General features: G+C 74.9%; 72 protein-coding genes and 4 pseudogenes (1 of these 76 running past the window's edge). 44 read left to right on the top strand and 32 right to left on the bottom strand.

What is annotated here, in order from left to right; translation table 11 throughout:
- Positions 1-822, bottom strand: a pseudogene (locus tag KDL28_RS15745) (hypothetical protein); the annotation flags it as partial.
- Positions 823-999: 177 nt separating this feature from the next.
- Here KDL28_RS15745 and KDL28_RS15740 point away from each other — a divergent pair.
- Positions 1000-3951, top strand: coding sequence for an AfsR/SARP family transcriptional regulator (locus KDL28_RS15740; protein WP_252439230.1), 2952 nt, complete (start codon positions 1000-1002; stop codon positions 3949-3951).
- Positions 3952-4128: 177 nt separating this feature from the next.
- Here KDL28_RS15740 and KDL28_RS15735 read toward each other — a convergent pair whose 3' ends face one another.
- Positions 4129-5163, bottom strand: a complete 1035-nt coding sequence (locus KDL28_RS15735; RefSeq protein ID WP_252439228.1) for an acyl-CoA dehydrogenase family protein — start codon at positions 5161-5163, stop codon at positions 4129-4131.
- 80 nt (positions 5164-5243) lie between these two features.
- Here KDL28_RS15735 and KDL28_RS15730 point away from each other — a divergent pair, with 80 nt between their 5' ends.
- Positions 5244-6113, top strand: a complete 870-nt coding sequence (locus KDL28_RS15730; protein ID WP_252439226.1) for an AraC family transcriptional regulator — start codon at positions 5244-5246, stop codon at positions 6111-6113.
- Between the two features lie 14 nt (positions 6114-6127).
- Here the strand turns inward: KDL28_RS15730 and KDL28_RS15725 are convergent, their stop codons facing one another.
- The 4 genes from KDL28_RS15725 to KDL28_RS15710 all read right to left on the bottom strand — a co-directional run bounded on the left by KDL28_RS15725 (position 6128) and on the right by KDL28_RS15710 (position 10872).
- Positions 6128-6808, bottom strand: a complete 681-nt coding sequence (locus tag KDL28_RS15725) for a GntR family transcriptional regulator (protein WP_252439224.1) — start codon at positions 6806-6808, stop codon at positions 6128-6130.
- 58 nt (positions 6809-6866) lie between these two features.
- Positions 6867-8414, bottom strand: coding sequence for a glutamine synthetase family protein (locus tag KDL28_RS15720; RefSeq protein ID WP_252439222.1), 1548 nt, complete (start codon positions 8412-8414; stop codon positions 6867-6869).
- Entirely contained in the window at positions 8407-9744 is a 1338-nt protein-coding gene (locus KDL28_RS15715) for an aromatic ring-hydroxylating dioxygenase subunit alpha (RefSeq protein WP_252439220.1), read from the bottom strand. The genes KDL28_RS15720 and KDL28_RS15715 overlap by 8 nt, the downstream gene beginning before the upstream one ends.
- 141 nt (positions 9745-9885) lie before the next feature.
- Positions 9886-10872, bottom strand: coding sequence for an ABC transporter substrate-binding protein (locus tag KDL28_RS15710; RefSeq protein ID WP_252439218.1), 987 nt, complete (start codon positions 10870-10872; stop codon positions 9886-9888).
- A 189-nt stretch (positions 10873-11061) separates the two neighbouring features.
- Between KDL28_RS15710 and KDL28_RS15705 the strand changes: the two genes are divergently transcribed.
- Both KDL28_RS15705 and KDL28_RS15700 read left to right on the top strand, forming a co-directional pair.
- Positions 11062-11316 (top strand): hypothetical protein, encoded by a 255-nt coding sequence (locus KDL28_RS15705; RefSeq protein ID WP_252439216.1) that lies wholly within the window; start codon positions 11062-11064, stop codon positions 11314-11316.
- Positions 11317-11351: 35 nt separating this feature from the next.
- Complete coding sequence (locus KDL28_RS15700) at positions 11352-16358, top strand: diguanylate cyclase (protein WP_252439214.1); 5007 nt, start codon at positions 11352-11354, stop codon at positions 16356-16358.
- An 86-nt stretch (positions 16359-16444) separates the two neighbouring features.
- Here the strand turns inward: KDL28_RS15700 and KDL28_RS15695 are convergent, their stop codons facing one another.
- The gene (locus tag KDL28_RS15695; RefSeq protein WP_252439212.1) at positions 16445-17671 is read right to left on the bottom strand and encodes an MFS transporter; all 1227 of its coding nucleotides are present in this window, start codon (positions 17669-17671) and stop codon (positions 16445-16447) included.
- A 296-nt stretch (positions 17672-17967) separates the two neighbouring features.
- Here KDL28_RS15695 and KDL28_RS15690 point away from each other — a divergent pair, with 296 nt between their 5' ends.
- The 5 genes and pseudogenes from KDL28_RS15690 (at position 17968) to KDL28_RS15665 (ending at position 22280) form a co-directional block, all read left to right on the top strand.
- The gene (locus tag KDL28_RS15690) at positions 17968-19035 is read left to right on the top strand and encodes an ABC transporter substrate-binding protein (RefSeq protein WP_252439210.1); all 1068 of its coding nucleotides are present in this window, start codon (positions 17968-17970) and stop codon (positions 19033-19035) included.
- Positions 19036-19130: 95 nt separating this feature from the next.
- Positions 19131-20094, top strand: a pseudogene (locus KDL28_RS42120) (FecCD family ABC transporter permease).
- Positions 20091-20906, top strand: a complete 816-nt coding sequence (locus tag KDL28_RS15675; protein ID WP_252439246.1) for an ABC transporter ATP-binding protein — start codon at positions 20091-20093, stop codon at positions 20904-20906. Before KDL28_RS42120 ends, KDL28_RS15675 begins: the two are co-directional and overlap by 4 nt.
- Positions 20907-21095: 189 nt before the next feature.
- Positions 21096-21950: an LLM class flavin-dependent oxidoreductase gene (locus KDL28_RS15670; RefSeq protein ID WP_252439206.1), complete on the top strand. Its 855-nt coding sequence runs from the start codon at positions 21096-21098 to the stop codon at positions 21948-21950.
- Between the two features lie 126 nt (positions 21951-22076).
- Positions 22077-22280 (top strand): hypothetical protein, encoded by a 204-nt coding sequence (locus tag KDL28_RS15665; protein WP_252439204.1) that lies wholly within the window; start codon positions 22077-22079, stop codon positions 22278-22280.
- Positions 22281-22330: 50 nt separating this feature from the next.
- On the opposite strand, the gene KDL28_RS15660 is transcribed toward KDL28_RS15665, so the two are convergent.
- On the bottom strand, positions 22331-23056 hold the full coding sequence (locus KDL28_RS15660) for a zf-HC2 domain-containing protein (RefSeq protein ID WP_252439202.1): 726 nt from the start codon (positions 23054-23056) through the stop codon (positions 22331-22333).
- Positions 23057-23124: 68 nt separating this feature from the next.
- On the opposite strand from KDL28_RS15660, the gene KDL28_RS15655 reads away from it, so the two are divergent.
- Positions 23125-23703: a sigma-70 family RNA polymerase sigma factor gene (locus KDL28_RS15655; RefSeq protein ID WP_252439200.1), complete on the top strand. Its 579-nt coding sequence runs from the start codon at positions 23125-23127 to the stop codon at positions 23701-23703.
- A gap of 126 nt (positions 23704-23829) precedes the next feature.
- Positions 23830-24435 (top strand): DJ-1/PfpI family protein, encoded by a 606-nt coding sequence (locus KDL28_RS15650; protein ID WP_252439198.1) that lies wholly within the window; start codon positions 23830-23832, stop codon positions 24433-24435.
- Here KDL28_RS15650 and KDL28_RS15645 read toward each other — a convergent pair whose 3' ends face one another.
- Entirely contained in the window at positions 24436-25035 is a 600-nt protein-coding gene (locus tag KDL28_RS15645; protein WP_252439196.1) for an SRPBCC domain-containing protein, read from the bottom strand.
- 205 nt (positions 25036-25240) lie between these two features.
- Positions 25241-28309 (bottom strand): GGDEF domain-containing phosphodiesterase, encoded by a 3069-nt coding sequence (locus KDL28_RS15640; RefSeq protein WP_252439194.1) that lies wholly within the window; start codon positions 28307-28309, stop codon positions 25241-25243.
- A 256-nt stretch (positions 28310-28565) separates the two neighbouring features.
- Here KDL28_RS15640 and KDL28_RS15635 point away from each other — a divergent pair, with 256 nt between their 5' ends.
- From KDL28_RS15635 to KDL28_RS15615, 5 genes are all read left to right on the top strand, one after another.
- Positions 28566-28943: a VOC family protein gene (locus KDL28_RS15635; RefSeq protein WP_252439192.1), complete on the top strand. Its 378-nt coding sequence runs from the start codon at positions 28566-28568 to the stop codon at positions 28941-28943.
- 855 nt (positions 28944-29798) lie between these two features.
- Positions 29799-30713 carry a hypothetical protein gene (locus KDL28_RS15630; RefSeq protein ID WP_252439252.1) on the top strand — a complete coding sequence of 305 codons (915 nt, stop codon included), beginning with the start codon at positions 29799-29801 and terminating at the stop codon, positions 30711-30713.
- A gap of 5 nt (positions 30714-30718) precedes the next feature.
- A complete protein-coding gene (locus tag KDL28_RS15625) occupies positions 30719-31282 on the top strand; it encodes a DJ-1/PfpI family protein (protein WP_252439190.1) in 564 nt (187 codons plus the stop codon).
- A gap of 266 nt (positions 31283-31548) precedes the next feature.
- Positions 31549-31731 (top strand): hypothetical protein, encoded by a 183-nt coding sequence (locus tag KDL28_RS15620; RefSeq protein WP_252439188.1) that lies wholly within the window; start codon positions 31549-31551, stop codon positions 31729-31731.
- A gap of 110 nt (positions 31732-31841) precedes the next feature.
- Entirely contained in the window at positions 31842-32612 is a 771-nt protein-coding gene (locus KDL28_RS15615) for a hypothetical protein (protein ID WP_252439186.1), read from the top strand.
- Positions 32613-32638: 26 nt separating this feature from the next.
- Here the strand turns inward: KDL28_RS15615 and KDL28_RS15610 are convergent, their stop codons facing one another.
- Both KDL28_RS15610 and KDL28_RS15605 read right to left on the bottom strand, forming a co-directional pair.
- A complete protein-coding gene (locus tag KDL28_RS15610) occupies positions 32639-33508 on the bottom strand; it encodes a PrsW family glutamic-type intramembrane protease (RefSeq protein WP_252439184.1) in 870 nt (289 codons plus the stop codon).
- Between the two features lie 213 nt (positions 33509-33721).
- Positions 33722-34801, bottom strand: a complete 1080-nt coding sequence (locus tag KDL28_RS15605; protein ID WP_252439182.1) for an alpha/beta hydrolase — start codon at positions 34799-34801, stop codon at positions 33722-33724.
- A 60-nt stretch (positions 34802-34861) separates the two neighbouring features.
- On the opposite strand from KDL28_RS15605, the gene KDL28_RS15600 reads away from it, so the two are divergent.
- The gene (locus tag KDL28_RS15600; protein WP_252439180.1) at positions 34862-35812 is read left to right on the top strand and encodes a DMT family transporter; all 951 of its coding nucleotides are present in this window, start codon (positions 34862-34864) and stop codon (positions 35810-35812) included.
- Here the strand turns inward: KDL28_RS15600 and lysS are convergent.
- The gene (gene lysS / locus KDL28_RS15595; protein WP_252439244.1) at positions 35710-39120 is read right to left on the bottom strand and encodes a lysine--tRNA ligase; all 3411 of its coding nucleotides are present in this window, start codon (positions 39118-39120) and stop codon (positions 35710-35712) included. The genes KDL28_RS15600 and lysS overlap by 103 nt on opposite strands.
- 95 nt (positions 39121-39215) lie before the next feature.
- Between lysS and KDL28_RS15590 the strand changes: the two genes are divergently transcribed.
- Entirely contained in the window at positions 39216-40412 is a 1197-nt protein-coding gene (locus KDL28_RS15590) for a cation:proton antiporter (RefSeq protein WP_252439178.1), read from the top strand.
- On the opposite strand, the gene KDL28_RS15585 is transcribed toward KDL28_RS15590, so the two are convergent.
- A complete protein-coding gene (locus KDL28_RS15585; protein WP_252439176.1) occupies positions 40401-42002 on the bottom strand; it encodes a class I adenylate-forming enzyme family protein in 1602 nt (533 codons plus the stop codon). The two genes, KDL28_RS15590 and KDL28_RS15585, sit on opposite strands and share 12 nt — an antisense overlap.
- Before the next feature lie 9 nt (positions 42003-42011).
- The gene (locus KDL28_RS15580) at positions 42012-42680 is read right to left on the bottom strand and encodes a hypothetical protein (protein WP_252439174.1); all 669 of its coding nucleotides are present in this window, start codon (positions 42678-42680) and stop codon (positions 42012-42014) included.
- Positions 42681-42877: 197 nt separating this feature from the next.
- Here KDL28_RS15580 and KDL28_RS15575 point away from each other — a divergent pair, with 197 nt between their 5' ends.
- From KDL28_RS15575 to KDL28_RS15555, 5 genes are all read left to right on the top strand, one after another.
- Positions 42878-43420: a DUF1269 domain-containing protein gene (locus KDL28_RS15575; RefSeq protein ID WP_252439172.1), complete on the top strand. Its 543-nt coding sequence runs from the start codon at positions 42878-42880 to the stop codon at positions 43418-43420.
- Between the two features lie 209 nt (positions 43421-43629).
- Positions 43630-44820 (top strand): alpha/beta hydrolase family protein, encoded by a 1191-nt coding sequence (locus KDL28_RS15570; protein ID WP_252439170.1) that lies wholly within the window; start codon positions 43630-43632, stop codon positions 44818-44820.
- A gap of 125 nt (positions 44821-44945) precedes the next feature.
- The gene (locus tag KDL28_RS15565) at positions 44946-46658 is read left to right on the top strand and encodes an FAD-dependent monooxygenase (protein WP_252439168.1); all 1713 of its coding nucleotides are present in this window, start codon (positions 44946-44948) and stop codon (positions 46656-46658) included.
- Positions 46659-46944: 286 nt separating this feature from the next.
- Positions 46945-47907, top strand: a complete 963-nt coding sequence (locus KDL28_RS15560) for an RNA polymerase sigma-70 factor (protein WP_252439166.1) — start codon at positions 46945-46947, stop codon at positions 47905-47907.
- Between the two features lie 81 nt (positions 47908-47988).
- A complete protein-coding gene (locus KDL28_RS15555) occupies positions 47989-49167 on the top strand; it encodes an NAD(P)/FAD-dependent oxidoreductase (RefSeq protein ID WP_252439164.1) in 1179 nt (392 codons plus the stop codon).
- Between the two features lie 13 nt (positions 49168-49180).
- Here the strand turns inward: KDL28_RS15555 and KDL28_RS15550 are convergent, their stop codons facing one another.
- Entirely contained in the window at positions 49181-49537 is a 357-nt protein-coding gene (locus tag KDL28_RS15550) for a response regulator transcription factor (protein WP_252439162.1), read from the bottom strand.
- Between the two features lie 109 nt (positions 49538-49646).
- On the opposite strand from KDL28_RS15550, the gene KDL28_RS15545 reads away from it, so the two are divergent.
- Positions 49647-50882 (top strand): acyl-CoA dehydrogenase family protein, encoded by a 1236-nt coding sequence (locus KDL28_RS15545; protein WP_252439160.1) that lies wholly within the window; start codon positions 49647-49649, stop codon positions 50880-50882.
- Positions 50883-51002: 120 nt separating this feature from the next.
- Complete coding sequence (locus KDL28_RS15540; protein WP_252439158.1) at positions 51003-51848, top strand: helix-turn-helix domain-containing protein; 846 nt, start codon at positions 51003-51005, stop codon at positions 51846-51848.
- Positions 51849-52089: 241 nt separating this feature from the next.
- Here KDL28_RS15540 and KDL28_RS15535 read toward each other — a convergent pair whose 3' ends face one another.
- The 3 genes from KDL28_RS15535 to wrbA are packed head-to-tail and all read right to left on the bottom strand — an operon-like array spanning position 52090 to position 54727.
- On the bottom strand, positions 52090-53628 hold the full coding sequence (locus KDL28_RS15535; protein ID WP_252439156.1) for an MFS transporter: 1539 nt from the start codon (positions 53626-53628) through the stop codon (positions 52090-52092).
- Between the two features lie 14 nt (positions 53629-53642).
- Positions 53643-54077 carry a YybH family protein gene (locus tag KDL28_RS15530; protein WP_252439242.1) on the bottom strand — a complete coding sequence of 145 codons (435 nt, stop codon included), beginning with the start codon at positions 54075-54077 and terminating at the stop codon, positions 53643-53645.
- Positions 54078-54118: 41 nt separating this feature from the next.
- Positions 54119-54727 carry an NAD(P)H:quinone oxidoreductase gene (gene wrbA, locus KDL28_RS15525; RefSeq protein ID WP_252439154.1) on the bottom strand — a complete coding sequence of 203 codons (609 nt, stop codon included), beginning with the start codon at positions 54725-54727 and terminating at the stop codon, positions 54119-54121.
- A gap of 273 nt (positions 54728-55000) precedes the next feature.
- On the opposite strand from wrbA, the gene sigJ reads away from it, so the two are divergent.
- Both sigJ and KDL28_RS15515 read left to right on the top strand, forming a co-directional pair.
- Positions 55001-55888 (top strand): RNA polymerase sigma factor SigJ, encoded by an 888-nt coding sequence (gene sigJ, locus KDL28_RS15520; RefSeq protein ID WP_252439152.1) that lies wholly within the window; start codon positions 55001-55003, stop codon positions 55886-55888.
- A 40-nt stretch (positions 55889-55928) separates the two neighbouring features.
- Positions 55929-56219, top strand: coding sequence for an MFS transporter (locus tag KDL28_RS15515; protein WP_252439150.1), 291 nt, complete (start codon positions 55929-55931; stop codon positions 56217-56219).
- Positions 56220-56311: 92 nt separating this feature from the next.
- On the opposite strand, the gene KDL28_RS15510 is transcribed toward KDL28_RS15515, so the two are convergent.
- Entirely contained in the window at positions 56312-56905 is a 594-nt protein-coding gene (locus KDL28_RS15510) for a dihydrofolate reductase family protein (protein ID WP_252439148.1), read from the bottom strand.
- A 223-nt stretch (positions 56906-57128) separates the two neighbouring features.
- Here KDL28_RS15510 and KDL28_RS15505 point away from each other — a divergent pair, with 223 nt between their 5' ends.
- The 3 genes from KDL28_RS15505 to KDL28_RS15495 are packed head-to-tail and all read left to right on the top strand — an operon-like array spanning position 57129 to position 59135.
- Positions 57129-57545: a DUF6069 family protein gene (locus tag KDL28_RS15505; protein ID WP_252439146.1), complete on the top strand. Its 417-nt coding sequence runs from the start codon at positions 57129-57131 to the stop codon at positions 57543-57545.
- A gap of 26 nt (positions 57546-57571) precedes the next feature.
- Positions 57572-57925 carry a YciI family protein gene (locus KDL28_RS15500; RefSeq protein ID WP_252439144.1) on the top strand — a complete coding sequence of 118 codons (354 nt, stop codon included), beginning with the start codon at positions 57572-57574 and terminating at the stop codon, positions 57923-57925.
- A 7-nt stretch (positions 57926-57932) separates the two neighbouring features.
- On the top strand, positions 57933-59135 hold the full coding sequence (locus KDL28_RS15495) for an RNA polymerase sigma factor (RefSeq protein WP_252439142.1): 1203 nt from the start codon (positions 57933-57935) through the stop codon (positions 59133-59135).
- A 21-nt stretch (positions 59136-59156) separates the two neighbouring features.
- Here the strand turns inward: KDL28_RS15495 and KDL28_RS15490 are convergent, their stop codons facing one another.
- Together KDL28_RS15490 and KDL28_RS15485 are read right to left on the bottom strand one after the other, a co-directional pair.
- Positions 59157-60332 (bottom strand): LLM class flavin-dependent oxidoreductase, encoded by a 1176-nt coding sequence (locus KDL28_RS15490; protein WP_252439140.1) that lies wholly within the window; start codon positions 60330-60332, stop codon positions 59157-59159.
- 20 nt (positions 60333-60352) lie between these two features.
- Positions 60353-61147, bottom strand: a complete 795-nt coding sequence (locus KDL28_RS15485; RefSeq protein ID WP_252439138.1) for an alpha/beta fold hydrolase — start codon at positions 61145-61147, stop codon at positions 60353-60355.
- Positions 61148-61353: 206 nt separating this feature from the next.
- Here KDL28_RS15485 and KDL28_RS15480 point away from each other — a divergent pair, with 206 nt between their 5' ends.
- A complete protein-coding gene (locus tag KDL28_RS15480; protein ID WP_252439136.1) occupies positions 61354-62379 on the top strand; it encodes an AraC family transcriptional regulator in 1026 nt (341 codons plus the stop codon).
- Positions 62380-62382: 3 nt separating this feature from the next.
- Here KDL28_RS15480 and KDL28_RS15475 read toward each other — a convergent pair whose 3' ends face one another.
- The gene (locus tag KDL28_RS15475) at positions 62383-63543 is read right to left on the bottom strand and encodes an acyl-CoA dehydrogenase family protein (RefSeq protein ID WP_252439134.1); all 1161 of its coding nucleotides are present in this window, start codon (positions 63541-63543) and stop codon (positions 62383-62385) included.
- A 141-nt stretch (positions 63544-63684) separates the two neighbouring features.
- Positions 63685-65277, bottom strand: a complete 1593-nt coding sequence (locus tag KDL28_RS15470) for an MFS transporter (protein WP_252439132.1) — start codon at positions 65275-65277, stop codon at positions 63685-63687.
- Between the two features lie 148 nt (positions 65278-65425).
- On the opposite strand from KDL28_RS15470, the gene KDL28_RS15465 reads away from it, so the two are divergent.
- From KDL28_RS15465 to KDL28_RS15450, 4 genes are all read left to right on the top strand, one after another.
- Entirely contained in the window at positions 65426-66007 is a 582-nt protein-coding gene (locus KDL28_RS15465; protein WP_252439130.1) for a helix-turn-helix domain-containing protein, read from the top strand.
- Positions 66008-66071: 64 nt separating this feature from the next.
- Positions 66072-66698: a class I SAM-dependent methyltransferase gene (locus KDL28_RS15460; protein WP_252439128.1), complete on the top strand. Its 627-nt coding sequence runs from the start codon at positions 66072-66074 to the stop codon at positions 66696-66698.
- Positions 66699-66916: 218 nt separating this feature from the next.
- Complete coding sequence (locus KDL28_RS15455; protein WP_252439126.1) at positions 66917-67561, top strand: superoxide dismutase family protein; 645 nt, start codon at positions 66917-66919, stop codon at positions 67559-67561.
- Between the two features lie 244 nt (positions 67562-67805).
- On the top strand, positions 67806-68546 hold the full coding sequence (locus KDL28_RS15450; RefSeq protein WP_252439124.1) for a DUF899 family protein: 741 nt from the start codon (positions 67806-67808) through the stop codon (positions 68544-68546).
- A gap of 151 nt (positions 68547-68697) precedes the next feature.
- On the opposite strand, the pseudogene KDL28_RS42115 reads toward KDL28_RS15450, so the two are convergent.
- The 3 genes and pseudogenes from KDL28_RS42115 to KDL28_RS15445 all read right to left on the bottom strand — a co-directional run.
- Positions 68698-68763 (bottom strand): annotated as a pseudogene (locus tag KDL28_RS42115) (hypothetical protein); the annotation flags it as partial.
- Positions 68764-68878: 115 nt separating this feature from the next.
- Positions 68879-69166 (bottom strand): annotated as a pseudogene (locus tag KDL28_RS42110) (multicopper oxidase domain-containing protein); the annotation flags it as partial.
- 44 nt (positions 69167-69210) lie between these two features.
- Positions 69211-70689, bottom strand: coding sequence for a DJ-1/PfpI family protein (locus KDL28_RS15445; RefSeq protein ID WP_252439122.1), 1479 nt, complete (start codon positions 70687-70689; stop codon positions 69211-69213).
- Between the two features lie 190 nt (positions 70690-70879).
- Between KDL28_RS15445 and KDL28_RS15440 the strand changes: the two genes are divergently transcribed.
- Positions 70880-72895, top strand: coding sequence for a sensor histidine kinase (locus KDL28_RS15440; RefSeq protein ID WP_252439120.1), 2016 nt, complete (start codon positions 70880-70882; stop codon positions 72893-72895).
- Here KDL28_RS15440 and KDL28_RS15435 read toward each other — a convergent pair.
- Together KDL28_RS15435 and KDL28_RS15430 are read right to left on the bottom strand one after the other, a co-directional pair.
- Positions 72782-73177: a response regulator gene (locus tag KDL28_RS15435; RefSeq protein ID WP_252439118.1), complete on the bottom strand. Its 396-nt coding sequence runs from the start codon at positions 73175-73177 to the stop codon at positions 72782-72784. The two genes, KDL28_RS15440 and KDL28_RS15435, sit on opposite strands and share 114 nt — an antisense overlap.
- 108 nt (positions 73178-73285) lie before the next feature.
- On the bottom strand, positions 73286-73891 hold the full coding sequence (locus KDL28_RS15430) for a response regulator transcription factor (protein ID WP_252439116.1): 606 nt from the start codon (positions 73889-73891) through the stop codon (positions 73286-73288).
- A gap of 275 nt (positions 73892-74166) precedes the next feature.
- Between KDL28_RS15430 and KDL28_RS15425 the strand changes: the two genes are divergently transcribed.
- Both KDL28_RS15425 and KDL28_RS15420 read left to right on the top strand, forming a co-directional pair.
- Positions 74167-75396, top strand: a complete 1230-nt coding sequence (locus KDL28_RS15425) for an FAD-dependent monooxygenase (RefSeq protein WP_252439114.1) — start codon at positions 74167-74169, stop codon at positions 75394-75396.
- Positions 75397-75550: 154 nt separating this feature from the next.
- Positions 75551-76480 (top strand): dihydrodipicolinate synthase family protein, encoded by a 930-nt coding sequence (locus KDL28_RS15420; protein WP_252439112.1) that lies wholly within the window; start codon positions 75551-75553, stop codon positions 76478-76480.
- On the opposite strand, the gene KDL28_RS15415 is transcribed toward KDL28_RS15420, so the two are convergent.
- Entirely contained in the window at positions 76481-77278 is a 798-nt protein-coding gene (locus KDL28_RS15415; protein ID WP_252439110.1) for an alpha/beta fold hydrolase, read from the bottom strand.
- A gap of 195 nt (positions 77279-77473) precedes the next feature.
- Here KDL28_RS15415 and KDL28_RS15410 point away from each other — a divergent pair, with 195 nt between their 5' ends.
- The 5 genes from KDL28_RS15410 to KDL28_RS15390 are packed head-to-tail and all read left to right on the top strand — an operon-like array spanning position 77474 to position 81173.
- Positions 77474-78664: a lipid-transfer protein gene (locus tag KDL28_RS15410; protein WP_252439108.1), complete on the top strand. Its 1191-nt coding sequence runs from the start codon at positions 77474-77476 to the stop codon at positions 78662-78664.
- The gene (locus KDL28_RS15405; RefSeq protein WP_252439106.1) at positions 78661-79128 is read left to right on the top strand and encodes a MaoC family dehydratase N-terminal domain-containing protein; all 468 of its coding nucleotides are present in this window, start codon (positions 78661-78663) and stop codon (positions 79126-79128) included. Before KDL28_RS15410 ends, KDL28_RS15405 begins: the two co-directional genes overlap by 4 nt.
- Positions 79125-79547 carry a MaoC/PaaZ C-terminal domain-containing protein gene (locus KDL28_RS15400; protein ID WP_252439104.1) on the top strand — a complete coding sequence of 141 codons (423 nt, stop codon included), beginning with the start codon at positions 79125-79127 and terminating at the stop codon, positions 79545-79547. The genes KDL28_RS15405 and KDL28_RS15400 overlap by 4 nt, the downstream gene beginning before the upstream one ends.
- Positions 79544-80377 (top strand): SDR family NAD(P)-dependent oxidoreductase, encoded by an 834-nt coding sequence (locus KDL28_RS15395; protein ID WP_252439102.1) that lies wholly within the window; start codon positions 79544-79546, stop codon positions 80375-80377. The genes KDL28_RS15400 and KDL28_RS15395 overlap by 4 nt, the downstream gene beginning before the upstream one ends.
- Positions 80370-81173 carry an enoyl-CoA hydratase-related protein gene (locus KDL28_RS15390; protein ID WP_252439100.1) on the top strand — a complete coding sequence of 268 codons (804 nt, stop codon included), beginning with the start codon at positions 80370-80372 and terminating at the stop codon, positions 81171-81173. Before KDL28_RS15395 ends, KDL28_RS15390 begins: the two co-directional genes overlap by 8 nt.
- On the opposite strand, the gene KDL28_RS15385 is transcribed toward KDL28_RS15390, so the two are convergent.
- Both KDL28_RS15385 and KDL28_RS15380 read right to left on the bottom strand, forming a co-directional pair.
- Positions 81163-82695, bottom strand: a complete 1533-nt coding sequence (locus tag KDL28_RS15385; protein WP_252439098.1) for a class I adenylate-forming enzyme family protein — start codon at positions 82693-82695, stop codon at positions 81163-81165. The two genes, KDL28_RS15390 and KDL28_RS15385, sit on opposite strands and share 11 nt — an antisense overlap.
- Positions 82696-82706: 11 nt before the next feature.
- Positions 82707-84254, bottom strand: coding sequence for an acyl-CoA synthetase (locus KDL28_RS15380; protein WP_252439096.1), 1548 nt, complete (start codon positions 84252-84254; stop codon positions 82707-82709).
- A gap of 173 nt (positions 84255-84427) precedes the next feature.
- Between KDL28_RS15380 and KDL28_RS15375 the strand changes: the two genes are divergently transcribed.
- Positions 84428-85217, top strand: the 5' portion of a protein-coding gene (locus tag KDL28_RS15375; protein WP_252439094.1) for a TetR/AcrR family transcriptional regulator. The gene runs 395 nt beyond the window's last position; 790 of the gene's 1185 nt are visible here — the first part of the coding sequence; the start codon lies at positions 84428-84430; its stop codon lies off the right edge, out of view.

The following is an 85217-nucleotide window of genomic DNA, read 5'->3' as shown; positions in this document are numbered from 1 at the left end:
GCCGGCCGGGTCGCCGCCGGTGCCACCGTGCCCGCCGTTGCCGCCGATGCCGTCCGAGGCGCCGCCCCCGCCGCCGCCGGCGATGATGACCGTCGTCCCGTCGATCTGCACGGTGCTCGCGCCTCCACCGCCGCCGCTGGCACCGGCGCCGGAGTAGCCGTTGCGCCCGTCCCCGCCCGCAGCGCCCAGGCCGCCCCAGCCGCCGTCGGAGGCGCCGTGCCCGCAGTCGGTGGCGCCGACGCCGCCCACGGCGACCTGGATCTGCTGGTCGGCGGTGACGGCGGCGGTTCCGGTGACGGTCGCGCCGTTGCCGCCGGCGACGGAGTCGCAGGTGGTGCCGCTGTCGTCCTGCCCGACGCCGCCGCTGCCACCGGTCACCGTCAGCGTCACCGACGTCGCACCCGAGGGCACGGTCACGGTCTGCGGTGCGCCGGTGAACAGGACGGTCTGAGCGGGTGGGACCGTCGAGGCGACGACCAGGTCCTCCGCCGCCGCGGCGGGCGGTGCCGAGCACGCCGAGGCGAGGCCGACGATCGCGGTCACCGCGACCGCCCCCATCGCCGCGCGTGCGGTGTCCAGCCTGGTGATGTGCACGGTGTGCTCCACGAACTCGGTCGGGGCGGCAGATCCGCCCCGGGGTGGGATCACCGTGCCGCCGATGGCTCCAAGCGGGGTCCAACCGACCGCGCGACGCGTGGACTCGTCTTGGAGGGTGCGAGCTGCCCGGGGCAGCCACCGATCGGCTCCCGGCTCCCACATCGCGACCGCCGCGTCGGTGACCGTCACCCGACATTGGACCTGCTGCCGCTCCAGCCTCGCCAACGCGGTTCACCTCGCGCCCGCCTGGACAACGAGGTGCTGGGACCACAGAATCGGAAGATCGGCGGACGGTCGAGGAGCTTGCGCAGAAGGGACGACATGGAGGCGTCCTTGGGGGCTAGCGTCCGGGACGCCGGGTGGTTCCGTCAGCGCGCGGAGGCATGATCGGTGGTCTCCGCTGTGGGAGTGCACGACCTCGGTCCGCTGGAGTTGTCGGTCGACGGGTCCCGCTCGCGGATCCGCGGCCGGCAGATGACGGTGATCCTGGCGTCGCTGGCCATGAACGCGAACCGCGTGGTGCCGGTCGATGCGCTCATCGACGCGCTGTGGGGCGAGGAGGCCTCGACCGGGGCGTGGAGCACGCTCGACTCGCACGTCTTCCGCATCCGCAAGCAGCTCGAGCCGGACCGGCCCGCAGGCACGGCCCCGTCGGTGCTGCTCAAGCAGGGCAACGGCTACCAGCTCGTGGTGGCGGTCGACCAGGTCGACTCGCTGCGGTTCGCGGCCCTGGCCGAGCAGGTGGGCACCCTGGCCGCGGCCGGCCGCCACGACGAGGTCCTGCGCCGCTGCGACGAGGCGCTCGGACTGTGGCGGGGCCCCGTCGACCCCGTCGTGGCGGACGCCGACTGGTCGCAGGCGTGGCTGGCCCGGATGACCGAGTTGCGGGCGCAGATCAACGAGCGCCGCATCGAGGCGCTCATCCGGTCCGGCGGGCCCGAGCGCGCACTCGCCGAGTTCGACGGTCTGCTCCGGGAGTCGCCGTTCCGGGAGCACCTGCACGCGCTGCGGATGGTGGCGTTGTACCGGTGCGGGCGCACCGAGGAAGCACTGGCCGCTTTCGAGGAGGTGCGGGCGGCGCTGCGGGACGAGCTCGGCCTGACCCCCGGTCCCGAGCTGCAGCGCCTCCACGAGCAGATCCTCAACCACGACGCCGCCCTCGCGCCCAGGGCTCCGAGGGCAGGCACCGCCCTCGCCGCCCCCGCCGCCGCACCGGCCCCACCGCCGCGCACCCCGGAGGTGCACCTGCCGGTGGTGATGACGGCGCTCGTCGGCCGCGAGGCCGACCTCACCCGGGTCGACGGGCTGCTCCGGACCCACCGACTGGTGACCCTCACCGGCACCGCAGGGACCGGCAAGACCCGGCTGGCGGTCGAGGTCGCGCGCCGCTGCGCCGAGCGGTACCCGGACGGCGTGTGGTTCGTCGACCTGGCGCCCGTCGCCGGCGGGGAGCTGATCGCCGAGACCGTCCTGTCCACCATCGGCGTCACCACCACGACAGCCGGGTCCTCGCACGACGCCCTGCGCACCGCCGTCCGCGGCCGTCGCCTGCTCCTGCTCGTCGACAACTGCGAACACCTCCTGACCGACGTGGCGCCCGTCCTGACCACGCTGCTGGACGGCGGCGAGGAGCTGACCGTGCTGGCCACCAGCCGCGAGCAGCTCGAGCTCGACGGCGAGCTGATCTACCCGGTCGACCCGCTCGGCCTGCCCGACGCCGCCGACGGCGACTCGGCGGCCGTGGAGCTGTTCCTGGCGCGGCTGGGCACGGCCGCGCCGCAGGTCGTCGCCACCGCGGACGCGCAGGAGCTGCGGGACCGGGCGGTCGAGATCTGCGCGGGCCTGGACGGGCTACCGCTGGCGATCGAGCTCGCCGCCGCCCGGGCGCGCGTGTACAGCCTCGAGGAGATCCGCGACCAGATCCGCTTCGACCCCACCCAGCTGGCGAGGATCGGACGGCCGGGCACCCCGCGCAGGCGCTCGCTGCAGTCCGAGCTGGACTGGGGTCATCGGCTGCTCAGCGCCGAGGAACAGCTGGTGCACCGCCGGCTCGCCGTCCTGCCCGGGCCCTTCAGCCTCGCGGCCGCGGCCGCGACCACGGGGATGCCCGGCGCCGAGCTGGCCGAGCTGCTGCCGATGCTGGTCAACCGGTCGCTGCTGGCCGCAGGCCCGGCGCCCCGCCCCGGCGGCCCGACGCTGTTCCGCCAGCTCGTCGTCGTCCGCGGGCACGCGGCCCGTGCGCTCGCGCAGGAGGGGGAGACCGATGCGACCCTCGACCGGCGCGACGCGTGGGTGTCGGGGCTGGTGAGCGTGGCGTCGCGCACCGACCGGCTCGAGCTCAGACGCCGCTACCGCGTCGTGGACGACGACTACGCAGCCGTGCGGGCCATGCTGCAGCGCTCGTTGGTGGACGAGCCGTCGCGGGCGGGGGCGCGGACGGCGGGCTGGCTGCACGCCTACTGGTACTACCGGGGCAGGTTGCTGGAAGCCGTGCGGTGGCTGTCGCTCGCCGCGACCGCGCTCGGCGACGGTGGCGCCGCCGACGCGATCGACGAGGCGTGGGTCCACCTGGGCCTGGCCAAGATGCTCGCCCACCAGGGCCGCACCGACCAGGCCCGGTCGCACAGCGAGCGCGGGCTCGCCGTGGCCGACCGGATCGCACCGGAGCACCTGAGCGCGTTCGGGCTCGACGTCGCGATCCAGGCGGGGAACATGTGGTCGGCCGGCGACCCCGAGACCGCCCGGCACCTGCTCACCCGCACGATCGAACTGGCCGGGACCACCCGCGACGTGGTGCTCGAGGTGCTGTCCGACGCGACGCGCAGCCTGGTCGAGAGCGACGTGGTCGAGCCAGCGCGCACGATCGCCCGGGCCGAGCAGGTCTACCCGCGCGCCCGAGCCCTCGAGCTGGACGTGGCGGCGTGGATGGCCGCGCGCGCGGGCAGCTACGCCGCACTCAGCGCGGCCGATGCCGACAGCGGGATGCTGTGGTCGGACCGCGTGATCGAACTGCACCTGCGCGAGGGCGGCGAGCTGGGCGGTGCGTTCGTGGAGATGCGGGCCAACTTCCTGACCCTGGCCGGTCACCACCGCACGGCGGTGGTGCTGTACTCCGCCGCTCGCGCGCAGCGCGACCGCGAAGGCCTGGCGTGGCGATCGGCCCCCGAGACGTCGACGCTGCTCGACCGCGCCCGGGCGGCCCTGGATCCGGGCGAGTACGAGCGGGCCTGGCAGGAGGGGGAGCACCTGACCCTCGGCGGTGTCGTCCACGTCGCTGTCGACGTCGGCAGCGGGGTCGTCGAACCGTCGGCGCCGAGGCAGGCCGCACGTACCGCACCCCGCTCGTCGAGCTGAGCACGCAGTCGGAGGCCGCCGCCGTCCCCGGCGAGGAGGCCGCGCTGGTGTGCGCCAGGTCGTGCGCGTTGACGGCGTCGATGGGCCGTTCGACAACGGGGAAATCCCACAGCGGGCGACGCCAGCGGCGGCCGGGACCGGTCGCGGGGGACAGCTCGTACCACCCTGGTCCCGGCATCACCCGGCGAGCGCGGCTCCGGCGCGCTCGGCCGCGAGGTACGGGTTCAGGTGCGGGTGGCGGCTGCCGACCGCGACGTCCCGCCAGAACCGTTGCAGCGCGTTCCCGGTGGCGAAGCCGCTCGAGCCGTGCAGGTCCAGCATCAGCTCGACCGCGGAACGGCAGTCGCGGGCGGCGTTGGCCAGATCGGCCTGCGACCGGATGTGATCGGCGCCGGTCACCCCGGGAGCGTCGGCCTCGGCGGCCACCGCGAGCATCGTGCGCTCCGCCCGCCGCGCCAGCCGGCCCGCGTCGGCGAGCCAGTGCCGCGCGCCCGGTGATTCCCCCATGCGCGTGTACTGGGTCATGAACGGCTTGCGGTCCGAGGCGAACATCGCGGTGACCACGTCCAGCGCGCCGAACGTCGCGCCGACCACCGGCCCGAGCACGCTCAGTCCGTAGAGCAGCATGTCCTGGGGTGGTCCGGGCAACTGGAGCGCGGCGACCCGTTCGGACGGGACCACGAGATCCGCGACGAGCGTGTGGCTCCCGGTGCCGCGCATCCCGGCCACGTGCCACGTCCGATCGATCGCCAGGTCGGCGGTCGGCACCACGGCGTAGGAGAACACCCCGTCCAGCACCACGCCCAGGCCCGCCCACGTGGCGTCCTCGCAGCCGGATGTGCTGGCCCAGCGACCGGTGAGCCGCACCCCACCCGGAACGGGCTCGGCGCGTCCCCCCGCCGGGTTGCCGGAGCCGCAGAACAGCGCGTCCGGGTCGGCGAACAGTTCCCGTTCGACCGCGGGGGCGAACCTGCCCGCCGCCAACGTCTTCGAGGTCAGGCACGTCCCGACGACCCATGCGGTGGACGGGCAGTCGCGGCCCAGCGCGCTGAGCAGGCGCGCGATGTCGGTGGCGCTCGTCCAGGAGCCGCCGTACTCCCGTGGTGTCCGCAGTGCGAAGGCGCCGACGTCCCGTGCGGCCTGCAGGCTCTCCGCGGTCGGACGACCCTGCAGCTCGGTCTTCTCCGCGTTCGCGGCCAGTATCTCGTTCACGGGCCAACCCCAGCAGCGGGCGCGGCCGACCGCCATGCGCGAGCCGCCCAGCTCGATACGCACGGCTACCATCGGCGGTGATGGACGTGATCACGGCCGCGATCGACAGTGTCCGGTTCGGCCGCGCCAACGCGCGCCGGATCACCGAGTCCGGCGCATGGGGCGTCCGGTTCCCCCCGATCGCGGTGCTGGGGTTCCACGTCCTGCTGCGCGGCGAGGGCTGGCTGATCACCGCCGACGACGCCCCGGCCGCGCTGCGGCCCGGCGACATGATCTTCACGGCCGCCCTCACCGAGCACGGGCTGGCGCACGCGCCCTGCCGGCTCGAGGAACTACCCGAGTTCGGTTTCGACCACGTTCCGGAGCCGGAGGGCACCGCCGACTTCGAGTTCCTCTGCGGCGCGTACACGCTCGACGGCCGACCGCCCGCGCTGCTGCAGCGGCTCCCCGGCGTCGTCGCGCTGTCGCCGGACCACGACCGCAATCCCGGCCTGCGGGCGCTGGTGGACATGCTGTCCGCGGACTTCGCGGCCCCGGCTCCGGAGGGCCCCGAGGCCGGGCGCGCGGCGCTGGTCGATCTGATGATCGTGCACGCCCTGCGCCACCTGCAGGAGCAGGGCTGGGTGATCGGTGCGGAGCCCGGCATCGCCGAGGCGCTGCACGCGATCCACGAGCGCCCGGAGCGGCCGTGGACCGTGCAGCAGCTCAGCGCCGTCGCCGGGATGTCCCGCACGTCGTTCGCCCGCCGGTTCACCGCCGCGGTGGGGGCGCCACCGATGGCCTACCTGACCGACTGGCGCCTGAGCACCGGCGCCCGCCTGCTGCGGCAGACCCCCACGCCGCTGGCGGGCATCGCGCGGCGTGTGGGGTACGCGTCCGAGTTCGGGTTCGCGGCGGCGTTCCGCCGCCGCTACGGCATAGCGCCGGGGCGCTTCCGCGCTCGCGGGTAGGTGCGCGCACGGCCTCAGCCGGGGACCCCGCGGAAGACCGTCGACGAGCGCTGCTCGAACCACCGGGCGAGCTGCTCGCCGGCCTGGACCACGTGTTCGCGCATCAGCGAGCCGGCCGCCGCGGCGTCACCCGCGGCGAGGGCCCCGACGATGCGGTCGTGCTCGGTGAAGTTGTCCGCGCAGTACCGCGGGTCGTCGACCAGCAGGCGGGCCAGGATGTTGCGGGGGTAGGCCGCGTGCAGCTCGTCGATCGCGCGGTGCAGCCGGTGGTTGCCCGAGCACGCCGCGATGACGGTGTGGAAGTCCTCGTTGCCGCGGTGGCGGCGGGTCGGCTCCGGGTCGGGGTCGGCACCGCCGGCATCGGCGCGCCTGCGCATCTCGAGGTTGAGCACGCGCAGCTGATCGAGGTGGGCGGGGGTGATGCGGCGGACCGCACGGCGGGCGGCCAGCGCCTCCAGCTCCGCGCGCACCTCGTAGGTCTCGCGGACCTCCCACGGTGCCGGGACCCGCACCACCGCACCGCGGTTCGGGTGCACCTCGATCAGCCCGCCGGTCTGCAGCTGGCGCAGCGCCTCGCGCACCGGCATCCGGCTGACCCCGAAGTCGACCGCCAGCTCGGCCTGGCGCAGTTGGGCGCCGATCGGGATGTCCCCGGACAGGATCCGTTCCCGGATCCGCGCGGCCACCTGGTCCACCAGCGCACCACCGGACTCGCCGCCGGACCGAGCGGCCCGCCGGGCGTGCTCAGCGTGCTCAGAGGAGGTCGAAGTACTCACGCTGCTCCCAGTCCGACACCTCGGCGAGGTAGCGGGCGAACTCGGCCCGCTTGAGGTGCGCGTACCAGTCCACCACGGCGTCGCCGAGCGCGCGGCGGAACACCGTGCTGGCCTCGAGCGCGGCGACGGCCTCACCGAGGGTGCCGGGCAGCCGGGGTGCCCCGTCAGCGTAGGGGCTGTCGCTCGGCGGTCCCGGCACCAGCCCGCGTCCGACCCCGTCCAGGCCGCAGACCACCTGCGAGAGGATGTAGAGGTAGGGATTGGCGGCCGGCTCTCCGCAGCGGTTCTCCAGGTGCCCGCCTGCCGCGCCGGGCGGGGTCACCACCCGCACCATCGCGCCGCGGTTGTCGCGGCCCCACAGCACCCGGTCCGGGGCCAGCGAGTGCGGCAGGTAGCGCTTGTAGCCGTTGACCGTGGGCGTGGTGAACGCGGTGGCGGCCGCGGCGTGCTCCAGCAGGCCCGCCATCCAGGCCATCCCCGTCGCGGACAGCGGCTCGCCCGGCCCGGTCGCGGCGAAGACCGGCTCGGCGGTGGCCGCCCGGCGCAACGACTGGTGCAGGTGCCAGCCCGCGGAGGCGGTGTCGGCGCCCAGCGGGCGGGACATGAACGTGGCGTGCAGGCCCTGCCGGCGGCACACCTGCTTGACGGCGGTCCGGCAGAGCACGACGTCGTCGGCGACCTTCGCGGCGTCGCCGGCGTCCAGGGTGATCTCGAACTGGCTGGGCCCGAACTCCAGCTCGATCGAGCGCAGCGGCAGGTCCAGCAGGGTCAGTCCGCGGTGCAGCTCCTCGACCAGCCCGTCGACGGCGTCGAGGGTGTCCGCCTTGAGCAGCTGCGCCCCCGGGGTCGTCGGACGGACCGCCGCGGCGGCGCCGGGCCGTCCCGGGCGGCTGGTGCGGTCGGCGTCCAGCGCGTCGAGCGGTCCGTCGGCCGGGGCGAGGACGTGGAACTCGAGCTCGGTGCCGACGGTGAGTGCGAGGTCGTGCTCGCCGAGTCGGGCGAGCTGGGAGCGCAGCAGGGTCCGGGTGCAGAACGGGACGGCGCGGCCGTCCGGGTAGCGCAGGTCGGCCAGGAGCAGTCCGGTGCGCGGCGACCAGGGCAGCACCCGGAACGTCGTCGGGTCGGGGACCAGCACCACGTCCCCGGCGCCGGAGAACCCGGCGTGGCCGTCGAGCGCGAGCGCCTCGAAGACCGGGTAGGTGGTGCGCCCGGCGGTGTCCTTGAGCAGCAGCGAGGACGGCGCGGAGATCCCCGAGCGCAGCGCGCCCGGGAGCGCGGCGCGGGTGAGCGTCTTGCCGCGCAGGACGCCGTGCTGGTCGGTGAAGCAGACCCGCACCATCTCCAGGCCGAGCTCGTCGACCACCCGGCGCAGCTGCGCCGCGGCGGCGTACTGCTCGTCCGACCACAGGTCGTGCCGGTCGACGAAGCCACCCCGGTCGCCGGCGAGCAGCGGGCGGGCTCCCGCCCCGGCGCCGCCCGCGGCGACGGGACGCTCGTCACTGCTGCGCGTGCCGCTCTCACGCATCTGCGACGGCCTCCGCCTGCGCTCGCCCCGCCCACGGCGACGCCGCGCGCCGCTGGGCGTCGTGGCGCTGCCAGCGCTGCGCCCAGTCGTCGGCCGGGCTGACCATGTCCACGGCGACCGGCCCGGTCATGGCGGCCGCTGCCGCGGCGTCGGGCGGCCGGCCCGGCAGCGGGTTGCCGGCCGCGAACGCCTCCAGCGAGCGCAGCAGCAGCCGCCGGTTCGCGGTGATGGCCCGGTCGGAGACGCCCAGGCGCTCGACCGTGCGGTCCTGGATCGGCCCCATCGACTCCACCGCCCACTGGTCGTGGACGTTGATGTCCAGGCCCATCCCGGTGTAGGTCAGCTCGCGCTGCTCGGCCGGGTCGAACCCCCAGTCGTTGGCCCGGTTCCGGATCGGGCGGTAGTCCGGCAGGGTGACCTCGGCCAACCGCTGGTCCAGCAGCGTCTGCTTGTCGGTCGGCTCGGCGAAGTCGTAGAGCACCATGTACCAGTGGTGGTGCTGGTCGTCGATCGGCACGTGCCACTGCGTGAACACCTTCGTGTTGCCGAACGGCACGGTGAACGCGTTCGGGAACAGCAGGTTGGTGATCCGCACGTGCGCGAGCTCCTCGGCGAGCCGGCGTACCGCGAACACCCGCAGCCCGTGCTCGGCCGGTTCCACCTCGATGTCCGGTCGGGAGTTCTCGCCTACCAGCGCCGAGAGCTTCTGCCCGGTGCCGGCCACCTCCTCGCTGAACTGCTGCCCGTAGGTCTCCCGCGGGTCCTCGCGCAGGAACCGGTGCAGGAACGACACGTGGCTGGGGTCGATCCCGCCCTCCACCCCCTGCAGCCAGTTGCAGTCCCACAGCCCCTTGAAGGCGAAGGTGTACTCGTCGGGGGCGGCGAAGCAGTCGTAGGCCGGGAACGGTGGGGGGTCGCCCGCGCCGAGGTAGGCGAAGACGATGCCGTTCCGCTCGGCGCACGGGTACCCGGGTATCCGGACCTTGTCGCTGAAGCGGCTGTGCTCGGGCTCGGCCGGTTGTTCGCGGCACCGGCCGTCGGGGCCGTAGAGCCAGCCGTGGTAGAGGCAGCGCAGCCCGCCGTCCTCCAGCCGCCCGTAGGACAGGTCCACTCCGCGGTGCGCGCAGAACCGCCCGACCAGCGCCCATCCACCGGTGTCGGTCCGGAACAGGACCAGGTCCTCGCCGAGCAGCCGCACCGCCTTCGCCGGGCGGTCGGCAGGCACCTCCGACACGAGCGCGGCCGGCTGCCAGTAGGAGCGCAACAGCCGGCCCAGCGGCGTGCCCGGGCCGGAACGGGTCAGCTTCTCGTTGTCCTCGCGACTCAGCATCGGGGCCTCCTCGATCCTGGATCAATATCCGACAACATTGGATCCAAAGCAACCCGACCGCGCAGGGCGGCGGCAGCCGGCGGATCAGGTCGGTCGACCGCTGGGACCGCCCGGCACGTCAGGAGACTCCGGCCGGCGGGGTCAGTACCGGCGGCCCGGCAGCGCCGCCAGAGCGCCGGACCGTTCGAACACGGTCTCCTCGGTGACCACCCGCTGCAGCACCCGTTCCCCCGCAACGATCTTCCTGGCCAGCTCCATCAGCTGCGGGCCGAGCAGGGGGTTGCACTCCACGATGTAGTTGATCTTGCCGTCGATCAAGGCCTCCATCCCTTCGCGCACCGCGTCCACCGTGATGATCTTGATGTCCTCGCCGGGCACCTCGCCGGCCTCCTCGATCGCCTCGATCGCGCCGAGTCCCATGTCGTCGTTGTGGGCGTAGAGGACGTCGATGTCCGGGGTCGAGGCGAGGAAGTCCCGCATCACCGCCTTGCCGCCGGCCCGGGTGAAGTCCCCCGAGGCCGAAGCGACGATCTTCAGGTTCGGGTTCTGGGCGATGGCCGCGCCGAAACCCAGTTTGCGTTCGATCGCCGGTGCGGAGTCCTCGGTGCCCCGGATCTCCACGATCGAGACCGGTTCCTCTGCGGTGTTGTAGAGGTCGCTGAGCCAGGTCCCGGCCTTGTTCCCCTCCTCGATGAAGTCCGAACCGAGGAAGCTCTGGTACAGGCTCGAGTCGGACGTCTGGATCGCCCGGTCGGTGAGGATCACCGGGATGCCCGCCTGCCTGGCCTCCAGCAGCACGGGATCCCAGCCGGTCTCGACGACCGGGCTGAAGGCGATCACGTCGACCCGCTGCGCGATGAACGAGCGGATGGCCTCGATCTGGCGGTCGCGGCTCTGCTGGGCGTCGGAGAACAGCAGTTCGACCCCCGCGGCGGCGGCGGACTCCTGGATCGACTTGGTGTTCGCCGTCCGCCACCCGCTCTCGGAGCCGACCTGCGAGAAGCCCATGGTGAGCCGACCGTCGGGCGGCCCGACGGCATCTGCGTCCGCCGCGGTCCCGCAGCCGGTCAGGACCAGTAGCAGCACTGCAGCCGCGGCCCGGGCCGCAGTCGTCAAGTTCGCGCGCATGCGTGTCTCCTGGGGGAGCGATCCGGGGGGATCGCTGCTAGGTCGTGACGTGCATCACCCCGACCGGGGGAACCTATTGCATGGGCGTCACGCTCCGTCGCCGGGTGGCTCGTCCGTCCCGGTGATGGCAGGCCGCGTCGGCCGGGTCGCCGGTGCGCGCATCCGGATCGGGCGTGCCGACACCACGGGGTGACTCACCTGGCGGTCGTCGCCGCCGAGCGGGCAGGCTGGGGCCAGGTGATCAGCGCGGTGGCCATGGTGACGAACGGCGTGCGGACCGGCGGTCCGGCGATGCGTACCAGGACGCCCGGCCGGCCGCTTCCGGAGTCGGTGGCGTCGGACTTCGGACTGGTCCGGCGCGACGCCCCCTTCCGCCGCCGAGGTGCGTCCCCGCAGGTCGGTGCCACCGCCTGGGCGTCGCACGTCGGCGTCGCGGTGTACTGATGTCGGCTCGTGCACCGGGGGGGAAGGTGGCTGCAGTGCCCGCTCGACGCGGATCTGCCGGACCGGTGTTCGACGACGGCCGCGTCCGGGTCTGGCGCACGCACGATCCCGATCTCGGTGTCCTGCTCCACAAGGAGGCGCTCGGCGAGGGGGCGCTCGAGCGGATCGCGCACGAGGCTTCGGTGCTGCGTCGCCTCGAGGGCGTACCGGGAGTCCCGAGGTTGCGGTCCTCCGTCGATCCGTGCGTCCTGGTGGCCGCCGCGTCCGACGGGCGGTCCCTGGCGGAAGCGCTGGCCGAGCGCCGGCTGACCCCACCCGAGGTCCTCGCGCTGGGGCAGCAGCTGGCCGCGACGTTGGAGGCGGTGCACGAGGCGGGTGTCGCGCACCTCGGCCTGCACCCCGGCACCGTGCTGCTGGTCGAGGACGGCGGCGTCGAGCTGGTCGACTTCACCCTCGCGACGATGATCGCCGAGGTCCGTCCCGGGTTCACCCACCACCGCGAGATCTTGGGCCCGTTGCCCTACCTGTCACCGGAGCAGACCGGACGGACCGGGTCCGCCGTCGACCGGCGGTCCGACCTGTACGCGGTCGGCGCCGTGCTCTACGAGGCCGCGACCGGCAGGCCACCGTTCATCGAGGAGGACGCCTTCGAGCTGCTCCGGGAGATCCTCACGCGCGAGCCGACGCCGGTGACGGCGCTGGACCCGACGCTCCCGGCCGGGCTGGAGGCCGTGCTGGCCCGGCTCCTGGAGAAGGAACCCGATCGCCGCTACCAGTCCGCCGCAGGTCTCGCCCACGACCTCGCCCGCGTCGCCGCCGACACCGGGACGACCTTCCCGCTGGGGGAGCGGGATTTCCCCGACCGGCTGTCCCCGCCGACGCAGCTGATCGGCAGGGATCGCGAGATCGCGGTCCTCACCGAGGCGTTGGACGCCGTTGCCGATCCGGCGGAGCCGAGCAGCGGAGCGCCCGCCTGCCGTGTCGTGCTGGTCAGCGGCGGCCCCGGCGTCGGCAAGTCGGCGCTGGTCAGCACGTTGCGTCGGCTGGTGACCCGGCGCGGGGGGTGGTTCGTCTCCGGCAAGGCCGACCAGGTCGTCCGCGACTCCTCGGCGGGATTGCGCTGGGCTCTGCGCGGTCTCGCGCGGCTGCTGCTGGCCGAGCCGCCGGCGGCCCTGGAGGCCCGGGCCCGGGAGCTCCGGCAGCGGCTGCGGTCCAACGCCTCGGTCCTCGTGGCGATCGCCCCCGAGTTCGCCCAGGTGCTGGGGGAGTCGGGCGCTGCCGCGGTCCTGGACGAGCGCGAGCGGGAGGACCGCATCCAGCAGTCCGTGGTCGACCTGCTCCAGGTCGTCGCCTCGCCCAGCCGCCCCCTCGTGCTCTTCCTCGACGACGTGCAGTGGGCCCCGCCGAGCGCCCTCGACATGCTCGACGCCATCGTCAACGCCCCGGGCATGGACGGTCTGCTGCTGGTGGGCGCGTACCGCGACACCGACGTCGACGCGCGCCTCGCGGCGATAGTGGGCAGCTGGGAGCGGTTGGCCGTGAAGCCGACGAGGGTGCGGTTGGCTCCGCTCGACGTGGACGACCTCGCGACCCTGCTCGAGCACGTGCTGCGGCTCCCCGCCGGGCAGTCCGCGGTGCTGGCCGGCGTCCTCGGGGAGCGGACGGGGGGCAACCCCTTCGACACCATCGAGCTGCTGAACTCGCTGCGCGACGACGGTGCGCTGGCGCTGGCGGACGGCGGGTGGACCTGGGACGCGGCCGCGGTCCGGCACCACGTCGGCCGCAGCGACGTCGTCGCCCTGCTCACCGCCCGCATCGAGGACCTCGGGCCGGACGCGGCGCACGTGCTCGGCGTGATGGCCTGCCTGGGCGCGGAGGTGTCGGGGACCGACCTCGCCACCGCGTGCGGCCTGACCGCCGGACAGCTCGTCACCCACCTGGGACGGCCGCTGGCGGCGGGCCTGGTGACCGCGGCGCGGGGCGGCCGCCCCACGACCGACGCGGTGCTCGGCCGGCTGCGGTTCCGGCACGACCGCGTGCAGCAGGCCGCCTTCGAGCGGCTCGGTGCCGAGGAGCGGCGGGCGGTCCAGGCGCGGACGGGCTGGCGGCTCGCCGCGGCCGGGCGGGGACTGCACGCCGCTCGGCAGCTGCTCGCCGCGGACGTCCGACCGCTCGACGCGGATGAACGCGAGCGCGTCGTCCGGCTCTACCGCTGGGCAGCCGACGACGAGCGGCGGCGCACGGAGTTCACGGCCGCCGAGCAGTTCCTCGCCGCGGCGGCCCGGATCCTGCGGGACGACCCGGCGACGGCGCACCAGCACTTCGAGGTGGAATCCGAGCGCCACCAGGTCCTGTACCAGCTGGGACGGCTCGACGAGGCGGACACCGTCTACGCGTCGCTGTCCGGGGGCGCCCGGGACGACCGCGAGCTCGCGCAGATCACCGCGATCCAGGTGGCCTCCCTGACCAACCGGCACATGTACGGGGCCGCGGTGGAGCTCGGACTGCGCGTCCTGGCCCGGCTGGGGGTGCCCTACCCGGAGCCCGATGCCGCGATCGAGGTCGCCTGCGGGTTGGCCGAGGTGGTGGCCTGGACCAAGGGGCTCGATGCGGTGGCCGCCCGAGGTCGCCCCGTCCTGACCGATCCGACCGCGGCCGCGCTGGCCGCGGTGATGGGTCGGCTCAGCCCGGCCGCCTTCTTCTCGGCCCCGTTGGTGTCCGGGTGGCTGGTCACCCGGGCGCAGCGACTGTGGGAGGAGCACGGCCCGAGCACCGACCTGATGGCGGTGCTGGGGCACGCTCCGGTGGCGTTCATCGCGGTGCTGGACGAGTACCACGCCGGCGAGGTCCTGCTCACCCACCTCCTCGCCACCGGGGAGGCGCACGGCTGGGAACGGGCCGTCGCCTACACCCGGTTCCTGCACACGGTGTCCAGCGCGCACTGGTTCCAGCCGCTCGACGCGTGCGTGCCGACGGCGAAGCAGGCCCGCGACGGGCTGCTGCACGTCGGCGACCTGCCGCAGGCGTGCTGGTCCTACGTCCCGGTGGTCGTCGACACGTTCGAGACCGCGCCCCACCTCGACCAGTCGCTCCCCGAGCTCGCCGCCGCGCTCGCCCTGGCCGAGCGCACGGGGATCCTGCCCGTACAGCGCTCCTTCTCGATCATCCGCCGGTTCTGCCACGAAGCCCGAGCCGGCACGGACGCCTCGACGAGCCCGCCCCCGCAGGCCCCGGGCGAGCAGGCCGTCGAGGCGCTCGCCGAGTCCAACACCGTCGTCGGCGCCTACCTGTGGCTCTTCCGCAGCATCTCGGCGGCCCTGCTGGGCGACTGGGAGCGGCTCGCGGCCAACAGCCGCGCCGCGTACCGCCGGGCGCAACGGCTCCCCGGAATCGTGATCACGCTGATGACCACCGTGCCGTTCGGGCTCGACCTCAGCCTGCAGCTGCGCCGGCAGCCACCGGGCGGACCCGCGCACACCGCGCTCCTCTCCGAACTCGACGACGTGCTGGACTGGCTGCGTCGCCGAGCGCACGACCAACCGGCCAACGTCGCCCACCTCGTGAGCTACCTCGAAGCGGAGCGCGCATGGGCACTCGGTGACCACGACGGTGCTCTGGTGGCGTTCGATTCCGCGTTGTCGGCGGTGCAGCGGGTATCGCGGCCGTGGCACCACGCGCTGCTCGCCCGCCGGGCCGGCGAGCTGCACCGCGAGCGGGGCCTGGAGCACAGCGGTCGACTGCACCTCGCCGAGGCCAAGCAGGTGCTGCTCGACTGGGGTGCCGACGCGATGGCCGCCGAGTTCGACCGTGCTCACCCGTTCCTGCGGGATCGGTCGATCGCGCGCGCCACCACCTCCGGCTCGCGAGCGGCGATCTCGGCGCACCCGGTTCTGCAGGCCGACACCATCGACACGACCGCGATCCTGCGCGTCGCGCAGGCGCTCGCGGCGCAGACGACGATGCCCCAACTGCACGACGCGATCGTGGAGCAGCTCCGCGCGATCACCGGTGCGACAGCGGTGCGGGTCGTGCTCCGCGACGAGAGCGCCGGTTGGCGGGTCTACCGGCCCGCCACCGACACCGTCGGCGACGCGGCCCTCGACGACCCCGCTCTCGACGACTCCGCCTTCGACGACCCCGCTCTCGACGACTCCGCCTTCGACGACTCCGCCTTCGACGAGGACGGCGCGGCCGCTCTCGTCCCGGTCAGCGCTGTCCGGTACGTGCTGCGCACGCGCGAGGCCCTCGCCGTCGACGACGCGACCGCCGACGACCGGTTCGCCCAGGACCCTTACCTCGCCGACGAGCAGCGCCTCGCGCTGCTCGTCGTCCCCGTGCTGCGCGCGGCTGAGCTCCGGGCGGTGCTCGTGCTGGAGAACCGCCTCACCAGCGGGGCCTTCACGACCGACCGGCTCGGCTTCGTCACCATGCTCACCGGCCAGCTCGCCGTGGCCCTGGACAACGCCCAGGTCTACACCTCGCTCGAGCGACGCATCGCCGAGCGGACCACCGCGCTGCGCTCGGCGAACGCGCAGCTGGAACTGCTCAGCAGCACCGACGCCCTGACCGGAGTGGCCAACCGCCGACGCTTCGACGCGGCACTCGCCGCCGAGTGGACGCGTTCGCTCGAGACCGCACTCCCCGTCTCCGTGCTCATGGTGGACGTCGACCGCTTCAAGCAGTACAACGACGACCACGGCCACCTCGCCGGCGACGCGTGCCTGGTCGAGATCAGCCGACTCCTCGCGGCCGGCTTGCGCGACACCGATCTGCTCTGCCGCTACGGCGGCGAGGAGTTCGCCGCGATCCTGCCCCGCGCAGACCTCGCGGCCGCGGTGGACGTGGCCGAGCGGATGCGGCTGGCCGTCGAGGATGCGCGGCTGCCGCACACCGGTGATGTCGGAGTGGTGACGGTCAGCGTCGGCGTCGCTTCTTCGCCCGCCTCGACGAGGAGCCAGGGCAGCGAACTGCTCGCCCGCGCGGACCTGGCGTTGTACGCGGCGAAGCGCGCCGGGCGCAACTGCGTCCGGACGCAGGTCTGACCGCTCGCGCTCGCGGGCCTGCCCGGATGAACCATCCCGGCGGGCGGTCCGCCGTCTGCCGGCCCGATCCCCCGGACGGCCGCGCCTCAGCGGCCGCCCACCCGGCACGCGTCCGCCTCGGCGGCGGTCCGCGGCTCGAGGGCGGGCGGCCGCAGCGCGCTGGTGGCCCACGCGACCGGAACCGCGACCGCGGCGAGGGCCAGGCCGGTCAGCACCGCCGCGGAGGCGGTCGAGCCGGCGATCGCCGCGCCGCCGGCGGACGACCCGACCGCGATGCCGATGTTGACCGCGGACGCGGGCATCGACTGGGCCAGCCCGCCACCGGGTCCGGCCAGGCTGACCACCCGGTACTGCAGCGAGGGTGTCATGCCCATCGCGACCACGCCCAGCGCCAGCAGCACCAGCGCCACCAGGACGGGGACCGAGCCGACGAGGTACAGCGCCAGCAGGCACAGCGCAGTGCCGGTCGTCGCCACGACCAGCGTGCGGGCTGCGTCCCGGTCGGCGAAGCGGCCGCCGCCGAACGAGCCCACCGCCGTGGCCACGCCGTAGGCCAGCAGGAAGACGCTGATCAGCGGCCCGGAGACGCCGGTGACGGTCTGCAGGAACGGCACGATGTAGGTCAGCGCCGCGTACACCGAGGCGAACACCAGCACGTGCAGCGCCAGCACGGCGAGCACCCGCGGCGCGAACGCGTACCGGGCCTGGTCGCCGACGCCTGCGGTGGTGCCGGGCACGGCGGGGACGAGCGGGACGACAGCGACCAGCGCCAGGACGGCGAGCACCACGACGGCGGTGAACGAGCCGCGCCAGCCGAGCAGCTGGCCGAGCAGCGTGCCCACCGGCACGCCCACCGCACCGGACACCGCGACCCCGGAGATCACCACCGAGATCGCCCGGCCGGTCCGCTCCGGTGGAACGACCGCGGTGCCTGCGGCGAACGCGGCGGCGATGAACACGCCCTGCAGCGCGCCGGCGAGCACGCGCGTGCCGAGGAGCAGGCCGTAGCCGGTGGTCAGCACCGCGACCAGGTTGGCCAGCGCGAACAGCGCGAGCGCAGCGGCGAGGACGGTGCGCCGGTTCAACCGGATGGTCAGCGCGGTGAGGACCGGCCCGCCGACGGCCAGGCCCAACGCGTACGCCGTGACCAGGGTGCCGGCGGTCGCGATGGGGACCTGCAGGTCGGCGGCGACCAGGTCGAGCACGCCGACCACGAGCAGCTCGACGCTGCCCATCACGAACATGCCGCCGAACAGGGCGGCCAGGGCGAGGTTCGCCCGGCGCGGGGCCAGGCCCGCGGTGTGGGTGCTCATGCACGTCTTCCTCGTCGTCGTGCCGGGTCGCCCCGGCCGAGTGGGTGTCGGTCAGCGGGTCGGAGCGGCGCCATGCCGAGTGGTGGTCGGTTCGGCGTCCGGATCGAGACCCGCCGCGGCGGTGGAACCCGTCGCGACCGTCGCGGGACACCTGGTGACCTGCGCCACAGGAGTCGCCGGAGGGCTACCGGCCCGACAACCCGCCCACCTCGCGGAAGGACCCCGGAACCGTTCCGCCCCATCCGGCGACCACTGTTCCGGGGCCCGGTGCGGGCCTCCTGACGACGGGAGTGCGCATGCGGATGGGCTGTCGGGTGCTGGGCGGCCTGCTGGCGGTCTCGGGCCTCCTGGTGGGGGCGTGCGGGGGTGGCGCGGTGGCTGCGGACGCCGGGCCGGCGCCCGCGCCGGCGGCCGGGTTCCCGGTGCGGATCGAGAACTGCGGCGCGGCCCTCGACGTGCCGGCGCTGCCCACGAAGGTGGTCACCAGCAACGCGTCCGGTCTGGAGATGCTGCTGTGGTTGGGCGCGCAGGACCGTGTCCTGGGCACGGGCTTCCCGCCCGCGCCGGGCGCGCTGCCGCCGGAGCTGGCCGACGCCGGCGCCGCGGTGCCGGTGCTGGGCACGGCGATCATCCCGAAGGAGACCCTGCTCGGATCGGGCGCCGACACGTTCATCACGACGTTCTCGAGCATGGGGTCGATGGGTGGGGCGGCGGGCCAGGTCCCCACGGCCGAGGAGTACGCGGCGGCGGGGATCGAGGAGGTCTTCCTGCAGTCCACCTCCTGCCCGCCGCGGGGCGGGCCGGTGGAGGACCTTTCGGTGGAGGGGGACGACATCCGCCGCCTCGGGACGTTGACCGGCACCTCAGCGAAGGCCGACGAGCTGGTCGCGGGCATGGAGGCCACCGTCGATGAGGTGCAGGCGGCGATCGGGCCGGTGCCGATGGAGCAGCGGCCGTCGTACTTCTTCTTCGACGTCGGCCCGACGCCGGGCGACCCGATGGCCACGTGCAACCAGCAGGTCGCCCACGCGGCGATCACCCTGGCCGGGGCGCGGAACGTCTTCTCCGACTGCGCGGGCACCTTCCGGCAGACCAGCTGGGAGGAGGTGGTGGCGCGCGACCCCGACTGGATCCAGCTCGGGGTGCGCAACCGGGGCAGCGTCGAGGCCAACGAGGCGGGGTTCGCGGAGGGCGTCCGCTTCCTCAAGGAGTTCCCCGCCACCGCCGGGCTGGCCGCGGTCCAGCAGGACCGGTTCCTGCGCATCCCCTCGGAGGTCACCACCATCGCCGGGGTCCGCAACGCCGACACGGTCCGGCGGATCGCCGCCACCCTGTACCCGGACCGGCTGCGAGCGGAGCAGTAGTGGCGCTGCTGACCACCCGCGCCGGCTCGACGCCCGGGGTGACCGTGCGCGCGGGCGCGGCCGCGGTCGTGCTGGGCGCGGCGCTGCTCGTGCTGATGACGGTGGCGGTGTCGCTGGGCTCGAGCGACGTCCCCTTCGCCCGGGTGTGGGAGATCGTGGGCGCCCGGCTCACCGGGGTCGAGCTCCCGCCGGGCACGTCCGGGCTGATCGTGTGGCAGCTGCGGGTCCCACGGGCCCTGCTGGCCGCGCTCGTCGGGGCCGGGTTGGGTCTGGTGGGCACCGCGGTGCAGGCCCTGGTGCGCAATCCGCTGGCCGATCCGTACCTGCTCGGGGTGTCCTCCGGCGCGTCGCTGGGGGCGGTGGCGGCGATCGTGCTCGGTGCCGGGATCGGGGGCCTGGCCGCGGTCGGGCTGTCCGGGGCGGCGTTCCTCGGGGCCCTGGCGTCGTTCGCGCTGGTGTGGGCGATCGCGCGGCGGTGGGGCGTTCTCCCCGCTGCGGCTGGTGCTGGCCGGGGTGGCCATCGGCCAGTTCCTGTCCGGGATCACCAGCTACCTGGTCCTGCAGACCTCCGACGACCAGGAGACCCGCAGGGTGCTGTTCTGGCTGATGGGCACCCTCGGCGGCGCCCAGTGGAACCAGCTGGCGCTGCCCGCGCTGGCGGTCGGGCTGGGCCTGGTGGTGCTGCAGGCTCGGGCCCGCGGGCTCAACGCGCTGCTGATGGGCGACGAGACCGCGGCCGGACTGGGCGTCGAGGTCGCCCGGCTGCGCCGGGAGCTGTTCGTGGTGACCAGCCTGCTGACCGGGGTGCTGGTGGCGGTGTCGGGGGCGATCGGCTTCGTGGGGCTGATGGTGCCGCACGTGTGCCGGCCGGTCGTCGGCGGCGACCACCGGCGACTGCTGCCGATCTCGGCGTTGACCGGGGCGGTGCTGCTGGTCGCGGTCGACGTGGTCGCCCGCACCGCGCTGGACGACCAGGAGCTGCCGATCGGTGTGGTGACGGCGTTCCTCGGCGCGCCGGTGCTGCTGTTCCTGCTCGACCGCCGGTTGGAGCGGGCATGACGACGGCGCCGAGGACCGGGCGGATGCGGCGGCTGGCCGTCGAGGACCTGCACGTGACGCTGTCCGGCCGGGCGGTCGTCTCCGGGGTCACGGTGCTGGCCGGGCCGGGGGAGATCGTCGGGCTCGTCGGCCCGAACGGCAGCGGCAAGTCCACCGTGCTGCGCACGGTGTACCGGCACCTGCGCCCGCACGCCGGCCGGGTGCTGGTCGACGATCGGGACGTGCGCGAGCTCGCGGCGAGCGAAGCGGCCCGGCACGTGGCGGCGCTGCCCCAGGAGCGCGGGGCCGACTTCGAGCTGCGCGTGCGCGAGGTGGTCGCGATGGGCCGCACCCCGTACAAGCGGGCGTTCGCCGGCGAGGACGCCACCGACCGGCAGATCATCGCCACCGCCCTGGAACAGGTCGGCATGACCGGCGCCGCGGGGCGCGGGTTCGCCACCCTGTCCGGCGGGGAGCGCCAGCGGGTGCTGCTGGCCAGGGCGTTCGCCCAGCAGCCCGACGTGCTCGTGCTCGACGAGCCGACCAACCACCTCGACGTGCGCCACCAGGTGGAGCTGCTGGCCCTGCTGCGCCGGCACCGCCGCACGGCGCTGGTGGCCCTGCACGACCTGAACGCCGCGGCCTCGGTGTGCGACCGGCTGCACGTGCTGTCGGCCGGGTCGGTCGTGGCCTCGGGAGCGCCGCGCGACGTCCTCACCGCGGAACTGCTCGCGGACGTGCTCGGCGTGCGGGCCACCGTCGTCGACAACCCGCTGACCGGCGACCCGCTGATCGCGTTCGACCACCGGGAGCCGGCCACCGGGACCCCGTGACCCGCGCTCGGCCGAAGTAGCCCGTCGGGCGGCCGTTCGTCGGCGAGATCGGCCGTTCGCCGGTGCCCCGGTCACCTGCTCCGGCAAGCAGTGGGGTGCCTCGGCGTTGGTCGACGGGGGCGGGCCGGTGGCCGCGCCGCGGTCGCGTCCGGGGAACCGGGTGCCGCGACCGGGACGACCCTCTGCGGCATGGACGTCTGCACCCAGGACGGGCCGGGCCCGCTGCGCTTCCGGGGCCGCCCGGTCGGCTACCTGAGCCACGTGGCCGGCCGCGGTGGGCCGGCGCAGGTGTACCGGGAGACCGTCGAGCTGGCGGTGGCCGCCGAGGAGCTGGGGTTCGCCTCGTTCTGGGTCGCCCAGCACCACGCCGGGGCGCTGGAGGGGCTGCTGCCCTCGCCGCTGGTGCTGCTGGGCGCGGTGGCCGAGCGGACCTCGACGATCCGGTTGGGGACGGCGGTGGTGGCCGCGGCGTTGGAGGATCCGCGCCGGTTGGCCGAGGACGCTGCCGTCGTCGACGTGCTGTCCGGCGGGCGGCTGGAGCTGGGCGTGGGCGCCGGGGCGGACGCGGCGGCGTCGGCGGCGTTCGGCCGCGACCACGACCGCCGCCACCACGACTGCGAGCGCGTGGTCGACGTCCTGTGCGCGGAGCTGACCGGGTCCTGGCTGGTGCCGGCGGCGACCGGGCTGCGCAGCCGGCTGTGGTGGGCCACCGGGTCCGCGGCCGGCGTGGACGCCGCGGCGGACCGGGGGATCGGCGTGCTGTCCGGGCGCCCGGCGCACCTGCCGGGCACGGTCGAGGGCCTCTTCCGCTACCGCTGCGCCGCCGCCGATCCGCGGGTGGCCCTGTGCCGGGTGGTGCCCGCGGGGGAGCCGGGCGCGGCGCAGCTGGACAGGTGGGCGGCGGACCCGGCCCTGCCGTCGGCGACCGAGCTGGTGGTGCAGACCGGGCCGGCCGCTGCGGGCTTCTCGGCGCACCTGGGCACGTTGCGCGCGGTGTCCGCGGCCGTGCGCTCGGCCCTGGCCGCCGGGACGGTTCGACCGTGAGCGAGCCCGTCGGTCGCTGCGGATGAACCGACCGGGTGGCGGCCGGAACCGCAGGACGGTTGTGGACGACCCGTGGGACGTGGTGCCCTCGACGGGCACCAGCCATCCGACCGGATCGGGGTTCCCATGCGACACATCGCCACCTTCTGCGGCCAGTGCAACTGCGGCTGCCCGGAGCTGCACATCGACGACGCGGCCGCACCCGAGAAGCGGGTGGTGATCACCGACGACTTCGGCCAGCGCATCCAGATGAGCCTGGGCCAGCTCGCGGACCTGGTCGCGGACGTGCGCAGCGGGGTGCTCGACGACGTCCTGGCGCAGGTGGGCTGACCCGGCACCCGGCAGCGGGCAGCCCGGCCCGCGGACCTGCCGGTGCGTGTTCAGGCGGCGGGGCGGTGCGCGGTGGGCCGCAGGCCCCGGGGGCCGTCGGGCCGGGGCAGCTCGGAGCGGCGCGGGTCCGCGCCGGTCGTGGTCCGCTCGGAACGGCGTCGTGGACGGCGCCCACCGCGGCCCGGGCCGCCCCGGCGCCGGAGCAGGATCAGCACCAGCCCGGCGACCGCGAGCAGGTGGGTGGCGAGCCGCTCCGGCGCGACCCGCCCGGCGGCCAGGTCGAGCGCGCTGAGCGCGGCGAGCACGGCGACGAACGCGGAGAGCAGCGGCACCAGGCCCGACAGCCGGTCACCCCGGACGGACGCCGCCCACAGGAAGCCGACGCCGAGCGCCACGTTCCAGGCCGCCCCCTCGTGCGCCATGTGCGCCATGCTGGCGCCGGCCATCCCGCCGTGGTCGGCGCCGGCGGCACCGACGACGGCGGCGAGCGACAGCGCCAGCTGCCCGACGCCCACGGCGTAGAGCGCCGACCGCACCGCCGTCTCCGCCCGGCGGCGGGGCGGTGGCGGTGCCGCGGCCAGCACGGCGGCCGCCAGGTCGGGCCCCGGTTCGGCCACTCCCGTGCGGGTCAGCCGGGTGACGCGGGCGGCCCGGTCGGCGAAGGACCGGCAGTCCGGGCAGCCGGGCAGGTGCGCGGCCACCTCCCGCTCGTCGTCGGCCGACGCCTCCCCGTCCAACTGCGCGGAGATCGCCTCCCGGCACTCGTCGCACCCCATACCCCCATGGTCGCTCGACCGGCCCGACGGGTTCCCAGCGGCCCACGGTCGGGCACTACCCTCGCCGCATGGGCGAGCGAGTCGACGACGCGCAGGTCACCGCCTGGGCCACCGCGGCGGGCGCGGGCGACCGGGATGCGCTGGCCGCGTTCGTCCGGGCCACCCAGCGCGACGTGCACCGGTTCGTGGCCCACCTCAGCTCCGCGCGCGAGGCCGACGACCTGGCCCAGGAGACCTACCTGCGGGCACTGCGCGCACTGCCCGGGTTCGCCGGCCGCTCGTCGGCGCGCACCTGGTTGCTCGCGATCGCGCGCAACACCGCGGCCGACGCCGTGCGCGCGGCGATGCGCCGCCCGCGCACCACCGGCGTCGACGACTGGGACGCCGTGGGCGGGCGCGGTCGTCCGGTGCACTCCGCGGTCGACGAGGCGGTGCTGCTGCGCGCCCTGATCGCCGCGCTCGATCCCGACCGGCGCGAGGCGTTCGTGCTCACCCAGGTCCTCGACCTCGGCTACGCCGAGGCCGCCGAGGTGTGCGACTGCCCGGTGGGCACCATCCGGTCCCGGGTGGCGCGGGCGAGGGAGGACCTCGTCGAGGCGATGGACGCCAGGTCCGCGCCGCACCGCCACCGCGCGGGCGGCGGCTGACCGGCGACAGCCCGCACCCGTCGGGGAGCGCCCGGGAACCGGGCCGGGGTGCGGGACGACCCAGTGGGTGTCGCCGCGCTCGTCAGGGCGTGGCGCACCCGCTCTGCGGTCGACCAGGGGAGAAGCATGGGCAACACGATCGGGATCACGGTGTTCGAGGGGGCCGAGGAGCTGGACTTCGTCGGTCCGTGGGAGGTGTTCACGGCCTCGGCCGGGCTGCTCGAGCGCGCCGGTGCGGATCCGGACCGCGTCGTGCTGGTGGCGGCGGACACCGGTCCCGTGCGGTGCGGGAAGGGCCTGCGGGTGCTGCCCGACGCCACGTTCGCCGACCACCCGGCGCTGGACGTGCTCCTGGTCCCCGGCGGCCGGGGGACGCGGCGGGGAGCGGAGGACCCGCAGCTGCTCGGGTGGATCGCCGCCACGGCCGCCCGCGCCACCTGGGTGACGAGCGTGTGCACGGGGTCGCTGCTGCTGTTCGTCTCCGGCGTGGGCAAGGGCCGCCGGCTGGCCACCCACTGGGGGTTCGAGGACCAGCTGGCCGCCTTGGGCGCCGACGTCGTCCGGGATGCGCGGTGGGTGCGGGACGGGAACGTGGTGAGCAGCCAGGGCGTCTCGGCGGGGATCGACATGTCGCTGTGGTTGGTCGGCCAGCTGCACAGCCCGGCCCACGCGCGGGCGACCCAGCGCTTCATGCAGTACGACCCCGCCCCGCCCTACGCCGCGGACGTCTGATCAGCGGGTGGCGTGGTACCGCGCCTCGGCCTTGGCCCATTCCGGGGCGCGGAACGTGGCGAGCCGCATCTCCTCCGCTTCGTCGAACTCGTGCCATTCGACGCCCGGGCGGTCCGGCAGGACCCCGCGCAGGTACTCGCCGAGGTAGTGCAGCGGAGCCTCCCAGCCGAGCGCCGGGCTGTAGGTCCCGGCTTCGGGGTCGAAGTGGAAGACGTCGGCGACCGACGCGTGCTCCAGCTCCAGCCAGGTCGCGTTCGGGCCGTCGGCGGTCAGCCGCACTTCCACCTGGTCGCCGTCGTCACGACAGCCCGGCGGGACCCACTCCACGCGAAGCAGGCGCGGGGCGTCGCAGACGAGGATCCGGCCGCTCGCCTGCCCCTCGAAGGCGTACGTGCCGCCTTCGCGCAGGTCGCCGCGGAGCGGGAGGAAGAAGCGGTCGATGCGTTCCGGTGTCGTGATGGCGCTCCAGACGTCGGCCACGGGCGCGTCGTACCGACGCTTGAGCACGGCAGCACGGGCGAGGCCCTGGGCGATCTCCCGGTCCCGCAGGCTCCGCTGCACGAGCGCCAGGCTCGTGTCCTCGCCGGCGATCTGGTTCATCTCGTCTCCTCCATCAGGCGGGTGGGGTTGTGGTCGTCGACCACGTGCCACTGGTATCAGCAGCACTTGATATTAGTAAACTCTTATGTTTAAGCGTGGATCGCTGCGGTCGCAGTGACCACGTCCGCCGCTACGGCGCCCACGATAGGCAAGTCTGTACTTGCCTGTCAACGACGGATCATGCGGTCGAGCGTGCGTCGAGGGATCAGCCGGCGGCAGCGGTGACGGACGTGGCGTCGTGCAGCCAGTGCCGGGCGTCGTCGGCGGTGATGGGGGGCGAGAACAGGTAGCCCTGGGCGAGCCGGCAGCCGACGAGCAGCAGTGCGTCGCGTTGCGCGGGTGTCTCGACCCCCTCGGCGACGACCGGCAGGTCGAGGGCGTGGGCGAGGTGCACGATCGTGCGGACGAGGGCGGTCTGGCGCGAGGAGCTCTCCATGCCGTCGACGAACGAGCGATCGATCTTCAAGCTGTCCACGGCGTGGACGCGGAGGTAGTCCAGGGAGGCGAAGCCGGTGCCGAAGTCGTCGAGGGCGATCCGGACGCCGTGCCGGCGCAGGGCGGCCAGGTTGGCGGTCACCTGCCGGTCGTCCGCGAGCAGCGCGGTCTCGGTGATCTCCAGGACCAGGTGGTCGGCCGGAACGCGGTGGCGGGCCAGTGCGTCGAGCACCTGGGCGACGAAGTCCGCGGTCCGCACCTGGTGGGCCGAGACGTTGACGTTGACGCGCACGGGGTGGCGCAGCGGTTGCCGGTGCCAGTCGGCGAGGTCGGCGAGAGCCCGGTCGAGGACCCACGCCCCCAGCGGCAGGATCAACCCGGTCTGCTCGGCGACGGGGATGAACTGGGACGGGGGCACGACCTGGCCGCGCGGGTCGGTCCAGCGCACGAGCGCCTCGAACCCGATCGTCCGGCCGCCGCCGAGGTCGACGATGGGCTGGTACTGCACGCGGAACCCGCCCGCGGCGAGCGCCTCGCGCAGCTCGGTGCGGACCGCGACGCGGTCGAGCACCGCCAGGCCCATGTCCGCCTCGTAGCGGCGCCACCGGTTCTTGCCGCCCTCCTTGGCCGCGCGCAGGGCCAGGTCGGCCCGGCGGAGGAGCTCGGCCGGCCCCACCGCGTCGCTCACGCCGGTGCTGTCGGTGCCGGCCAGTCCGACGCTGACCGAGATGGCCAGGCCACCGGCGGCGGCGATCGGCGCGTCGAACGCCTCCACCACGTGCTCGGCGAGCTGCTCGAGGTCGTCACCCTGCTCCACGTCGTCGACGAGGACGGCGAACTCGTCACCGCTGAGCCGGGCCACGGTGTGCGGCGGCTCCAGCATGTCGGTGAGCCTGCCGGCCACGGCGAGCAGCAGCTCGTCGCCCACGGCGTGCCCCATGGCGTCGTTGACCAGGCTGAAGTCGTCGAGGCCGAGGAGCAGTACGCCGGCCCGGACGTGGTTGCCGTCCGTCCCGAGGCGGGAGAGGGCGCGCTCGACGCGGTCCTGGAACTGCACCCGGTTCGGCAGGCCGGTGAGCGCGTCGTGGAAGGCGCGGTCGGCCAGCTCGCGCTGGAGGCGGCGTTGCTCGGTGATGTCGCGCAGGGTGAGCACGATGCCGCGCACCGAGGGATCGGTGCGCAGGTCGCGGTAGGACACCTCGACCTCGATGCGGGTGCCGTCGGTGCGGACGACGCGGTAGTTGCGGGTGCTGTACTCCGAGACGCCGGAGCGTGCCGCGAGCATCAGCGCGTGCTCGGCGGCCCCGCGGTCGCGGGGGTCGACCAGGTCGAGGATGTCGGTGCCGACCAACGACCCCGGCCCGAGCACGGTCGGGGTGGACGGGCTGGCGTCGCGGATGCGCCCGTCGTCACCGACGATGAGGATCACGTCGTTGGTGTGGTGGACCAGGGCGCGGAAGTACGCCTCGGTGTCGCGCCGGCTCATCTCCCCGACGAGCCGCACCCGCTCCACGGCGAGCGCGGCCAGCGACGCGAGCACGTCGAGGGCACCTCGCAGGGTCAGCAGGACCGGCTCGTCGGCCGCGACCACGAGCCACCCCGCAGGGGACGCCCGCTCGGGGTGGTCGCGCAGCACGAGCGGGCAGACGAGAGCGCAGGGGAAACCGCGTGCGACCTCGGCGGCGGAGTCGTCCAGCTCGGCGGCGCTGCGCAACTCGCTCGCGGCGGCGGCGTCGAGCGGTGCCCGGGTGGGGACGTCGGCCGGTACCAGCAGTGCTGCGCGGTGCGCTGCTCCCGGTGGGACCAATCGGGCGACGAGACCGCGGGTGGCCGCGGCGACGGCGTCGAGGTCCGTGGCGGCGACCAGCGATGCGCCGGCCGAGCGCAACGTCCGTTCGCGCTCGAGTGCCCGGGTGTGCCGGGCGACGACCCCGGACATCCGCAGCAGTACGAGCAGGAACAGCGCCGTGGAGCAGAGGGCGATCATCAGGCCGTGCCGGACGGTGCCGGTGAGCGCGTCGCCCAGCAGCGCCGCGGGGACGACGAGCGAGGTCGCCATCAACAGCGTGAGCCGGCGCAGGTCCAGTTCGGCGGGCAACTGCCGGCGGGAGACGGTCAGCTCGGCCATCGTGGGGTGCAGCGCCGCGGCACCCCACGCGCCGTAGAAGACGATCCAGCCGAGGTCGTAGGGGCCGCCCACCTGCCACGGACCGTCGTGCTGGCGCAAGCCGTGGAGCACGTCGGAGACCAGCATCCCGGCGGTGCCGACGGCCAGCAGCAGTGCGGCGGGCCGGCGGCGGTCGGTGATCAGCAGCCGGGCGAGCACCGCCAGCAGCAGCACATCGCCGAGCGGGTAGGCGATCGCGATGGGGCGTTCCGGCCAGCCCGCGCCGGCCTCGTGCACGTGGGGGTCGATCAGGAAGATCCACAACAGCGGCGCGACGGCGACGGTGAAGCTGAGGGCATCGAGCAGGCTCGCCCGGTCCCGGCCGCCGGTGCGGTGGCGCACCAGGAGCAGCAGCGCGGCCGCGGCGAGCGGGTACATCGCGATGAACAGCGCGTCGGCCGCCGACGGGAGCGCGTCGTTGCGCCCCAGCACCGTCGTCAGCAGGTCGTTGAGCACGTGCCCGGCGCCGAACATCGCCAGCGCGAGCGCGAGCAGCCACCACGCCGCGGGGTGCGCCGGTCGATGCCGGACGATCCCGTACGCCACCGCGGCCAGGCTGCCCAGTGCGAGCATGCTCCACGACCCCATGTGCCAGGCTGGGAAGGCGTGCACGGCGAGGCCACCGGCGAGCACCCACGTCCCGTAGCCGGCGAGCACGGCGTTCGACCGCATCGGCCTCCTCCTCACCGGCCCTGCCCTGTCCGCCGACACCGAACAGACACGTGGGCGATCAGACTGCCATCACGCCTGTCGGCACGGCAGTACGCCACTCGATCGGGAGCGAACGGCGAGGGCGCGACCGAGGTGACGGCAACGCCGGCCAGTCCGGCCCGACCTCCCCTCCTGCTCAGCTGGTGGCCGGATCGGGTAGGTGGGAGCCGGCGCGCCGGTCGTTGCGGAGCGTCCGCGTCGGCGGCAGAGTCGAGACGTGATCGACCACCTCGGCATCAACTGCGCCGACCTGGCTGCGGCCACCGCCTTCTACGACAGGGTGCTCGGTGTGCTCGGGCACCGCAGGCTCATGGACTTCGGCACCGCCGTCGGCTACGGGACGAGGAAGCCCGACTTCTGGGTCGGCACGTTCGACGGCGTGGGTCCGAACCGGGAGACCCACATCGCCTTCGCCGCCCCGGACGCCGCCCACGTCCGTGCGTTCTTCGCCGCTGCCCTGGAGGCCGGCGCCGAGGCGCTGCACGAGCCGCGGTTCTGGCCGGAGTACCACGAGCACTACTACGGAGCATTCGTCCGCGACCCGGACGGGAACAACGTCGAGGCGGTCTGCCACACCGCCCAGGAGGGCGACTGACCGCGCCACGACGGCCGATGTCGCGACCGGCTGACGGGGCCGCCCGGCGGCGGTGCCGCGAGCGGTCCCGTGCGCGGGAGCCTGAGCACGGGCCGGGCAGGGCGCGGTCGGGCTCAGCCACCGATCCAGGTGATCGACACGGACCCGTCGCCGCCGCCGTTGGCCGCGGCGGCCGAGACCCCGCTCGCGTCGGGGCTGGTGTAGGTGCTGCCGCCGCCGGCGCCGCCGCCACCACCGAAGCCGCCGTTGCCACCGCCACTGCCGCCCCCCAGCCGCTCCCGCAGCCGCCCCCGTCATGGCCGTGGCCGCTGCGCGTCGCCGCGGCGAAGGAGGAGCCGGTGCCCATGGCGCCGCCCCGCCGCCGCCGCTGCCGACCGCGACCACGGTGCCGTCGAGCTGGACGGAGGAGGCGCCGCCGCCCCCGCCGCCGTCGGAGCACCCGGCGTCGCCACCGGTCGCCGCCCCGCCGCCGGGGGTGGCGTCGGTGGCCGACTGTCCCACCGTGACCGTCAGGGTTTGCCCGGCCGAGACCGTCCAGGTCCCGGACGCCGCGGTGCCGTAGCCGCCGCCTGCGGGGTCGGCGGCGCCGCCCTGGCCGCCGGCGACGCCGAGCCGCATGCCGGTGACGCCCTCCGGGACGATGATCGTCGCGGGCTGCCCGGTGTATGGCGCAGTGCCAGCCCGCGGTGCCGAGCTCGCCGCGGCGCTCGCGGTCGGGGACCTGCGGGTCGGCGACCCCTCCAACGGGCGGCGCGGCCGTTGGAAGGACGTTGGCCGGGCGTTGGAGCCGGCGTGGGCATCGTCGGGACCGGTCGAGGCAACAGTGCCCGCCACGCAACCGAACGGACCTGACCCATGATCCAGACACGACGTCCTCGCCTGCCCATCCACCGCGTCGCAGGCGGTGCGCTCGTCGGCGCACTGCTGTGCGCCGGCGCGCTGACGGCCTGCACCGGGGCCGCCGCCGCCGACCTGCGCGACGACCTGGCCGCGCCGGCACCGCAGACCGTCGCCTACAGCGGCGCGCCGGTCACCGTCACCGTCCCGGCCGGTGTCGGCTCCGTGCTGATCGAGGCGACCGGCGGGAGCGGCGGCCTCGGCGCCTCAGAGACGAGCGGGAGCTGCCCCACGGACCCGGCGACGCACCCCGGCGGGAAGGGCGCCACGGTCACCGGCACGGTCGCGGTCACCCCCGGGCAGACCCTGGAGATCGCGGTCGGCGGCGCGGGGCACACGAAGGGCTGCTCGGGAGCGACCGACTCCGCGGGCGGCTGGGGCGACCCGGACGGCTTCAGCCCCGGCGGCGCCGGGCGCACCGGCTACTCGGGCACCGAGGTCGCCAGCGGGGGCGGCGGCGGGGCGACCACCGTCTCCCTGGACGGCGGGTTCGTCCTCTCCGCCGGTGGCGGGGGCGGCGGTGGCGGTGACGGCATCGACGAGGGCGGCGACGGCGGCGCGGCCGGGCAGACGCCGGCCGCCGGGTCCGCGGGCAAGGGCCCCGGTGCCGGCAGCGGCGGCCGCGGCGGGTCGAACAGCGGCAACCCGGCGGGCTCGGGCGGCCACGGCGGCTGGAGCGGTGGCGAGGGCGGCGGTGGCGGTGGCGGCGTGTCCGCGGGCGCGGGCGGCGCCGGGGGCCAGGTCGGCGGGGGCGGTGGCGGCGGCGGGGGTGCCGGGTCGTCGGACTACAACGACGGTGTCCTCACCGGAGCGACGGTCGCGACGGCGGGCGGTCCCGGGGACGGCTCGGTCACCCTCACGTGGCAGGCGTAGGTCCGATGACGCTGAGCACGATCGGCATCCTGCTGTTCGACGGTGTGGAGGAGCTCGACGTCGTCGGACCGTGGGAGGTCTTCACCGCGTCGTCGGCCCTGCTGGAACGAGCCGGCGCGGTGCGGTGCCGCAAGGGCATGCGGGTCCTGACCGACTTCTCCTTCACCGACCACCCGCCGCTCGATGTCCTCGTCGTCCCCGGTGGCGACGGCGTGCTGCTCGGGGTGCAGGACCCGGCGCTGCTGCGGTGGCTCGCCGAGGTGGGCGCGCGGGCCCGCTGGGTGGTGAGCGTGTGCACCGGTGCCCTGCTGCTGCACGCCTCTGGCCTGGGGAAGGGGAGGCGACTGGCCACGCACTGGGCGTTCGAGGACCGCCTCGCGGAGCTCGGCGCCGAGGTGGTGCGGGACGCGCGATGGGTGCGCGACGGCAACGTCGTGAGCAGCCAGGGCGTCTCCGCCGGCATCGACGTGGCCCTGTGGCTCGTCGGCCAGCTCCACTCTCCGGCCCACGCGCGGGCGACCCAGCGCTACATCCAGTACGACCCGGCGCCCCCGTACGCCGACGGGTGAGTCCCGCTTCCAACCGCGCTGCAACGGCCGCGGGTCGGCGTTGGAGCCGGATTCAGGCGGGGAGGGGACTGTCGTCGCACTGCGGCCGCGCACCAGCGGCCCCACCACCGGAGGTGACCGTGTCCGTCCCGACCCCAGCCTCGGCGCGGGCGGCTCCGGTGGCTGCACGGGCGACACCCGGTCGCCGTGGTGGCCGGGCCAGGACGGCGGGCACGGCAGCTCCCCGCTGGGGCGGGAAGGGTGGAGCGGCGTCCGGCGAGGCGGCCGTGGCCGGCGGCCGCGGCGAGGGCGGCTCCGGGCTCGGCGGCAACGGGGGCGGCGGGGGCGGCGGCGCCGGTGGCTCCACCACCCAGGACATGACCGGCACCGCCGTCACCTGCCGCCGCACCGCCCCGGACGGGCCGTCGATCACCGGCGACGGCCGGGTCGTGCTCACCCCCGCCTCCTGACCGCTCCGGTCCCCGGGTCCGGTCCGCGCGGGTCCTGGACGGTGGACACGTCGGCGGAGAGTGCGCGCGGTGTCCCCCCGCATGTCCGTATCAAATGCGACGATCGGGCTATGACCGCTGAGGTCACGGCAGCGACGTGGGAGGCACCGATCGACACCATCGACCGCCCCATCGTGGCGTGGACGCTGGCCGCGTTCCTGGTGACCTTCGTGCTCACCCGGGTGGTCACGCGGCTGATCAGGGCCGGGCGCGGCCCGTTCCGCGACACCACCGTGGGCGGGGTGCACATCCACCACCAAGTCTACGGCATCTTCCTGCTGCTCGGCGTCGGCCTGCTCGAGCTCGCCTACCGACCGGCCAGCCCGTGGTTCGAGGTGCTGGCCGTGCTGTTCGGCGTCGGGGCGGCGCTCACCCTCGACGAGTTCGCCCTGTGGCTGCGCCTCGACGACGTCTACTGGGGCCCCGAGGGCCGCCGATCGGTGGACGCCGTGCTCATCGCGTCGGTCATCGGCGCGCTGCTGCTGCTGGGGTTCTCCCCGTTCGACGACGACGCCGGCGACAACCGGGTGATCGCCTCGGTCGTGCTCGTCGTCGACATGCTGTTCGTGCTCGTCGCGATCCTGAAGGGCCGCACCCTGCTCGGCGTGGTCGGCGTCTTCGTCCCGGTGCTGGCGCTGGTGGCGGCGGTCCGCCTGGCCCACCCGCGCTCGCCGTGGGCGCGACGCCGCTACCGACCCGGCTCCGCCCGGCTCGCCCGGGCCCGCCGCCGCTTCCCCGAAGGACGGCGCAACCGCTGGGACCCGCTGGTCGACCTGTTCGCCGGGCGCGGCCCCGCCCCCGACCCGCCGAGCGGGCCGGGGGCGGGGCCACCCGGGGACTGAGCGGCCTCAGACCGCGGTGTAGCGGGTCATCGCGCGGTCCGGGAGTAGCGGAGGGTGTAGTGCGCGGCGTGGTGGACGGGGCGACGGACGTGCGCGGTCCGGTGCACCGCCCAGCCCAGCGCGGCCAGGCCGACCACCGCGACGACCGCGGTGCCTGCCATCGTCGTGCGGCTGTCCCACAGCGCGTGCAGCGTGACCGCCAGCGCGGCCGCCCCCAGGAACCCGGCGGCCCTGCGGACCGCCCACCCGGACTCCGCCGCCGCGTACAGCGCCGCGACCGCGATGCCCGTCCACGCCATGTGCCCGGCCGGGCTCATCAGCCCGCGCAGCAGCAGCACGTCGACCGTGGCGGTGACGCTGCCCTTGGACTGCAGGAGCGTGGTGAACGCGTAGCCCATGGTCTCCAGCGCGGCGAACCCGGCGCCGGCGGCCACGCCGATGAGCAGCCCGTCGGCCCGCGTGCGGTAGCGGGGGAACAGCACCAGCACCGCCAGCGGCACCAGCAGCTTGCTGCCCTCCTCGATGAGCCCGACCCCGGCCATCGACAGCACCCCGAGGTCGCGCTGCGCGTCGAACTCCAGCGCCCCCGCGGTCACCGTGCCGACGACCCCGCCGAGCAGGGCCGATCCGGCGATCACGACGGGGCTCACCCGGTAGACGAGCCGGCGCCCGTAGACGAACGCCAGGAACGCCGCCGGAACGATGGCCGCGCCGAGCAGGATGGCCGTCGGCACGAGGTGGGGGTTGTCGGTGGCGACGAGCGTCCGCTCGACGGCGGAGAAGAGGGCCGTGCCGACCACCAGCACTGCCAGCCACCCGTGGCGGCGCAACGCCGACGGGCCGCGGGCGGCGAGGGGCGGGGGCGGGTAGGAGGCGCGGCGTGCGGGATAGGTCATCGGGTCCCTCCGGGATGAGCGGCCGATCGGCCTGGAGCTGCGTGCCCCGGAGGGTGCGTCGGCGCGCTTCAACTCAGCTCCAACAGGGGTTGGAGCCGCACTCGGGGGTGTCGGAGCAGCCGAGCCGGCCCGCGCCGGCTCGGTCACACGGCCGGTGGCCGGCACGGTGAGCACGCGCTGGGCCCAGAGCCGCTGACGGCCCATGAAGCCAGGTCACGCAGGGGCGCAGGCGGCGGTCTGGGACGGGTCGGGCGGTACCAGCCCGATCCGGGCGGCGAGGAACGGCAGGGACTCGCCGAACGCGGCGGACCACACGTCGAAGGTGTGGCCGAGCCCGGGCATGGTGACCAGGCAGGTCTGCACGCCGGCCGCGCGGGCCAGCGGGGCGAGCCGTTGCGCGGCGGCCAGCGGCTCGGCGTCGCCCGTGCCGACCTGGAACCACCCGCCCAGGTCGGGGAAGCGCTGGGCGCCCAGCAGCGCGGCCGGCTCGTGGGCGGAGAACTGCGCTTGGGAGCCGCCGAACAGCTGGGTCACGGTGTCGGCGGTGTCGTCGTTGGTGTCGCCGACCCGGGGGCCGGCCAGGCCGCCGTAGTCGCCGAACGCGGCGAACCCGTCCGGGTGGCGCAGCGCCAGCACGATCGCGCAGCTGCCGCCCTCGGACAACCCGGCGACGGCCCACTGCCGCCCCGGCGGGGCCGTCCCCAACTGCTGCTGCACGGCCGCGGGAACGTCCACGGTCAGGTAGGTCTCGGCCCGGCCCAGCGGGCTGTCCACGCACTCGGTGTCGCCGGTCAGCGAGCCGTTGATGTCGGGCATGACCAGCACCGGGGCCGTCCCGCCGTGCTGGGCGGCCCAGGCGTCGGCCGTGGTCTGGGCGCCTCCACCATCGGTCCAGCTGGTCGGGTCGCCCGGGGTGCCGTGCAGCAGCATGATCACCGGCAGGGCCGGGCGGGGCCGCGCGAACCAGGCCGGCGGCAGGTAGACCACGGCCTGGCGCGGGGTGAAGCCCGAGGTCGTACCGGGCAGGTCGAGCGTGATCACCTGACCGTTGGGCGGGATCCGCCCGGAGCCCGCCTCCGCGGCGGCGAGCGTGCTCGAGTCCGGGCCGGTGCCGCCGAACGCCTCACCCACCGTGGCGAAGTAGCCGTAATGGGCGTTGACGCCGACCGCGGCGCTGGCCAGCGCGAGCAGGGCCGTCGCCGTCGCGGCGAGGACCCGGGTCGCCACACGTCGGGCCCGGCGGACCGCCAGGTAGAGCACCACCAGCGCGATGACCGCCGGCACCGCGCCCACCGGGAACCAGCTGAGCAGGGAGGTGGTGCCGAGCGCGTCGATCCGGCGATCATAGGTTCGGTGAGCTGGTTGGCGGCAGGCCTTGCGCTGGTCGCCGCAGCGCTGCTGGCGGTGGCCACCGTGGCCCAGCAGCGGGTGGCGGCGACGGTGCCCGACGACAGCGCCCGCGGGCTCGGCCTGCTGCGGGTGCTGGTGCGCCGCCGGCTGTGGTGGTACGGCCTGCTCGGCGACGGCGGCGGGTACGTCGCGCAGGCGGCGGCGCTCGGCGTCGGATCGGTGCTGCTGGTGCAGCCGCTGCTGGTCACCACCTTGCTGTTCGCGCTGCCGCTCGCCGCCCGGTGGGCGGGCCGGCGCCCGGGTCGCGCCGAGCTGGGCTGGGCCGGCGCGCTGGCGGTGTCGCTGGCGGTGTTCGTGGTGGTCGGCAACCCCACCGACGGCGTCGACCGGGCTCCCGCGGGGGACTGGCTGCCGCTGGGGTCGGTGCTGGTCGCGTTGTTCGCCGCGGCGCTGCTGGCCGCGGCGCGCACCCGTGGGACCCCGCGGGCGGTGCTGCTGGCCGGGGCCACCGCGCTGTGCTACGGCGCGGCCGCGGCGCTGACCAAGGGCGTGCTCGGCGAGTTCGACGCCGGCGCGCTCGCCGTGCTGAGCAGCTGGGAGCTCTACGTGCTGGTCGCCGTGTCGGTGGCCGGGACGCTGCTGCAGCAGTCGGCGTTCCAGGCCGGCGGGCTCGGGGCGTCCCTGCCCGTGATGACCGTCGGCGAGCCGGTGGTCGCCGTGCTGATCGGCACCGCCGTGCTGGGCGAGCAGTTGCGCGCGGACGGGCCGGAGTGGGTGCTGATCGGGCTGCTGGTGGCGCTGATGACCCTGGCCACCGTGGCGCTGGCCCGCGCCGCGGCGCCCACCGGCGGTCAGGCCGCCGGCCGCGACGGCGACTCCACACCGCCCACCGCGCGCGGCACCAGCAGCTCGCCCACGACCGGCAGCGCCAGGAAGCCCTCCGCGCCCGCGTAGAGCAGCCCGACCCGCGGCAGGTCCGCGGCCCGGCGGTAGGCCAGCACCCGGGGCAGCCACTCGGGGTCGAACTTGGCGTTGAAGTCGTGCAGCGACCGGATCTGGAAGAACGGGTTGAGCACACCCACGGCCCAGCGGGCGGCCCGCTGCGCCGCGGTGGGCGCGAGCTCGTCGTCGAACAGCCGCCCCCACATGGCGAAGTTCATCGACAGCCTGCGCACGCCGCGGGCGCCCAGCGCCTGCGCGGTCGAGGCGATCAGGAACTCGGTCATGCCGTTGGGCGCGCCCGGGTCGTGGCGCATGAGGTCGAGCGTGTAGCCGAACGAGGACCCGAAGGCCGGCACGACCCGCAGGAACCCGCCGGGCACACCGTCGGCGTCGAGCGCGACGCAGAGCAGGAACTCCGGGTTCGCCCCGGCCCCGGCCACGTCCTGGGACAGCGACATGGTGAAGCCGCGTTCGGGGTTCTTCCCCCGCCACTTCGCGCTGATCGCGTTGAGCTGCTCGACCAGCCGCGGCGACGCGTTCGCCTCGGTGATCATCTGGAAGGTGTACGCGCGTCCGACGCGGCGGACCGCGGCCCGCAGGCCCTTGCGCCGCGCACCGCCCAGCCCGAACGCGGCGCAGTCCAGGACCGCCTCGTCGCCGAGGTAGAAGTCGCTGAACCCGCGGGACGCGTAGAGGGGCATGCTCGCCTCCCGCACGGCCAGGAACGCCGGCTTCCAGGCGTGCTCGTCGCACACGGCGAGGAACTCGTCGAGCACCCGCACCACCGACTGCCGCGCGCCGACCGGGTCGCCGGAGACCAGCGCGTAGCCGCCGATGTAGGTGTAGGCCAGGAACGCCTCCCCGTCGGAGGAGAAGAAGAAGCTCTTGTCGTCGCGCAGGGAGAAGTAGGCGAGGGTGTCCCAGCCGTAGGTGTGCACGAGCCGCTCGGCGTGCGCCCAGTCGTCCTCGGTGTGCGGACGGCGGGCCACCAGCGGGCGGAACAGCAGCAGCGCCAGTATCGCGATGCCCACCACGCCCAGCACCACCAGCACGGTCGGGAAGTAGAGCGCGAAGAACGGCGAGCGGTAGGTGTAGGGCCCGTCCAGGCCGACCAGCCCGCCGAGGATCGCCTGCAGGCCGCCGCCGACGCTGAGCGCCGGCTCCAGGTGGTCGCGCTCGACCCACAGCGCCGCGAACCCCACGGCCAGCACGGCGACCAGGTAGACCGGCACGAACCGGACCAGCCGCAGCAGCGAGGGCGGGTCCGCCCTGGCCCGGAACGCGTCCCGGTGCCAGACGAGGGCGACGAGCATCGCCGCGCAGATCAGCACGGCCACCGGGTCGGGCCCCTTGAGCAGGTGCGCGACGCCGGCCACCGCGAACACGACCACGGCGACGCGCCAGGCCGCCCGCTTGCGCTTGCCGAGCTGGTCGGCCAGCAGGAGCAGCAGCAACCCGATCACCACCGAGAGCACGTGCCCGGCCACCGGCACCCACAGCGGCCCGAGCTCGACCTCGCGCGGCATCCGGGAGTGCACGAACGGGATCTGGGTGATCAGCTGCAGCAGCCCGGCGGCCGCGGTCAGCACGGCGAGCAGCCGCACCGCGACCCGCCCGGTGCCGCGCGCGGGCGCGGGCGGGGGGATCGGGTGCGCCGACGGCGCCAGGTCGGGCAGGGCGACCACCGACGCCTGCGCACCGCTCGTGCCGCCCGGCGTCGGATCCGCGGTGGCCGCGAGCGGCGGCGACGGGACGGGCAGGGGCGTGGGCGGCACGACCGCGCGCGGGCCGCCGCGGGGCCCGCCACCGGGTGGGGTGAACTCCGGGCGCAGGGTCGGGAACAGGATGACCTCGCGGATGGAGTCGACGCTGGCCAGCAGCATGACCAGGCGGTCGATGCCGATGCCCAGCCCGCCGGTGCACGGCATGCCGTGCTCCAGGGCGCGCACGTAGTCCAGGTCGATGTCGCCGGCCTCGGGGTCGCCGCCGGCCTTGGCCCGCGCCTCGGCCTCGAACGCGGCCAGCTGCTCGACCGGGTCGTTCTGCTCGGAGTAGGCGTTGCACAGCTCGAACCCGGCCACGATCAGCTCGAAGCGCTCCACGTAGTCCGGGTCGTCGCGGTGCGCGCGGGCCAGCGGGGACACCTCGCGGGGGTAGTCGATGCAGAAGACGGGTCCGACGACGTCGTGCTGGACCTTCTGGTCGTAGACCTCCTTCATCAGCCGCCCGGCGCCCCAGCCGCGCTCGTGGTCCAGGCCGAGCCGGTCCAGCACGGCCCGGGCCTCCTCGATCGCCATGCCCGGGTGCATCGCCTCGCCGGTCTTCTCGGCGATCATGTCGGCGAACCGGACGCGCGGCCACGGCCCGGCGGCGAGGTCGATGGCGTGCCCGGCGTAGTGCACCACCAGGTCGTCGCCGAGGGCCGCGCGGGCCGCGGCCCGGACCATGCCCTCGACCAGGTCCATCATGTCGTGGTAGTCGGCGAAGGCCTGGTAGGCCTCCAGCATCGTGAACTCGGGGTTGTGCCGGGTGTCGACGCCCTCGTTGCGGAACACCCGCCCGATCTCGAACACCCGCTCCATCCCGCCCACGATCAGCCGCTTGAGGTGCAGCTCCAGCGCGATCCGCAGGTACATGTCCAGGTCGAGGGCGTTGTGGTGGGTGAGGAACGGGCGCGCCGCGGCCCCGCCCTGGATGGAGCCCAGCACCGGGCCCTCGACCTCGGTGAAGCCGTGCTCCTCCAGGTGGTGGCGGATCGCCCGGATCGCGGTGTGCCGGATCCGGAAGACCTCCCGGGTGCGCGCGTTGGCGGCCAGGTCGACGTAGCGCTGGCGGTAGCGGGTCTCGACGTCGGTGAGCCCGTGGTGCTTGTCCGGCGCGTCGCGCAGGGACTTGCCCAGCAGCGCGAAGGACTCCACGCGCACCGACAGCTCGCCGCGCCGGGTGGTCATGACCGTGCCCTCGACGCCGACCCAGTCGTCGCGGTCGAGCTCGTCGAAGTGGCGGTGCTCGTCCGCGCCCAGCACGGCGGTGTCGACGAACAGCTGGATCGTGCCGGTGCGGTCGCGCAGCACGGCGAAGGTCAGCGCACCCTGGCGGCGCACCAGCTCCAGCCGCCCGGCCATCCGGACCCGCTGGTCGGTGGCCGTGTCGGGGGTGAGGCCGCCGTGCGCGGCGCGCACGGCGGCGGCGTCGTGGTCGGTGGGGTAGCGGTAGGGGACCGCACCCCGGTCGCGTGCCTCCTGCAGCACCCGCGCGCGGCGGGCCCGCTGACCGGACGTGGACTGATCGGAGGAGCGCGCTGAGGCATCCGGGCCCATGGTCACGGCGACACCTTAGGTAGGGCCGGGCCGTCGGCGCACCCGTGCGCGCGCGCTCGGGTGACGCGCCGGGGGCCCCGGCCGAAGTCATGATCGTGGAAGACGTCGGTCAGATCCTGGACAGCCTGCTCGCCGTGGTGGTCGTCGCGGTGCTCGCGCCGCTGCTGCTCGGCCTGCTGCCCCGCTTCGCGGTGCCCCAGGTGGTGCTGCTGCTGGCCGGGGGCATGGCGATCGGACCGCAGGGCGCGGACCTGGCCGCGCCGCAGGCGGTGCAGCCGCTGGCCGACGTCGGGCTCGGCTTCGTGTTCCTGCTGGCCGGATACGAGATCGACCAGCGGCTGGCCCGCCGGGACGCCGGTCGCAAGGCGCTGCTGGCCTGGCTGCTCAGCGCCGTGCTCGCGCTCGGGATCGTCGCCGGGCTGGCCGCACTGGGCGTCGTGCGCGCGTTCGTGCCCGTCGCCATCGCGCTGACCACCACGGCGTTCGGCACGCTGCTGCCGGTGCTGCGCGACGCCGGGCTGCTGCGCGGGCGCCTGGGCGCCTACCTGCTCGCCGGCGGGGCGGTGGGCGAGCTGCTGCCGATCCTGGCGATCGCATTGTTCCTCGGGGCCACGAACCGCTGGGTGGCGCTGGCCTCGCTGGCCGCGGTCGGCGTGCTCGCGGTGCTGCTCAGCGCGGTGCCGCGCGTGCTGCGCCGCGCCGGCCGGGTCGCCCGGGTGGTCGCCGAGCGCCAGCACGAGACGAGCCAGCTCACCCTGCGGGCCACGGTGCTGCTGCTGGTGCTGCTGCTCGCGGTCACCGACGAGGTGCACCTGGACGCCGTGCTGGGGGCGTTCGTGGCCGGGATGGTGCTGCGCCGCTGGGCCGGTGCCGGCGCGCCCGTGCTGGAGGAGAAGCTCGACGTGATCGCCTACGGGTTCTTCGTCCCGCTGTTCTTCGTCTACTCCGGGATGACGATCGACCTGCGCTCGATCGCCTCCGAGCCACTGCGCCTCGTGCTGTTCACGGTCCTGCTGGTCGTGGTCCGCGGGCTGCCGGCGCTGCTGGTGTACCGGCGGGTCCTGCCGCTGCGCGACCGGGTCCAGGTGGCCCTGGTCACCGCGACCGCGCTGCCGCTGCTGGTGGCGCTGGCCCAGATCGGGCTGCGCAACGGCACCATGCTGGCCGAGAACGCCGCGGCGCTGGTCGGGGCCGGTGTGCTGACCGTGCTCGTCCTGCCGACGATGGCGGTCGCGCTGCACCGGTCCCGACCGGAGCCCGAGCCCGAGCACGGCCGGGCCTCAGCCGGCTGACCGGGCCGGGACCGACCGCAGGGCGGCCAGCCGGCGGAGGAACGGCCGGTCGGGCTTGCCCTGCTCGGTGAGCGGGATGCGGCCCAGCGCCAGCACCAGCAGCCGTCGCGCGACGTCCGCGCCGACCTCGGCCGCGACGGCGTCCCGGCAGGCCCCGGGGTCGACGGTCGCGCCCCACGCCGGGGCGACGGCGGCGATCCAGTCCCCGGCCCCGCCGTTCACGACCACCACGGCGAACCCGACGCCGGGGACCCGGCACAGGACGTCCTGCACGACCGGCGGCGCGAGGAGCGCGCCGTCGCGCCAGGTGGCGTCCACGGCCCGGCACAGGATGTGCAGGTAGCCCCACTCGTCGAGGCGGCCGAGGTCGCCGGTGCGGTACCAGCCGTCGACGAAGGCCGCGGCCTGCTCGACCGGCCGGTTGCGGTAGCCGGCCGCCATCCCCGGCGAGCGCACCTCGATCGAGCCCGTCTCGCCGGCTCCCGCCAGGGTGCCGTCGGACCGCCGGAAGCGCACCCGCACCCCGGGCAGCACGCGCCCGGCGCTGGTGAACACCTCCGGCCGCTCGGGGTCGTGCTCGGCCGGGCCCAGCGCGCTGACCAGTCCCATCTCGCTGGCCCCGTAGGTGTGGGCCAGCCGGGCGCCGAGCCGCTCGCGGGCCCGCCTGCGCAGCGTCGGCGGTGCGGCCGCGCCGATGTGGGTGATCGCCCGCAGCGACGACAGGTCGCGGCGGTCCACGTCCGGGTGCCCGATCAGCTCGGCCAGCTGCGGCTCGACCAGGAACAGGTCGGTGATCCGCTCGGCCTCGATCGTGGCCAGGGTGTCGGCGGCGTCGTAGTAGTTGCGCAGCACCACGGTCCCGCCGCCCAGCAGGGTCGTGTCGACCAGCACCTGGGACAGGTAGGCCAGCCGCCCGTTGACCAGCTGGCGCCGGTCGGCCGGGCTGGGCGCGCTGACCATCGCGGTGTACTGCGCGAAGGAGCGGGCGCTGCCCTTGGGCACGCCGGTCGTCCCGCCCGAGGAGACGATCACCCCGAGGTCGTCGGGGCGGGCCAGGCAGGGCAGCGGCGCGCCCGACCCGGCCGCGGCGAGCTCGTCGAGCCGCAGGGTGGCGCCGGGCAGGTCGCCGCCGACCGCGGCCACCGGGCAGCGGACGTCGGCCGGCAGGGCGGCCACCGTCTCCGGGAACACCACCAGCAGCCGCGGGTCCATCTGCTCGACCAGCGCGGCGCGCCGGTCGGCCGCCGGGACCGACAGGAACACCGCACCGGCGCCGATCAGGTGGGCGCCGTAGCGCACCGCCAGCGCGTCGGGGGTGTCCGGGGCGAACAGGGCGACCAGGTCACCCCGCCCGATGCCCAGCCCGGCCAGGGCCCGGGCGTAGCGGTTGATCGAGACGAGCAGCTGCGCCGCGGTGGTGTCGCGGCCATGGTGGCGCAGCGCGGGGGCGTCCCCGCGCCGCGCCAGCCGGTCCAGCAGCCGGGCGATGTACACGGTGTCGTCGGTGCCCACCGAGCCGTTCGGGATCACCGCGTCGTTCGGGATCACCGCGTCGTTCGTGTCCATGTCGGACTCCAGTCGGGTCGTCATCGGGACAGCTCAGACGTCGGTGCGCTGGCGGTTGCGGCGGGCGACGGCGTAGCCGCCGACCCCGGCGGCCGCGACACCCAGCACCGCGACCCCGGCGATCTCCCAGCCGTTCCAGCCGGAGTCCTGCTCGGCCGGGGCCTGCTCGGTGACCGTGGTGTCGGACTCGCCGAACGTGCCGGACTGGCTGGAGTACGCGCCGGTCGAGGACGTGCCCCCGGTGCCGCCGCCGCTGGTCGAGCCGTGGTGGGTGCCGCCGCCCGCCGGGGCGGGTGCCGGGTTCGGGGTCGGCCTCGGAGCGCTGCCGGTGATCTGCACGGTGCTGGCCGCGGTGCCGTTGCTGCAGGTCAGGGTGACGGGGTAGGAACCGGCGGGGACCGAGGAGGCGATCTTGGCGGTGCCGCTGAACGAGTCGGGCGCCTTGTCGGTGAAGGAGGCCGAGCCGCTGAAGGCCGGCGAGGTCACCGAGGTCACCGTCGGGAAGTCCGTGCCGCTGGTGGGCATCGCGCAGGTGCCCGAGATCTGCACGGTGGCGCCCGGGGCCGCCGAGGTCGGCGAGACGAACACCGCGGCGGCCGAGCCGGTGGTCGTGGCGGCCGGCGCGGCCGAGGCGACCCCGACCAGGCCCATGGACAGGGCGGCGGAGGCGGCGATGCCGGCGAAGAAGGTCGAGGTGCGCATTTCGGGGCTCCTGGTGGGGGAGGGGGTTGCCGTGCTGACGCCGAGAACAGTCGCAACGGCCCGGCCAACGCCCGTCCAACCGCGTCCGGACGGCGGTTCGGCGGCGTTGGACCGCCGTTGGAGACGCCTTGAACCCGCGCGGAGGACGGTCGCGGGCGAGACGGGCAGCAGCCCGTCCCCGATCCGAGGAGGACCCCGTGACCACCTTGAGCACCTGGAAGTTCGACACCCCGCAAGGAGCTGAACGCGCGCTGCGGACCCTGTCCCGGCTGCAGGCCGACCGCCTGGTCGCCGTGCAGGACGCCGCTGTGGTGTCCTGGCCCGGGGGGCGCCGCAAGCCGCGTGCCTGGCAGGCCCGCGACGTCGTCGGCCCCGCCGCGCTGTCGGGCGCCTTCTGGGGCCTGCTGTTCGGCATCCTGTTCCTGCTGCCGCTGGCCGGACTGGCCCTCGGTGCCGCCGCCGGCGTCGCCGCCGGGGCGTTCGGCCACGTCGGCATGTCCGACGCCTTCCTGCAGCGCGTCCGCGACGAGGTCACCCCCGGCACCTCGGCGCTGTTCCTGCTGACCTCCGACGAGGTGGTCGACCGGATCGCCGACGCGTTCGCAGGGACCCACGCCCAGCTGCTGGTGAGCAACCTCAGCAGGGCGCAGGAGACGGCGCTGCGGCACGCGTTCGACGACGGGGAGGACGGGGGAGAGGACGACAGGCCCACGACCGCGGTCGTCGCGACGGCGAGCTGAGCGGCACGACCCCGACGGCCCGGCCTCCCGGGAGGCGGGGCCGTCGTCGTGTTCGGGGGCACCGACCGCCCGACCCCTTCGTCCCCCGGTTGGAGTGGGGTTGGAGGCGCCGGTCCTACCGTCGTCGCCAGACGAACGACGTCAGAGGCGACCACGACCACCAGGCCCCGCCCGCATCCCGGTCGTTCGCACGCGAGAGGAGAACGACCGTGCACACCTTCTTCAAGGACGCCGACTTCCAGTTCGCCGTCGAGGGCCTCCTCGGCGACGTCCACCACCGCGCCGCCGACGCCGGGGAGGTGCTCGCCACCGTCGCCCGCATCCCCAACGGCGACGCTCGGGCCTGGGTCCGGGAGTGGACGGCCACCGCCGACCGGCTGGCCGCGGGCGCCCGCGACGCCGCCGCGGCCGGGCATCGCCGCACCGCCGCCGCCCGGTGCCTGCGCGCCGCGGACTACTACTCCGCTGCGTCGGACAAGGCCGACGCGACCGGCGGGTTCGCCGAGCTCTGGGAGGCGCACCGCGCCGCCTGGGAACGGTTCGTCGACCTCACCGACGTGCCGATCGAGCGCACCACCATCCCGTACGGGTCCACCACGCTGCCCGGCTACTTCTTCCGGGGTGGCCCGGACGCCCGGCCGCGACGCACCCTCGTCTTCGTGAACGGCAGCGACGGACCGGTGTCCGCGGCCTGGACCCGCGCCGCGGCCGAGGGCCTGGCCCGCGGCTGGAACGTCCTCGCCTTCGACGGACCCGGGCAGAACGCCGCGCTCGTCCGCCAGGGCATCCCGTTCCGCCCGGACTGGGAGAACGTCGTCACCCCCGTCATCGACCACCTGGTCGCCCGGGCGGACGTGGACCCCGACCGGATCGCCGTGATGGGCATCAGCCAGGGCGGCTACTGGGCGCCGCGCGCGGCCGCGTACGAGCACCGGATCGCCGCCGTCGTCGCCGACCCCGGCGTCGTCGACGTCTCCACGACGATGCTCGCCCAGCTCCCGCACTTCCTGGTCACGCTGCTGGACGCGGGGGAGCGCGAGAAGTTCGACCGGGAGATGGGCTGGGCGCTGAAGCTGTCGCCGTCCACCCGGCTGATGATGCGGTGGCGGATGCGGCCCTACGGGGTCGGCTCGGCGTTCGACTTCTTCACCGCCGCGCGTTCCTACCGGCTCACCGACGCCGAGCTCGCCGCGATCACCTGCCCGGTGCTGGTGACCGACCCGGAGCACGAGCAGTTCTGGCCCGGCCAGTCCGCGCGCATGGTCGATGCCCTGACCGCCCCCGCGACGCTCGTCGCGTTCACCGCGGCCGAGGGCGCCGACGGGCACTGCGAGCCGGCCGCCCCCGCCCTGCGCGGCGAGCGCATCTTCGACTGGCTCGACGACCAGGTCCCGGCCTGACACGGCCCGGGAGGCGGATCGACCGTCGAGCACCCGCTCCAACGGGAGTTGGAGCCGCCTTGGAGGCGGTGCGGGCAGCGTCGGGTCCGGGTGGACGCGCCGCCCCAGAGGATCGGAGGCACGCCGTGACCACGTCGAGCAGCAGCCGCGACGCCGGGACCCCGGACGGGGACGAGGTGCTGGTGGTGGGGGCCGGGCCGGTCGGCCTGACCGCGGCCTGCCAGCTGGCCCGCCTCGGCGTGCCCGTCCGCGTCGTCGACGCCCTCGAGCACCCGACCGCCGAGTCGCGGGCCGTGGGCGTGCACGCCCGGACCATGGAGATGCTCGCCCCGCTCGGGGTGCTGGCCCGGCTGGAGCCGCGCGGGCGGCGGATCGCCGCCCTGGAGATGGTCGACGGGCGGACCGGCCGGACGCGGGCGCGCACCGACTTCACCGGGATCCCCAGCCGGCACCCCTACGTGCTGGACGTCGCCCAGCCCGACACCGAGGAGGTGCTGGCCGAGCGGGCGGCCGAGCTCGGCGTCGTCGTCGAGCGCGGTGTTGCGCTGACCGCGCTGACCCAGGACGCCGACGGCGTCGACGTCACCCTGCGCTCGCGCGACGGCGACCGGACCGCCCGCTTCGGGTGGGTCGTCGGGGCCGACGGCGGGCACAGCACCACCCGCCACCTCGTCGGCGCGCACCTGGAGGGCGGCTTCCACGGCCAGCACTTCGCGATGGCCGACGTCGACGTCGAGTCCGACCTGTCGACCGACACCATCCGCATGTTCACCCACCCCGACGGCATGGGGATGCTGTTCCCGATGGCCGGCACCCGGGCGCGGGTCCTGTTCCTGGTCGACGCGCCGCAGAGCGGTGGCCCGACGCTCGAGCAGATCCAGGCGCTGGCCGACGTCCGGACGGGCGGGCGGGTGCGGGTGCGCAACCCGCGCTGGCTGACCTACTTCGAGATCCACCACGCCCAGGTCGCCCGCTACCGCCACGGCCGGGTGTTCCTGGCCGGCGACGCCGCGCACGTCCACAGCCCCGCTGGGGCCCAGGGGATGAACACCGGCATGCAGGACGCGGCCGACCTGGCCTGGAAGCTGGCCCTGGTCGCCAGGGGCCGGGCGGGCGCCGTCCTGCTCGACACCTACCACGACGAGCGCCACCCCGTCGGCGCCGCGGTGGTCCGCACGACGACCACCCTGTCGAACCTCGGGACCGCCACCGGCCCGGAGGCCGCGATCCGCGACCTCGCCCTGTTCGTCCTGGGCCACGTCCAGCACATCCGCGACGCCGTCGCCGCGAAGGCGGCCGAGCTGACGATCGACTACCGGCGCAGCACCCTGTCGGTGCACCGCGGCGGCCGTCACCGCGGCACGGTCCGGGCCGGGGACCGCGCCCCGGACCCCGTCGGCCTGCTGCGGGCCGACGGTACCCCGGTCGCGGTCGAGGACCTGCTCGCCCGGCCCGGCATGCTGCTGCTGGTCCGCACCGACGACCCGGACACCCCCGCGGCGCTGCAGCGCGTGCTCGGGGACCTCGGCACCGTGGTCCGGGTCGTGCGCGACGCCTCCGCCGCGGCCGGTCCCGGGGACCGCGTGATCGACCCCGACGACGTCGTCGGCCGGGACTACGGGCTGGGCCCGGAGGGCATCGCGCTGATCCGACCGGACGGCTACCTCGGTCTCGTGGCCGACTCGGCCGACTCAGGCGTGCTCAGCGACTACCTCGACGAGACCCTCGGGGTGGCCCAGCACCCGGCGACCGACGACAGCGCCACAGCCGCGCCCACCGCCTTGAGCCCGACGACGAGCCAGTTCATCACCGCGAGCCCCGCGGAGTACTCGGCGTAGGGACCGTCGGCGAGGTGGCCGGTCAGCTCGAAGACGATGTCGACGACCGCGAGCCCGACGCAGCACAGGGCCGTCAGACGAGCGGTCGCGACGATGCCGGTGCCGGGTCGCACAGGGGCCCGGGGACGATCGGGTGCGACGGCGGTGTCCGCCATCCCGGTAGTCGACAACAGTTCGGCGGCCAGGTCCTCCCTCCCGAGGGGAGATCGGCAACACGGTCGAGGGCTGGAACCGGCCGCTGTCACCGCTCGTGGCGCGTCGCGCCGCCCACTGTGATGCTTGGCTGGTGGCGACGCCGCTCAGTCCGCACGAGGTCGACCTGTTCGAGGCCGCCAGGGGCCGCCTGGAGGCCATCGCCTACCGCCTGCTCGGCTCAGCGGGCGACGCCGAGGACGCCGTGCAGGACACGTTCCTGCGCTGGCAGGCCGCCGACCGGGCGCGCATCGAGTCGCCCGAGGCCTGGCTGACCAGGGTGCTCACCAACATCTGCCTCAACCAGCTCAGCTCGGCGCGCGCCCGCCGCGAGACCTACGTGGGCCAGTGGCTGCCCGAGCCGGTCCTGGCCGGCGACCGGATGCTCGGTCCGGCCGAGACCGCCGAGCAGCGCGAGTCGGTCTCGATGGCGATGCTCACGCTCATGGAGCGGCTCCCGGCGAAGGAGCGCGCGGTCTACGTGCTGCGCGAGGCCTTCGGCTACCCGCACGCCGAGATCGCCCGGATCCTCGACGTCTCCGAGGCGAACTGCCAGCAGATCCACCGGCGCGCCCGACAGCACCTCGCCACCGGGCGGGTCCGGGCGCGGACCGATGCGGCCGCGGCCGGGAAGATCGTCGAGGAGTTCCTCGCCGCCGCCCTCAGCGGCGACACCGAGCCGCTGGTCAAACTGCTCACCGAGGACGCGGTGAGCGTCGCCGACGGCGGTGGCCGGGTCCCGGCCCGTGGCACCCCGATCGTCGGCGCGCTGCGCATCGCGCGGTTCCTGCGGGGCCTGTTCGCGCCGAACGCCGCCCGGCGCGCACTCGTCGAGGCCATGGCCGGCGGTCGCACCGCCCTGCACGCCGCGGTCGTCAACGGCGACCCGGCGGTGGTGGTCGTGGCCGGGGAGCGGGTAGTCGGCGTCATCTCCCTCGACGTGGCCGCGGACGGCGTCGCCGCCCTCCACATCCAGGTGAACCCGGCCAAGCTGGAACGCATCACGCGGCAGTGGGCGGCATCGGAGCGCGGGGAGCCGCTCGTCCACGACTGGTGACCCATGTCACCGCCGACCCCTGTCAGGGATCGCGGCGCTGTCCGGTTCAGGACGCGAGCACACCAGACAAGGAGCGGAACCATGCAGCACCGCATCGTCGTCCTCGGCGCCGGCTACACCGGAGCCCACGCCGCCGGCCGCCTCGCCCGCCGGCTGCACCCGGACGACGTCCGGATCACCGTCGTCAACGCCGACCCCGACTTCGTCGAACGGGTCCGCAACCACCAGCTCGCCACCGGGCAGGACCTGCGGCACCGCCCGCTGACCGAGGTCTTCGCCGGTACCGGCGTCCTCGTGCGGCAGGCGCGGGTGACCGCCGTCGACGTCGACCGCGGGACCGTCGACGTCGTCGACCAGGACGGCGCCGACCAGCTCGCCTACGACACCCTCGTCTACGCCCTCGGCAGCACCGCCGACGACCACGGCGTCCCCGGCGTCGCCGAGCACGCCCACCACGTCGCGGGCCGCGGGGCCGCCCTGCGGGTGCACGAGCGCCTGCGCGAGCTCACGGCGGGCGCGACCGTGCTGGTCGTGGGCGGGGGCCTGACCGGCATCGAGACGGCCACCGAGATCGCCGAGAGCCGGCCGGACCTCGACGTCGCGATCGCCGGCAGCCGCGGCGTCGGCGACTGGCTCAGCGACAAGGCCCGGGAGCACCTGCGCGGGACCTTCCACCGCCTGGGCGTCACCGTCCACGAGCACGCCGACATCGCCCGCGTCGACGAGGCCGGCGTGCTCACCAGCGGCGGCGAGCGGATCCCGGCCGAGGTGACCGTGTGGACGGCGGGCTTCACGACGCACCCGATCGCCGCCGCCACGACCCTGCGGGTCGCAGGCACCGGGCAGATCGTCGTCGACGACACCATGCGCTCGGTCTCGCACCCGGACGTCTACGCCGTCGGCGACGCCGGGCTCGCCGAGGGGGCGGGCGGGAAGCCGCTGCGGATGTCGTGCGCCTCGGGGATCCCGATGGCCTGGCGGGCCGCCGACGCCATCGCCGCGCGGCTGACCGGCCGGACGATCCCGGACAAGACGATCGGATACACCCTCCAGTGCATCAGCCTCGGTCGCCGGGACGGGATCGTGCAGTTCGTGACGGCCGACGACGAGGCCAAGCCGGCCGCCGTCACGGGGTGGGCGGGGGCCCGGATCAAGGAGTTCGTGTGTGCGGGGGCGGGGTGGAGCGTCGCGCACCCGACGGTGATGGTGCCCAGTCGGCGGCGGCGCGTGACGCTGACCCGTGCTGAGCGGGTCCGGTAGCGATCCGTCGTGGTCACGTCCGGCCCGGCGGCGCTGCCGTGCCGCGGTGCTCGACGACCCACGCCGCGATCTGCGACCGCGACGAGACCCCGAGCTTGCCCCGGATGTGCTCGACGTGGGCCTCCGCGGTGCGCAGCGCGACGACGAGCGCCCGGCTGATCTCCTTGTTGGTCTCGCCCTGCGCCACCAGCTCGGCGACCTGGTGCTCGCGGGTCGTGAGCGGGGTGCTCGCCTCGTGCGGGCGCGGGCCGTCCAGGACGAGGTCGACGACGTCGTCGAGGTGCTGAGCGGCGCCGTGCGGGTGGGCCGCGCCGTACTCGTCGGCTCCCAGGCGGTGGCGCGCCCCGCGGCAGCACTCCGTCTCCGGCACGCCGCCGTGGTCGACGAGCCGGGCAGGAGGGCCCCCTCGGTTCGTGGTGCGTGTCGATGAGGTGTATTTCGTTCAAGAACCGTCGACGGCGGCGTCCTACCGTCCGGGCATGGACATCGACGAGCACGCCGTGGACCTCGTGGCCCGGACGGGCGCGGGTCCGCCCCGCCCAGCGGTGTCGGGCGTCGCGGCCGCGCCGGATCCGGCGGCCCGCGACCCGGTGCGCGACGTCCGGGCCGCGGTCGAGGCCGCCCTGCCGCTGCTGCGCGACCGCGCCCCCGCCGCGGGTGGCGGTCGCCGGCTGTCGGAGGAGGTGGTCCGGGTGCTGCGGCGCACCGGCCTGTACCGGCTGCTGCTGCCGACCGCGCTCGGCGGGGCGCAGGCGCCGGTCGTCGCCGTCATGGACGTGCTGGAACGGATAGCGACGGTGGACGGCAGCACAGCGTGGTGCGCGATGATCGGGGCGGGCAGCAACGCGTTCGCCGGCTACCTGCCCGAGTCCGGTGCCCGGCGGGTGTTCGCCGACCTCGACCAGGGCAGCGCGACCATGCTCGCCCCGGTCGGTCGCCTGGTCGGGGGCGGCGGGCGGCTGCGGCTGTCCGGGCGGTGGCCGTTCGCCAGCAACTGCCTGCACAGCGCATGGATCGGGCTGGGCGCGCTGTCCGAGCAGCCTGACCCGGCGCCGCGGATCGTCTTCGTCGACATGCGGTCCGTCACCGTCGAGGACACCTGGGACGCCGTCGGCCTGCGCGCCACGGGCAGCCACCACGTGAGCGTCACCGACCTGCCCGTCAGCGACGACGAGCACTGCTCGACCGGCGACCGGCCCTGGCCGGACGGCCCCCTGTGGCGCCTGCCGCTGCACACCGTCCTGGTGCCCCTGCTGGCGTCGGTCCCCCTGGGCATCGCGCGCGGCGCGCTCGACCACGTCGCGGACGGCGGTAGCGCGGGCAGCACCGGCCTGCGCGGCCGGCTCGTCGACGACGCCGTGGCGATGAGCGACTTCGCCGTCGCCGACACCCGCCTGCGGGCGGCCCGCGCTGCCTTGCGGGAGGCCGTCACCGAGGCGCACGACCGAGCCGAGCGGCACGAGGCGATCGACCGGCACCTGCGGGCGCGGATCTTCCTCGCCGGGCTGCACGCCAGCGACGTCGGCGTGGAGGCGGCGTCGGTCGCGCACCGGCTCACCGGTGCCGCGGCCGCCGACGCCGGTCACCCGGTCCTGCGCTCGCTCAACGACGTGCAGGCCGCGCGGCAGCACCTGCTGCTCGCCCACCGCCACCGCGCCGAGCTCGGCCGGGCCGTGGCCGGCGACCCCGTGCGCTACCCGCCGTTCCTGCCCTGATCGCGCGGGCGGCGTCGCCGGGACGTGGGTGCCGACCTCGGGCGGTTCTCGACGGACGTGACGTTGCCCCGGGGTCGGTCACGGTGGCCGTCGCGGAGCGGCCGGGGCCACACTCGAGGCATGCGGGGAGCCGATCCGGCCGCTCGAGCGGCCTGGTACCTGGAGAGCGAGCGGCACTCGTGGCGCGTGCCGCACCGGCCGCCGCACCCGCGGATGCGCCACTACGTCGCCCGCGACTACGAGGGCTCGACCGAGCAGATCGGCAGCCATCGCCTCCTGCTGCCGGCGACGACGTCGGTGACGCTCGTGGTGAAGGTGCTGGACTCGCCGTTCCGGCCCCCCGAGTTCGTGCGCGGGCCGGCGGACGCGTTCCACCTGCTCGACGGCGTCTGCGCCCCGGCCTACCTGCAGATCATGCTGACCCCGCTGGGCGCCTACCAGCTGCTGGGCGTCCCGCTCGACGAGTTGCGCGGTCGCGTCGCCGACCTGCGCGACGTGCTCGGCCCCGACAGCGCCCCGTTCGCCGACCGGGTCCGGGACGCGCCGACGTGGCGGCAGCGCTTCGCGATCGTCGACGAGGTCCTCGGCGGCAGGGCAGCGGCGGCGACCCGGCCGTCACCGGAGGTCGCCCGGGCGTGGTCGATCCTCGTGGCCTCCGGCGGCCGGGAGCGGATCGGCCGGATCGCCGCTGAGGTCGGCTGGAGCCACAAGCACCTGACCCGGCGGTTCACCACCCAGGTCGGGCTGGCGCCGAAGGCGGCCGCCCGGGTGATCCGGTTCGGTCGCGCGGTGAACCAGCTCGGGCGCGGCGCGCCGTCGCTGGCAAGGCTCGCGGCCGAGTCCGGCTACGCCGACCAGGCCCACCTCACCCGCGACTTCCGCTCCCTGGCCGGGGTGACACCCGGGGACTTCCTGACCCGGCTGCGGGCGGCGACGCGGCCCGCAGCCGCCGCGTCCGCTCGGTGACGTCGAGGTAGCTGCGCAGGGCCCGGCGGGACTCGGTGAGCGCTGCGATGCGCTCGTCGAGTTCGTGCAACCGTGCTCGGATGCCGTCCAGCAGCTCGTCGCACGGTTCGATCGGGCGCGGCACTGGGCCGTCGCCCGGGCCGTGGTGGAGTCGACGTGGTCGCCGTGGGTGCGGCCGGTCGCGGTCGCGCTCCGCCCGTGACCTTCGACGGCCGCGGCCACGCCGATCTCCCCGGGCAGATCAGCGACCCACGGCACCCGGCTCGTCCGGAGGGCGGATGTGGCGGAGGGTGACGGTGACCAGGACGGCGGTGGCGACCAGCACGACGATGCTGATCACCGAGATCAGCTGCAGCCCGTCGGTGAAGGCGGCGCGGGCGGTGGAGAGGAGCTGGTCGCCGACGGGACCGGGCGCCCGCTCGGCGGCCGACACGGCGCCGCCGAGCGTCTCCTCCGCGGCTCGCGCGGTGCCTTCCGGCAGGCCGGCCGGGACGGTGCCGACCACCTGGCCGCGGTAGACGGCGGCGCCGACGCTGCCCAGGATCGCGATGCCCAGCGCGCCGCCCAGCTCCGGTGCGGTCTCCGACAGCGCCGACGCCTCACCGGCCCGCTCCGGCGGTGCGGAACCGACGACGAGGTCGGTGGTCACGGTGAGCATGGGCCCGAGCCCGAGTGAGACGGCGACCGAGCCGATCACCAGCAGGGGCAGCCCGGAGCCCGGCGCCACCAGGGTGAGCACCGCGAGCCCGGCGGCGGAGAGCAGCAGCCCGGCCCCGACGACGAACCCGTGCCGCACCCGGCGCACGATCAGCGGTGCGAGCGTGGAGCCCACGATGACGCCGCACGCCGACGGCGCGGTCCACAGGCCGGCGTGCAGGGGGGAGAGCCCGAAGACCAGTTGGAGGTACTGCGCGAGGAAGAAGTTGACGCCGAAGAGCACGAAGACGCCGAACAGCAGCGTGCCCAGCGACACGCTGAAGGAGGCGGAGCGGAACAACCGCAGGTCGATCAGTGGGTCGTCGCGGCGCTGCCGGCGGACGAACCAGGCGCCGGCGAGCAGACCGGCCACGACGAAGCCGATCGACACGGCGTCGAGGCCGCTCCCGGCCGCGTGCTTGAGCCCGTAGATCACCGCGAGCACGGCGGCGAGGGACAGCACGGCGCTCGCCACGTCCATCCGGCCCCTGCCGTCCCCGCGGTGCTCGGGCAGCAGGAGGGGGCCGAGGACCAGGATGAGCACGGTCACCGGCGCGGCGATGAGGAACACCGCGCCCCACCAGAAGTGCTGCAGGATCCACCCGCCGATCAGCGGGCCGATCGCGGTGCCGCCCGCGACACCGGCGATGACGATGCTGATCGCGACCGTCCGCTGCCGGGGGTCGCGGAAGAGCGAGGCGGCCAGCGACAGCGAGGCCGGCATGAGCGTCGCCCCGGCGATGCCGAGCAGCGCCCGGGTCGCGATCAGCATCTCGGCGTCGGTGGAGTACGCGGCGAGCACCGACGCGACGCCGAACAGCGCCGACCCGATCATCAGCAACCGGCGGCGGCCGATGCGGTCGCCGAGCGTGCCCATCGTGATCAGCGAGCCGGCGAGGAGGAACCCGTAGCTGTCGACGATCCACAGCGACTGCGCGCTCGTGAGCGGGAAGTCCCTGGAGATGCTCGGCAGGGCGAGGTTGGGGATGGTCAGTTCCAGCGAGGCCAGCAGGGTGGGCAGGGTCAGCACCGCGAGCCCGCTCCATTCGCGCCTTCCGGCACGAGAGGCACCGATCGTCGTCATCGTTCCGCCTCCGGCTACGGCGCGGCGTCGACCACCGCGCTCCACTCCGCGGGGTCGATGGGGAACGAGACGTGTTCGTGGGTGATCAGCCACCGGCCGTCGATCCTCTGCAGGCACACGGTCGCACGCACCCACACCGTGACGTCCCGACCGCTGCGGCGGGTGCCGCTGTCGGGATGGAGCATGTGGGCGAAGGCGACGTCGTCGCCCACGGCGATGCTCAGGTCGTGGGTCGCCAACCCGATGTCGCCCTGGTACTCGGCGAACCACCGCAGGAAGTTCTGACGGACCGCGGCGGTCCCGGTGAACCGGTGCGGCGGGATGATGTCGAAGTACACGATGTCGGGTGCGTAGACGGACATGAGCCGGTCGATGTCCCTGGCCCGAGAGGCCTCGATCCGGCTGTCCAGTACCGCCACGATGTCGGCCGGGGCGGTCTCGGCGTGCATCGCAACCACGGGTTCCTCCTCCTCTCGTGCTCGGCCGCTGATCAGGCGGCGCGGCCGGCCTTGAGCGCGGTGGCGACGTCCACTGCGCGGCGGGCCTGGTAGCGGGCCGCCTCCCGGGCGATGTCGTCGGGCGAGCCGCCGCCGGCCACGTGCGAGGCGCCGTAGGGGTTGCCGGACCGGAACTGCACCGGATCGGTGTAACCGGGCGGCACCATGATCCCGCCCCAGTGGTAGAAGACGTTGCTCAGGGACAGCAGGGTGGACTCCTGACCGCCGTGCGCGGTCGAGGACGCGGTGAACGCGGCGTACACCTTGTCGGCGAGCCGGCGCTGCTGCCACAACGGTCCGGCGGTGTCGATGAACGCCTTCAGCTGGGCGGCCGGGGTGCCGAACCGGGTGGGGGTCCCGAAGAGGACCACGTCGGCCCAGGCCAGGTCGTCCAGCGCCGCCTCCGGGACGTCGGCGGTCTCGCGCAGATGCGCACCCCACGCGGGGTTGGCGTCGATCGCGTCCGCGGGGGCCTGTTCACGCACCTTGCGCAGCCGCACCTCGGCCCCGGCCTTCTCGGCGCCCTCGGCGGCGGCTTCCGCCAAGGCGTGCACCGTGCCGGTGGCGCTGTAGTAGATGACGGCGGCCTTCACTGGCTCCATGCTCGGCTCCTCCTCCTCGCGGCTTCCCGGTCCGGCGCGGTGACGGCGGGGCCTCCTGCGTCGTGCTCGCGCGGTCCCCGGTCCGCGCCGGACCGCGTCTCGCCGGTACGACGACGCGGCGCCGCGAGATGTGAGGTGCCGTCGCGGGCCTCACATCCGGGAGCGCCATCTCGTCGGACAGTCGAGACCAGCCGTGTCCGAAGGAGTGCCGCAGCCGTGACCGAGCAGCCCAGGCCCGAAGGCGACCGTTCCGATCCGGGCCCTAGCGCGCTCATGGGCGAGCGGCGTCAGTTGATCAATGTGGCGTACCGGCTCCTCGGTTCCCTGGCCGACGCCGAGGACGTCGTCCAGGAGACCTACGCCCGCTGGTACGCCATGTCGCCCCAGCAGCAGGCCGCCATCGAATCGCCCGGCGCCTGGCTGACGAGGGTCGCCGGCCGCATCTGCCTGGATCTGCTGGGTTCGGCCCGGGCGCGGCGCGAGAGGTACGTGGGGGAGTGGATCCCGGAGCCGGTGCCGGGGGACACGCGGTGGATCAACGGGCGGTCCGGCGGCAGCGCGGGCGATCCGTCCGATCCCGCCGATCGGGTCAGCCTCGACGAGTCGATCAGCATGGCGTTCCTGGTCGTGCTCGAATCGATGACCCCGGCGGAGCGCGTCGCGTTCGTCCTCCACGACGTGTTCCGCTACTCCTTCGCCGAGGTGGCCGACGTCGTCGGACGCACCCCGGCCGCCTGTCGCCAACTGGCCGTCTCCGCCCGCCGTCACCTCCGAGCGGCCGGGGCGTTCGCGACTCCGGCGGCGCACCGCGCCGAACTGGTCCGGGACTTCAAGCGGGCCTGGAAGTCCGGGGACATCCAGGCCCTGATCGGCCTGCTGGACCCCGGCGCGACGTCCGTCGCGGACGGCGGCGGCCTGGTCAGCCTGGTGTTCGAGGCCGTCGAGGGCGCCGAGCTGATCGCCCGCGGCTTCGTCGAGGTGCTGGCCCGGGCGCCCGATCTGGACGTCCTGGAGCGCACGGTCAACGGCCAGCCCGGCCTCATCGCCCAGCGGGACGGCGTCACCGTCTCCGTGCTGGCGTTCGACGTCGCGGACGATCGGATCACCCGCATCTGGGCGGTCCGGAACCCCGACAAGCTCCGGCCCTGGACCACGGGCTGAGAGCCGCAGCCGCCCGCTGCCCGGCTGGATCACCATCGGCGTGGGCATCGGGATCGCCATGCCCACCCTCATCGGTGTCGCGACCGCCGACCTGGCCCCGGCGGACGCCGCCACGGGGAGCGCGGTGGTCAACACCGCCCGCCAGGCGGGCTACGCCCTGGGGGTCGCGGGCCTCGTGGCGATCCTCGGCAGCCGGGCGGACCTGCACGCCGGTGAGGGCTTCCAGGACGGCTGGATCTTCGTCACCGCACTGGTGCTCATCAGCGCGGTGCACGCACTGCGCATCCGGCCGCGCGGCAGCCACGACGAGGGCCGGGTGACGCAGCGATGACGACAGAGCCCGCTGCCCCAACCCCACGCCGTGGGCCGCCGCGGCGCGTGCTCCGCGGACGCGGCCCGCGTTCGGGTCGCGGTGCCATCGCCTCAGCGACGGCTGACGTGGAGCGTGGGGCGGTAGACGAGCTCCTGGATGTCGCGGTCGAGGGTCCGGTGCTCGAGCAGTTCGAGGTCGAAGTCGGCCGCACCCCCGAGGACCGGGTCGGTCCCGGTCCTGCCGGTGATCACGGGGAAGAGCGTCACCCGAACGCGGTCGACCAGGCCGGCGGCCATCAGCGCCCGGTTCAGCGACAGGCTTCCGTGCGAGCGCAGCGGCACGTCGGACTCCTGCTTGAGCCGGGCGACCACGTCGACGGCGTCACCGGTCACGACGGTCGCGTCCGGCCAGTCGAGGGGTCCTTCCAGCGTGGACGACACGACGGTGGCGGGCATGTTCCGCATCCGGGTGACCCACGGGTCGCGGACGTCGGACTCCTCGGTGCTCGCGGCCAGCATCCGCACGAACTGCCGGAACGTGGTGGCCCCGAAGACCATCCGCTGCTCGGCCTCGAACGAGGCGAGGCGGTGGTCGAGCAGCTCGGGGCCCTGCTTGCCCCAGTAGCCACCCCAGTCGCCGTCGGCGTCGCAGGAGCCGTAGCCGTCGAGGCTGGAGAAGACGTCGAACGTGTAGGTGGCGGTCATGGGAACCTCCGGTGGCCGGTCGACCGGCCCGCTGCCGGTCTCTCACCCTGGCCACGAACGGGCTCGGCACCGTTCGACACCTCGCACAGGGGAGGCCGACAGCCGATCCGCCGGGAAGGTCGTGGGAAAAGTTCCCCGGGCATGTCGAACGGTGGCGGGCCCGTTCGTGGCCAGGGTGGGAGAGCGGCAACCGGGCCGGTCCCCACACCCCCGGGAGGTCCCCGTGTCCACCACCGTTACCGCCACCCACGCCCCCGCGACGACCTCGACCGTCGGCTCGCTGCTGCTGACCGGCTCGGTCGCCACCGCGGCCGCCGCGGCCGCCACCGCGCTGGTGGCCGTGGCCGGCCAGGCGGTCGGCGTCAGTCTCGAGGTGTCCGGCGCGCCCATCCCGGCCTCCGGTTTCGCGGTGCTGACGGTGATCTTCTCCGTCGTCGGGCTGGTGCTCGCCACCGCGCTGCGGCGGTTCGCCCGGCGCCCGCGCACCGCGTGGATCCGCACCACCGTCGCGCTGACCGCGCTGTCGTTCGTGCCCGACGTGCTCGCCGACGCCGCCGTGTCCACGAAGGTGCTGCTGATGCTGACCCACGTCGTGGCGGCTGCCATCGTGATCCCCGCCGTCGCCCGGCGCCTGTCCTGACGTCCGACCACGGAGGAGCGATCGACATGCGGTACCTGCTGGCCGTCCAGAACGACGAGAGCGTGCCCCTGCCGACCGGCGCGGACTGGGACGCGTCCCTGAGCCGGGTCGAGGCGGTGAACGAGGAGATGCGGGCGGAGGGGGTCTGGGTCTTCGCCGGCGGTCTGCGGTCCTCCGAGAGCTCCACGGTCGTCCGCGTCCAGAACGGCACCACCACCATGACCGACGGGCCGTTCGCCGAGACGAAGGAGCAGCTCGGCGGGTTCTGGGTGATCGAGGTCGCCGACCTCGACGCGGCGCTGGCCTGGGCCGAGAAGTGCGCGGCGGCGTGCTGGGGCCCGATCGAGGTGCGGCCCTTCGACGAGCTGAGCCAGGACTGACCGGCGCATGGACGTCGGCAGCGTCTACCGGGCCGAGTACGGCCGCTGCGTCGCCACCCTGACCCGCCTCCTCGGCGACATCGGGCTCGCCGAGGAGGCCGTCCAGGACGCGTTCGCGGTGGCGGTGGCGAAGTGGGCCGAGCCGGGAGGGGGAGGGCTGCCCCCGAACCCGGGCGGGTGGATCGTCACCACCGCCCGGAACCGGGCGATCGACCGGATCCGCCGCGAGTCCACCCGCGAGGCCCGCCACGCCCAGGCACTGCTGCTGCACCAACCCGAAGGGACGGAGGAGGAGGTGGGACCGGTGCGCGACGACCAGCTGCGGCTGATCTTCACCTGCTGCCACCCGGCGCTCTCCCCGCTGGCGCAGACCGCGCTCACCCTGCGCCTGCTCGGCGGGCTGGAGGTGCCCGAGATCGCCCGCGCCTACCTGGTGCCGGAGGCGACGATCTCCCAGCGCATCGTGCGGGCCAAGAAGAAGATCCGCGACGCCGCCATCCCGTACCGGGTGCCCGGCGAGGCGGAGCTGCCCGACCGGCTGCCGCCGGTGCTGGCCGTGCTGTACCTGATCTTCAACGAGGGCTACGCGGCGTCGACGGGCACGCTGCTGCGGACCGATCTGTCCCGCGAAGCCGTCCGGCTGGCCCGCGCGCTCGCCGACCTGATGCCCGACGAGCCCGAGGCGCTCGGGCTGCTCGCGCTGCTGCTGCTCACCGAGGCCCGCCGGCCCGCCCGGGTGGGTCCCTCCGGCGAGCTGGTGACGCTCGCCGAGCAGGACCGCACGCGCTGGGACGCGGAGCTGATCGCCGAGGGGCACGCGCTGGTCCGGCGCTGCCTGCGCCGCGACCGCCCGGGCCCGTACCAGATCCAGGCGGCCATCAACGCCGTGCACACCGACGGACCGGCCACCGACTGGCCGCAGGTGCTGGCCCTCTACGACCAGCTGCGGCAGCACACCCCGACGCCGATCGTGGCGCTCAACCGGGCCGTCGCCGTCGCCGAGGTGCACGGGCCCGCCGCCGCGCTCGCCATCGTCGAGCAGCTGGACATCCCGGGCTACCACCTGCTGCCCGCCACCCGCGCCGATCTGCTGGCCCGGCTCGGCCGCGCCGAGGAGGCCCGCGCCGCCTACGACGAGGCCGTCGCCCTGGCCGGCAACGACACCGAGCGGGCGTTCCTGCGGGACCGCCGCGCCCGCCTCGCCCCCTGAACCCCGGCGGGGGCTCCGGGCTCACGCCGGGGCGCGCGCCGGTGTCGCCGCCTGCTCCACGGCCGGCCGGAAGTGCGGCATGACCTCGGTGGCGAACAGCTCGGTGTTGCGCCGCGTCATCCCGGCCGACATGTCGCCGATGGGGATCATGAGCGTCAGCTGGCCGAAGCCGAGCTCGTCGCGCAGCTCCCCGATGCGGTTGCGCACCGCGTCGGGGCCGCCCACGATCACCATTCCCTGCTCGACCAGCTCGTCGTAGCTGAGCCCGGAGAACCCCTTCTGGCCCGCGGCCAGCATGCTGCGCAGGCCGTTCGCCGACACGTACCCGGGCGGGGAGACCAGCTCGACGCCCTGGCGCAGGCCGCGGTGGAACAGCCACTCGACGTGCTGCCTGGCCTCCCGGTGGGCGGCGGCGTCGGACTCGCCGATGAACAGCGGGGTGGCGAAGGCCAGCTTCTCCGGCTCGGGCTGGTAGCCGAGGTCCGCGGCGGCCTTGCGGTAGCCGTCGAACCAGGTCTTGACGATGCGGACCGGGGCGTAGACCGAGGTGTAGACGTAGTGGTTCTCCGCCACCCAGCGCATCGTCTCCGGGCTGCCCGCGCCGGGGACCGCGATCGGCGGGTGCGGGGACTGCAGCGGCCGGGGCCAGATGTTGACGTAGCGGTACTCGTAGTGCTCGCCGATCCACTCGAACGGGCCCTCGGTGGTCCACGCCTTCTTGATCAGGTCGTGGGCCTCGTTGAAGCGCGAGCGCGACTCGGCCGGGCTGACGCTGTGCGCGAAGTGCTCCCAGCCGATGCCGCGGACGAACCCGGACACCAGCCGGCCGCGGGTGAGGTGGTCGAGCATCGCGACCTCCTCGGCCACCCGCAGCGGGTTGCCGCGCAGCGGGATGGCGTTGCCCAGCACCAGGATCTTCGACCGGCTGGTCCGGCGGGCGAGCGCGGCGGCCATGATGTTCGGCGAGGGCATCAGGCCGTAGGCCGACTGGTGGTGCTCGTTGACCACGATCCCGTCGTAGCCGAGCTGGTCGGCGTACTCCAGCTCGTCGAGGTAGCGGTGGTAGAGGTCCACGCCCTTGGCCGGGTCGAAGTGCCGGTTGGAGAACGTCAGCGACGGCGACGGGTACTTCTCGGCGTCGTCGAAGTCGTCGGGCAGGTAGGGGTAGGGCATGAGGTGGAAGAAGTTGAACTGCATGTCCGGGACCCGCTTCCGCTTCAGTCGGCCAGGAACGTGGTGACGGCGTCGGCGACCGCGGCGGGCTGCTCGCCGTAGAGCGCGTGCCCGCAGTCCGGGACGACGACGAGCTCGGCGTTCGGGATCGCCGCGGCGTAGCGCTCGCAGTGCACGCGGGGCACGATCCGGTCCTCGCCCGCGGCGACGACCCGGGTCGGTGCCGTGATCCGGTGCAGGCGCCGCTCGAGCTTGGGGTTGTTCAGGAACGGCCGCCAGCCGAACCGGGCGAGCGCGCCCAGGTCGCGCTGGGTCGCCACGATCTGGTCGAGCGTCGGCTCCACCGACAGCGCGGCCTCGACCAGGGCCTGGTCGTGGAACAGGGCCCGCACCAGCTTCGGCGGCGTCATCAGGAACAGGTCGGCGACCATCGCCTCGGGCACCCGCAGCCCGACCGGTCCGAGCAGCACGAGCTTGCGGAAGCGCTCCGGGGAGTGCACGGCCAGCTCCGCGGCGACCCACCCGCCGAAGGAGGCGCCGACCAGGTCGACCTGCTCCAGCTCGAAGTGGTCGAGCAGGTCGAGGTAGTGGTAGACGAGGTCGTCGACGGTGGTGAGCTCGGGGAGGTCGGCGGAGGCGCCGAACCCCGGGTGGTCCGGGGCGATCAGGTCCATGCGCTCACTGAGCAGCTGGTGGAAGGGGTTCCACTCGCCCGCTCCACCGGCGGCGTGCAGGAACAGCGTGGGGCGACCTTGGCCGGCCCGGAAGTAGCTGATCCAGCCGCTGCCCACGCTCAGGCTCTGCGCGGCGATCGCGGCGGGTTCGACTGCCTGGGACATGCGTCCTCCTGTCGGGAGACCTGGCGCGTGCGCCGACGCTATGCCGACGCCGCGATCACCGGCGAGCCGCTTCCTGCACGCGTGCTGGCCGATTCCTGCAGGGGAGGGGGCGCTTGACTTCACCCACCCTCGCCCGGAAGCTGGCCATGCGGACCGTTGTCCGCTGTGCGGTCAGGGCGCGGTGGACGAGCCTCCCGGAGTCGACGATGACAACGGCGCAGTTGCCCGACGAGTCGGACTACCGCGTCGGCGCACCCCTGGGCTTCACCTCGACCGACCCGGACGAGGTCGAGGTGCGCACCGAGGCGCTCCTGCAGTGCGACCACCGGATGACGCTGCTCGGGGGCGGCCCGGACTTCGCCGCCCGCATCGGGTACCGCTCCGTCGACGGCTTCAGCGTGATGGCCTCGACCTACGCCCGACCCGTCGAGATCGTCTGCCTGCCGCCGATCCCCTGGGTGACCCTCAGCGTCATCTCCGGTGGGCGCGCCCTGTTCACGGGGGCCCACGGGGAGGACACGGTGGTGGCCGCCGACCGCGCCGCGGTGCTCGCCTACGACTGCGGGGTGCGGATGCGCTGGGAGCCCCGGGTCAGCCAGTTCATGATCGCGGTGTCGAAGAGCCGGATCGAGCGGTTCCTGCAGCGGCTGCTGCAGGAGCCGCTGCGCGAGCCGCTGCGGTTCGACACCGCCGTGGACCTCGGCGGTGACGGGCGGGGCATCGCGGGCTCGGTGAGCGCGATCCGCCGGGTGCTGGCCCGGTACGGCCCGGCCGGGCCGCCTCCGGTGCTGATCGCGGAGCTCGAGCACAGCCTGCTGAGCGCGTTGCTGTTCGGGCAGCGCCACAACTACAGCGACGCGATGCTGAGCCCGTCGCCGCCGCCGTCGGCACGCGTGGTGGCGCGGGTGCTGGAGCTGCTGGAGTCGGCGTGGGACGCCCCGCTCAGCATCGCCGACCTGGCCGAGTTCGCCGGCGTGAGCCAGCGCTCGCTGCACGCGGCGTTCCACCGCCAGCTCGGGGTGTCGCCGATGGCCTACGTGCGGCGCCGCCGCCTGCAGCGGGCCCGCGAGGAGCTGCTGAGCGCCGCGCCGACGGGCACGACGACGGTGACCTACGTCGCCCTGCGCAACGGGTTCGCGCACGGCGGGCGGTTCGCGGCCGCGTACCGGCGGACCTTCGGCGAGTCGCCGTCGGACACGCTGCGGCGCGGGGCCGCCACCGGAGCGGGCTGAGCCTCACCGGTTCCGCTCGGCCAGCCGGGCCTTCCCGGCGATCTCGTACAGCTCGTCGGAGATGTAGGCGTGCTGCGCGGCGGCCGTCAGGTTCCGCAGGTGGCGCTGCAGGGGGTGGCTGAGCGCGAGCGCCCGGCCGCCGGCGTAGCGGATGATCTTCACGACGACGTCGACGCACTCCTCGACGACGTGCGTGTGCTGCGCGCGGACGGCGGCGACGTCGGCGGCGCCGAGCGGCTCCCCGCCCGTCGTCGCCGCCCAGACCCGCTCGACGGCGTCGCGGTAGAGCAGCCGGGCGGCGCGCAGCCGGCACTCGCAGTGCGCGATGTCCTTCTGGAACGCGGCCCGCTCGCTCAGGGCGGGTCCGCCGGGCAGCCGCGCGGTCCGGCCGGCGAGCTCGTACATGTCGTCGATCGCGCGCCGGGCGATCCCGACGGTCACCGGGGCGAGCTCGTTGGACACGAAGAGGTCCACCGGCTGGCGGTAGATGCCCCCGCCCCGCCGCGGGCGGGCGCCGCCGCTCCAGTCCAGCGCCCGCCGGGCCGGGACGAACACCTCGGCCACCGAGACGTCGCAGCTGCCGGTGCCCTGCAGGCCGGCGACGTGCCAGTTGTCGTGCACCGTCGTCTCGGACTTCGGCACGACGACCACCACCATCTCGCCGGGGGCGCCCTCGACCGCGCACCCGGCCAGCAGCCAGCCCGAGTGCAGGATGCCGCTGCAGAAGCCCCAGCGCCCGGTCACGGTGTACCCGCCCGGCACCGGGACGGCCGTGCCCCGCGGCGTGATCTGACCGGCGAGGACGGGCGGGTCGTCGGCGCTGCCGAAGACCTCGGCGACACCGTCGTCGGGCAGCCAGCCGCCGGCGATGCCGGTGCACCCGTTGCCGACCATCGCCGCCCACCCGGCCGACGCGTCGTAGTAGGCGATCTCCTCCAGGACGTCGCAGAACTCGAGCGGGTCGAGCTCGGCACCACCCAGGCCGACCGGGGTCTTGAGCCAGAACAGGCGCGATTCCCGCAGCAGCGCGACGACATCGGCGGGCAGCGTCCGCTCGAGCTCGGCCTGCCGCGCCGCGCCCTCGAACCGCTCGCGGTGCCGTCGGACCGCGGCGAGGAGGTCCTCCGCGCTCCGGGTGTGCGAGGACGCGAGCACGTCGGTCATCTCCTGGCCTCCCTGGATCGCCGGCCCTGCCCTGCCGGCCCGACCCTCGCGGCCGGACGGGCCAGCGACAAGCCGATCCCTGCACGGAGCGGCTGCAGCTTCCGGACAGGCGCGCGGCCGGGCCCGCGTGGCGCACCGCGCTCACGGGGTGGTGGTGGCGTCTCCCGCCCGACGTCCTCCGGTCGTCGGTGCGGTGGTCGGGGGGCGCCGGGGTCCGCGGGCGACGACGTAGGCGAACAGGATCGCCATGACCGCGACCCCGGCCCACATGGCCTGCTGCCAGCCGTGGACGAACGACTCCTGGGCGGTGCGCAGCAGGGGGCCGGCTGCGGGGCCTGCGGCGTCCGCGGCTGCGGTGGCGTTGGCGATGCCGTCGCGGGCGGTGTCGGCGATGTCGTCCGGGACGCCGTCGAGCCGGGGATCGATGGCGCCGCGGTACCCGGCGGACAGGACCGCGCCGAGCAGGGCGACGCCCAGGGCGGTGCCGAACTCGCGGGTGATGTCGTTGAGCGCGGAGGCGATGCCCTGGCGTTCGCGGGGCAGGGCCGCGGTGATGGCCTCGGTGGAGGGAGTCATGGCCAGGCCCATGCCCAGGCCCATGGCGAGCATCCCGGGTAGGACGGTGGGGTAGCCGCCGTCGACGGAGACGGTGCCGGCGATGAGGGCCAGGCCCGCGCCGGCCAGGAGGATCCCGCCGGCCATCGTGGCCAGGATGCCGACGCGGGCGCTCAGCCGGGGCGCGAGGCCGGAGGCGGCCATCATCAGCAGGGCCATCGGCAGCAGCGCCAGGGTGGACAGCAGCCCGGACCAGCCGAGCACCACCTGGAAGTACAGGTACACGACCACGAAGATCCCGGCCTGCACGCCGAACACCGCGAGGATCGTCGCCGAGCCGCTGGCCAGGCCCCGGTCGCGGAACAGCCGGACGTCGAGCAGCGGGGCCGGTCGGCGCAGCTCCCATGCCACGAACCCGACGGCGGCGGCGACGCCGACGAGCAGGGTCAGCAGGGTCGGCGGGGCGGTCCAGCCCTGTTCGGGACCCTCGTGCAGGACGAGGATGAGCGCGACCACGGCGAGCGCGGAGGTCAGCGACCCGACGACGTCGAACCCGTGCCCGGACACCTCGCGGGAGTCCGGGACGCTCCGCAGCGTCATCGCGACGGCCGCGACGACGAGCACGACGGGCAGGGCGAACAGCCACCGCCAGTCCGCGACGTCGACCAGCAGGGCCGAGAGGTACATCCCCAGCAGGCCCCCGCCGCCGGCGACGGCGGTCCACACCCCGATGCCGCGCGAACGCTCCTCGGCGGGGAAGGTCGACGTGATCACCGCGAGGGTGATGGGCATGATCATCGCCGCGGCCGCGCCGCTGACCACGCGGGCGCCCAGCATGACCTCGGCCGTCGGGGCCAGACCGGCCGCCGCGTTGGACAGCCCGAACAGGACCAGGCCGCTGAGCAGCACCGGGCGGCGGCCCCACCGGTCGCCGACCGCGCCGAGCGGGAGCAGGAGCGCGGCGAGGGTGAGGGTGTAGCTGTTGATGATCCACAGGACGGTGCTCTGCGACGCACCGAACGCGAGGGCGATCTGCGGCTGGGCGACGTTCAGGCCGTTCACCGACGCGATGACCGCCATGAGCGCGATGCACACCGCGACCAGGACGGCCCGCCGCCGGCGGGGGTCGTGGATCAACGGGTCGGCGGCGTCCAGCTGCGGAGACGGGTTCGTGCTCATGGTGTCCTTCTGGGTCGGCATGGCGTTACCGGCACCGGAGCAGGGGCGCCGCGGTGCCGGGTGTGATGGGGCGGGTCGGGCGGCGCGGCCGGCCCGACCTGGCGTCGACGCTACGGAGATCGTGCGTGGATGGCATAGGATCTTGCTTATGAAGCAAGACGATGGTGAGCTGGACGGCCTCGTGCGCAACCGCCTCCGCGCGCTGCGAGTGGCGCAGGGCTGGTCGCTGGACGCCCTTGCCGCCCGGGCCGGGATCAGCCCGTCCACCTTGAGCCGGATCGAGACCGGGCAGCGCCGCCTCGCCCTGGACCAGCTGGTCACCCTGGCCCGCGCCCTGGACACCTCGCTGGACCAGCTGGTCGAGACGAGCACCGAGGACGTCGTCGGCAACCCCGTCCACGACGCGGTCCGCCAGACGATGCGCTGGACCGTCCGCGGGGACCCCGACATCACCGTCGTCCGCCAGCGCATGGTGGACTCGCCCCCGGCCGATCCCGGCCGTCTGCGCGCCCACCCGGGCCGGGAGTGGCTGGTCGTGCTGTCGGGCGCGGCGATCCTCCTGCTGGGCAACCGCCGCCTGCGCGTGGAGACCAACCAGTCCGCGGAGTTCCCCACGATGCTCCCGCACGCCATCGGCACCGCCGGCGGACCGACCGAGATCCTCGGGATCTTCGACCGCGACGCCCGCCGAGGCCATCAGGGCCGCGACGAACCCCGGCCGGCCCGGTGATCCGCGCGGCCCGGCGCCCCTGGTGGTCGTGGGAGGGTCCTCCCGTGCTGACCGAGGTGACTCCATGACGGCGGCTTTCGACCGCGACGCGTGGGAGGAGCGGTGGGCGCGGGCGTTGCGGGAGCACGGCGACGCCGTGGCGGCGATCCCGCCGAACGCGCACCTGACCCGCGCGGTCGAGGACCTGCGCCCCGGGCTCGCCCTCGACGCGGGCTGCGGTCACGGATCCGAGGCGCTCTGGCTCGCGGCCCGCGGATGGGGTGTCACCGCGGTCGACTTCTCCGCGACCGCCCTGGACCGGGCCCGCTCAACGGCGGGCACGCTCGGACCCGACATCGCCGGGCGCATCGACTGGCTCGAGGCCGATCTGGCCGGCTGGACCCCGCCGCCGGGCCGCTACGACCTCGTCGTCTGCCTGTACGTGCACATGGCGGGGACGGTCGCCGGGACGGTGCGCAGGCTCGCGGCGGGGGTCGCGCCCGGCGGCACCCTGTTCCTGGTCGGCCACCGCCCGGTCGACCCCGCCACCGGAGCCGCCACCCCAGCGGCCGGCCAGGTGCAGGTGTCCGTCGACGAGGCGATCGCCGCACTCGAACCCGCAGGCTGGGACGTCGTCGTCGCCGAGGACCGCCCGCGGGCCGCGGCCGGTACCGGCGTCGATGCCGTCGTCTGGGCTCGACGCCTCCGCTGACGCCACCTCGCTGATGGGTCGCTGTGGCCCGCTCGAGGCGCAGCTGAGCGGTCCCGCCGGTGGAGGGGAGACCGGCGGGACCGCTTCAGACGTCGTTCACGGTCAGGGCAGCGTTAGCCGGTCGACGTGCTCGACGAGCCCGGCGCGGGTGGGGGCAGGTCGAGCGGTTCGGTGATGGCCCGGGGTTGGCCGCGGGCGGACCGGGAACTCGTCGCGGTATGACGACCCGTGCCACGTACCACCGCTGGCTCCCGCTCGTGGCCACCGGCGCCTGCCTGGTGGCCGTCGCCTGCGGCGCCCCGGAGTCGGCCGATCCCACCGAGCCGCTCGCCCAGCCGGTCCCGCCTGCGACCCAGGTCGATGCCGAGGGTGACCTCGCGCCACCCGAGCAGGCGCGGGACGCCTTCACCTACGACCCGGCGGCCGCGCCGGTGGGTGCCGAGCTCTCCGTCGAGGCGGACGGGTCGGACGGCTCCACCGAGGTGCGCCTGGAGGTGGAAGGGCTGGTGCCGAACCGCGGCTACGCCGCCCACGCGCACGCCCAGCCGTGCGGGCCGACCGGGGATGCGGCCGGTCCGCACTTCCAGCACCGGGTCGACCCGGCCGCCGGTCCCGGGCGGCCCTCCACCGACCCCGCCTACGCCAATCCGGAGAACGAGATCTGGCTGGACCTGCGGACCGACGCCGAGGGCGACGGTGAGGCGGGCGCGGTGGTGCCGTTCGCGTTCACCGACCGCGCTCCGGCCTCGGTCGTCATCCACGCGGGCGAGGCCACCGCGACCGCGCCCGGTGAGGCCGGTTCCGCTGGCGGACGCGTGGCCTGCCTGAACGTCCCGTTCGACCGAGCGGCGAACGGCGGCTGACCCGGCCCGGGAAGCGGCGCCCAGCCCGCGGCCCGGATCGCCGAATCGGTCGGACCCGGACTCGGCCGTGATTGACGCAACCTGACGGTTGCGATAGCTTGTGCTGCAACCTTCCGGTTGCGATGTTCCGGCGGCGGGCACCTGGCCCCGTGCGCGGACTCGGACGGAGGGGTGCTCGCACATGCGTGGTGGGCGCGATCCCAGGTGGTGCCCACCGACATCGCAACGAACGCTTGGAGGCATCGTGAACGACCAGACACCCGGCCCGGCCCTCCCGCCCGTGGTCGACCGGCAGACCTGGCAGGAGGCGCGGGACGCGCTGTTCGCCCGGGAGAAGGCGCACACCCGCGAAGGGGACGCGATCGCGGCGGCGCGGCGGCGGCTGCCGATGGTGGAGGTCGACGCCACCATCGAGGTCGTCGGCCCGGACGGACCGGTCACGATCCTCGACGTCTTCGAGGGCCGCAGGCAGCTCATCGCCTACTTCCACGCCTGGTGGCCCGGCCGACCCGCCGCCGAGCAGTGCGAGGGCTGCACGTTCTTCAACAGCCAGGTCCGCGAGCTGTCCTACGTCCACTCCCGCGACGCCACCTACGCCGTGCTGTGCAAGGGCCCCTACCGGGAGAGCGTGCGCTACCGGGACTTCATGGGCCTGGAGATGCCGTGGTACTCGGTGGAGGAGACGGCCCCGCGGCTGCTGGAGGGTCGCGACTGGCAGCGCCACCACCTGGTGTGCTACGTCCGCGACGGCGGGCGGGTGTTCGAGACCTACTACACCGGCGGTCGCGGCGTCGAGGTCATGGCCCCCACCCACGGGCTGCTGGACATGACCGTCTACGGGCGCCAGGAGCCCTGGGAGGACTCCCCGGACGGCTGGCCCCGGCCCTGGGGCGACGGCGAGAACGCCGACGGCTGGCGGCGGAACGGGCGCCCCGTCGCCCAGTGGTCCCGGATCGAGGCCGGTCGCTCCGACGCGCTGACCTGAGACGGGGCCGCCGCACCGCCTCCAGTTTCGGCGGCAGACAGCTCGCCGCTCGAGCCGAGCTCCGCGTGGCTCCGAGCGTCCACACGTCCCCTGTGACGGTGAAGCTGAACATCATGCCGCTCTGCATGTGCTCGGCGATGTGGCAGTGCGCCATCCACACCCCCGGGTTGGTGACGTCGAGCAGGATGTCGACGGTCTGACCGGTGCGGACCAGCACCGTGTCCTTCCAGACCAGGTTCGGCTCCACCGCCCCGTCGCAGCAGCAGGTCGTCCAGGGTCAGGACCAGCTCCCGGTCGACCGGTGGCCAGTAGTCCCGCTCGGCGGGCACGACCAGGATGTTGCCGTACAGGCCCAGCTCCTGGGCGTAGTCCTCGCGGACGTGCGGGTGGTACCAGTACCGGCCGGGGTCGGGGAACCGGAGCCGGTAGGCGAACCTGCCGCCGACCGGGATCGGGTCCTGGGTCTCGTGCGGCACGCCGTCGTAGCGGTTGTCCAGGCGCAGCCCGTGCCAGCGCACGGTCGTGCTCAGGTCCCCGTGGTTGCGGACGTCGACGACGATCTCCGAGCCCTGGGCGACCTGGAGCGTGGGGCCGGGGATCTTGCGGTTGTCGCCCAGCATCCGCACGGTGGTCCTCCTCCTCCGTCTCTGGCGCGGGGCGTCGTTCAGGACCGGCCGGCGCGCACCCGGCGCACCACCTGCTCCACCGCGAGCGCGGCGGCGACGCCGACCAGGCCCAGGAAGAGCACCTGCAGGGCGGGCGCCCACGGCCAGGCGGGCCCGGCCGGCCGCAGGTCGGCCTGGGAGTACTCGAGGATCTTGGCGGCCCAGCGCGTGGTGGCCACGTCCGTGGTGGCGGCCATGTCCCGCAGTGCCGCCTCGAACGCGAAGCCCGGCTGCTGGTGCAGCTGGACGACGGGGACGCCGGCGCGCCGCGCGGCCGCCGCGACGTCCGGGTCGGGCCGGGCGGCGAGGCCGGGGACGAGCAACCGGTCGGTGCGACCGGCGGCGTCCAGGTCCGCCCGCGGGACGAACGTCAGGCCGTGGCGGGAGCGGATGCTGTCGCCGCCGGCCGCGAGCGCGAGGGTCCTGGCCGACTTGACCTCGCCGTACGGGGCGAACGCCGAGGCCAGCTCGAGCTCGCCGACACCGTCGGACAGCACGACCCCCACGGTGGTGCCGTTAGCCCGGAAACCGATGTTGAGCAGGTGCAGGATGCCCTCGGAGGGCGCGACGCGCGACCCGGGCAGGGCCGCGGCGGTCCCGGGGGAGTAGCCCGGCCAGCCGACGGCGTCCGCGGCCTTCGCCGCGGCGTCGGTGCCCAGCAGCCGCTCGATCACCCGCAGCGTCCCGTCCACCGAGGACAGCAGCCCGCCGGTGGTGATCACGTCACCGTCGTCGACGTAGCGGACCCCGCGCTGCCAGTCCACCTGGGGGTGGCGCTGCTGCAGCCCGTCCATCCGGTACCAGTGCGTGGTCGCCGGGCGCCCGTCGAGCAGCCCGGCGTCGGCGAGCAGCCGGGCGCCGGTGCACACGCCCAGCACCAGCCCGCCACCGGCGGTGTCGCGCAGCCACCCGGTCACCTCCGCGTCGCTGCCGGACACCGGCATCTCCGGTACGACGGTGACCTCCGGCGCCGCCCCGCCCAGCCGCTCGCGCAGCTGCGCGAAGCTGAGGTGGGGGACCAGGTCGAGCCCGCCCAGCAGCGGCAGCGCCCGGCGCTCCGGCGCGACTGTGTAGACGTTGAACGCTCCGGTGCCGGCCAGGACGTCGTACGGGACGAGCGCGTCGGCCACGTTGGCCCCGCCGTTGCCGACGACGACCACGGCGGTGGGCCTGGCCGGGTCGTGCGCCGGCACCGGGGCGCCGGCGTCCGCCGCCCCACCCGGCGCGTCGGGTGGGGCGTACCGGCTCTGCTCGTAGGCGGTGGAGCCCGCGGTGTACACCGCGGCCGGGACGGCGAGGAACGCCAGCAGGACGACCAGGCCACGGACGAGTCCCCGGACGACCCGGCGCCCGTCCAGCGCCCACCGCACCCCGTAGTGCCCGGCGGCGTACTCGTCGCGCCGGCTGCGGTGCCCGTCGACCGGGGGCGCGGTGCCCGGGGGTGGTTCCACCCGGGCGAGCTGCGGCGGGTTCTGCATGATGACCTCCGGACAACGCGGCTGAACGGACTCGCTGAGTGTCGTCTGACCTGCGCAAACGCGACCAGTGTCGGGAGCACGAGCTCCGCGTGGGGTTCGCGGGCGTCCGGGGTGCAGAGTGCACACCGCCCCTGCACGGACGTGTCGGTGACCTACGGTGCTGGTCCTTGGGGTGTGGGTGAGGGGGCCGATGCAGACCGACGAGCGACCCGGCACCGCGGAGTCCCGGCACGTGTGGGTGTTCGCCGTGGTCTTCCTCGGCACGGCGCTGCCCGCGGTCGTCGGGATAGCGGCCTACTGGGCGGGGCCGGCCGCGGGGGTGCTGGCGGCGGCGACGTTCGTGCTGCCGATGCTCTACGCGGTGCCCCGCGGCCGCCCGTCGTGGGCGCGCCACCGCAACCCGCTGCTGGCCGTGCAGGGGCTGCTGACCTACCTGCCCTTCGCCTTCTTCGGCGCCGACTGGGTCGCCGGCCCGCCCGGGTTCCTCGGCGGTCTGCTGCTGCTGACGGTGTCGGCGCCGACCTCGTGGCTGCTGTTCGGCGCCGCGCTGGCGACCGAGGGGGTGCTGCGGTTCGCCGTCGTCGGCCTCCCCCGGATCGAGGGGCTGCCCGAAGCGGTGCTGATCTTCGTCGTGCCGCTGTACGCCGCCGCGGCGCTGTTCGGGTTGATCCGGCTGTCCGGACTGGTCGACGAGCTGCGCGCGGCCCGTACCGAGCTGGCGACGCTGACGGTCGCCGGGGAGCGGCTGCGGGCCGCCGACCGCCTGCGCGCCGCGGTGGGCGACCGGCTCGACGCCGCCGTGGCCTGCGCCCGGGCGGCTTCGGCGCTGCTGACCAGCGCGCCGGAGGAGGCCCGTGCCCGGCTCGCCGAGGCGGCCGGCTGCGCCCGCCAGGCGCTCGACCAGGTCCGGGCGGTGGTGGCCGACGACCGGCGGGCGCCCTGGCCCGCGGTGACCGCGGCGCAGGAGGGCGCAGCGGCACCGACCGTCGCGCCGCGGCTGGCGAGGCTGGTCCTGACCCTGGCCCTGGTCGCCCTGTCCGCGCAGCTGCTGGCGACCGCTCTCGCCGACCACCACATGGACGCGCTGGTCGCAGTGGCGTCGGTGGTCGGCGTCGTCGCGCTGGTGGCGCTGCAGCTGTACCACTCCACGGCGTGGCGGGAGCACGCCCGCCCGCGTGGCTGGCCCTGGACCCTGGCCGCTCAGGTGCTGCTGCTCGTCCTGGGCTACTTCCCCGTGCTCCACGCGACCATCCACGGCCTGGGCGGGTTCGTCGCGGGTTCGGCGCTGCTGCTGCTCCCGGCCGGGTGGGGCTGGGCGGCGTTCGCCGGCATCCAGCTGGCGATCGCGGTGCACACCCTCGTCCTGCCGGGCTTGGACACCGCCGACATCGTCTACTCGCTGGTGGTGACCGTGACCACCGGATTGGTGGTGTACGGGCTGTCCCGGCTGGCGGGGCTGGCCGTGGAGCTCGACGACACGCGCCGCGAGCTCGCCAGGATGGCCGTCGTCCGCGAGCGCCTGCGGGTGGCCCGGGACACCCACGACCTGCTCGGGATGGGCCTGTCGGCGGTCGCGCTCAAGAGCGACCTGGCCGGGCGGCTGATCGACCGGGCCGACGACCGGGCGCGCGCGGAGATCGATGCGCTGGTGCGGCTGGGCGAGCAGGCCGGCGCCGACGTCCTGGCCGTCACCGACGACGTGCACCGCCTGTCGTTGCGCACCGAGCTCGACGCCGCCGCCGAGGTGCTCGCCTCCGCCGGCGTGGCGGCCGACGTCCGCGCCGACCGGGCGGACGAGCCGCTGCCGGAGGAGGTCGACTCGGTGCTGGCCACCGTGCTGCGCGAGTCGGTCACCAACGTCCTGCGGCACGCCAGGGCGCGTCGGTGCGGGATCGAGCTGACGGTCGACGCGACCGTCGCCCACCTCCGGGTGACCAACGACGGCCGCGGCGAACCCCGCGACCAGCCGCAGCGGCCCGGCGGGCACGGGCTGGCGAACCTCTCCGCCCGTGCCGCGGCCCTCGGCGGCAGCCTGTCCACGCGCGCCGAGGCCGGGGGCTTCGAGCTGACGGTGCGGCTGCCGCTGGCGGGGTCAGCGGGGCAGGCCGGCGAACAGCCGCTCGCCGCGGGCGGCGCGGCGGACGGCGTCGACGAGGTCGTCGGCGGCCCCGGCCTTGACCAGGAACCCGGACGCGCCGACGGCTAGCGCCCGGCTGCGGCTGCCCGGGGTCGCCAGTCCGGTGAGGAGCAGGACACGGCAGGTCGGCAGCCGTCCGCGCAGGTCGGCGGCGGCGGTGAGCCCGTCGGTGCCGGGCAGGTCGATGTCCAGCAGCGCGACGTCGGGGTGGTGCGCGAGCGCCGCGGGCACGACCCGGTCGCCGCGGGCCACCGCGGCGACGACCTCCAGGTCGTCCTCCAGCTCCAGGAGGGCGACCAGGGTCTCGCGCAGGACGGCGATGTCCTCGGCGACCAGGACCCGGATGCGCATGGTGGGAGTGTCGGGCCGGCGGTGGCGCCGCCACCAGTGCGGCCGGGCACCGGGTCGAGGTGGGGATCGCACCGGTGGCGGGTGCATTCTGCACGTCGCCGTCCCGGGCTAGAGCCAGCCGGCGTCCGCGGCGATGCGGGCCGCGTCGACGCGGTTGCGCGCTCCCAGCTTCGTCACCGCCGACGCCAGGTAGTTGCGCACGGTGCCGTAGGAGAGGTGCAGCTGCGCGGCGATCTCGGCGGCCGGCTCACCGGCCGCGTGCCGGGTCAGGATCTCCGCCTCCCGCGGTGACAGCGGGTTGTCGGCCAGCTCCAGGGCCGCCAGCGCCAGCTGCGGGTCGACCACCCGCTCCCCGGCCGCGACCCGGCGCACCGCGTCGATCAACTGGTCGGCCGGGGCGTCCTTGACCAGGAAACCGCCCACCTTCGCCGACAGGGCGCGCCGCAGGGTGCCCGGCTTGCCCAGCCCGGTCAGCATCAGCGTGCGGCACTGGGGCAACCGGTGGTGCAGCTCGGCGGCGGCGCTGATGCCGTCGCCGCCGGGCAGGTCGATGTCGAGGACCGCGACGTCCGGGCGGTGCTCCAGGGCGGCGGGCACGATCTCGTCGCCGCGGGCGGCCGCGGCCACCACGTCGAGGTCGGGCTCCAGCTGCAGGACCGCGACCAGCGTGTCGCGCAGGATGCGCACGTCCTCGGCGATCAGAACCCGGATCACTCGCACCTCCCGGAGCCCGGCCCGCACGACGATAACGGCTGCCTGGTCGCTGTCGAGCGACATGCGTCGTCGGGCTCCGCGGGGCCGCGGGAGGGACGCCCGTCACGTCGATGACGCGCTTGTCAGCCCGACATCCGCCCGCGGTGCCCCGATGCGTTCCCGCCCGTACCTCACCCGTCGTGCATCTGAGCACGTCGCACGGATGACGACCGGCACGCCCTGCCGTGTTTGGGTAGGCGCGGTGGAGATGGCGGCGCGGCTCGGGAGGAGCAGCGGTGGCGGTGCGGAGTGTGCTGGTGTCCGGGGCCGGGATCGCCGGCCTCGTGTTCGCCTACTGGGCGCGGCGCCACGGCCTCGAGCCGGTCGTGGTCGAGCGCGCACCCGGCCTGCGGGCCGAGGGCCACGGCGTCGACCTGCGCGGCGCCGGGCGCGAGGTGGTCCGCCGGATGGGCCTGGAGGACGCTGTGCGCGCCGCCGGCACGGGGGAGCAGGGCATCGCTTTCACCGACTGGACCGGTCGGACCCGGGCCCGGGTGGGCAGGGAGGTCTTCGCCGGGTTCGGCGGCGAGGGCCCGACCGCGGAGTTGGAGGTCCTGCGCGGGCAGCTCGCCACCCTGATCCGCGACGCCGCCGGTCCCGGTGTCGAGTGGGTGTTCGACGACCACATCGCCGCGATCGACGACCGCGGCTCCGGCCCGGTGCGCGTCCGGCTCGCCGGCGGCGGGTCCTACGAGGTCGACGTGGTGGTCGCGGCCGACGGGATCGGCTCGGCGACCCGGCGGCTGGTGTTCGGGGAGCACGACGAGCAGGGCCGGGCCTGGTTCCGTCCCGTGGGCGTGTCCCTGGCCTACCTGACCGTCCCGCGCCGACGCGGCGACGGGTCGTGGGCGACCTGGCAGCACGATCCCGGTGGTCGCTCGGTCATCCTGCGCCCGGACCCCGTGGGCACCACCCGGGCCGCGTTGTCCTTCCTCGCCCCGCCGTGCCTGCGCGGGCGGGACCCCGACGCGCAGAAGGCGCTGCTGACCGGCCGGTTCATCGACGTCGGCGGGGCCGCTCCGCGGGTGCTCGACGCGCTGGCGGCGGCGTCGGAGTTCTACGCCGAGGACGTCGGTCAGGTGCGGATGCCGGCCTGGTCGCGGGGGCGCGTGGTGCTGCTCGGCGACGCCGGGTACTGCCCGTCCCCGATCAGCGGGATGGGCACCACCCTGGCCGTCGTCGGAGCCGCCGTGCTGGCCGGCGAGCTCGCCCGCTGTCCGGACCCCGCCGCGGCCTTCGCCGCCTACGAGGAGCGGATGCGGCCCTACGTCGACCGGGCCCAGGAGCTGCCGCCCGGCACCCCGTACACCGGCCTGCCCCGCACCCGTTGGGGCATCCGTGTCCTGCACGCCGCTCTGCGCGCCACCGCGACCCCGCCGCTGACCGGGATGATGGGCCGGTTCCTCTCCCCGCCGGCGCACACGATCGACCTCCCGAGCCACCTCACGACAGCCGCTCACGGGTAGCCCTGGTGACCAGGCCGAGCGCCCCCGGGGCGCGATCGCCGAACGGGCTCGGTCCCCGGGGGGTGCTGCTCGTACGGTGTGCAAGCGTGACGCCCGCCGCGAGGACTCCGCAGCTCCGCAGCCACGAGCCGGTCGAGGGTCGGGGGGAGGCCCGGTGAGCGCCGCGGTCCCCCGGGAGGGGCTGCGCGGGGTGCTGCCGGTAGCGCCCACGGTGTTCCGCGACGACGAGTCGCTCGACCTGCACGGGCAGCGCCGGGTCGCGGAGTTCCTGGTCGACGCCGGGTCCGCGGCGATCTGCGTGCTGGCCAACTTCTCCGAGCAGTTCTCGCTCACCGACGCCGAGCGCCTGCAGGTCCTCGAGGCCACGCTGGACCAGGTGGCCGGGCGCGTCCCGGTGATCGTCACGACCAGCTCCTACAGCGCGCGCATCACGCGCGAGCGCAACCGGGACGCGCTGCAGCGCGGGGCCGCGATGGTCATGGTGATGGCCCCGTTCTTCGGGGCCACGATGGTCGTGCCCGAGGACGGAGTGCTCGACTACTTCCGCAGGGTCGCCGACGGGCTCGACATCGAGATCATGCTGCAGGACGCGCCGATGAGCCCGACCCCGCTGCCGGTGCCGCTCATCGCCCGGCTCGCCCGGGAGGTCCCGCAGGTCCGGCACGCCAAGATCGAGGTGCCGCGCACGGCCGCGAAGGTCCGCGCCCTGCGCGCCGCGGCCGGGGACGACCTGCCGGGGCTCTACGACGGCGAGGAGGCCGTGACGCTGGTCCCCGACCTCGACGCCGGTGTGCTGGCCACCATGTCCTCGGCGACCGTCCCCGAGGCACTGGCCGCTGTCGTCGCCCGCTACCACGCGGGCGACCGCGCCGGCGCCGTCGAGGCGTGGGAGCGGGTCCTGCCGCTGATCCACTACGAGAACCGCCAGTGCGGCCTGGCCGCGGCCAAGATCCTGCTCGCCGAGGGCGGGGTCATCGGCTCGGCCCGGACGCGGGCCCCGTTCCCCGAGATCGGCCCGCGCACCCGGGAGGAGCTGCTGGACCTGGCCAGGAGCCGCGACGCGCTCGCCCTGCGCTGGGCCTGATCAGGCCAGGAAGCGCCTGATCACCGGGGCGATCTCCCGCGCGCGGTCGAACAGCATGAGGTGGCCGCCGCCGGGCACGACGACGAGCTCGGCGTCGGGGAGCAGCTTCGCCATGATCCGGGCGTTGATCGCCGGGACGGCGGGGTCGTCGTCACCGGCCAGGAGCAGGGTCGGTCGCCGCAGGAGCGGCAGCAGCGGCAGGCTCGACCACGTCGAGATCGACAGCATCTGGTACCAGTAGCCGCGCCGGGTCGGCGGATGGGCGAGGCGGGCCGCGATGTGCCCGCGCATGCCTTCGACGTCGCGGCCCGGTCCGCCGCCGAAGTGGGCCAGTGCCTCGGCGAAGGCGTCCACGTCGCGGTAGCGGCGGGTGGACAGCAGCGTCCGCAGGGCAGTCGGGGTGGCGGGCACGCTCGCCATCCCGAAGTGCGTGCTGGCCAGCACCACGCGGCGGACCCGCTTGCGGTGGGCGAGGGCGACCTGCTGGGCGAGGAGCCCGCCCCAGGACACGCCGAGCACGTCGGCCCGGTCGATGCCGGCGTGGTCGAGCACCCGGGTCGCGATCCTGCCGAGCAGCGGCAGCGGCAGCGGCACGGGCGGGGTGGCCGAGCGCCCCGTCCCGGGGATGTCGAACGCGACGGTGGTCCGGTCGGCGCCGAGCAGGTCGCGCAGCGGGTGCCACATCTCGGTGTTGCCGCCGATGCCCATCAGCAGCAGCAGGGGGGTGGCCGCGTCGGGTGCGGGACGCACGGAGACGTGGACGTCCATGCCGTAGATCCGGACGCGTTCCTCGGTCATCCCGCGACGCTACGAGCCGGTCCGCGGTCCCGCACGCACAGATCGGGGGTGCGAGGGGAGGTGTGGTCGGGGTCTCCGGGGGTCGCGGGCTCGCCGTCGGCGGCCCGGCTCCGGCACTGGAGTCGATAAGTGAATCGTGGTTAGCTCAGACGGTGGGTCCGATGACGGGTCTGCGCACCGACGGGAGGAATGCCCATGAGCCGAGCAGTGCACGTCGCCGGGGTCGGGATGGTGCCCTTCACCAAGCCGCGGGAGGCGGTCGGGTACGAGCGGATGGGGGAGCAGGCGACCCGGGCGGCCCTCGTCGACGCCGGCCTGGACTACGCGCTGGTCGAACAGGCCTACGTCGGCTACGTCTACGGCGACTCCACGTCCGGCCAGAACGCCCTCTACGGCGTCGGGCTCACCGGGATCCCCGTCGTCAACGTGAACAACAACTGCTCGACCGGGTCCTCGGCGCTGTTCCTGGCCCGGCAGGCCGTCGCGAGCGGAGCCGCCGAGTGCGTGCTGGCGGTCGGGTTCGAGCAGATGGTCAACGGCGCGCTCGGCGTCGGGTTCACCGACCGCACCTCGCCCTTCGCCCGGTTCGAGGCGGCCCGCGACGCCCTGCAGGAGCCCGACGACACCGCACCGTTCGCCGCGCAGTTCTTCGGCGGCGCGGGCCGGGAGCACATGGAGCGGTTCGGCACCGATCGATCGACGTTCGCGAAGATCGCGGTCAAGGCCCGCCGGCACGCCGCGCACAACCCCTACGCGGTTTTCCGCGAGCAGGTCACCGAGGAGGAGGTGCTCGCCTCCCCGGCCGTGCACGGCCCGCTCACCCGGCTGATGTGCTGCCCGCCCACCTGCGGCGCGGCCGCCGCCGTGGTGTGCAGCGCCGACTTCGCCCGCCGGCACGGGCTGGACGCCTCGGTGGTGGTCCGGGCGCAGGCGATGACCACCGACACGGCCAGCACGTTCGACGCCGCCGACATGCGCCGCGTCGTCGGCTACGACATGGCGGTGGCCGCCGCCGGGCAGGTCTACGAGGCGGCCGGGGTCGGGCCCGAGGACATCGGGGTCGTCGAGCTGCACGACTGCTTCGCCACCAACGAGCTGATCACCTACGAGGCGCTCGGGCTGACCCCGGAGGGCTCGGCGGAGAAGTTCGTGCTCGACGGCGACAACACCTACGGCGGACGGGTGGTCACCAACCCCTCGGGCGGGCTGCTGTCCAAGGGCCACCCGCTGGGCGCCACCGGGCTCGCGCAGTGCGCCGAGCTGGTGTGGCAGCTGCGCGGCACCGCCGGTCCCCGCCAGGTCGACGGGGTGTCGCTGGCCCTGCAGCACAACCTGGGCCTGGGCGGGGCCTGCGTCGTCACGCTGTACGAGCGGGTGGCGGCGTGAGCCCGGCCGCGATCGACCCGTCGGTGGTCGGGCGGGTGCTCCCGGAGCGGGAGGTCGAGGTCGAGCGCGGGCGGCTGCGGTCGTTCGCGCTGGCCATCGGCGAGACCGACGCCGTCTACACCGACCTCGACGCCGCCCGCACGGCCGGCCACCCCGACCTGCCGGTGCCGCCGACGTTCCTGTTCGGCGTCGGCCTGGGCCGTGGGCCCGAGCAGGACTTCGGTTGGATCGCCGAGCTGGGCGTCGACCTGCGCGCGGTGCTGCACGGCGACCAGGCCTTCACCTACCACGCCCTCGCGCACGCCGGCGACACGCTGACCCTCGCCCCGCGCATCGCCGACGTGTTCAGCCGCAAGGGCGGGGCGCTGCAGTTCCTCGTCCGCGAGACCGCGGTGCGCCGCACCGACGGCGACCCCGTCGCCGACCTGCGCGAGACCCTCGTCGTCCGGGGGATCTCGTCTTGAGCACCGCGCTGCACGGCGTCACCGTCGGCACCGAGCTGCCGCCGCTGGCGCTGCCGCCGATCAGTCGCACCACGCTGGCGCTGTTCGGTCCCGCGTCCGGCGACCTGAACCCCATCCACCTCGACCTCGACGTGGCCCGCTCCGCCGGCCTGGACGACGTGTTCGCCCACGGGATGCTGTCCATGGCCTACCTCGGCCGGCTGCTGACCGGGTGGGTCGACCAGCGCCGCATCCGCTCGTTGGCCACCCGGTTCGTCGCCGTCACCCCGGTGCACGGGCAGCCGACCTGCACCGGCCGGGTCGCCGCGATCACCGAGGTCGACGGCGAGCGCCGGGCCGAGGTCGAACTCGCGGTCGTCCTCGCCGACGGCACCACCACCCTGACCGGGACCGCCACCATCGCCCTGGAGGAATCGTGACCAGCCCGCTCGCCGACCGGGTCGCCCTGGTCTCCGGCTCCGGTCGCGGCATCGGCCGCGAGATCGCGCTCAAGCTGGCCGCGGCCGGCGCCGCCGTCGTGGTCAACGACCTGGACCCCGACGTCGCCGAGCGGACCGCCGCCGACATCACCGCGGCCGGCGGCAGGGCCACGACCTGCCCGGGCAGCGTGACCGCGGACGGGTTCGCCGAGCGGTTCGTCGGCACCGCCGTGGACACCTTCGGCGGGCTGCACATCGTGGTCAACAACGCCGGCTACACCTGGGACGGCGTGCTGCAGAAGATGTCCGACGAGCAGTGGGACGACATCCTCGACGTCCACCTCAAGGCCCCGTTCCGGATCCTGCGCGCCGCCCAGCCGGTGATCAGTGCCGCGGTCAGGGTCGAGCGGGCCGCCGGCGGGCCCCGGGTGACCCGCAAGGTCGTGAACATCTCCTCGATCGCCGGCACCACCGGCAACGCCGGGCAGGCCAACTACAGCTCGGCCAAGGCCGGGGTCACCGGGCTGACCAGGACCCTGGCCAAGGAGTGGGGCCGCTACGACGTCACGGTGAACTGCGTGGCGTTCGGGCTGATCCGCACCCGGCTCACCGAGGCCGCGGCCGGCGGCGACGCCAGCATCGACGTCGGGGGCCGGCGGATCCGGGTCGGGGTGAACCCCGACCTGCTCGCGCAGCTGGAGACCGGCATCCCACTGGGCCGGGCCGGCACCCCGGCCGAGGCCGCCGGCGCGGTGTACCTGCTGTGCATCCCGGAGAGCGACTACGTCAGCGGGCAGGTGCTGGTGTGCGGCGGCGGGTTCGGTGGCTGACGGCACGGTGGGCCGGACCGACGACGGGCCGGTCGCCACGCTGACCCTCGACCGCGGGCAGCGCAACGCGCTGTCCGGCGGCTTCGCCGACGCCCTCGTCGAGGCCCTGTGCGCCTGCGACGCCGACCCGGCCGTCCGCGCGGTCGTGCTCACCGGGGCCGGGCGGTCGTTCTCGGTGGGCGCCGACCTGAGCGAGGGGCCCGACTCGCTGCGCCGGTTGCTGGTCGCCGACGGCGCCGACCGGCCCGGCTACCGGGAGCCGGCCGGCCGGGTCACCCTGCTGATCGCGGCCATGGCGACCCCGGTGGTCGTGGCGGTCAACGGCGACGCCGTCGGCGGCGGTGCGACGATCACCCTGGCCGCCGACGTCCGGTTCGCCGCCGACACCGCGCGCTTCGCGTTCCCGTTCACCCGCCTCGGGGTGTGCCCGGAAGGCGCGTCCACCCACTACCTGCCCCGGCTGGTGGGGGCCGGGCGCGCGACGGACTGGCTGCTGTCGGGCCGGACCGTCGACGCGGCCGAGGCACTGGCGGCCGGCCTGGTGACCCGGGTGCTCCCGGCCGCGGACGTGCTGGGCGCCGCGCAGCGCTACGCCCACGAGCTCGCCGAGCGCACCTCGCCCCGGGCGGTGGCGGTGACCCGGGCGCTGCTGGCCGCGACCCCCGCCGACCCGGCCGCCGCCTCCGACGCGGAGAGCGCGGCGATCGCGGAGCTGATCGGCGGGCCGGACTGCGCCGAGGGCATCGGGGCGTTCCTGCAGCGCCGCGCGCCGCGGTTCGCCCCGCTCACCCGGTGACGGGCTCGGCGACCTTCGCCAGCTCGGCGCGCAGCAGGTGCTTCTGGATCTTCCCCGACGGGTTGCGCGGGATCGGGTGCACCACCATCGCGTGCGGCGCCTTGTAGCCGGCGATGCGCTCCTTCGCCCAGGCCCGCAGCGACTCCAGGGTCGGCTCGCGGCCCTCCACCGGGACCACCACGGCCAGGATGCTCTCGCCGTAGTCCGGGTGCGGGATGCCGATCACGGCGACGTCGAGCACGTCGGGATGCCCGGCCAGCGCGCCCTCGACCTCCACCGAGTAGACGTTGCGGGCCCCGGTGATGATCATGTCCTTGAGTCGGTCGACCAGGGTGATGTAGCCGTCGGCGTCGAGCAGGGCCAGGTCGCCGGTGTGCAGCCAGCCGTCGCGGATCGTCTCGGCGGTGGCCTCTGGCCGGTTCCAGTAGCCCTTCATCACGGTCTCGCCGCGCAGCACCAGCTCGCCGACCGTGCCGGGCTCGACGTCGCGGCCGTCCGTGTCGACGACCCGGGCCTCGGTGTTCGGGATGGCGTACCGACCGCTGGCGTCGGGACGGGCGGCGACCTCCGCGGGACCGGCGAAGATCCCGCCCGGCCCGGCCTCGGTCTGCCCGCACAGCTGGTACAGCTCGACCTCGGGCAGCGCCGCGACCAGCGCGCGGACCGCGTCGGCCGGCATCGGCGCGGCCCCGAACATGCCCACCCGCCAGGCGGACAGGTCCCGGGAGGCGAGGTCGGGCAGCCGCAGCAGGAACTGGTACATCGTCGGCACGCCGAAGAAGACCGTGATGCGCTCGGCGGCCATCACGTCGGCGACCGCGGCCGGGTCGAAGCCGGGCACGACGACGTGGGTCATCCCCAGCGGGGTGCCGGCGAACAGGATCAGCGACAGCTGCGCGGCGTGGTAGAGCGGGGCGACGTGCAGCGTCCGGTCGCCGTCGCGGTAACCGGCCACCCCGGCCATGTTCACCCCGACCCACACCGCCCGGTGGTGGTCGAACAACGCGCCCTTGGCGGCTCCGGTGGTGCCGGAGGTGTAGAGCAGCAGCGCGTCGTCGTCCTCCGCGCACACGTGGGTGACCGGTGGGTGGTCGGCGGTGGCCAGCTCGGCCAGCTCGGGCAGGGTGAGCACGGTCGGCGCCGTACCGGTCGACTCAGAGCCGGCCAGCTCGACGCCCGCCCGCACCACGGCGGTCAGCGCCGGGGCGTGCAGCAGGGCCGTCGCCCCCGAGTCGGTGATCAGGTGCGCCAGCTCGGGCGGGGCGTTGTTCGGGTTCGCCGGCACCAGGATCGCCCCGGTGCGCAGCACCGCGTAGGCGGCGATGACGAACGCGTCGCTGTTGGTGGACATGAGCAGCACGCGGTCGCCGGGCCGGACGCCGCCGGCGGCCAGCGCGGCCGCGGACCGCTCGACCTCCTCGTGCAGCTCGCGGTAGCTGCGCCTGCGCTCGCCGAAGACCAGCGCCTCCCGCTGCGGGCACCGGGCCGCCGTGGTGCGCAGGGTGTCGGGGATCGTGGGCATGGCGCCGCCTCTCAGGAGACGCCGCGGTCGGCGTCGGACCAGTACTTCGCGCGCAGCTCGCGCTTGAGGATCTTGCCGGCGCCGGAGAGCGGCAGCGCGTCGACGAACTCCGCGCTGCGCGGCGCCTTGTAGCCGGCGATCAGGGTCTTGGTGTGCTCGCGGAGCTCCTCGGGGGTGGCCTCGGCGCCCGGGGCGAGCACGACGACCGCGTGCACGCGCTCGCCCCACTCCGGGTCGGGGACGCCGATCACCGCGCAGGACGCCACGGCCGGGTGCTTGGCCAGCGCGTTCTCCACCTCGGCCGAGTACACGTTCTCCCCGCCCGAGACGATCATGTCCTTGATCCGGTCGACGACGAAGACGTAGCCCTCGTCGTCCATGTAGCCGCCGTCGCCGGTGTGCATCCAGCCGTCGCGGACGGCCTGGGCGGTCTCCGCCGGCCGGTTCCAGTAGCCGAGCATGACGTGCCCGCCACGGGACACGATCTCGCCGACGGTGCCCCGCGGGACCTCGGTGTCCTCGGCGTCGACGATGCGGACCTCGGCGTGCGGGGCGGCCCGCCCGGCGGCGCGGCGCAGCCGGTCGACCCGGTGGTCGGCGGGCAGCAGCAGGGTGGCGACCGGGGACAGCTCGGTCATCCCGTAGGCCTGGGTGAACTCGGTGGTCGGCAGCCGCTTGGCCGCCCGCTCCAGCACCGCGTCGGAGATCGGCGAGGCCCCGTAGATCAGGTGGCGCAGGCCGGTCAGGTCGAACTCGGCGGCGTCCGGGGCGTCGACCAGCATCTGGATCATCGTGGGGACCAGCAGCACGTCGGTGACCCCGTGGGTGGCGATGGCCTCGGCCACGCCGCGTGGGGTGAACATCGCCACGATGACGTGCGTGCCGCCGACGGCGTTGCGGGCCACCCAGGCCGCGCCGTCGGCCAGGTGGAACATCGGGGCGGCGTGCAGCAGCCGCCCGCCCGGGGTCATGAACTCCCCGCTGGCCGCCGAGCCCAGCGCGGACATCAGCAGGTTGGTGTGGCTGAGCACGACCCCCTTGGGGGTGCCGGTGGTGCCGCCGGTGTACCAGATCCCGGCGGGCGCGTCGCCGCCGCGGCGCGCGTCGGGCACCGGGTCGTGCGCGGCGAGCAGGTCCTCGTAGGCCAGGGCGCCCTCCGGAACGGCGCCGTCCCCGCAGAAGACCACGGTGTCGAGCACCGGGGCCGCCGCCCGGATCGCCGGCAGCGCGGGCGCGAACGCGTCGTCGACCAGCAGCACGCGGGCACCGGCGTCCTGCAGCGAGAACGCGATCTCCGCCGGGCTCCACCGGATGTTGGCCGGGGTCAGCACCCCGTCGGCCCAGGGTACGGCGAACAGGTACTCGTGGTAGCGGTCGGAGTTCAGGGCCAGGATCGCCACCCGGTCGCCCGGGCCGACCCCGAGCGAGCGCAACGCCGCGGCCAGTCGAGCGACCCGGTCCAGGCACTCGGACCAGGTGCGCACCCGATCACCGAAGATCGTCGCCGCGGCGTCCGGGGTCTGCTGGGCCGCCCGGTGCAGGGACTGGGTCAGGTACATCCGATGACCTCCTCAAGGCAGCACTGCCACGATGTCCGAACTTATCAGGGTTCACATATTCGGACCATCCCCACTTCACAGACGACATCCTCGGGATATACGATGATCGCTGATTCACCTCGGGGATCGGCCGGGCCGGGCTAGCATCAGGTCGACCCGCAGGAGGTGCGTCCATGGCTGCGACGGCAGCACCCGGCCCGGCGCCGGAGGTCGTGGCGCGCCCCCGGCGCCCGCGCGACCGCAAGCAGCAGATCATCGCGGCCGCCGCCGTCCGGTTCTGGACGCTGGGCTACCACCGGGTCGGCATGGCCGACATCGCCGCCGCCGTCGGGATCGGCCCCAGCGCGCTCTACCGCCACTTCCGCAGCAAGCAGGAGCTGCTCCTCGCGGTGCTCGACGCGCAGCTCACGGCCATCGAGAACGGGGTGGCCGCCGGGGTGGCGGACCTGCCGGAGCACGCGCTGGACAACCGGGAGTTCGGCGCCCTGTGGGAGCGCGAGGCGCGGCACCTGCCCGAGCCGGAGCACCGGGCCATCCGGCACCGGCTGCGCGCCCTGGCCGCCCGGGTCGCCGAGGCCATCGCCGCCGAAGCGGGCCCGGGCGGCTCCGCCGAGCTGCGGGCGTGGGCCGCGCTCTCGGTGGTCGACAGCCCCACCCACCACCACCTCGACCTGGACCGCGCCCGGTTCGTGGCCCTGCTGCGCGGGGCCGCGCAGGCGGTCACCACCGCGGCGCTACCGCCGACGACGGCCGCCGCCCCCCGGCCCGGCCCGGACCGGCCGGTGCTCCTCCCGGCGACCCGCCGCGAAGCCCTGCTGGCGGTGGCCATCCGGCTGTTCGGGGAACGCGGCTACCCCTCGGTCGGGCTGAGCGACATCGGCGCGGCCGCCGGGATCGCCGGACCGAGCGTCTACAACCACTTCGAGAGCAAGACCGACATCCTCGTCGCGGCCCTGCAGCGCG

The sequence above is a fragment of the Pseudonocardia humida genome (assembly GCF_023898865.1).
Lineage (GTDB): Bacteria > Actinomycetota > Actinomycetes > Mycobacteriales > Pseudonocardiaceae > Pseudonocardia > Pseudonocardia humida.
The sequence above is the reverse complement of the archived record's forward strand: the minus strand, read 5'-3'. Positions and strand labels throughout refer to the sequence as shown.

Bases quoted from the DNA above. Each gene is read 5' to 3' on its own strand.
- KDL28_RS15730 (WP_252439226.1), top strand. From the start codon at position 5,244: ATGGACGTGATCACGGCCGCGATCGACAGTGTCCGGTTCGGCCGCGCC.
- KDL28_RS15720 (WP_252439222.1), bottom strand. From the start codon at position 8,414: ATGCGTGAGAGCGGCACGCGCAGCAGTGACGAGCGTCCCGTCGCCGCG.
- KDL28_RS15715 (WP_252439220.1), bottom strand. From the start codon at position 9,744: ATGCTGAGTCGCGAGGACAACGAGAAGCTGACCCGTTCCGGCCCGGGC.
- KDL28_RS15710 (WP_252439218.1), bottom strand. From the start codon at position 10,872: ATGCGCGCGAACTTGACGACTGCGGCCCGGGCCGCGGCTGCAGTGCTG.
- KDL28_RS15695 (WP_252439212.1), bottom strand. From the start codon at position 17,671: ATGAGCACCCACACCGCGGGCCTGGCCCCGCGCCGGGCGAACCTCGCC.
- KDL28_RS15690 (WP_252439210.1), top strand. From the start codon at position 17,968: ATGCGGATGGGCTGTCGGGTGCTGGGCGGCCTGCTGGCGGTCTCGGGC.
- KDL28_RS15675 (WP_252439246.1), top strand. From the start codon at position 20,091: ATGACGACGGCGCCGAGGACCGGGCGGATGCGGCGGCTGGCCGTCGAG.
- KDL28_RS15670 (WP_252439206.1), top strand. From the start codon at position 21,096: ATGGACGTCTGCACCCAGGACGGGCCGGGCCCGCTGCGCTTCCGGGGC.
- KDL28_RS15665 (WP_252439204.1), top strand. From the start codon at position 22,077: ATGCGACACATCGCCACCTTCTGCGGCCAGTGCAACTGCGGCTGCCCG.
- KDL28_RS15660 (WP_252439202.1), bottom strand. From the start codon at position 23,056: ATGGGGTGCGACGAGTGCCGGGAGGCGATCTCCGCGCAGTTGGACGGG.
- KDL28_RS15655 (WP_252439200.1), top strand. From the start codon at position 23,125: ATGGGCGAGCGAGTCGACGACGCGCAGGTCACCGCCTGGGCCACCGCG.
- KDL28_RS15650 (WP_252439198.1), top strand. From the start codon at position 23,830: ATGGGCAACACGATCGGGATCACGGTGTTCGAGGGGGCCGAGGAGCTG.
- KDL28_RS15645 (WP_252439196.1), bottom strand. From the start codon at position 25,035: ATGAACCAGATCGCCGGCGAGGACACGAGCCTGGCGCTCGTGCAGCGG.
- KDL28_RS15640 (WP_252439194.1), bottom strand. From the start codon at position 28,309: ATGCGGTCGAACGCCGTGCTCGCCGGCTACGGGACGTGGGTGCTCGCC.
- KDL28_RS15630 (WP_252439252.1), top strand. From the start codon at position 29,799: ATGATCCAGACACGACGTCCTCGCCTGCCCATCCACCGCGTCGCAGGC.
- KDL28_RS15625 (WP_252439190.1), top strand. From the start codon at position 30,719: ATGACGCTGAGCACGATCGGCATCCTGCTGTTCGACGGTGTGGAGGAG.
- KDL28_RS15615 (WP_252439186.1), top strand. From the start codon at position 31,842: ATGACCGCTGAGGTCACGGCAGCGACGTGGGAGGCACCGATCGACACC.
- KDL28_RS15610 (WP_252439184.1), bottom strand. From the start codon at position 33,508: ATGACCTATCCCGCACGCCGCGCCTCCTACCCGCCCCCGCCCCTCGCC.
- lysS (WP_252439244.1), bottom strand. From the start codon at position 39,120: ATGGGCCCGGATGCCTCAGCGCGCTCCTCCGATCAGTCCACGTCCGGT.
- KDL28_RS15585 (WP_252439176.1), bottom strand. From the start codon at position 42,002: ATGACGACCCGACTGGAGTCCGACATGGACACGAACGACGCGGTGATC.
- KDL28_RS15580 (WP_252439174.1), bottom strand. From the start codon at position 42,680: ATGCGCACCTCGACCTTCTTCGCCGGCATCGCCGCCTCCGCCGCCCTG.
- KDL28_RS15555 (WP_252439164.1), top strand. From the start codon at position 47,989: ATGCAGCACCGCATCGTCGTCCTCGGCGCCGGCTACACCGGAGCCCAC.
- KDL28_RS15545 (WP_252439160.1), top strand. From the start codon at position 49,647: ATGGACATCGACGAGCACGCCGTGGACCTCGTGGCCCGGACGGGCGCG.
- KDL28_RS15540 (WP_252439158.1), top strand. From the start codon at position 51,003: ATGCGGGGAGCCGATCCGGCCGCTCGAGCGGCCTGGTACCTGGAGAGC.
- KDL28_RS15535 (WP_252439156.1), bottom strand. From the start codon at position 53,628: ATGACGACGATCGGTGCCTCTCGTGCCGGAAGGCGCGAATGGAGCGGG.
- KDL28_RS15530 (WP_252439242.1), bottom strand. From the start codon at position 54,077: ATGCACGCCGAGACCGCCCCGGCCGACATCGTGGCGGTACTGGACAGC.
- wrbA (WP_252439154.1), bottom strand. From the start codon at position 54,727: ATGGAGCCAGTGAAGGCCGCCGTCATCTACTACAGCGCCACCGGCACG.
- sigJ (WP_252439152.1), top strand. From the start codon at position 55,001: ATGGGCGAGCGGCGTCAGTTGATCAATGTGGCGTACCGGCTCCTCGGT.
- KDL28_RS15510 (WP_252439148.1), bottom strand. From the start codon at position 56,905: ATGACCGCCACCTACACGTTCGACGTCTTCTCCAGCCTCGACGGCTAC.
- KDL28_RS15500 (WP_252439144.1), top strand. From the start codon at position 57,572: ATGCGGTACCTGCTGGCCGTCCAGAACGACGAGAGCGTGCCCCTGCCG.
- KDL28_RS15495 (WP_252439142.1), top strand. From the start codon at position 57,933: ATGGACGTCGGCAGCGTCTACCGGGCCGAGTACGGCCGCTGCGTCGCC.
- KDL28_RS15490 (WP_252439140.1), bottom strand. From the start codon at position 60,332: ATGCAGTTCAACTTCTTCCACCTCATGCCCTACCCCTACCTGCCCGAC.
- KDL28_RS15485 (WP_252439138.1), bottom strand. From the start codon at position 61,147: ATGTCCCAGGCAGTCGAACCCGCCGCGATCGCCGCGCAGAGCCTGAGC.
- KDL28_RS15480 (WP_252439136.1), top strand. From the start codon at position 61,354: ATGACAACGGCGCAGTTGCCCGACGAGTCGGACTACCGCGTCGGCGCA.
- KDL28_RS15475 (WP_252439134.1), bottom strand. From the start codon at position 63,543: ATGACCGACGTGCTCGCGTCCTCGCACACCCGGAGCGCGGAGGACCTC.
- KDL28_RS15470 (WP_252439132.1), bottom strand. From the start codon at position 65,277: ATGAGCACGAACCCGTCTCCGCAGCTGGACGCCGCCGACCCGTTGATC.
- KDL28_RS15465 (WP_252439130.1), top strand. From the start codon at position 65,426: ATGAAGCAAGACGATGGTGAGCTGGACGGCCTCGTGCGCAACCGCCTC.
- KDL28_RS15460 (WP_252439128.1), top strand. From the start codon at position 66,072: ATGACGGCGGCTTTCGACCGCGACGCGTGGGAGGAGCGGTGGGCGCGG.
- KDL28_RS15455 (WP_252439126.1), top strand. From the start codon at position 66,917: ATGACGACCCGTGCCACGTACCACCGCTGGCTCCCGCTCGTGGCCACC.
- KDL28_RS15445 (WP_252439122.1), bottom strand. From the start codon at position 70,689: ATGCAGAACCCGCCGCAGCTCGCCCGGGTGGAACCACCCCCGGGCACC.
- KDL28_RS15440 (WP_252439120.1), top strand. From the start codon at position 70,880: ATGCAGACCGACGAGCGACCCGGCACCGCGGAGTCCCGGCACGTGTGG.
- KDL28_RS15435 (WP_252439118.1), bottom strand. From the start codon at position 73,177: ATGCGCATCCGGGTCCTGGTCGCCGAGGACATCGCCGTCCTGCGCGAG.
- KDL28_RS15415 (WP_252439110.1), bottom strand. From the start codon at position 77,278: ATGACCGAGGAACGCGTCCGGATCTACGGCATGGACGTCCACGTCTCC.
- KDL28_RS15410 (WP_252439108.1), top strand. From the start codon at position 77,474: ATGAGCCGAGCAGTGCACGTCGCCGGGGTCGGGATGGTGCCCTTCACC.
- KDL28_RS15385 (WP_252439098.1), bottom strand. From the start codon at position 82,695: ATGCCCACGATCCCCGACACCCTGCGCACCACGGCGGCCCGGTGCCCG.
- KDL28_RS15380 (WP_252439096.1), bottom strand. From the start codon at position 84,254: ATGTACCTGACCCAGTCCCTGCACCGGGCGGCCCAGCAGACCCCGGAC.